Here is an 83,879-nt window from a genome sequence, read left to right on the forward strand (position 1 = left end):
ATCATGACCAAAGCCAAGCTCGAAGTGCTGACCCCGCAGAACAGCCAGCTGATCTTCATCGACCAGCAGCCGCAGATGGCCTTCGGGGTACAGTCGATGGACCGTCAGGCACTGAAGAACAACGCGGTCGGGCTGGCCAAGGCCGCCAGGATCTTCAACATCCCCACCACCATCACCACGGTGGAGAGCGAATCCTTCTCCGGCTTCACCTACCCCGAGCTGCTCGACGTCTTCCCCGGCCAGAAGACCCTGGAACGCACCTCCATGAACTCCTGGGACGACCAGAAGGTGCGCGATGCGCTGGCCGCCAACGGCCGCAAGAAGGTCATCGTCTCCGGCCTGTGGACCGAGGTCTGCAACACCACCTTCGCCCTGTCGGCCATGCACGACGCGGACTACGAGATCTACATGGTGGCCGACGCCTCCGGCGGCACCAGCAAGGAGGCCCACGACTATGCCATGCAGCGCATGGTCCAGGCCGGCGTCGTGCCCGTGACCTGGCAGCAGGTGCTGCTCGAATGGCAGCGCGACTGGGCCCATCGCGACACTTATGACGCCGTGATGAAACTGGTCAAGGAGCATTCCGGCGCCTACGGCATGGGCGTGGACTATGCCTACACCATGGTCCACAAGGCGCCCCAGCGCACCGCCACCCCGCACGAGTCCATCGCCCCGGTACCGGCGCGCTGAGCGGCGCTCGCCCTGCCTTATCACACCTACCGGGAAGACATAGCGTGAGCGCGCAACCTTTTCAGCCGAGCGTGCAGGATGCAGCCGAAAGCCCGTCGCGGCGCAGGCTGCTGGTGTCTGGCGCCGCCGCGGTGGCGGCAATAGGCAGCACCGCCGCCGTCGCAGCCACCGGCAAGCCGCAGGTCCATACTACCCCCCACCACCCAGTTGGAGCACATAATATGAGCTACGTCACTGCCAGGGACGGTACTCAGATCTTCTACAAGGACTGGGGCTCGGGCCGCCCCGTCGTGTTCTCGCATGGTTGGCCGCTCAACGCGGACGCCTGGGACGCGCAGATGCTGTTCCTGGCCCAGCATGGCTACCGCGCAATCGCCCATGACCGCCGCGGTCACGGCCGCTCGGGCCAGCCTGCCAAGGGCAATGACATGGACACCTATGCCGACGACCTGGCCGCGGTGATCGAGGCGCTGGACATGAAGGACGCGACGCTGGTCGGCCACTCGACCGGCGGCGGCGAGGTGGCCCACTACATCGGCCGCCACGGCACCAGGCGCGTGGCCAAGGCCGTTCTGATCGGCGCCGTGCCCCCCATCATGCTGAAGACCGCGGCCAATCCCGGCGGCCTGCCGATGGATGTGTTCGACGGCATCCGCAAGAACACGGCCGAGAACCGCTCGCAGTTCTTCAAGGACCTGGCGGTGCCTTTCTTCGGCTTCAACCGGCCCGGCGCCAAGGTCTCGCAGGGTACCATCGACGCCTTCTGGGCGCAGGGCATGACCGGCGGCATCCTCGGCCAGTACCTGTGCATCAAGGAGTTCTCGGAAGTCGACTACACCGAGGACCTGAAGAAGATTGGCGTTCCGACCTTGATCCTGCACGGCGACGACGACCAGATCGTGCCGATCGACAACGCCGGCAAGCTCAGCGCCAAGATCGTCAAGAATGCCACGCTGAAGATCTATCCGGGCGGTTCGCACGGCATGTGCGTGGTCGAGGCCGACAAGGTCAACGCCGACCTGCTGGCGTTCTTGAACGCTTGACGGGCATGCCGTCCCGCGACTCCAAGGCAGGCCGGGACGGCCTGCCTCCGCCCCCGGCGGGCCAGCCCTCGCTGCCGCTGACCCGCCGCCAGTTCATTGCCGGCGCCGCCGCCCTCGGCGCGGCAGCCGCCACCAGGACCTTCGCCATGAACGCATCGACCACGCCAGACCTGATCCTCGTCAACGGCAAGTTCGCCACCCTCGATCCCGCCAACCCGCAGGCTGACGCCGTGGCCATCCACGATGGCCGCTTCCTTGCCGTCGGCACCCGCGACGACATCATGCGCCTGGCCGGCACCGGCACCAAGGTCGTCGACCTTGGCGGCCGGCGCGCGATCCCCGGCCTGATCGACAGCCATATGCACATCATCCGCGGCGGGCTGAACTACAACATGGAGCTGCGCTGGGACGGCGTGCGCTCACTCGCCGACGCCATGCGCATGCTAAAAGCGCAGGTGGCGCGTACGCCCGCACCGCAATGGGTGCGGGTGGTGGGCGGCTTTACCGAGCACCAGTTCGCCGAGAAGCGGCTGCCCACCATCGACGAGCTGAACGCCGCCGCGCCCGACACGCCGGTGTTCATCCTGCACCTGTACGACCGTGCCATCCTCAATGCTGCGGCGCTGCGCGCGGTGGGCTACACCAAGGAAACGCCGAACCCGCCGGGCGGCGAGATCGTGCGCGACGGCAGCGGCAACCCGACCGGCCTGCTGCTGGCCAAACCCAACGCGACCATCCTCTACGCCACGCTGGCCAAGGGCCCGAAGCTGCCGCTGGAGTACCAGAAGAACTCCACGCGCCATTTCATGCGCGAAGTGAACCGGCTTGGCGTGACCGGCGTGATCGACGCAGGCGGCGGCTACCAGAACTACCCCGAGGACTACGCCATCATCGAGGAGCTGCACCAGGAAGGCCAGCTCACGGTGCGCCTGGCCTACAACCTGTTCACACAGAAGCCGAAGGAAGAGCTGAGCGACTTCCGCACCTGGACCGGCAAGGTCAAGCCGGGGCAGGGCGATGATCTGTACCGGCACAACGGCGCCGGCGAGATGCTGGTCTATTCGGCAGCCGACTTCGAGGACTTCCGCGTCGAGCGCCCCGAGATGCCGCCGTCGATGGAGGCCGACCTCGAACCGGTGGTGCGGCTGCTGGCCGAGCAGCGCTGGCCATGGCGCCTGCATGCCACCTACGACGAGACCATTTCGCGCGCGCTCGACGTCTACGAGAAGGTAGCCCGCGACATCCCCTTCGACGGGTTGCACTGGTTCTTCGACCACGCGGAGACCATCAGCGACCGCAATATCGACCGCATCGCGGCGCTGGGCGGCGGCATCGCCGTGCAGCACCGCATGGCCTACCAGGGCGAGTACTTCGTGGAGCGCTACGGCGCGCGCGCGGCCGAGGCCACGCCGCCGATCCGCAAGATGCTGGAGCGCGGGGTCAAGGTCGGCGCCGGCACCGACGCCACGCGCGTGGCTTCGTACAACCCGTGGGTCTCGCTGTACTGGCTCACCACGGGCAAGACGGTGGGCGGGCTGGCCATGTACCCGCAGGCCAACCTGCTCGACCGCGAGACGGCGCTGCGGCTGTGGACCGAGGCCAATACCTGGTTCTCGTCGGAAGAAGGCAAGAAGGGCCGCATCGCGGCAGGCCAGCTGGCCGACCTGGCCGTGCTGTCTGCCGACTACTTCTCGGTGCCCGGCGACGAGATCCAGGACATCACCTCGGTGATGACGCTGCTGGGCGGCAAGGTGGTTCATGGCGATGGCGATTTCCGGCCGCTGGCGCCGCAACTGCCGCCGCCGATGCCCGACTGGTCGCCGGCGCGCCATGAGGGCGGCTACCAGCCGCGTCCGCAGGCGTTGCGCGATAAGGCCGGACTGGCGCGAAGCGCCGCTGCCTGCGCCTGCGCCAGCGCCTGCGGCGTGCACGGCCACGCGCACACCTCGGCGCTGGCCGCCAATGTGCCGGCCGGCGACGCGCGCGGCTTCTGGGGCGCGCTGGGCTGCTCGTGCTGGGCGTTCTGACGGAGGCCCGCCATGCAAGACTCCACCTTGAGCGAAGGCACGGCGGGCCGCGCGCTGCCGCGCTGGCTGCATTGGCTGGCATTGCTGCTGCTGTGCGCGGCCTACCTGCAGGGCGGGCTGGTCAAGCTCACCGACTTCGCGGGCGCGGTGCAGGAGATGCAGCATTTCGGGCTGGCGCCGGCGGCGCCACTGGCGGCCGCCGTGATCGCGCTGGAACTGGGGGCCTCGCTGATGATCCTGGCCGGCTACCGGCGCTGGCTGGGCGCGCTGGGACTGGCCGCATTCACGCTGATGGCGACCTTCCTGGCCAACCGCTTCTGGGATGCGCCGCCGGACGCGCGCTTCATGCAGGCCAATGCCTTCTTCGAACACCTCGGGCTGGTCGGCGGCTTCCTGCTGGCCGCCTGGGAGGACCTGCGGCGCGCGCGCTGACCGCTCCCCGCCCCCAATCCTGGCAACCTGGAATCCTGGACAAGACATCATGAAGGTCTATCTCGTATCGCTCGCCGCGGGCATTCTCGTCGGCATCATCTATGCGCTGCTGCAGGTCAGGTCGCCGGCGCCGCCAGCCATCGCGCTGCTCGGACTGCTGGGCATGCTGATGGGCGAGCAGGTCGTGCCGCCGATCAAGCGCATGCTGGCCGGCGAGCCGGTCAGCGTGGCCTGGTTCCGCAGCGAGTGCGTGCCCAAGATCACCGGGGCGCCGCTGGCGCCAGCCAAGGGATCCCCGGCGTCCCAGGTGGCTCAGGCCGTACCGGTCCCGCCCGCAGCCGCGGGCAATGGCAAGAGAGGAGGCTGAATGCGGAATCCGCCGTCGCTGCCGTCCTGGCCCCTGCCGCGCCGCGGAATCGGCCACCGTCTCCATCCATGCCTGCGCTGCGCGGCGCTGCTGGCGCCACTGGCGGTCGCGGCACCGGCGCACGCGCAGTCCGAGGTCGTCATTTACGGGCGCCTGAACACCGCCTTCGAGTACGTCAGTGCCAGCACCGCCAGCGACGGCAGCAAGCTCGGCGACGCGGCGCGGCTGTCCAACTACCGCTCGGTCTTCGGCCTGCGTGGGGAGGAGGCGCTGGGCTACGGGCTCAAAGCGGTGTGGCAGATCGAAAGCACCCTGTCGATCGACACCGGCGCGGGCCAGATCGCCGCGCGCGATACGCGCCTCGGCCTGGACAGTCCATACGGCATGGTTTTCATGGGGAACTGGGATACGCCCTACACGGCGTCGACCAAGAGCTACGACCCCTACTACCCAACCACCGCCGGTTACATGGCCCTGCTCGGCAACGGCGCCGCGGCGACCACCGACAACGTGCAGAACACCAGTTCCTTCGACCGGCGCCAGAAGAACATCCTGCAATACCAGTCGCACCCCTGGGGCGGGTTGTCCGCCATGCTCGGCTACGGCCTGCCGGAGGAGAAGCTGACGGTGGCGCGCAATCCGGCGCTGTACTCGATGGCGGCCGCCTACAATCGCGGCGGGCTCAATGTGGCGCTGGCCTACGAAATCCACCAGCACTACCAGACCGCGGGCCGCAACGACGATGCGATCAAGTTCGGCGTGTCCTACCAGTTCTCCCGCACGCGCCTCAGCGCCATGTACGAGCACCTGCACTACCGCACCGCCACTGGCGACCTCGAACGCAACGGTGCCTACGCCTCGGTGGTGCAGCAGATTGGCACCGGCAGCATCCGCGCGGGGTTGGGCTGGGTGGGCAACGGCACCGGCAATGCGACCGAGACGGTCGGCTACTTCCGCAGCGGACCCGGCACCGGCGCGCTGCAGTTCACGGTCGGCTACGACTATCCACTGTCCAAGCGCACCGGGCTCTATGCCTACTACAGCCGTATCAACAACCACGGCAACGCGATCTACGATTTCGCCATCAACCCTGCCGGCGTGAAGGCGGGGGCCGATCCGCAGGTATTCGCGCTTGGCATGCGGCACAACTTCTAGCCGGCCGAATCATAAGAATCGGAGGGGAAGGACATGCCGTGGGAGAGTCAGCGCCAGACCCCGGCGCCAAGGTGGGGCCGGCGGCGGATGCGCTGGCGGGCGCGCATCGCCTCGACATCCTGCTTGGCAGCCGGTTTGCCTTCGTCGCGGGGCATATGGACGTGGTCGGCTTCATCGCGCTGTCGGTGCTGCTTGCCGCGCACGTCATCTTCAGCAGCGCGACTGGCTGCCGGCCTGCCAGCGGCTGGAAGACTCCAGGTATTCCGTGATCGCTAGCCGGCCCCGGTGTGTGCGGACGGCCGGCCGGCGATGGGCGCGCAGCTCGGTACCATGCTTGGCTTGAGCGCCACTGCAGCGCGCCGGGCACGCCATTGTCATTTGAAAAGCCAGCGCGCAACGAGCCGCGTGTAGCGCGGCATCACCACATAGACCATCAGGAACACGATTGCCGCCGTTACGGCCGCCTTGTCCATGAATGAGTCATGGGCGAAGCCGAGGTGCGCGAGCATCGGCACGACGACCCATGGTACGACGATGCTGAGGGGCAGGATGGCGCTCCACGTGACGAGCCACTGCTTCCACGCGGTCGGCACCTTGACCGGCGAGTTCTTCTGCGTGAACCAGAAATCGAGGCCAGTCCTGATCTCGTAGCGGTCGCCCTGCCGCAGCGACGGCCGCATTCTTTCGATATGTTGGCGGCGTACTTCGGATTCCATCCATGCGTTGAGGCTCCTGAAGTCGGCGAAGCGAACGATGGTCGCATATTCGCGGCTCATGCCGACCGGACGGATTACATCGGTGCTCAGGTAACCGGGAAATCCAGAGCATGCGAGGCGAATGTCCGCGAGCCACGCTTCGTACTGCTCGACGGACTCGGGCTCGACCTCGTGGACAATGATGCTCGTGACGATTTCCTGCGGATTGAGGGTGGTCGGGTTCATCGCGCTCCCGGTGGATGGCGGCGACCGTCAGGCGATGCGCACGAGAATCGCTATTGGCATGCACGGCGACGGCACGGTGGCTGGGACTCACCATCATACGCGGAATGCGGTTCAGAAGGCCGGCGCCAGAGCGAGGCGCTCGAGCGGCAACTGGGCGAGATGCATACGCGGTTCTCGACGGACCAGGAGCGCACCCGCGAGCAGGTCGCGGTGGCACAAGAGCGGGTCAGCGACACCGAGCGCCGCGCTGCGCGAGATCGACCAGGAGCGCACGCTGCGCCAGAAAGCCGAGCAGGCGCTCGCGGACCTGCGCGCTGAGCTGGCGGCGGTCCAGGCGAGGGTGCCCGACGCCGCCGTGGCCAGTGCCGAGGAACGGGCAAGGCAGCTGGCCGAGCGCGACACGCTCAGCCTGCAACAGGCGCAGGCGCAGCAGGCGCAGACGGAGGGGCAGGCGGTGCAGGGCAGGCTGCGGGCGGAACTGGAGATGGCAGCCCGGCGCGCCGAGCGAGCCGATGCGGAAGCCACCGCGACGCGCCGCCTGGTATCGCCCAGGCGCCGGGCGCCGGAGGCAGCATGCAGGAAGAGTTCGGGTACAAGGATGCGGCCGGTCGATGGGTCGCGGGGTTCGGCTCCCGTCGCGATGCCATCTCGGCAGCAGCGCAGATGGGCATGACGCAGGTGGTTACCGCGGGCTTTAGCCCTGAGCCTCCGTCCTACTTCGCGCGGTTCGAGGCGACGAGGATTCTCGAGCGGATGCTCGCTGGCATGGCCTTGGGCGAGCAGGAAGGCAAATTGATTGGCAGCGATCAAGCCCAGGATGTGCTCGCCCCCATTCTCGCGGCAACGATCGGTGATGGCTTTCCCGACCGCGAGTCCCCAGCGCCATGGAAGCTTCAACTGGATCTCATGAATCGGCTGCAAACCGCGGTCGCTGCGTGGATGGAAGAGAACCACCTTGAGTTCGCGCCGCCTAAAGCCGTGGTGTACGGATCGGAGCAACTCCACGTCGGCGGCACGAATCTGGACGTGCCGCTTCGGTAGGCCTTTGGGGGGAGCCTTGATTTCGGCGAGATTTACGACGGTTCGCAAGCCCAGCAGCGATGCGAGGTTGAAAACGACAGCACTCTAAAACATGAAGGGCTAGCATCCCTAGTAGTCGCCGCGGCGGCCGAAGAGGGCAATAATGACGATTCAGGCCATCCCTCAGCTTGATCATGAAAATCCTGTTTCTTGTGCGGCATGCCAAATCGAGTCGCGACGACCCGTCCTTGCCCGATCGGCAGCGTCCGTTGGACGATCGCGGCCGCCATGACGCGTCCAAGATGGGCAAGCGCCTGACTGATCGCGGGGTGGAACCCGATCTGCTCGTGTCGAGCCCGGCGCTGCGTGCGCTGACCACGGCACAGCTCATCGCCGACGAGATCGGCTACCAGCGCAATGACATCGTCGTCGATGAACGCCTCTACGCCAGCAGCCCGGACAACTTGCTCGCCGTCATCTGCGCACTCGACGACAGGCTAGACCGCGTGATGCTCTTCGGCCACAATCCCGAGTTCACCGACCTCGCGCACCGGCTATCGAGCACGATCATCGACATGCCCACATGCACCGTCGCGGCGTTCTGCTTCGACGCAAAGGCGTGGGCGGATGTCGCGGAGATCGGCCCGGCGGAGGTGAGGATGTACACACCGAAGAGATAGTGCAGAGTTCGCCGCGGAGCGCGCGCCCAAACATGGCCGCCAGGCCCGCTACGGCCGCACCAACAAGCCCGTCGATGCCGCCTTGCGGAAGAACACGCCAAAACTGGGGCATCAGACCACCGCCTTGCCGCTTGGTCAGCCCCCGGTTTGGCGCGGTATCCAATCCCAGGGGAAAAATGAGGGTTGACCAAGGTTCGCGATAGTGCACTGTGACGCATATCATGAATCCGAGCCATCCCACTCAAAGTCCGATAATCGCCCATAGCATGTTGCGCAGCAGCAAATCACCTTGTTGCTGCTCTTTTAAAAGAGTATTGTAAATGCATGTTTAAGGGATGCGGACCGGCCACCCACCTCCCTGAACGATCGCAATCGCAACGCTCAACACTTGGAGCCCATCATGCAAGCCCCCATCAACCCGTCGACAGACCTCGATGCTCATCACAATGTCGCCGGCCTTTCCGACCGCGTCGCCTTGGCCATCACGATGACGTTGCGCTTTTTCGCCGATACATTTTTTGCCAAGCGCTATGGGAACCGCGCCATCGTGCTCGAAACCGTGGCGGCGGTGCCTGGAATGGTTGGTGGCATGCTGGTCCACCTGCGTTGCCTGCGCTGGATGGTGGCCGATGAAGGGTGGATTCGCACTTTGCTCGAGGAAGCAGAGAACGAACGGATGCACCTGATGACGTTCATCCAGATCGCCCGGCCGAGCTGGTTTGAGCGAGTCGTGATCTTGCTCGTGCAGGCCGTCTTCTTCGTGACCTACTTCCTTCTGTATCTGGTGTCCGCCCGGACCGCGCACCGGCTGGTTGGATATTTCGAAGAACAAGCCGTGATCAGCTACACCCTCTACCTAGCCGAAATCGACGCTGGTCGCGTCGAGAACGTTTCCGCCCCAGCCTTCGCGATCGAATACTGGAATCTGCCGACCAATGCCCGCCTGCGTGAGGTGGTGGTGGCAGTGCGCGCCGACGAGGTCGGTCACCGTGATGTCAACCACGGCTTCGCCAACGCCCTGACAACCGGGGCAACCTTCAGTCGAGCTGCGTAAGCAGAGCCCCAAGACAACGAGATGCCCGCCGTCGACCGGCGGGCCTTTTTCGGCCCAACTGGGCTGAGCCTGGCCGACCTGCAGGCGGCGCTGGTGCCCGGCTGCAGCCAGAAGAGCGGCACTGCGGTGATCGCCCGTCCTGCCGTTGCAGGCGCAGGCACCTGGTCAAGCGGATCCCTGTTATATCGAGTCGCTGCCAACTTCTCTCACACCTGTCCGCGATTGCGCGAAGCCACGGCAACGGTGGTCGGCGACTCGGCGAGCGGTACGAATCGTCGTGTCGGGCCGTCGAGTGCATCAATGCTACCCTTCTCGATGTCGTAAACCCATCCGTGCAGATTCATGCGCCCCTGTTCGAGTGCAAGTGCCACGGACGGATGGGTGCGTAGATTGGCCAGCTGCGCGATCACGTTCTCTCTGACGAGACCGTCGAGCTTAGCGTGAGGGGTATCGAACTGATGCGCGGCGTTGATCGCTTTTGCAGCATCTGCATGATGCAACCAGTTCGCGACCGCCGGCAGGTGATCAAGACAAGCGCAACGCGAAATCGCGCCCATCGCGCCACAGTCGGAGTGCCCGCAGATCACGATGTCCTGCACGCCCAGGACCGCGACCGCATACTCGACGGTGGCCGAAACGCCACCGGGTTCCGGACCGTAGGACGGCACAATGTTTCCGGCATTGCGAATGACGAACAGTTCTCCCGGCTCACGCTGGGTGAGGAGCTCGGGCACGACCCGGCTGTCCGAGCAGGTGACGAACAGTGCCTTCGGATTTTGTGTCGTTGCGAGTTGCTTGAAAAGCTCGACTCGTTGAGGATAGACGTCGCGCTGAAAGCGCAGAAAGCCGTCGATGATGTCACGCATGGCGTCCTCCAGATTCAAATATGGGATACAGGCACGACCGTTCGATACTCCGTCATGCCGGTGCGCTGCGATTATCGCCGATGTCAAGCTTGAGGCAGCGCCTTCGCGCCGCCCCCGCCGGCGGCGGTTGAAGACGCCATGTCAGGAGGCGCACCGGTTAACGCCGCCGATCCCTTTGCCGTGGCCGTCGAGCAGTTCCGCCTCATTCAGGTCGAGATGCAGACCGGTCCGCTGGCTCGCCGGCATGCGTGTCCGGAAGGAGGGCGGCGGTGGCGATCTGCACCGCCGGATGGCATGGCGATCCTCGATCCGGAGAACGGCAAGGTCTACAGCGCGAAGATGTCCCTGTCGGACGACGGCAGGAAGCTGAACGTGCGCGGCTTTCTCGGCATCAGCCTGCTCGGGCGGACGCAGACGTGGATGCGCGAGTGAGTGGTGGGCGAGCGTTGATGCGATGAAACCGGGCCGTTGCCGGCCCCCAATCAGTCGGATCAACGGCGGCATCCATTGTTAACTGCATGCCGATCCAGATCGTTTTGGCGCCGGGTTCGCCATCACTCTTGCGCCCAAGGAATCTGCCCAAAGAGGCCACCAGACGAATCATCTGATCGAGCGTAACTGGTGGGTCTTTTTAAGCCTGATCGTATCAATCTGCAGCAAAAGGACGATTACCCCAAATCAAAGAGCGTTGGTTCCAGTGGCGCCTTGCTGCCCGTCCTCACTCGTGGCGGGACGTTCCGCACGAATGCCAAACCAGCACATCACGGCTCCCACCAGCAGCAGTGCGGCAGCGAAGCAGAGCGATAGATGCATGCCGCGCATGAAGGCTTGGGGGGCAGTGTCGTGCACCAGATAACCGAACCCCGCCACGCCGAGCATGCCGCCTACCTGCCGCGCCGAGTTGAGGACGCCGGAGGCGATGCCAGCGCGGGAGCCATCCACGGCTGAAAGCGTGACATTGGTCATGGTCGGCACCATCAGCGCGATGCCGCTGGCGGCCAGCAGCATCGGCGGGGCGAGCAGCCAGTAGGGGCCGTCGATGCGCACCGGCAACAGCATCAGGTAACCCAGGGCGGCCAGGAGCAATCCCAGCACCATCAAGTACCTCGCGCCCATCCGCGTGATCAGCCGGCCGGCGAGCACGTTGACTGCCATCAGCACCACCGTCATCGGGAGGAACGCCAGCCCGGTCTGCTGTGGCGATAGTCCTTGCTGAAGCTGGAAGAACAGGCTGAAGACAAAGATCTGGCCATAGTAGGCAAGATTCACGATCACACCGGCGAGCGACGCCACCCTGAACGCGGGGATGCGCAGTAGCGCCAGCGGCAGCATCGGCGCAGCACTGCGTGATTCGATGCGGATGAAGGCGGCCGCCGACGCCAAGGCCAGCCACAGCCCCGCCTGCACCCAGGCGTGTCCCCAGCCGAGACGGCCGGCTTCGGTGACCGATGCGGTGAGTGCGGCCAGTGCCAGTATGGCCGCGCCTTGCCCGGGCCAATCCAGGCCGCGGTGATGTCCGCCGCCATCGGCGGCGACATGGCGCAACGTCAGATACAGGCCAATCAGGCCCAGCGGCAGGTTGATCAGGAAGATGCTGCGCCAGCCGAAGTGGGTCACCAGCAGGCCGCCCAGCACCGGCCCGGCCGCCAGCGAGATACCGCCGATCGCACCCCACCAGCCGACTGCGCGGCTGCGTTGTTCGCGCTCGGGAAAGGCCCTCTGGAGCATCGACAGCGAGTTCGGCACCAGCAGCGCCGCGCCAATGCCCTGGCCCAGCCGGGCCGCCACCAGCATCGGCAGGCTGCCCGCCGCCCCGCACGCCACCGACGTCAGCGTGAACAGCGCGAGCCCCATCAGGAACACCCGCCTGGCACCCAAGCGATCTCCGATCGCTCCGCTGGTCAGCAGCAACGCCGCGAACACCAGCGTGTAGGCGTTGATCACCCATTGCAGCCCGGCTACATCGGTGGCGAATCCTTGCCGCAAGGTATCCAAGGCGACGTTGACGACGCTGACGTCCAGCAGGACGACGACGAAGCCGAGCGCAGCAGCCAGCAGGGTGGCCCGCTGCGCATTGGTGGTGGTAGGCATGGCATTGATTCCAACGATAGGATCTACGGATGCTAGGCTGCAGCCATGTCTGCGTAAATTCTATAAAATCTCCACCGAACCTGGAGAAAACGCACAGATGCTCGATTGGGAAAATCTTCGCCACTTCCTGGCAGTCGCCCGCACCGGCACGTTGTCCGGCGCAGCGCGCGATTTGCAGGTGGATCACGCCACGGTGAGCCGCCGGCTGGCCGCGCTGGAAGCCGGGCTGCAAGCGCTTCTGGTTGAACGCTTGCCGCGCTCGTGCCGCCTGACGCCGCTTGGGGTGTCGGTCTTCGAGCAAGCCAGGACGATGGAGGCTGCCGCATTCGCTATCGAGCGGCAGACGCGTGCCAGCCACGAGCCCGTGAGCGGCAAGGTGACGCTCAGTGCGCCACCGGTGCTGACCACGCATCTGCTGGCCGGCCGGCTGGCGGACTTCCGCGCGGCTTATCCCGGTATCCAGCTCTCCGTGTCGGCGCAGGCGCGCGCGGTGTCGCTGACGCGCCGTGAGGCAGACGTAGCGCTACGCCTGGTTCGGCCCAGCGAGTCGAGCAGTGTGGTGCGCAAGCTGGGGCAGATGCCATTCGCCTTGTACGCAAGCCTCGACTATCTGCCATTGCGCAATCCTCGCGACTGGACCTTTATTGCCTACGATGCGCAGTTCGCCGACATGCCGCAGCAGCGCTGGCTGCTGGAGCTGGCGGGTCCACGGCCCGTGGGCTGCGAACTCAGCGACATCAGCAGCCATCTGGCCGCTGCCCGTGCAGGAGCGGGCGTGGCAGGCCTGCCCTGTTTCCTGGGGGATGCCGATGCAGGCCTGGTACGGCTGGAGCATGAGGGCGCTGCATTCTCACGCGACATCTGGCTGGTGGTGCACAGGGACTTGCGGCGCTCGGCCGCTGTGCGCGCGGTGATGGATTTTGTTAGCGAGGTAGTGGCCGGGCACGGCGCGTTTGGATCCGCTCCGGAATAGGCACACAGGCTCTCAAACGGCTGCATAGGGTCGGTCGGTAAGAGCCGACCGGCTCACGACTGGTGGAGGTCGCTTGCCGGCCAACCGAGGGCACTCACTGGAAACGCGTGAACGACCGTAGTCGGGGGCTAGTCGGTCATGGGCGGCTGACGACCCTGCCGTCATCGAGTTCGATGCGCACGTACGCGACTCCAGCCGCGCCCGTTGCGACGCCGCGCGGTTTCGCAGGTACTACGCGTGCGGAGGTCATGAAGCGCTTGGTCGGTGATGCCGATCCAAATGCCGGACCAGTATGCCTACTTTGCGAACGTGCTTTGCTGGTACGACCAAAAGCGCCATCCCAGCACCATGGCGTGCGGAGGCGCCTCATGCGGCATTTTTGTGCTGACAAGTGATGTGACCGTCCATAGGATCGATGAATGCGGTCTGCCGGCTGTGCGAACCGTAAGGGAGCCAATAGGCAAACCGGCAACGGAACCGGCAACATTAGGCTGGTTCTTGCGAGAAAGATGAAAGCTAAGTCTATGTATAATATGGAATTTTATGAAATAAGTTACCGGAACCGGAACTGGCAACTTGACTATGCGATCCGATACGATCGAACTGTACGATAGCCCACGTCACTTCGAACCTCTCTTGCCGCAGAAACGTGTGGAGGAACTTGTGTCCGCCACACGTGTAGTGATTGAAAAGGCTCACAAGTTGCAGGGCACGCTAAGTCACTCGGCACGTACGCGGCTGCGCGAGTTGGTGCGCTCAATGAACTCCTACTACTCGAATCGAATCGAGGGTGAGAGCACGCATCCCGTGAACATCGACCGAGCGTTGCGAAAGGACTTCTCTGCCAAGCCAGAGACGGCGAAATTGCAACGTCTTGCAGTGGCTCATATCGAGGCGGAGCGCGAACTCGAAGGTCTGGTTGTAGATGAGGCCAACACCTTAAAGGCGGATTTCCTGTTACTTGCCCATAAATCGCTCTACGGTCGGCTGACACCCGAGGACCGGTCGACGCACGAGGGGGGGGTCATAGATCCGGGCCAATTGCGCGTTGTCGACGTGACTATTCAACAGCATCACGCTCCCACGTACTCATCGCTGCCGCGCTTCATGGAAAGGATGACTCAAGTCTACGGGCGGCTGAATGGACTGGATGCGCTGCTTTACTCGATCGCCGCTGCGCACCACCGTGCGGTATGGACTCACCCGTTTCGGGACGGCAATGGCCGTGTTGCACGTCTCCAGACGCATTGTGCCTTGTTCCCCCTGAGTGGCGGGCTTTGGTCGGTGAATCGCGGGCTCGCTCGCAAGCGCGACGACTATTACGCCCTATTGAAGAACGCAGACATGCCTCGTCATGGAGATCTCGACGGACGCGGAAACCTCAGCGAGCGTATGTTGTGGGAGTGGTGCCGATTCTTCATTGAACAATGCGATGACCAGGTTTCGTTTATGACGTCACTGCTTGATATCAACGGACTACGCGAGCGCATTCAGGCCCTTGTGGTCTTCCGCAGCCAGCTAGCCGCTTACCCGGAATATCGCCAGGAGGCCGTGCTGCCGCTTCACCATCTTGTGGTCGCAGGCCCCGTGCCGCGGGGGGACTTCGTTCAGATGACCGGCCTAGGAGAGCGGACAGGCAGAAAGCTGCTGTCTCAACTCCTAAAAGACGGTCTTCTGATCTCAGAAGACCGTTCGCATCGAGGCGCCGTGGGAATCGGGTTCCCTCTGGACTCGCTGAGCTTTCTTTTTCCCAACCTCTACCCCGAGGCCGCGACAAGCGTAGAGACGTTTTAAAAGAGGCTACAGATCGGCCGGGCGTTGTCAACTTGCCGATGGCGAGACAAGGCAAGACAAGGCAGTGGCATGTTGGACCACTGCTCAGGAAGCGTCCGCTGCAGAGCAATTCTATTCACTGGCAGCATAGGTCAGTTGTGCCCTCGGGAGTCTTCTCGTCTTCGCTCCCTGACAGCGACGGATCCCGCCAACGCCAAGCGCCACCCGCATGTCGCCCCCGTACCCACCAGCTACCGCCACAGTCGCGAAAGATCATGCGGGAAGCGCGCCTTCAGCGGCAACTGGTTCACCAGCCAGCCGGGCGGAACCTCGCCGTCGACCGCGGCGGAAACCAGCAGTGCGTTCTGCGCGCCGGCGAATGGCATACGCAGGTCTTCCGGCAGGCGGCGCACGCGGTCCGCGGCGTTGACCACCTTCGCGGGCAGCCAGTGGCCGTCGGGAAGTTGCAGCTTCAGGGGCTGGCCCGGTTTGGCGTAGGCGGCGTCCACCGGGTCGAGGAAGATCAGGACCATGGGGTCGGCGGTGCGCTGCAGCCGCATCAGGACCGTGCCGCTGCCGACGTTCTCGCCTTCGTTGACCACGACATCGGAGACCACCGCATTCTCCTGCGCCTGCAGGCGCAGGGCCTGGAGGCGGCCGTTCAGCCAGACTTCTTCGGCCTTCTGCATCGCATTGTCGCGGGTGGCGGGCGGCTGCAGGCGCAAGGATTCCTCCCGCTGGTCGAAGGCGAGTAGCTCGGATTCGCGCTGGTCGCGCTCGCTGGCCGCGGCGAGCGCTTCTCCCTGTGTCGCGGCACCGTCCTGCCGCAGGCGTTGCACCGTGGCCAGCTTTTCCCTGGCCCGGTCGAGCTGCCGCACCAGGACATTGCGCAGCCCGCTGCCGGCGGGCGCCACCGAGCGCTCTGCGCCGGCCGTCAGGGCTTGCAACTGGCCCAGGCGCTGGCGCCATTCCGGGTTGTCCATCTGCAGCAGCAACTGCCCGGCCTTGACGGTGTCGCCGTCTTTGACTGCCAGATGCTCGACCCGCGCGGCGTCGCGTGCGCGGATCTCGACCACGGGCAGGATGAGCTGCGCGGGCGCCTCGATCACCCATGCGCCGTAGATCAACTTGGCGAAAAACCAGACGAAGGGGCTCGCTACCAGGAACAGGATCAGGTACCAGCGCAGGCGGAAGGCGACACGCTTGCCCGGTGCGTACAGCACCTTCAGCCCTTGTTCCTGCGTGGGGCTGCGCTCCTTGCTGCTGTCGAAGCGTATCTTCATCATTGTTCGGCTCCGTTGGGCTGGCGAGGGTAGTCGCGCCAGTCTTGCCAGTCGATTCCCGTGATGCCGTAAGGGACCAGCCTGGCTTGCCAGTCCGTGACCTGTGCGTCCATCTGCTTGCGCGGGGTGCCGGCCCAGCTTTCCTCGGCCGGTAGCTGCCTTTCCACGCTCTGCGCCAGCCGGAAGCGCAGCTTGGGCCAACGCCGCGCGATCTCGCTCGCCAGCGCGGTGCTGCGCTGCGGGTTGCGCGTGTAGATCATCAGGCTGACATCGCGCACGCCGAGGCTGGGCAAGGCGCAGGGAATGCAGGTACGGGCCTGCGCCGGCGCCGCGAACCAGCGATGGTGGCTCGACAGGGCGACGGGCCAGGGGCTGGCGGCCGCCACTGCGGCCACGGTATCGAGCCAATCCTTCAGCCGGCTGTCCGGCACCGGCATGCCGAGTTGCTCGACTTCCAGGTCCAGGTGCAGGCCGGCGAAGCGCATGTCCTTCAGCTTCCCGACCAGGTCGAGCAGCTGGCCACGGCCGGCCGGCTTCAGCCAGTCGGGATCGCCGAGCAGCAGGTAGATGCGCATGCCCTGGCCTTGCGCGGCATCCAACAGTTCGCGCAGCGCGTCCTTGCTTGCGGCGAGGTTGTTCACCTGCGCCGCGTCCAGGCCGACGTAGACCTCCCGCATGCCGGCCGCGCGCAATGCCGCCAGTTCGGCGGGCCGGCGCGACCTGTCCAGCAGCGCCTCGCTCTTCCATACATAGATGCCCTGCGCCCAGCGGGCGCCTGCCTCAGGCGCCGCCGCGGGGGGCGATGCCCGCGACGGTGCCGGCGGGGATGCGGACACCGCCTGCGCGCGCAAGGGCCGCGCTGCGGCGTCGGGTTGCTGCTGCCAGCGCAGCAGGCGCTCGCCAAGCAGGGCCTCCGACTCGGGGCCGCCATCGCTGAACAACCGCAGTGCGGCGTCCTGGGTCCACCAGCCGTGCCACGCCTCGATGCGCGCGAAGGCGGCCTGGTAGCGCTCGCGCTCGGCCGCCTGCAGTTGCAGCAGGGCCTGGTCGCCGTCCAGGCCCTGGCGGGCGCGCCGCTCGCGCAGGCGCTCGGTAGCGGTGGCCAGGCGCGCATCGCTCTGCAGCGCGTCCAGCACGGCAGCGGCATGCAGGCGCAGCGCCTGCGTCAGTTCGACCAGCAGATTGCGGCGTTCCGCCTCGAAACGGGCCATGGCGGCGTTGTAGCGCGCTTCGCTGGCGCCGCGGCGGCTGCTTGACGCGCCGACGACGTCGAAGGGCATGGAGAAATTGATGCTGGCGACCAGGGAGTGTCCGAGATTAGGCACGCCGGCGCGATCCGACAGGTAGTAGCCGACGCTGGCGCTGGACTCGATGGTGTCGTACCAGCGCTCGCCGCGGCCGCCGCGGGCCTCTTCCAGGCGGTTGGCCGCGCCGGCCACGCGGGGATTCTGCTCGATCAGGTTCTGCCATGCCGGGAAGGGCGCCGGGCCGGCGGCCAGGGCCTCGTCGACGGCGGTGGCGTCGGCGGGAACCGGTGTTTGCGCGAGCAGTTCGAGCCCGGTGCGATACGCGTCGACGCTTGCCGTCGTCATGCAAGGCTTCAGGGTGGCCTGCCACTCGTTGCGGGCCTGGCTGGCATCGGCCGCCAGGATCCATCCGGCCCGCTCGCGACGCTCGAGCTGCGCGAGCGCCTGGTCGGCGGCCGTTCGCAGCGGCCCGCATAGCGACTGTTCCTGCTGCGCGCGCCACCAGTCCGCGTAGGCGCTGCGCAGGGCCAGCCGGCGCTCGGCACGGCGCAGCGCGAGCTGCAGTTGCTGGCGCTGGACGGCGAAGCCGCTGGCCTTCACGGCATCGACCTGGCGCTTCAGGCTGCCCAGCAGGGGATAGCGCATGCCCAGGGACAGGTTGCGCCCGTAGTAGTTGGCCACCACGTTGTCCACCACCAGCTCGTGATAGTCGCCGATCCCACCCCCGGCGAACACCTGCCATCCCTTTTCGCTCTCGCGGGCGCTGCGCTCGCTGCGCGCCGCGTCGAGGTCCGCGTATTCGGCCTTGAGCGCCGGATCGTTGTCCACGCCGTTCAGCATGTCGGCCAGCGGCAAGGGCGCCGCATGCGCCAGCGTCACGCAGAACGCCGCCATGGCAATCGATGCGGCTCGCAGCATGTCGCGTCGCAGTAGAGATGGAATCCGTTTCAAGCGATTTGCTCCCACATCCGGCAAGCTGGCACCCGGCATCAGAACCTCGTTGCCTTCTTCAACACCCACCAGGGTGCCATGCTGCTTTCTTCATGCCCGCGCCGGATCGCTTCATTGAGGATCGCCACCGCGCTCCAGCTACGCATCACCATCATGAAGAGCGGGAACAGCGGCAGCACGAGCCACAGCCGGCAATCTTGCCTGGGCCGCTCCGACACCATCAGCAGCATGCCGATGAACAGGATGGTGGTGAGCGAGAAATACAGGGCATAGATCAGGCAGAACAGCAGCAGCACGGCCTGCCACGGCAGCGTGACTGCGGCCAGGATCCAGTACCCGGTGATGATGAAGGGCAGCACCAGCTGGAAGAAGAAGCCGCTCAGCAGCGTCATCAGGAAATTGGGCCAGCCGAGCAGGCGCGGGGTGATGCTGTGCTTGTGCTTGCGGATGTAGAGGAAGAACATGTCGCCGTCCCAGCGCAGGCGCTGCTTGAGGAACTGGCGGAACGTCACCGGCGCGTCCGTATGCCCGATCGCTTCGGGCTCGAAGGGAATCCGCAGCGCGCGGCGGCCGAAATAGCTCTTGATCCGCAGCGTGATGTCCAGGTCCTCCGCCGTATGCGTGTCCCAGCCGCCGATCAGTTCGAGAAAGCTGCGGCGGAATGCCCCGAACGCGCCCGAGACATTGTTCACCACATTCCATTCGGCCAGGCCGATCTTGGCCATATGGATGGAGAGCAGGTATTCGAGCGCCTGCAATGCCGTGGTCGTCGACGCCCAGGCGTTGCGCACGCGCAGGCTGCCGGCCACCGCCGGCACGTCGGGGTCGGCGAAATGGCGCACCATGGCGCTGACCATATTGTTGTCGAAGGAGGTATCGCCATCGAGCGCCATGATGATCTCGCCGCTGGCCTTGGCGAGACCGGCGTTCAGCGACGACACCCGCCCGCCGCGCTGCCATTTCGCGATCGGCCTGACGGAGCGCCGCGGATGGAGCGTGCTGTCCAGGCGGAAATTTCGCACGGCGTCCAGCGTTTCCTGGTTCACGGCTGCACCGTCGATCACCGGGATCATTTCGATGTATCCCGGGTAGGTCTGCTCGGCAAGGCTGGATAGGGTCTTCTGGACATCCGGCCCTTCGCTGTAGCAGGTGATGATGCAGGAAACCCTGGGGTGATAGCGGCTGACTTCCGGCGTGCTGCTGCACTTGCGCGTGAACCACCGCAGCACGCCGGCCAGGACCAGCAGGTTCAGCGGCAGCTCGAGCAGCGCGAAGTACGGGAACAGCATCAGGAACAGCCCCGTCATGCCGCCTGAACGGAAGAGTTCGTTCAGGAAGTCATGCCACAGGGCGATGAACGCGGCCATGCTTCAGCTCAGGTCGCCGGCCAGGCGCGCCATCAGCAGTTCGGCGTCCTCGCGCTCCAGCAGGTCGTCGGGCGCGCTCGCCGATACCACGCGCAGTTCGATCTCGTTCGCGCCGGACTCGGCGAAGAGCTCGCGCAGCTTCAGGATGCGCTGCCTGACGCTTTCCAGCCCCTCCTTGTCGGTGCACGGCAGCAGCAGCCACAGGCACTCGTCATTGGTGCGGGTGCAGCGGTCGGTGGTGCGCAGCCCGGCGATCATGCGCTTGACCAGATTGTCGACCAGCAGGTTTGCGCGCTGCTCGCCCATCTTCGCCAGCGCCTGCGGAAAGTTGACGAAGCGCAGTCCGAGCAGTGAGAAGGCGGGCTCCTTATAGCGGGCCTGCATCTGCATCAGCCATTCCAGCAGATAGCGGAAGGTGCTGATGCTGACCAGCCCGAGCGCGTTGAAGCCCGCGCTGGCCAGCATGCCGGTATTGAAGCCCTGGCGGCAGCGCAGGTGGCCGGCCTCGGTCAGCCGGTAGTTGCGCACCTCGTAGACGCGGAGTTCGTCCGGCGCATGCGTGTGGCCGCAATCCAGGCAGCGCGCCTGCACCTTGGCATCGACGAAGAAGGCGCGGCAGCTACGGCAGCGGTAATTCTCCATCGGCCGGTCGTAGTCGCTGCCAATATGCCGCAGACGGGTCAGGCAGTTCGGGCAGACCAGCACGCCGTCCTTCAGGAACTGCTCTTGCGCGCCGACATGGCCGCACACGAAGCAGTGCAGCGACGGCTCCCGGGAAATGGCGATCGACTGGCAGTCCGGGCAGACGTCGATGTAGTTCAGGCGCCCCGAGCCGCAGCTCACGCACAGGCGCAGCCGGTCCACCAGGACCTGTTCGGCGATGTACCCCTCCTGCGTCATCAACTGGAGCAGCGGCAACGGACTGCCCGCATCCGCGCCGGCCAGCGCTGCCAGCAAGGGATACTCGTAGTGCTCGGGCACCTGCGGATTGCGCACCGCCCGCAGTTGCCGCGGCGGCCGCAGCCAGAGCCAGGCCAGCACGCGCGTCTCGAACCGTTCCTGGATCTGGGCCTCCCCGAGCGCTGCATAGCGGGTGCGCCAGGTCTGCCACTCCAGCAGACCGAGATCCGCCGGCACCGGGCCGTCGCCCAGCGCTTCGCACAATGGGTCTTCGTCCTGGCAGCAGTAGGCCAGCGTGAAGCCGTAGGCCGGATGCCGCCGCATCTCGCGCAGGGCCTCGCCTGCGGCGGAGCCCGGCAGGTCCAGCAGGACCACGTCATAGCGCCGCGCATCGGTCAGCAGGTCGCCGACGGAATCGAAGCGATCGGCACGCACGTGCGCGGCATGTGTCGGAGCGGGTCCGATCAGGGCAAGGTGAAGCGATTCCTGGGCCATATTACTGGGGACATCCAATTGGGTGAGTCCGCTTCTTTTTCATTTTTACATAGGTTCGCATTTAACGGTTGGTTGCGCGTGGCTTGAACCCACCCAGTAACGGTGAGCTGGCGGATCAGGAAAATGATGCCGGCGAAGGGGTAACCAATCGTAAGGAACTGAACCCAATGCAGAAAGATTGCAAGAAGCAGGCGCATGGCTTATGTGCCAGTAGTACAAGGCCGCGGCGATACAACGCGGACGGAATTCTACGGCATCCGGGCGGCAATTCCGAGCCTCCCTTCGGCAGCTAGGGAATTTTGACTATTGACTATAGAGATCGGCGGCCGCGCTACCCCTTGTCGCCCGGAGGGCCGCCGGAGAACAGGCACTGCAGGGCATCAGAAACTGATGCCCTGCAACTCGAGGTGGGCTGGCTGGAGGCCATGTACGTGCCGCCGGTGCTCGTCGACGACGGCTGCCGCGCGTGGCTGGCCGACACCCTGGCCACCTGGCGGGGGGCAGCGGGGGTGGCCACGCTGTCCGACCTGATCGACCGCATCAACAGCCTCGGTACCGGAGCCTGCCGGCCATTGGCGCCGAGGCCCACGCCGCGAGAGCCGACAACCCAGGCAAAATTCGCCGGATAAGTCACTAGGAACGGGAGGCAGGTAGCACTACGCAACGTATCGCCGACGCGACAGCAGAGATTGCACGCTTGTTGCGTTTGTGCACTCCCGTATCTTCGGTATCCTGCGCCAGGCAACCGATGATGGCAGCCAAGCGCCCCTGATGACCGGCTCGCTGGCTTACGCGGGCGGGTTATCGGTACAGCAGGCGCTCGGCCTTGGAAGTGGACAGCTGAAGGGTTGGACCACCCGCGGGACCACGCAAGGCGTCCGCTACCGGGCATTCTTGCCTGAGACCAGCATCGCTCCGAGCAGCGCGTCGGGCGCGTATGATCATCATCCGTGGCGAAACGTTTCATCGACAGCGACCACCATGCCGAAGCCAAAGATCCTGACTTACATCGATGCTGGAACGGTCGGCGGTTCACACCTGATGCGGGCGATCGCCCAGCAGCTGGTGCCCGCTGCCCACGAATTCCAGGCGGTAATGGCCGACGACCTCAGGCAGGACCCGACCCTCTTCGATGACGCGGTCCTGTTCGTCATGCCGGGCGGAGCCGATTTGCCCTACTGCGAAGCGCTGAACGGGGCGCCCAACCAGCGTATCCGGCGGTTCGTGGAGGAGGGCGGGGTCTACCTGGGCGTCTGTGCGGGCGCGTACTACGCCTGCCGGGAACTCGCATTCCATGCCGGGATGCGCGGCGCGATCTGCGGCACGCGCGAGCTGAGCTTTGTCGACGCGGTCGCCGTTGGCTCGTTGCCCGAGCTTACCGGTGGCATCCCCTACGACGCCACGCCGAGGACTGCCGCCGCGACTGGAATCCGGACTACAGATTGCCTGTCCGCGGTGCCATTGACGCCTCGCGTCCACTATCACGGCGGCTGCCGCTTCGATTTCGCCGACCCGGCAAGTCCCGCGGCACGGATCCTGGCCGTGTACACGGAGATCGAGGCCGAACCCCCGGTGATCGTGAGTGCGTCCGTGGGCCAGGGGAAGGCGATACTGAGCGGCGTCCACCTGGAAATCTCGGAGCGGGAGTGCAAGGAGGCCCTGCGCGAACACAGCGACATGGCGGCGCACGTGCACGTCTGCGACCGGCTTGCCGAGACGGGGAACGAACGGCTGGAGGTGTTCCGCCTATTGCTTGCTCATGCCGGACTCGAGCTGCGCCAGGGACGGTGGAAGACAACGCCGGGCTCCTGTTAGCGCCGCACCAGTTCCAGATTGATGCGCCGCATGTACCGGACTCGTCGTCGTTGCAGATTGTCCTGTCGCCATTTGGGGAAGCCCGGGTCTACTCCCAGTCTTCAGAATTCAGAAACTGCTCCGTCCCTCGAGGCCGGTATCGGGCGCCCTCGAACAGCGTGCGTGCCAGGGAGAGGAATTTGCCCGCCTTTGATGACCGGTTGACGGGCTAGGCGCTCCTGCCTTCCGCCTCTCTCTGGATGAATGTGCCGCTCTAGGCACTATCTGATGCAAATTGAGTGCTTCGCTGAGGGCAGGCGCTGCTTTGCTGAGCCGCCGCCGCCCCCATCCCCTGGGGCGTGCGCTACCGCAACGCGCAGGGGCAGGGCCGGGACGGCGCCGTGACTGGCTTCGGCGCGCGATCCACGCCAGGCAGACGGTGGAACATTTCCGGGTCGCGTCGATGGGGCCGGCTGCTATGAAATAATGTGCGGATGGCTACTCGATCTCCCCCACGCCGTGCAAAGTGGCTCGAAGACAAACAAGTACCTGCACCGGATGATGCGTAAGTACTTTCGGCACGGCGTGTCGCGTTGCGACAATCAGTTCATCGTCCGCTCGGACAAGCATCAGAGCCGCGTCAGAGACGGACACCTGGTCATCTCCATACACATCGCCAGGCAGTATGGACCTTCGATCGAACTCACGACGAACAGCAACGGCAAGAACGTGGACCTCACGGGTTGCAACCTGCGTGTGATCGTGAAGGGTGAGGCGGTCGAAATCCACTACGCTACTTCGAAGGCCGAAGGGCGCCCCTGCGGCACAGGGGAAATTGGTGTCGACAAAGGCTATACCGAGGCCTTCGCCGACTCCGATGGCGAGCGTCATGGTCAGACCTTCGGCGCCGTGCTGAGCGCTTACAGCGACCAGGTTTCGAAGACCGGCAAAGCACGGAACCGGCTGCATGCCCTCGAAAAAGCCCATCGCAAAGCTGGTCGCATCGCCAAGGCCGAGCGCATCAGGAAGTGCAACCTCGGACGCGTGAAACTGCAAGCGCGCAGGGCCCGCGCGAAGCAGCGGTTGCGCACGATTGCCTACCAGTCCGCCCATACCATCGTGGACAAGGCGGCAGCGGTCGGTTCGGAAGATCTGACGTCCCCCATCAAGGGGCGGAGTCAGTGGCGGAACTACAATCGCCGCATGAGCGCATGAGCGCATGAGCGCATGAGCGCATGAGCGCATGGGCCAAGGGTGTACTGGCTCAAGCGCTCGATGAAGTTTGCACGCAGCGTGGGGCGACGCACGTCGTCGTCAACGCCGCCTACACGTCGCAAATGGACTCGTTCACGGGCTTGCTGCAAGGCAAGCGCGAGGGCGACAAGTTTTACCGTGCCAACGGGGACGTTCTTCAGGCGGATACCAATGCAGCGCGGAACGTGCGGGACAGGATTCACGACCGGGAAATTACCCGGTATATGCCTCACCTCCAAGTGAAGCGGATTCTGCTCGCGCGCTCCTCCGGCGCAACTGAGCGTCAAGGGGCTTCAGTTGGGCGGCGCAAGCCGCGTCAACGAAGTGCGGATAAATCCAATGCTCAACTTTGAGTAGATTTTATGGAACGGAACCGCCTGTCCGAGTACTGGAGCATCCTGGATTTCGCCAACCGGGGTTATCTGGGAAGCCTGCGTCAGTTCGTGCGGGAGTATGCGACGCCTATTCAAATCCAGCGCGATCAGCATGTCGTGCAACGCTTCAAGCGAGTGACGGCTCCCTTCCTGTTGCGGCGCCTGAAATCCGACAAGGCCATCATCAGCGACTTGCCAGACAAGAGCGAGCAGGATCAGTTCTGCACGCTGACCAAGGTGCAGACGGCTCTGTATGAATCGGTGGTGCAGGAAGGGTTGCGAACCATCGCAGGGGAATCCGACACGTTCAGGCGCCAGGGCCTGGTGCTGCAAATGATGCTGGCATTGAAGCAGATCTGCAATCATCCCGCGCTATACCTGAAAGGGGGGCAAGTCGATGCAGCGGCGTCCGGCAAGGCCGAGCGATTCCTTGAACTCCTTGAAGATATCCATGCCAGCCATGAAACGGTGCTGGTATTCACCCAGTTCCGCGAGATGGGCGACTTGCTATGCCGTTGGGTACAACAGCGATATGGCCGAGATCCGCTATTTCTCCACGGCGGTGTCCCGCGAGCCAGGCGGGATGCGATGGTCGAGCGGTTCCAGAGCAACCGGACCGAACGGGTGTTCATCCTGTCGCTCAAGGCCGGCGGAACCGGGCTGAACCTGACCGCGGCCTCCAATGTCATCCACTACGACCTCTGGTGGAATCCTGCCGTCGAAGCGCAGGCCACGGACCGGGCCTATCGCATTGGCCAGCAGCGCAACGTTCAGGTCCACCGCTTCATCACGCGCGCGACGTTTGAAGAACGTATCAACGACATGCTTCGCGCCAAGCGGGAGCTGGCCGACCTGGTGGTTGGTACTGGCGAACAGTGGATCGGCAATCTCAGTGGGGAGGACCTCAAGACACTGTTCAGCTTGGCGGAGCGTTGAGCGAGCATCGATTGCGTGCTTTTCGGGGCCATCGTACTTTTTGTCCAGAACCTGGTGGCCGGTGGCTGGAAAGCCTGGCGCAGCAAGGGTTAGTCGTTGCTGACCAACCTGTGCAACTGTGATGGCGTTGTCACGTTGGCATAACGAGGCCGAGGCGCGTGGGGGGCGTGAACTACTGCATCATGCGGCGGACGGATTTTGGGCGGCTTCAGTGAATTCGCGCATCATCCGCTTCATGGATTCCTTGGATTTCGAGTCAAAACTGGCAATCATCAGCAACTGGCCCGGTGCCATTTGCGCTTTCTGCCGCCCCAGCCCGAGGCGGCCGATCTTGACACCGACCAATCCGCCGATCCACCAGCCGATCATCGCGCCAAGCGCGATGGCGCCAACATACGCAATGGCAGTGGCGCCCGTACCGGCGGAGACTCCGTATCTGAAAATTACCAGCGCGGCGACGATCGCTCCGACAAAAAGTCCGGTGATCGCCGCACCTTCGCGATACGTGGTCTGGCCGATGTCAATCCTCGGCAATCCGTCAACTGGTTGATTGTCGCGCTGGATAAACCACGGTCCCGCGACGAGTGCCGATGTCCCGGCCAGCTCGCCTAATCGCGCTTGCGCCAGTCCCGCCGTGGCGACGTCATTCAGCCTGAAATACAGCAGCGTACGCATGGTGTGTTACCTCACTCAATCTCAATCTCAATTTCGACTTCCGGCGAACCGGCGGATGTTTGCGTAACGATTCCGGCCCAAGCTCCAGTGCCCCTTGACCGCGGGGCAGGATGGCGACCGCAGGTTGGGCCAGCCTTCGTTGACAGCGCGATCCCAGTCAATCAGTTGTGTGGCTGCCTGACGCCATTGGGTTGCCGCCAGGCGTATGAATCCAGTTCTCTGGATGCCTCCCTTCGGCAACTGGCCGACCTGGCGGTCGCGCAGCAGGCGCATGGCGGGTATGGCCCGGTAGGTGGTCTTTGCAGGATTGTTCGGCACGATATTTCCTTCATTGTTTGGAAGGCTGGCCGTGTGGCGGCAGTTGTGACGGGGTACCACCGCTGTGGGCTCCGGTATTCCATTGCGAACGGGTGATCATTTCCATCCGTCCCGCATTGCCGAGGATCTTCACGGCATCATCGTCACGATGAGATCGCGGCTCGGCCAGCCTGAAACGCGGAAGGGCGGCAAAAAAAGCGGCAATCGACCTGGCGATCGGCATTTCGGCCGTAAAGGGTTCCAATCGCCGGACATCGATTGCATCGATCCTGGCGAACGACCGATTTCCTTGGTTACCGGGGTAGTGGACGACCGGAGGTCGCCGCGTGGCATCTTGCATGAAGTTTCCAGGAATCCCCGTGAGTGACTTCAGGAGTCACCAGTCCTAAGACGTTGTCGAGGGGGAAGGCCCGGAAACGAGTGGTGGGCAAACCAGAAGCACGCCGCTTCAGGGACGCCGCAACTATGAGTATAGGTGTCCGTTGCATCCCAGGCCAACGCCCTTACAAGATGCCCCGGCAGGCGTTGCGCCACGCACCCGCGGCGCCCGCAAACGCAAACCGGTCGTCCACCGCTGGCACTACACTGAAATGGCATGCCACAGCAATCTTCGCTGTCCGGATCTCTTTGCTTTTCTTCGGATCGTCATCAACGCAAGGCTTGAAATGAACCGTCTCCAATACTCGGTGAACCTCTCCTACGAGGTCATGGATCCCATGGCGGACTTCATGCTGAACATTGAAGCTGCCAGGACTTCGCGGCAGTTCGTCGTTGCCGAGCGACTGACGTTCCCCCCGTCAATTCAGACCACCAACTACACGGATCCGGTGCTGCACAACCGCCTGCTTAGAATGCGCGCACCCAAGGGCCGCTTTGCCATCCGCTATGAGGCAGTCGTCGATATCGATCATCGCCTGGACGACAGCGATCAGTTGTCAGAAGTGCCTGTCGCCGAACTACCGTTCGATGTCTGGAACTACCTGGCGCCTAGCCGATACTGTGAATCTGACCGCCTGATGGAATTTGCAATGCGTGAATTCGGGGGCATGCAGCGCGGCTATGGCCGCGTCTACGCAATTCGGGAGTGGGTACGCAACCACATGCGTTTTCTCTCGCGCTCCACCAACGAGCGCACGTCGGCGGTTGATACCATCGTGGAACGCACCGGTGTCTGCCGCGACTTCGCCCACCTGATGATTGGGATCTGCCGCGCCCTGAGCATTCCGGCGCGCATGTCCAGCAGCCTGGACTATGGGGCGGATCCGACAATGGGCGCGCCGGATTTTCATGCAGTAGTGGAAGTGTACTTGTCCCACCGGTGGTACCTGCTCGATCCCTCCGGCGTATCGATCCCGACGGGGTTGCTTCGTATCGGCACCGGCCGGGATGCCGCGGACATACCATTCGCGGCGATATTCGGCTCGGTGGAATCGGAGCGGCCCTTTGTCGAAATCCATGCCGTGACCGACACAGCGGCCGGGATTGAAATGCCGGTGTTCACTGCAAAGGCCATCTCCACCTGGTAGCCGGCGCTCGTTGGCCGCTGCTACCGGCTCCGTGGTCGGTAGCGCGTCAACATTTGCTTCCCTTCATGCTCTCGGTTTCCATGGCGGCCTTCCATTCCTCATAGGCCTCGATCGGCTCCATGGACTGATCGACGAACGCGGCGGCGCGCTCTGCGGCGGCCAGCGTATCCACGGCGGAGTCGCCCTGGTTTTCGTCCTCCGTGCTGGGTGGCAGCAGCATGTCTTCGAGCATCGCCGCCAGCTCCGATGTATCCCATGACTCACCCAACTGCGTCTTCTTCTTTATATAGTGCCGGACTTCCGAGTTTTGTCCGGCGGTCAATGGCAGTCCACGGAAGGTAGGCTCTTCGTTCTGATGGATCATGATGTACCTCCGATGATGGGCTACACCTTTGAGTGTACGCGCAATACCGCACCACCACCGGAAGCACGGAAAGGGGCTGGGTCTGCGCCGCCGCTGTATTCCGCCCATTTCTGCTGCTCGGCTCGCTCCCATAGCGAGCCTGTTCGGCGCACGTACCACTACCGACCGGATAGTTTTCAGCGAAATTCATGATGATGGTGCAAACCTAATGGCACACTCCAACCTTGTCGTACATAGGAAGACACTAGCTTGCCCCGAGGTTCCGCGTCCGGTGCGACAATTTGCAGAAGGTCCCATCCTCCCACCCCGATCAGGCGAAATCGTCGACCGCCAGACAGCGCTTCAATGCGCTTGACCTTGCCAGTTCCGACCACACTCAATTCGTCCGGCGCCGCAGCGTGCTGCCAGGATCCTTCCAAGCACCAGGAGATAGTCATGGAGCGCATTACCAAATATCGTGGGTTCGCGATTCACGTGGATCTGGTGAGTACATCCGAGGACATGTTCGATGCATGGTTTAGTATCAGTGGTCCGCTTCGACCCCCCGGTGTTGCAGCGATCGGGGAGCGCATCAAATTACACGGCGGGCCGTTTTCTCGTCGGTGGGCGCATCTGATCGCAGAATTGGCTGGCAGAGCCGCAATCGATGTCATTCTGGGTGTCGAATAACACGCCCTCGCAGCCGGAAACGTCTGAATAAGTCTCGGCACGATTCGCGCGCCGCCTGGGATTCAACGCTTGTGCTCCTGGGTCAAGGGAAGGCCTCAGAAGGTGCTTTCTGAATCAATGCCGTCCATTTCGCCGCTCCGGTATTTGTCTCCCTTAAGGGTAGCGCTACTGTGATGATGAGAGATCACTTGCTGCCAGAGGCCAACAAATAGGTCTACGATGAAGGCGTGGTCACTTTGTAACCCCACAGTCCGCAACCATGATGCTTGCAGGCACTGCGTACCCATCTGAGGCCACGAGAACGCGCCCGAGCGCGCCCCCTCTGGGCGATGGAGCGGTGCCGACCAACCTGAGGCTTGTCCCCGAAGCCACCACGTCCGCGTTGGGCGCACAAGGAGCCAACAATGAAACTGATTGAGCCCGACGAACAACGGGCATTTCTTGCTGTCCTGCAGCATAACGGTCTGGCAGAACATGATTTCGAGCTTGCCGAAACCGATACGACGGACCCAAAGGGCGATGAGAACTTTGGTCTGCAGGGCTATGTCGCCGTAACCAGACGATCAACTCGAGTTACGCGGGAATACCCTATCGGTTACGAGACAGATTGGGTGGAGCACTTCAGCAAAGATCTGGGAGCCGGCGCATTCGACAAGCTGGAATGAGCGATAGGTGCAGTTTCTCGCCGCCGAAGTTGAACTCGGTCACGTCCGATGGCGACAAGGGTATCTAGGATGACGGGGATCTAGCCTACCAGCCTGCGGCGCGACCACACCGGTAGTACGGCTCGACCGCCGCTATCAGACGCTGCCAGGGCACCACGCTTTCCATCTCCGCCAGGAAGCGCTGGCGACGATTCACGCGCTTCTTGCCATGGCTTTCCGCTTCCGCAAAACCGATCTGCCGCGTCATCTCCGACTCATCTCTTGGGCATACACATGACAACGCTTAAAAGCCACCCAACGATGACCTTCGTTCTGAACAAATCAGTCTTTCCTTCAGCCTTTTTCGTCGTCAGGCGTGTCCGATAGCGCAGATTGAAGTGCGCCGAGATTGCCCTCATGGAACTATTGACATGAACAAGTAGGCGGCGAAGATCACGAGGTGTACCACGCCTTGCAGGATGGTAGAACGGCCCATGCCGAGGGTCAGCGTCAGCACGATCAGCGTCAGAAATAGCAATACCATATCCTTGCCACCGAGCCCCAGCACAAGCGGCTGGCCGGTCCAGATGAAGACCGCGGCGACCGTCGGAATCGTCAGGCCGATACTGGCTAGCGCTGAGCCCAGTGCCAGGTTCAGGCTCGTCTGGATGCGATCGCCGCGCGCCGCGCGCAATGCCGCCAGGCATTCGGGCAGCAGCACGAGCGCGGCAATCACGATACCAACCACGGCCGCCGGAGCGCCTGCGGAAAGTATGGCGTTCTCCACCGACGGTGACAGCAACTTGGCGAGCCCCACAACCACCACCAGACAGACAATCAGCAGCACGCCACTTGCCAGCGCCACGCGCGCAGGCGGCGGGGGGAGGTGCTCGTTTTCATCCGAGCTTCCTTCCACCAGGAAGTAGTCGCGGTGGCGTACGGTCTGCACGAAGATGAAGCATCCGTACAGCACCAGCGACATCACGCCTGAAAAGCCCAGTTGTGCGGGCGTCAGCATCGGCCCTGGCATGGAACTCGTGTAGCTCGGCAACACCATTGTCAGCACCAGCAGCGCGGCCAGCACGGCCATCGCCGCGTTGGCGCCCGGCGCCTGGAAGGCCTGTTCGCGATGATGCAGGCCGCCTACGAACAGGCACAGCCCGACGATGCCGTTGCAGATGATCATCACCGCCGCAAACACGGTGTCGCGCGCAAGGCCCGCATTTTCCGGGCCGGAAGAGAGCATGACCGAGACGATCAGCGCCACTTCGATGACCGTGATGGCAAGGGCCAACACCAACGTACCGAACGGCTCGCCGACCTTGTGGGCAACGACTTCGGCGTGATGAACGCTCGCAAAGACCGAGCCGGCTAGTGCGATGCCCATCAGCGCGATCAGCCAGCCTTGGCCGGACAGCAATGCGCCGGCAGCCAGCGTGACTAAGGCGACACACGGCGCAACGATCGTCCATGCAGGCAATTTGCTGGATGTAAGCATCATCTCTGCATTCTCCTTCCGTTCGTGCTTTTTGAAGCGGATGTCCGCACGGGGCGAACGGAGACGATCGGCGGCTGCAGTGCACAACAAGCATACCTTGGCAATGCCCTTCCCGTTGCACAAAGGTGTTGGTAAGCGGGGCTTGACTGCCTAGAATTTCCTGTGTGCATTGGCTTGCAGGGAATTTTATTTGGCGAAGAATTTTTCGCAAGAAGACAATGTGGAACCACGAATGTTCGAGGAGATGGAAATGACCGCGCGTAAATTGTCCGCTGTTGGCTTGGTTGCGATAGCGCTCGCTTTTACCGGTGCGAGCGCGCAGCAGATGCAGGAATCGAAAGGCCAGCAAGGAGCAGAATCAACCCAGGTTCCGAAAGCGCCGTCGACCGTCGCCGAAGCTAAGGCCATGATTGCCGAGCGTTTCAAGGCGGCGGACGTCGACCATGACGGGAAACTGACCCGCGAAGAAGCCAAGGCGGGTATGCCGGAGGTGTACAAGCACTTTGACAAGATCGATGCCAGGAAGCGGGGTTACGTAACAGAACGTCAAATCGGTGCGTACTGGCAGGCGAAGACCAAGGAACAGATGCAGAAGGAGAATCCCATCTGGAACTGACCTGTTGCCCCGCTGGGATAACGGCCGAAGCCGCCCCGGATCCGGATTGGACCGTCCGACGCTCCGATCTGCGAACGGCGCCGGCGTAAATTCGCGGCTGGGCGTGTTGACCGCCCCGAAACGTGCGATGGGGCGGACGAGATGTGGGCGCGTCAGTGCTCTGCATGACTGCGCATCTGGCCAGAGCCCTCGCCCTTCATCCGTGGCAGTCCCCCGGAGGTGTTCATGACACACCTTAGGCGCGTCGTTGGGATGATCTTCCCGGGTGCCTTTTCGTTGCTCGTGGCCATTGCCCTGCCGGCGGGCGCCGGGAACGGGGACACCGTGGCTCAGTTGAGGTCTCGCGGCGTATTGCGCTGTGGCGTGAGCGAAGGGAATCCGGGCTTTTCAACGAAGAACGCCGCGGGGCGCTGGTCGGGTATCGACGTGGATTTCTGTCATGCCGTCGCCGCGGCAGCACTGGGTGACGCAGAAAAGGTCACGTTCGTCCCGCTTAAGGCATCGGCGCGATTTCCCGCCCTGCGCACGGGTGTGGTAGACATCCTCAGCCGGAATACGACCTGGACGCTGGCCCGCGAGAGCACGCTGGGCGTGCAGTTCGCCGGGGTGATCTTCTACGACGGCCAGGCATTCATGGTGCCCAGGCGGAGCGGCGTAAAGACCGTCGACGAGCTCGCCGGGGCCACCGTGTGTGTCGAAAAAGGTACTTCCAGCGAGACGCATCTTGTGGAGTACTTTGCCGCCAGGCGATTGCGCGTGACGCCGCTGGTCATCGACTCCGTGAGCGAAGTGGGCGATGCATTTTTCGCGGGACGCTGCCGCGCGTATACCGCCGATGCCGCGCGCCTTGCTGCCGCACGCCTGCGTGCGCCCCAGGGAACGCGGGACTACGTGATCCTGCCTGAACGGATCTCGCAGGAGCCCGTCGGACCTGTCGTGCGCGATGACGACCAGCGCTGGCTGACGCTGGTACGTTGGGTGCTCCTGTCGCTGATCGCCGCCGAGAGAAATGGGGTCACCCAGGCGAACGTGAGCATGCGCATGAGCGATCCCGTGGTGGCGAGCGCGCTGGACCCGGGGGACGATATCAGCAGGGCGATCGGTGTCGATCCCGGTTGGGTCGTGCGTGCCGTACGGAGCGTCGGCAACTACAGGGAAGCATTCGATCGCAATCTTGGGGCGCACAGCCCGCTCAATCTCGAGCCCGGCCTCAACCAGCTTTGGACCCAGGGCGGTTTGATGTACGCGCCGCCGATCCGATAGACGCCGTAGATGCGACAGGTGGACCCTCAGCATGAGCGACCTGCAGATCCATACCGTCCTCGCCGTCTTTGCGGCTGTGATCCTGGCGATCGCCTTCAACGTGATCGACATGGCGATCGCCGCGCTGATCGGAGTGTGCCTGCTTATCGCGCTCGGCATCCTCAACGAGGACGACCTGCTCAGCGCAACGCGAACTTCCGGTGGCCCGCTGAGTTTGCTGTTCGGGGGCATGGTGGTTGCCCGCGTGCTGGCCACCACCGGGCTCTTTGATCTGCTGGGAGACATGCTCCTGAGGGCCACCGGTGGCAGCGGCAAGCGTTTCCTGCTGTTGCTGGTCGCGATGATCGCGCCGCTGTGCGCGGTCCTGCCCAACGCGACGACTGTCATCTTGCTGGCGCCTGTCATCATCCGGGTTGCCGTCGCCCTGGAGGCGGACATCGTCGGGCCCATGGTGCTGACCGCGATTGTGAGCAACTCCGCTGGCCTGCTGACGCTGGTGGGGGATCCGGCGACCTTTCTTGTCGGAAGCTCGATCGGCATGACCTTCGGTGAGTACCTGCGCCGCGCGAGCCTGGGTGGAATCATGGCGCTGGCTGTCGTCGTGCCATTCTTTCCGATATTGATGCGGGATGTTTGGCGCCTTCGGCGGATGCTTCCGCCGCGCACGCCGTTGCCTCGGCTGGCCCGACCTGTCTACGCCATGTTCTGCGTGGCCGTGCTTGTAGTGATGGTGGCGCTCTTTGTTTTCGGCGAGGACTTGCCAACACGCGTTGTGCCACCGGCCGTCGCTGTCATCGCGGGAGCGCTGGCGCTGCTGGTCGGCTACGGCGCCAAAGTCGAACCGACCGAGAACGTGTTGCGGGACGTCGACTGGAAGACACTGATGTTCCTGGGCAGCATTTTCTGTCTGGTGCAGGCGGTGACCAAGACCGGGGTGCTTCAGCAACTGGCGATGCGGCTTTATGCGTCCTTCGGTACCGAGTTGACGCTTGTTGCCCTGGTGATGATCGCAGGAATCGGCCTGCTCTCGAGCCTGCTGGCCAATGTGCCGGTGGCAGCGGCGTCGATCCTGATCATCAAAGGCTACCTGGTGGCGGCAGAAGTGGTGCCGGAAGCGGCCCTTGGCACTCACTTCTCCCAGTGGCCGGCCTCAACGATTCCGGTCTTCATCGGCATGATGTTTGGTGCAACGCTGGGCGGAAATGCCACGCTTATCGGTGCCTCCGCCAACATCGTGTCCGCCGGCATTTGTTCGCGCCATGGCAAGCCAATCACCTTTGCCACCTTCCTGCGCTATGGCCTTCCCATCACAGTTGCCCAGTTGGCAGTGTCGGCCCTGTACGTCGTCATACTCGCGTGGTTGCTGCGCTGAAGCTGGAACGCGCCCAACCGAGCGAAGGCGCGCGCCTCGGTCCCTTCATCGGATGTGCCCGCAGGGTCTCGCCCAGAGCCCGCCGCCAGCGCCGGTTTTGCACATTTACATGCTGCCTGCCAGCGTCTACGATGCATTTACGCATTGTGCAGCAGGTAGCTGCCGGCTCGGCGCAAGCGCAATGTCCGGCCAGCATCAGGTTCCAATCACAGATCCGCTTCGGATCGTCGTTCAACCCGGAATCGCGCCTCGATGCGTTTGATGAGCCGGGGCGCTTTTACCGTCACCCGGATAGCGAAAGCCAACACTTGCGGAGTGCTATCCGAAGGATTTCCGCTTCGGTCAGAGCATCGATTGCAACAGCGGGGGGCACGTGCCGCGGGGAGGGCAGGTGATGGTTCGCTGCAACGTGATGCTTGCGCCCCGCAACCTGGGCTTCCCGACGCAGGCTATGGAGGAGCGGCGCCGATGAGTATCATCTGGCGTGCCACTGGTTTGCTCGCGGTGTCCATCACCCTCACCGCGCGCTACCTATTCCCGGGCCTGCTCAGAGACGCGCAGGCTGCGCTACGCAAACGCTTCGCCGTGTGGCGCGCTGCCACGCGGGGCACGGCAATGCGCCGCCGTGCGACACCATGCCAGACACCGATCGGCAACGAGACCCCCAGTGTCCATGGCGGCAAGGCCGTCCAGTGGTTCGAGCGGCTGCGCCGGCCGCCTCGCGCACCCTCTCTGGATGGCGACGGCAAGCGCCTGAGCCAGACCGAAGGCGAGTTCTGCAGCGCATTGGAATTCCTGCCGATAGCGATCCTTGTGCTGAATCATGATGGCAATGTCTCGCTGGCAAACGAGCAGGCGGGCAGGCTTTTTGGCTATCGTCGCGAAGCGTTGCCGGGAATGGCCGCCAGCATGCTGATTCCACGCTTTCCAATCAAGGACCATGATGCGTCGCATGGTGGCGCGAACGTGGTCGATGGCGGGTATGAAGCCGGGAGGGGCGCCAGGCAGGAACTCAAACTATGCGCGCGCCGCAAGGACGGGACGGAGTTTCTCGCCGAGATCCGGTTCAATCGTCTTGGCTTCAGGAACGCTCATGCGGTGCTCGCCGTCGTCGATTCGAGCCAGCGACAGGAGCAACATCGCAAGCAGCAGGAGCTGGTGCACCTGGCCCGCATATCCACCCTGGGGGAACTCACGGCATCGCTCGCGCACGAATTGAACCAGCCGCTCACGGCGATCCTGAGCAACGTGCAGGCCGCCCTGCGGTTCATGGCGGCGGATCCGATCGATCTTGATGAGGTGCGCGAGATACTGAAGGATATCGTTCAGGACGACAAGCGGGCGAGCGAAGTGATTCGCCGCATTCGTGCACTGGTCAAGAAGAGCGAGCTCGAGATCGTGCCGCTCGAACTTGGCAGCGTCGTGCGTGACGTGATGCAGCTACTGCATAGCGATGCCATCGTGCGCGGCATCGACGTGGCACTGCGCGTTGAAGCCGGCCTGCCGATGGTGCCCGGCGACCGGGTCCAGTTGCAACAGGTGTTGCTCAATCTGCTACTGAATGCGTTTGACGCGATGGAACACTGCCTGTTGCATGATCGCAAGGTCGCCATCTGCGTAGAGAGGGACAGCCCTGGCATGGTGCGCGTGAATGTGCGTGACAACGGATGCGGACTGAGTGACGACAAGTTCGGCGAGATATTCAAGGCCTTCATGACTTCGAAGAAGGACGGCCTTGGCCTCGGGCTCTCGATCAGCAGATCGATCGTCGAGATGCATGGCGGGCGGATCTGGGCCGAGAACAATGCCGGGCAGGGGGCGACGTTCTCCTTCATCTTGCCTACGTTGGTCAGGCCCGCGGCAAGCCATGCTGGCAAAGCGCCATGAGCGACCCCTGTCCTGTCATCTATCTGGTGGACGACGACGATTCGGTGCGGCGTGCGCTCACGCGCTTGATCCAGTCCGCGGGATACCAGGTACAGGCATACGATTCCGCACGCGCATTTCTTCAACGTGATGGCGCCGCGGACCAGCACGCCTGCCTGGTGCTGGACATGCGATTGCCCGATCTCAGCGGGCTCGAGCTGCAGCGCGAGCTGAATGCGGCGAGTCCGGTGCTTCCGATCATCTTCATCAGTGGGTATGGCGATATCCCGATGACCGTGAGCGCGCTGAGGGCCGGCGCATCCGACTTCCTGCCAAAGCCGGTGGAGGGCCGTGACCTGCTGCGCGCGATCGCACAGGCGCTTGACCGCGCGATCGAGGCAAGGGAGAGCCGGCGGGAATTCGAGTCCATCCGCAGTCGCCTGGAGCGGCTCACGCCCCGGGAGCGGGACGTCATGGCGCTGGTCGTGACAGGTTTGCTGAACAAGCAGATTGCCTGCGAACTTGGCACCGTCGAGAAGACCGTCAAGGTGCACCGGGCGCGAGTGATGGAAAAGATGGGGGCGCATTCGCTCGCCGAACTGGTCCGGATCGCCGACAAGGCCCGCCTGCCCGGTTCTGAGCTCAAAGCCCCGAAGCGCTGAGGCACGGCAGGCCGCCCGCTTGGACCAAGGTCCAATAGCCGCATTTCCCAGGCTCCCTTACTCTTCAGTTGGTAGGGCATTCCTTCGGGAGAATCGCTATCAGCGGGATCATGCACAATGAGCAAAGTCAAGCCATTCGTCGCCATCGTCGATGACGATGAATCGGTGGGCCGGGCCATCAAACGACTCTTGCGCTCCATCGGCATGCAGGCCGACGCGTTTGCCAGTGGTGAGGCGTTCCTCGAACTCGTTTCCTCACTGCCCTCGTATCGCCCGGACTGCGTGATTCTCGATATCCAGATGCCGGGCCTGAACGGGCTCGAAGTGCAGCAGCGCCTGGCGGGCAGCGGCATGCCGGTGATCTTCATCACCGCGTACGACGACATTGCCGTGCGCGAACAGGCGCTGGCGGCGGGCGCGGCGGCTTACCTGCGCAAGCCCTTCAACGACGAACTCTTCGTCAGGACCGTACGCAGCGCCCTTGGCCTGGGCCCGCCGCCCTGACCGGGGAGAGGCGATGGGACCGCTATGGGACCAAAGGCCAATTGCCTTAAGCGCAAGCCAAAGCCAATATGGAATTCACGGCAAGCGGATTCGAGGCAGGCTTGCAGTTCACTCATGCGTTGGTACTCGACAAAAGGAGCGCGCATCATGATCAAGTACGTCCGTAGCATGCTATTCATCCCCATCTTGCTCGTCGCGGCAGCGTGCTCGACCTCCGACAACACCATGTCCGGGTCCGCATCCAGCACGAGCGCCGCGTCGTCAAGCGAGAACAGCAAGCTGGACAAGGACGCGCGCGCGGCGCTACAGCAGCTGCTTTCGACCAACCCGAAGGCCACTGAAATCAACGACAAGGCTGTTGCCATCCTGGTCTTCCCGGACATCCTCAAGGCGGGCCTCATCGTGGGCGCGCAAGGCGGAAACGGCGTGCTGCTCAGCCGCGATGGGAAGACGCTCGGCTATTACAACGCCACCGCGCTTTCCTATGGTCTGCAGGCCGGTGCGCAGTCATTCGGGGAATCGCTGTTCTTCATGAGCGATTCGGCGCTGGCCTACCTGTACAAGAGTGATGGATGGTCGGTTGGTGTCGGCCCGAGCGTTGTCGTCATGGATGCGGGTACGGCGAAGTCGATGACCACGACGACGCTGAAATCCGATATCTATGCGTTTATCTTTGACCAGAAAGGCTTGATGGCCGGGCTGGGGTTGCAAGGCCAGAAGATTACGAGGCTGAATCGCTAAGACAGCAACGATGTTCGACAGGCTTGCGCATCGAGCGTGAGGGTAGTCTCTGTCCGGTCTTGCCGTGGGCGCGATCAGCCCGGGTGCCGGCCGGCGAGCCCCTCCGTCGCGGATTGGAGCGTGGCGGCGGTCGCCTGGCATGAACTGCCAGGGATGGACGTCCGGCCGCCGGCATGGCTCCCGTTCCGCCCGCCCGGCGTAAAAGCAGGGCAGGCCGACGCCTGCATGCCGATGTGGCTTCGAACAGCGGTCGCGCGGAGACTCCCATGGTGAATCCATCGTTCCAGAACAGGACGGGTTCCTCGCTCGGTGGGCATGGGCAGGCATGCCTTGCCGGTTCCCGGTGGGCGCTTGCTGCCGCGGTGGTTGTCACGCTCGCCGGATGCGGCAAGCCGGCCGGCCTGCCGCCGCGAGAGCCGCCGGAAGTCACCGTGATGACGGTGAGCGCGCACGATACGCCGATTTCGTTCGAGTTTGTCGCGCAGACCCAGAGCTCGCGCGAGGTCGAGATTCGGGCGCGGGTGGAGGGGTTTCTCGAGAAGCGGCTCTACACCGAAGGCCAGCTGGTGCGGGCTGGCCAGACCATGTTCCAGATGGATCGCAAGCCATTCGAAGCCGCCCTCCAGACGGCAAAGGGGCAGCTCGCGCAACAGCAGGCGCGGCTGACCGTGGCCAGGGCGAACCTGGCGCGGGTCAAGCCGCTGGCCGAGCAACACGCAGTCAGCCTGAAGGATCTCGACGATGCGATCGGTAGCGAGCGCGAGGCGCAGGCCGCGGTGATAGCGGCGCAAGGGCAGGTCCAGACCGCGCAACTCAACCTGAGTTACACCACCATCGCCACCCCCCTCAGCGGCGTGTCAAGCTATGCGCGCAAGCAGGACGGCAGCTACGTCACGCCAGGAGAGTCCGGGCTGTTGACCTACGTGTCCCAGCTTGACCCGATGTGGGTCAACTTCAGCATCTCCGAGAACGAGGTACTGCGCTATCGCGATCAGGTCGCCAAGGGACTGCTGCGGTTTCCCGCGAGCAATGATTTCGAGGTGGAGATCATTCTCGCCGACGGTTCGATATTGCCTATCCGGGGCCACATCAACTTTGCCGACCCGTCTTACAGCAAGGAAACCGGCACCTTTCTCGTGCGCTCGGTGCTGCCTAACGCGCAAGGAACGCTGCGTCCCGGGCAGTTCGTGCGGGCACGGGTGCTAGGGGCGAGCAAGCCCAATGCGATCCTGGTGCCGCAGCGCGCGGTGCTGCAGGGTGCCAAGAGCCATTTCGTCTGGGTGATCGACGCGGATGGCAAGCAGGCCAGGCAGCGAGTGGTGGATGTCGGCGAGTGGCACGGTGCCGACTGGTTCATCGAGCAAGGCTTGCGCGCCGGCGAGCGCATTGTGGTGGACGGCGCGATCCGTGTCGCCGCTGGCGCGCCACTCAAGATCGCCGGGGCACCTGCGGCCTCAACCGGCGGTAGCACGCAGCCAGCCCCGAAGGCGGCGGCCGCGGTGCCGGCCGAGAATCAGGTGGCTGGGTCTGCCAAGCCAGACGCGGCCCGGAAGCCGTAACCGGCCAAGTCCCATGAACATTTCCCACTTCTGCATCGAGCGTCCGATCTTTGCATCCGTCATCTCGATCGTCATCACCCTGGCGGGCGCCGTGGCGATGCTCGCCCTGCCGATCGCGCAGTACCCTGACGTTACGCCGCCACAGATTACCGTGGCGGCAAATTACCCGGGCGCGAATGCCGATGTCGTGGCCGACAATGTGGCAGCGCCGATCGAGCAGCAGGTCAATGGCTCCGACAACATGATCTACATGAACTCGTCGAGCTCCTCGACCGGGAGCTATTCGCTGAGCGTGTTCTACGAGATCGGGACCAATCCCGAGCTTGCGCAGGTGGACGTGCAGAACAGGGTGAATCTCGCGTTGCCACAATTGCCGCAGTCGGTGCAGGCCCAGGGCATCAGTGTGCAGAAGAAGTCGTCGGCATTCATGATGGTCATAGCGATCTACTCGCCCACCAATCGCTACGATCCCACCTACATCGCCAACTACGCCAATATCTATGTGCTCGACGCGCTGAAGCGCATCCCGGGCGCCAACCAGACCAGCGTGTTCGGCACTCCCGACTACGCGATGCGGATCTGGCTCAAGCCGGACCGCATGGCGCAGCTGAAGGTGACGGCCTCGGATGTACAGCGGGCGGTCGCCAACCAGAACCAGCAGTTCGCGGTGGGCCGTATCGGCCAGTCGCCGACTGGCAGGCCGGTCGAGCAATCGTTTGCCGTCACGACTTCGGGAAGGCTGACCGAGCCGCAAGAGTTCGAGAACATCATCATACGTGCCGCCAGTGGCGGTGCCGCGATCGTCCGGCTCAGGGACGTGGGCAGGGCCGAGCTGGGGCAAAAAGACTACTCGATCCGCAGCAGTTACCAGGGCAAGCCCGCTACGCTGCTGGCGGTATGGCAGCAGCCTGGCGCCAATGCGCTGGATGTCTCCAGGCAGGTGACCGAGACGCTGGCTCGGATGAAGAGCGCCTTTCCCGAAGGCATCGAATACAAGGTCGTCATGGACACGACCGAGTTTACCCGTGCATCGATCAAGGACGTGGTGAAAACCTTCGTCGAGGCGCTGGTGCTGGTCGTGGCGGTCGTGTACATCTTCCTGCAGAGCCTGCGGGCCACCTTGATTCCGGTGCTCGCGGTCCCGGTGTCGATCGTCGGCACGTTCAGCGGCATGAGCGTGCTGGGGTTCTCGATCAATATGCTGACGATGTTCGGCATGATACTGGCGATCGGCATCGTGGTCGATGACGCGATCGTGGTGATCGAGAACGTCGAGCGCAACATGATGGTGCATCACCTGAGCCCGAAAGAGGCTGCCAAGCGCGCGATGGACGAAGTGGCGGGGCCCGTGGTGGCAATCGTGCTGGTGATGAGCGCGGTCTTTGTTCCGGTGGCGTTCCTGGGCGGCATCACCGGGCAGCTCTACAAGCAGTTTGCCATCACCATCGCGATATCCGTGGCGATCTCCGGCGTGGTTGCGCTGACGCTCTCGCCGGCGCTGGCGGGCGTGGTGCTGAAAGGGGGGCATCATGAGAAGGGGCGCTTCTTCACATGGTTCGACGCCAAGTTTGCGCGGATGACGGCCGGCTACTCGCGCGCGGTCGCGCTGGTGATCAAGCGCTCCGGCATCGCCTTGCTGCTGTTTGCGGGCATGATCGCGATCGCTGTCATGTTGATGAAGTCGACCCCGACCGGGTTCCTGCCGCCGGAGGACCAGGGCTATCTGCTCGGCGTGGTGATGATGCCGGACGCGGCGAGTCTTGATCGCACCGGCGACGTATCCAGGCGCGCGGCCGAGTATTTCATGAAGCAGGAGGCCGTGAGCGGTATCGCCGTGGTCGATGGCTACAGCCTTCTCGACGGCCAGAACAAGAACAATGCGGCAGCCTTCTTCGTCGGCCTGAGGTCTTTCGACGAGCGCTACAAATCCGCGAATATTCGCAGCCAGAACGCGAGGGCAGTCATCGTTGGGGCATACCAGGCGCTGTCGAAGGTACCCGAGGGCGTGATCCTGCCGGTGAACCCGCCGTCGATTCCGGGGCTCGGCACCACGGGCGGGATGGAGATGTGGATACAGAGCAAGGGCGACGCGAACAACAGCCAGCTTGCGGCGGTGGTCGGGGATTTTATCGCCAAGGCGAATCAACGCCCCGAGATTGCCAGTGCCACCGCCACCTTCAACGCGTCGTCGCAGCAGTTGCTGGTCGACGTGGATCGCGACAAGGCGGAAACGCTGGGCGTTCCGGTCGAGGATGTCTATAGCGCGATGCAGACGAATTTCGGTTCGCTCTATGTGTCGCAGTTCAACAAGCTGAGCCGTCTGTGGCAGGTGATCCTGCAGGCGGAGCCGAGCTACCGCTTGACGCCGGAAGATCTGGCGCAGATTTTCGTGCGCAGCAGGACCGGCGACATGGTGCCGCTCAAGGCTGTCGTGACATCCAGGTACGTGACCGGGCCGGATCTGGTGACGCGCTTCAACAACTTCCCGGCAGTCAAGATCACCGCCAACCCGGCGCCCGGCCGCAGTTCCGGTGAGGCGATCGCGGCGCTCCAGGAGGTCGCCTCGCAAGTGATGTCGTCCGATTTCGGCGTGGCGTGGAGCGGTGAGGCGTTCGAGGAGCAGCAGTCCGGCAGCACTTCAGCCCTGGTATTCGGCTTCGGCCTGGTGATGGTGTTCCTGATCCTCGCTGCCCAATACGAGAAGTGGAGCCTGCCGTTCGGGGTACTGCTGGCGGTACCCTTCGCGCTGTTCGGCGCATTGGTGGCGATCTTGCTGCGTGGGCTGACCAACGACATCTATTTCCAGATCGGGTTGACCATGCTGGTGGCGCTGGCGGCGAAGAACGCGATCCTGATCTTCGAGTTCGCCGTGTTGAACAGGGAAGGGGGCATGTCCGTGTATGACGCGGCGATGACGGCGGCCAGCGAGCGCCTGCGCCCGATCATCATGACATCGCTTGCCTTCATCCTGGGCTGCGTGCCGCTGGCGATCGCACTGGGCGCCTCCCAGAACAGCCGGCACTCCCTCGGCACCGGTGTGATCGGCGGCATGCTCGGTGCCACGGTGATCGCGGTCTTCTTCATTCCGATGTTCTATCACGTCATCGAGTCGATGACGGACAGGCGCGGCGGCAAAAAGGCGGGCAGCGGCGGTTCGGCTGGCGCACCGGAGGTGAGCGGTGGGACAGTGGCAACCGGCCCGCTGGCTGGCGGCCATGAGGATCGCTGACATGCGTGCCCACTCCATCCTGGCGATCGCGACCCTGATGGTCTGCGCTTGCGCGCTGGGGCCGGACTATGAACGGCCTCCGATCGACACGCCGCAGGCATTCCGCTTTGAAAGCGGCGAGGCGAAGGACGTGGCGAACACGCTATGGTGGGAGGAGTTCCACGACCCGGTGCTGAATGAACTGGTGGCGGCCGCGCTCGCGGAGAACAAGGATGTGAGGATCGCCGCGGCACGGGTCGACCAGTTCATCGGCCAGTTCGCGACCACCCGCGCGCAGCTGTTTCCGCAGGTTGGCGCGTCGTTCGACGCCCAGCGCCAGCGCATCAGCCGGGCGGGAGCGACGCCCGTGCCGCCAGGTATCGGGCCCGAGTTCAGCACCTTGACCGCCGCGTTGTCGGCATCCTGGGAAATCGACGTGTTTGGCAAGCTGCGCCGCCAGACCGAGGCTGCCCGGGCCAACCTGCTTGCGAGCGAGGAAGGGCGGCGCGCAACCATCCTGACCCTGGTGGCGTCGGTTGCCACCGCATACGTCAATCTGCGGGACCTCGACAGGCAGCTCGAGATCGCCAAGGCCACGACCGCGAGCCGCGCCGATTCGCTCAAGGTCTTCACGCAACGCTATGAAGGCGGCACCGTGGCGCTGATGGAGGTGGCACAGAATCAGTCCGAGTATGAAGCCGCTCTGGCGACCATTCCGCAGATAGAAGCGCAGATCGCGCAGCAGGAGGACGCCTTGTCGGTGCTGCTTGGGCGTAACCCGGGGCCCATCCTCCGCGGCCGCGATCTGGGTCAACTGGAACTGCCGGCGGTGCCGGCGGGGCTGCCGTCCAGCCTGTTGCAGCGCCGTCCGGACCTGCTCCAGGCGGAGCAGAACCTGGTGGCCGCCAATGCGCTGATCGGCGCCGCGCGTGCGCTGTACTTTCCGTCGATCTCTCTGACCGGCCTGTTCGGCACTTCCAGCCGGGAGTTCTCGACGTTGTTTACCGGGCCGGCGCGGATCTGGACCTATGCCGGCTCCGTGGCGCAGCCGATCTTTACCGCGGGCAGCATCCGGGGCCAGGTGCAGCAGGCGCAGGCGCAGCAACAACAGGCCCTCGTTCAATACCAGAAGGCAATACAGGTTGCCTTCCAGGAAGTCGAGGATGCGCTCGTCACGGCGCAGAAGTCGCGCGAGCAGCTCGTTGTACAGGGGCGCCAGGTCGATGCCCTGCGTTCGTATTCGCACTTCGCGCGCCTGCGCTACGAGGCGGGCTACACCAGCTATATCGAGGTGCTGGATGCCGAGCGCAGCCTGTTCAACGCCGAGCTCGGCTATACGCAGACGCAGGGCCTGGTGTTTACCGCCATCGTCAACCTCTACAAGGCGATGGGCGGCGGCTGGGTGGTCGAGGCCGACCGGATGTCCGGCGTGGCCGCCCCGCCGAAGTCCACCATGGAGAGTTCGCCATGACACGGTTCGCGCTGACGGCCTGCCACGAGTGCGACTTGCTGTTGCGGGAGCCGCGCATGCCGCGCGGCGGTATTGTGCGGTGCCCGCGCTGCGGCGCAGAGTTGTATCGTTACCACCCGCAGAGCATCGACCGGGCGCTCGCCTGCACGCTGGCGGCGCTGGTCCTGTTCGTTCTCGCGAACGTGTTTCCGATCATTGGTCTGGCACTCAGCGGTCACGTCGTCTATACGACGCTGTATGGCGCGGTGCGCGTGCTGTATCTGGACGGGATGTGGCCCATGGCGGCACTGGTGCTCGTGACGACCATCCTGATGCCATTGCTGCAGTTGGCCGCGATGAGCTATCTGCTGTTGCCGATCCGGCTACGCCGGTCACCGTGGCGGCCCGACTTGCTGTTCCGGCTCCTGTATCTGACAAAGCCCTGGGGCATGACGGAGGTGCTGATCATCGGTGTGCTGGTGGCGGTGGTCAAGCTGGCGCATATCGCCGGGGTGGTGCCGGGCATCGCGATCTGGTCGTTCGGCGCGCTCATGCTGCTGCTGGCGGCCGCAAGCGCCGCTTTCGATTCGCGTGATGTGTGGGCAAGGCTGGGAGCGCCGCGATGAACGCCAACGGTCATGTGCCTCCTGTCTCCCATGTCTCGGCGGCGCATTATGGGCTGGCGCTGTGTCACAGTTGCGGATTGCTGGCGCGCCTGACACCCTCAGCGGAACATGCGCACTGCCCGCGCTGCGGCGCCAGCCTGCATTTGCGCAAGCCCGGCAGTCTTGCCCGCACCTGGGCGCTGCTGATTGCTGCCATCGTGATGTATATCCCGGCCAATGTCCTGCCGGTGATGGATACGAGTTCCCTGTTCGGCGCGCAGCGGGACACCATACTCAGCGGGGTGGTATACCTCTGGGTCTCGGGCTCGTGGCCGCTGGCGGTGGTGGTATTCATCGCCAGCGTCGCCGTGCCCATGCTGAAGATCCTCGCGCTGCTGTATCTCGTGATTTCGGTGCAGCGCCGCTCAAGGTGGCTGCCACGCCAGCGCGCGCGCATCTACCGGATCGTCGAGTTTGTCGGGAAGTGGTCGATGCTGGATATCTACGTGATCACGATCCTGGTGGCGCTGGTGCAGTTCGACGCGCTGGCGACAGTCAAGGCGGGGCCGGCGGCGCTCGCCTTCGGCGCGGTGGTCGTGCTTACCATGTTCGCCGCCATGACGTTCGACCCGCGCCTGATCTGGGACGAACCGCAGGACCATCATGGCTAGCCCTCCCGACCTGCCGGATCCCGACGCGCTTCCCGAGGCCGTGGTGGCACCGCAGGCGCGCTGGCGGCTGCAGCTGATCTGGCTGATCCCACTGATAGCGGTGTTGATCGGCGTGGGACTGGCCGTCCAGTCCGTGCTGGAGCGCGGGCCGACGATCACGATCAGCTTCAGGACCGGCGAAGGGCTGGAGGCGGGCAAGACCAAGCTCAAGTTCAAGGATGTCGACATCGGCCTGATCCGCAGCGTAACGCTATCCCCGGACCAGAAGAACGTGATCGCCAGCGCGGAAATCAGCAAGAGTGCGGAGAGACTGCTGGTGGCGGATTCGCGCTTCTGGGTGGTGCGGCCGCGTATCTCGGGCGGTACGGTCTCGGGCCTCGGCACGCTGCTGGGTGGCTCCTTTGTCGCCATGGACGTCGGCAGCGCGACGGCGAAGCGGCGCGACTATGTCGGACTCGAAACACCCCCCGTGTTCGGCAGCGACGTGCCCGGGCGTCAGTTTGTGCTGAAGAGCGAGGATGTCGGCTCGCTGGACGTTGGCTCGCCGGTCTTCTTCCGCCGCCTGCAGGTGGGGCAAATTGCCGCTTACGAACTGGATCCGGACGGCAACGGCGTGACGCTGAAGGTCTTTGTCAATGCACCGTATGACAAGTACGTGAATGAAGATACCCGCTTCTGGCAAGCCAGTGGCGTCGATGTATCGATCGATGCCGCCGGCATCAAGCTCGAGACGCAATCCGTGGTGGCGATCCTGGTCGGCGGCCTGGCCTTCCAGAGCCTGCCGGCTTCGGCCGGGCTCCCGCCTGCCCCGGCGAACGCGCAGTTCAAGTTGTTCCACACGCGCCTGGAGTCGATGGTGCGCCAGGAACGAATCGTTGAGACCTATGTATTCAACTTCACGAAATCCTCGGTGCGGGGCCTGAGCGTGGGTGCGCCGGTGGATTTCCACGGCATCGTGGTGGGCGAGGTGGCGGCCATCAATACGCGTTTCGATCCGGTCAAGAAGGAGTTCAGCATTCCGGTCGAGGTGCACTTCTATCCGGAACGGTTCACCGGACGCTATGCGTCCGGGCAGAAAGGCGGACCTATCGCGCGGAACAAGAAGGCCATGCTGGACACGATGGTCGAACGAGGCTTCCGTGCTCAGCTGCGATCCGGGAACCTGTTGACCGGGCAACTCTATATCGCGCTCGATTTCTTCCCGAACGCACCCAAGGCTGCGGTGGACTGGAGCAAGGCCCCGGCCGAAATACCTACCGTTCCGGGTGGCTTGCAGCCGCTGCAGGAATCGGTGGAGGCGCTGCTGGCCAAGCTCAACAAGCTGCCGATCGAGGGCATGGGCCACGATATGCAGCAGACCATCCGGGATGCCCATACGCTGCTCAACCGGCTGGACGCGGAGGTGATACCGCAGGCGCGCGGCACGCTCGCGGCGGCACGCGAGGCGCTCGACTCGGCCAACCTCGCCATGCAGCCCGATTCGGCGATCCAGGAGAATGCGGGCGACGTGATGCGCGAGCTTTCACGCACGGCAGCGGCGTTCCGCAACCTGGCCGATTACCTGGAACGCCATCCGGAAGCGCTGATCCGCGGTAAATCGGATGAAGGGAAATGATGATGCGAGCCATCCTGTTGCTTGCCGTATCGATTGCGATCGGGACGCTCGCCGGTTGCGCGGCATCTCCAACGGCGAAGTTCTACACGCTCAGTCCGGCGGCCGCGTCTGAGGGCGGCAGCGCGGGCACGGTGCCCGGCGAGGCGATCAGCGTCCTGGTCGCGCCGGTGACCGTACCCGAGACGGTCGACCGGCCGCAGCTCGTGGCGCGGGTCGGCGTCAACGAGGTGCGCCTGGCAGAGTTCGCACGCTGGGCAGAACCGCTCAAGAGCGAGATCCAGCGCGCGGTCGCTGGCGACCTGGCACAACTGCTGGCGGATGCACGTGTATCCACGACCGAGCAGGGTAAAGGATCGACCGGTGGTTATCGGGTGCGGATCGACGTGCTGCGTTTCGAATCGTCGTTGGGCGAAACGGCCACGGTCGAGGCATTGTGGTCGGTGCGCCCACCCAATGGTGCGGCGGTGCTGAGCGGCCGCACATTTGCGCAGGAACGGGTTGCCGGCAAGGATTATGGCGCCATGGTGGCAGCGCATAGCCGTAACGTGGCAACGCTGAGCCGGGATATTGCCACCGCGATCCGGCAAAGCGGCGCGCCATGAATCGCGCCCATGAGCGGCTGCGGCATGGCTTGGCCGGTGTCGCGAACCGGATCACTGCGGGCGTCGGCAGCGCGGATGGCCAGGCGGGTTCAAGGCATCGCGCAGCGGTGCGCCATCACGAAGGAGTCGTCATGAACGGAATGAACAGACGCAGGGTTTATGCCGTTGCCGTCGCGGCGCTGTCGCTCGGCCTCGCGCAGGCAAAGCCGATTATCTACCCCGCCAAGGGCCAGAGCGCCGAGCAGCAGCAGAAAGATGACGGCCAGTGCTATGTATGGGCAAAGAACAGCACAGGTGTCGATCCGGCCGCGGTAGCGGCGGCACCGCCATCCGGGCCGGCGGGTGGCGGCGAGCGCGTGCGAGGTGCCGCGCGGGGCGCGGCCGGCGGTGCGGCCATCGGCGCCATCGCGGGTGACGCGGGGAAGGGCGCCGCGGCGGGCGCCGTGGCCGGAACCATGGCCGGCGGGGCGCGGGCACGGAGGAACCAGCAGGCAGCGCAGCAACCTGCCCAAGGCAGCATGGATACCTACAACCGCGCATATGCCGCTTGCATGGAAGGCCGGGGCTATACGGTCAAATAGGGAACGATGGCCAGTGGGACTGGTACAACGGCATGCCGATCGAGTCGTCGATGCGTTGCTTGCGCATCTCGAAGTTTTCGTCCTGATTGGCCCCGCCGGAGCGGCGTGGCGAGGCTTTTGGGGGGCAAAGGAGAGCGACATGAAGAGCAAGATATCCCTGCTCATGGCGGCGCTGGCCCTGGCGGCGACCGCGGCGATGGCTCAGCCGGAAACCAGGGTGGACGTCATGAAAGCGCCGGGCCAGGCGACCGTGACAGGCATCACCAGGGTGACGGCTACCGTGGTGGGCATCGATGCCGCCACCCGGACCGTGTCATTGAAGGATCGGAAAGGCAGGGTGGAGCAGCTCGTAGCAGGCGAGGAGGTGCGCAATTTCGACCAGATCAAGCTTGGCGACGTGGTCTCCGCCGAGTATCGGGAGGCCATTTCGCTGAGCCTGAAAAAGGGCCACGGCCTGCGCTCGAGCGCTGAGCGCGAAGTGATCGAACGCTCGGCTCCCGGAGCAAAGCCCGGCGGCACGATCGGGAGGGAAGTGACGGTGATGGCGAACGTCGTCGCCGTGAACGCCGAGAAGAGGATGGTCACGCTGAAAGGGCCGATGGGGAACACGGTGGATCTGCTGGTAGAGGATCCTGCGCAGTTGCAAAACATCAGGCAGGGCGACCAGGTCGAGGCTGTCTACACGGAAGCCGTGGCGATCGCTGTGGAACCGGCTACCGGGAAGTAGGCGCCCGCCGGACGCTGGACGGATTCTAGGGCAGGCGGCAGCGGACCTGCGCGCTGAGTTGGCGGGGGGCCAGGTGAGGGTGCAGGACGTCGCCGGCGCCATCGCCTGGCACGGTGTGCTATCGCAACGCGCAAGGGCAGGGCAGGATGGTCGCGGCCCCGTGCCGGACTGGCTGCAGCGGGTGGTCAATGCCGGGCAGACGGTGGAGCATCTCCGGATGCCCATCGCGGGAAAAGCGGGGCGCGCCGTGAAGGGGCTTCCGATCTGAAATCAAACGGTTAGCCGGAGGTGCGGTAAGCTCTCAATACCCTGGGGCTGCCCCGGGGGATGAGAAGTTACAAGGCCAGTCAGGATCTTCCGGGCGCTATGCCATTTGCGCGTCGCCGTCCTACAACTGGAAAGTGGACCGGAAGGCACCGGGCCGCACTTGTCGAGGAGAAGCATCATGTGCCGCTGGCTGGCCTACTCGGGCAAATCCGTTGCGCTGGAAACGGTACTGTTCCAGCAGGAACACTCGCTGATCGACCAGAGCCTGAATTCGCGGCTGGGTCATACCACCACCAATGGCGACGGGTTCGGCGTCGGCTGGTACGGACGTCACTCGGAGGTGCCGTTCCGCTACCGCTGCCTGCACCCGGCCTGGAACGACACCAACCTGCGCGAAACGGCACGGGCGGTGCGGGCGCCGCTGTTCGTCGCCCACGTGCGCGCGGCCACCGGCACGCCGACGCAGGAGACCAACTGCCATCCGTTCCGCTTTGGCCGCTGGCTGTTCGTCCATAACGGCCTGATCCGCGAATATCCTCTCGTGCGGCGCGACCTGATGATGGCCGTGGCGCCGCACCTGTTCCGCTGGATCGAGGGATCGACCGATTCCGAGGTGATGTTCTTCCTGGCCCTGACTTTCGGCCTGGAGCGCGATCCGCGCGGCGCGCTGGAGCAGATGGCCGGGCTGATCGAGGAGGTCGGCCACCGCTACGACGTGGAGTTTCCGCTCAACATGACAGTCTGCGTGACCGATGGCCAGCAGATCGTGGCGGTGCGTTATTCGAGCGAGGCGGACTCGCGCTCGCTGTTCCACAGCACCTCGTTCAGACAGTTGCGCGCGCTCTACCCGAACGACCCGCGCATCATCGCCGCCGGCGACAATGCCTTTCTGGTGCTGTCCGAGCCGCTGATCGACGTGCAGGAGGTGTGGGAGGAGATTCCCGAGGCGACCATCCTGGTTGCCCGGGGCGGCGAAATCGAGCACAAGCGCTTCTTGCCGCGGCTCCCGGACCAGTCGATGTAGGGCGCAACGTTAGGGTCGCCGCAAGCGCAATGGTCCACCTCGATATGAGCACGTACGCGGTTCCTGGCCTGCGTGGGCGCTAGGGCGGCCCGACTCGGGTGTCGCCAAGGATCCGGGCACCATGCTGTGCAATGCGCTCGCGCCACAGCGCAGACCGTTTGCTCCAGTACACAGTTCCCGCGCCATGAGCGTACTGGAGTGGCCCGCGTGGGCCCCGCGCGCGCATCACATCTCGCTGCGCAGCCGTCTTGCGCTCGATCAGCGATAGCAGTTCCCGTCTTTCTTCGCCAGCTTCACTGGCGATGCATGGCGGCCTCAGCTCATCCCACCATGATATCGGAGGCAATTAATCATTCAATTATGTGGCGGGGCGCCGCGGCGGCATGCATGGGCGCATCGCACCGCTCGATCGCGCGAGCCGTTTCTGCGGGCCCGCGCTCACGGTCGAAGTCCGCCCGGGCGACAACCTCATGATCCACGCCGCCATGGCGCTGGCAAAGCCTGGCGATGTGATCGTGGTGGACGGCAAGGGCGATCAGTCGTGCGCACTGATGGGCAGCATCATGGCGAACCAGTGCAAGGTGCTTGGCGTGGCGGCGGTGGTGCTGGACGCAGCCTCGCGCGACGCGGACGAAATTCTCGAACTGGGCTTTCCGATGTATTCCGTGGGCACGAACCCGAACGGACCCACCAAGCTTGTGCCCGGCCGCGTGAACCATCCGATCCAATGCGGCGGCGTCACCGTGCGGCCCGGCGACCTCGTCATCGGCGACGCCGATGGCGTGGTGGTGGTCGAGCGGGAAAGGGTGGCCGGGTTGATCGGGCAGGCGGCCGGGGAGGCATGCCTGCAGCCCGTACCCCAAACGGCTTACTTCAGGTCGCCAAACTTCCTGCCCTGCGCAACTAGGTCCTCGAGCAGCCTGGCCGGCTTGAAGTCCGCGCCCAGCGTGGCCTCGAAGTTCTTCATGGCTGCCAGCACCTTGTCCAGCCCGATCGTGTCCGCGTAGAACATCGGGCCGCCACGGTACACCGGCCAGCCGTAGCCGTTCACCCACACCACGTCGATGTCGGAAGCGCGGATCGCCTTGCCTTCTTCCAGGATCTTCGCGCCTTCGTTGATCATCGTGTAGACGCAGCGCTCCAGGATCTCCTGCTCGGACACCACGCGGCTGGTCTTGCCCTGCCTGGCGGCAAAGTCGCGGATGATCTGCTCGACCACGGGCGACGGCTTGGCGTTGCGCTTCCCGTCGTAGTCGTAGTAGCCCGCGCCGGTCTTCTGGCCGCGGCGGTCCATCTCGCACAGGATCTCGCGCAGCGTGGCGCTGCTGGATTTCTCGCGGATCCAGCCCAGGTCCAGGCCGGCCAGGTCGCTCATGGCGAATGGGCCCATCGGGAAGCCGAAGTTGTACAGCACGCGGTCGATGTCCCACGGCAGCGCGCCCTCCAGCACGAGCTTCTGCGCCTCGCGCTGGCGCTGGGCCAGCATGCGGTTGCCGACGAAACCGGGGCAAACGCCCACCAGCGCGGCGATCTTGCCGATCTTGCGGGCGAGCTCCATCGACGTGCGGATGACTGGCTTGGCGGTCTTGTCGCCGCGCACCACCTCCAGCAGCTTCATGACGTTGGCCGGCGAGAAGAAGTGCAGGCCGATCACCGCTTCGGGGCGCGACGTGGCGCCAGCGATCTCGTTGACGTCGAGCGCCGAGGTGTTGGTGGCCAGGATGGCGCCCGGCTTCACGATCTTGTCGAGCTTGCCGAAGATGTCCTTCTTCACGTCCATGTTTTCATAGACGGCTTCGATCACCAGGTCGGCGTCGGCCAGCTGGCCGAGGTCCAGCGAGGGCGTGAGCAGCGCCATGCGCTTGTCGACATCGGCGGCGGTGATGCGGCCCTTGCTGGCGGTGTTGTCGTAGTTGGCGCGGATGGTGCGCACGCCGCGGTCCAGCGCCTCCTGCGCGGTTTCCACGATGACCACGGGAATGCCGGCGGTCAGCAGGTTCATGGCGATGCCGCCGCCCATGGTGCCCGCGCCGACGATGCCGACCTTCTTCACGTCGATGGTCGGCGTGTCGGCCGGTACGTCGGGCAGGTTCCAGACCTGGCGCGAGGCGAAGAAGTAGTAGCGCTGCGCCGCGGACTGCGTGCCGTTCATCAGCTCCAGGAAGAGCTTGCGCTCCACCTTCATGCCTTCGTCGAACGGCAGGTTGACCGCGGCTTCGATGCAGCGGATGTTGTACTCCGGCGCGTCGAAGCCACGGAACCTGCGGGCGTTGGCGCGGCGGAAATCGGCGAACAGCTCCGGCTTGCCGCGCGCGGCTTCCACCTTCTCGTTGAGGTCGCGCACCTTGCGCAGCGGGCGCTGCCCGGCATTGACCTGCCTGACGAAGGCAATGGCGTCGGCGCGCAGCGCGGCGTCATCGGTCACCACGTCGAAGAGCCCCATCTCGGCGGCGGCGGCCGCGCCGATGTGGGCGCCGGAGGTCACCATGTCGAGCGCCTTGGCGGGGCCGACGATGCGGGGCAGGCGTTGCGTGCCGCCCGCGCCGGGCAGCAGGCCCAGGTTGACTTCGGGCAGGCCGCATTTGGCCGACTTTGCGGCCACGCGGTAGTGGCAGACCAGCGCGACTTCCAGCCCGCCGCCCAGGGCGGTACCGTGGATGGCGGCCACCACGGGCTTTGGCGAACCCTCGATCGCGGCCTGCACGTCGGCCAGCGACGGGCCAAGCGGCGGCTTGCCGAACTCGGTGATGTCCGCACCGGCGATGAAGGTCTTGCCCGCGCAGATCAGGACGATGCCCTTGACCTTGCTGTCGGCGATGGCGAGCGCGATGCCATCGAGGATGCCCGAGCGCACGGCGGCGGACAAGGCGTTGACCGGCGGCGAGTTGAGGGTAAGGACGGCGATGTCGCCTTCGATGGCGAGATCGGCGACTGCGTTGATAGCGGTCATGCTTGTGGACTCCAGTGTGTCGATGATCCGGTATGTCGGTATGTCGGTATGCCGATGCAGGCGCTCAGAAGATCTCGAACAACCCGGCCGCGCCCATGCCGCCGCCGATGCACATCGTTACCACGCCGAACTTCGCGCCGCGGCGCCTGCCTTCCAGCAGCAGGTGGCCGCTCATGCGCGCGCCGGACATGCCGTAAGGATGGCCGATGGAGATCGCGCCGCCGGAAACGTTCAAGTGCTCGTTGGGGATGCCGAGCGTGTCGCGGATATGCAGGACCTGGCTGGCGAACGCCTCGTTCAGTTCCCAGATGCCGATGTCGCTCATGGACAAGCCATGCTGCTTGAGCAGCTTCGGGATGGCGAACACCGGGCCGATGCCCATCTCGTCGGGATCGCAGCCGGCAACGGCCATGCCGCGGTAGGCGCCGAGAGCCTGCAGCCCGCGGCGCTGCGCTTCCCTGGCTTCCATCAGCACCATGGCGGACGCGCCGTCGGAGAGCTGCGAGGCATTTCCCGCGGTGATGAAGCCGCCCTCGGCCACGCGCTGGCCGTTCTTGAAAACCGGCTTGAGCGCCTGCAGGTCGGCCAGCGTGGTGCCGGGGCGGTTGCCCTCATCCTTGGCAAGGGTGACCTCCTTCTCGCTCACGGCGCCGCTGGCCTTGTCGGTGACCAGCATCGTGGTGGTGATCGGCACGATCTCCGCGTCGAAGCGGCCGGCTTCCTGCGCGGCGGCAGTACGTTGCTGCGATTGCAGCGAGTAGGCATCCTGGGCCTCGCGGCTTACGCCATAGCGCTGGGCCACGATCTCGGCCGTCTCCAGCATGGTCATGTAGATCTGCGGCAGCGTCTGCACCAGCCGCGGGTCCTGCGCGCGATAGCGGTTGATCTTGTCGTTCTGGACCAGCGAGATCGACTCCAGCCCGCCGCCCACCGCCACCTGCATGCCGTCGACGATGATCTGCTTGGCGGCCGTGGCGATCGCCATCAGGCCGGAGGCGCACTGGCGGTCCATCGACATTCCCGGCACCGTGACCGGCAGCCCGGCGCGCAACAGCGCCTGGCGCGCGACGTTGCCGCCGGTGGAGCCTTGCTGCACCGCGCAGCCCAGGATCACGTCGGCGATCTCAAGCGGGTCGATGCCGGCTCGCTGCACGGCGTGCGCGATGGCGTGGGCGCCGAGCTCCTGCGCTTGCGTATTGTTGAAGGCGCCGCGATGGGCCTTGCCGATCGGCGTACGCGCCGTGGACACGATGACTGCTTCACGCATTGGGATTCTCCTGCAGTGTCTGGATGGGTTGCCTAACCATGGCGATGCGAAACGTCCTTGGCGATGGCCAGGAACCTGTCCAGGTCATCGCGGATCTGCTTTTTGTTGTACTTGCCTACGCTGGTCTTGGGGATGTCCCGGGTGATGGCGACGAGCTTGGGCAGCATCCACCGCGTGATCTTGCCGGTCTCGACGCCGTGCACCTTCAGGAAGTCGATCACGCTCTCCTCGGTGGCCTCGAAGCCGGTGCGCACACTGACCAGCGCCATGGGCTTCTCGCCCCACACCGGGTCGGGCACGCCGACCACGGTCGCCTCGTGCACGAAATCCGCCATGGCGATCAGGTTCTCCAGCAGCACCGTGGGCACCATCTCCGCGCCGCTGCGGATCACGTCCTTCATGCGGTCGGCGATGGTGATGTAGCCCTCGGCATCCACCTTGGCGATGTCGCCGGTGTGCAGCCAGCCGTCCTGCCAGAGCTCGGCGCTCTTCTCGGGATTGCCGAAGTACTGCTCGGTCGCCCAGGGCGCGCGCACGACGATCTCGCCAACCGTGTGGTCGTCCTGCGGCACCGGCTTGCCTTCCGCGTCGACGACTTCCACTTCCACGCCAAGAATCGGCAGCCCGGATTTGACCAGCACCGCATCGGTCTCCTCCCGGTCCAAATGGACCATGGTCTTCTTGATGAACGAGCCCACGATGGTGGGCGCGGTCTCGGTCATGCCATAGCCCGAACTCATGCGGAAGGTGGGAATCAGCGCTTCGAGCTTGCGCTTGAGCCCGAGCGGCAGCGCGCCGCCGCCCACGCTCACGCGTACCAGGCTGCTCAGGTCGTATTTCTTCAGGTCCGGGTACTCGAGCAGCATGGCCGCGATGGTCGCCACGATGCCGACCGACGTCACCTTCTCGCGCTCCACCAGCTCGCAGAAGCCTTGCACGGTGAAAGTGCCGTGCAGCACGATCTTCTGCGCGCTGTAGACCGCGACGAAGGGCTGGCCCCAGCCGTGGATGTGGAACATCGGCGTGTTCAGCAACGGCACCGCGCCTTCGCCCAGCCGCACGCCGAGGCCGTCGACAATATCGTGGTCCGGCGTGTTGCCGATGGCCAGCTGCGCCATCATGTGGATGGTCAGCAGGTAGAGCTGCCGATGCGTGAATGTGGCGCCCTTGGGCTGGCCCGTGGTGCCGGTGGTATAGCACAGCGTGGCGTTGACGTCCTCATGCAGCGCGGGCCATTCGATGGCCTCGGCCTGGCGGGCGATCAGCGTCTCGTACTCGATGATGTTGGGGATGCGGGTCTGCGGCAGGCCCGGCTTGTCCGACATATAGACCACCAGCTCGACCACATCCTTGACCTGGTCGTAGATGCCCTCCAGCAGCGGCATCAACGTGTCGTCGACAAAGAGGATCCTGTCCCGCGCGTGCCGGATGGTGTAGACGATATGCTGCGGGGAAAGACGGACATTGATCGGATGGAGCGTGGCGCCGATGCCGGTCACGCCGTAATACAGCTCAAGATGGCGGTGGGTATTGAACGCCATCGTGGCGATGCGATCGCCAGGCGCCCCGGGCTTGCCGGCCTGCACCTCGAGCTCGCCGCGCAGGCCGTTGGCCAGTTGCGCCACGCGCCGGTACCACTGCATCCAGGTAAAGCGGAAGTACGCACCGGAGGCGGGGTTGCGGTAGACCACGCCGATCTGGTCGGGGTACATCCGCACCGGGCGCTTCATGATCGTGGTGAGCAACAGCGGATAGTGCGTGCTGAATTCCGGGTAGGTCCTGAATGTCATGCTGTCTCCTGGTGAGCCTGGGGTTGGCGCTACGCGTTGGCCTCGCGCTGCGGACGCGGGCGGCGACGCGGTTCTTCCACCCGCTGCGCGAGCACGAAGGCAATGCCCATCACCACGATGGCCACGACGAACACCAGCGAGAAACGCACCCCCTGCGCCAGCATGCCGCCAAGGATCGGGCCGCACGCCATCATCGCGTAGGTTGCCGTATCGGAGACAGCCAGCAGCATGGGGCGGTCGCGGCGATTGCCGAACTCGAGCGCAAAGTTGTCCGCCGAGAGGAAGTAGCCGCCAAAGCTGGCGCCCAGCCCGCAGAACACCAGCAGGAAGGCGCCCAGGCCATCGCACAGCAGCAGCGCGGCGGTGGACAGGATCCACAGCCCGATGCTGCACAGGAACACCAGCCGGTAGCCGCAACGGTCCGCAAGGCGGCCCCACAGCAGGTTGCTGGTGGTCTGCGCCAGCAGGTAGGCAATGCTCAGGTAGCCCAGCGTGGCACCCGAGAGCGGCAGGTGGCTGCCGACGTAGATCGCGTAGAACGGCACCGCCATCATGCTGAACGCCACCAGCGCGCGGGCCACGAAGAAGCGCACGTAGTGCTTGTCCGCGCGCAGCAGCGCCGGCACCTCGCGCAGGCGCTGGCGAAAGCCCGATTGCATGCGCACATCGTGCAGTACCGGCTCGCGCATGCGGGTCAGCGCGGAGATGCCCAGGCTGGTGAGGACGAAGGCGGCGAGGAAGGTGGTGGCGTAGCCGTTGCCGAACACATTGCCGCCCACCAGAAAGCGGCCGCCGAGATAGGCCACGGCGGCAGCGATCAGCCCGCCGAGGAAATTGCGGAACGCGCTCAACGCGCCCCGCCGCTCCAGCGGGATGATCTTGGACGTGAGGTAGTTGAAGGTGACGTTCTGCACGCCATTGAACAGGCCGAACAGCAGCAGGAACACGGCGGCGGCGGCCAGCGCGCCGTCGCCCGAGAGCAGGAAGGCGGACAAGCCCAGGCCGAGGATCTGCAGCCGCACCAGCCAGCCCACCAGGTAGATCAGCGGCATCACGCGCTGGCGATGCTCGATCTGCGTGGCGCCCCAGATCGAGGACATCGCCATGCCCGCGTACTGCGCGGATAGCACGCATCCCACCACCAGCTTGGAGCCGGACAGCAGGTAGATGTAGGCGGGTACGAAGGTTGGGGCGGTCACCAGCCGGAAGCCGGTCATGCCAAGCATGCCGTGGATCAGGTAGGCCTGCGCATTGCGCGGCAGGTGCTGCTGTACGTGGGCGTGAAAGTCGTCCTCCGCCAGCGCGTGCGCGTCGCCATGTCCCGCGTGGCCTGCACTGGCGCCCAGGGCGACGTCTGCGGCGAGTTCCGCTTTCATGTCCGCGAGCCTCGGCGCGCCGTGGCTTGCGCCGCGTAGTGCTGCAGCGCTTGCTCCAGTTCCACCTTCTCCAGCGAGAGCAGTTCCGTCACCGCCTTGAGCCAGTCCGGGCGTTCGCGGGTGCAGACGGAGATCGGCCGCGGCGTGTCCGAGTGCTGCGTGGCCAGCATCGCGTAGTTGGCCGCGTAGCTCGGCGGGCGCACATCGGTTGCCAGGTCGGCGATGGCGTAGGGGTCGGGCGGCCCGCTGCGCGTGGTGTCGACCACCGGGATATACGGATTGCGCGCGGCAGTGCCGCCGCCGGCCAGGCCGGGACCGTCGCGCAGGATGGCGCCGCGTACCTGCTCCGGCCGCGCGCCGGCCAGCAGCAAGGCGATGTAGCCGCCAAGCCCGCGCCCCGCGACGGTTGCCTGGCCCAGGTGCGCCAGCGCGATATCCGCGTCGGCCATCAGGAACTCGCAGCTGTAGCCGCCGCCTCGGGGAATGTCCGAGCGCCCGTGCCCGGTGAAATCCAGCGCGTGCACCGTGCCGGGCCAGCCGGCGTACTCCGCCGGCAAGGTGTCCGGCGAGCGCTCGCCCAGCCCGTGCAGCAAGAGCAGCGCGGGCCCGCCGCCCGTCTTGAGCGGATGCAGCGCCAGGCGCAGGCGATTGTGGCGCAGGTAGGCGGTCATGAACGGAGGAAGGGCAGGATGAACGCCGCGGTCTCGCGCGGCCGCTCGATATGGATGAAGTGCCCGGTGTCGGCCATCACCTGCACCTGGGTGGAGGGCGGGAAGTACGGCGCGAGGTCGGCCGCGGTGGCATCCCAGCCCATGGGCTCGCGCTCGGTGCCGAAGATGGCCAGCATCGGAATGGGAAAGCCCGGCAGGCGGTCGGTCATCCAGCGCGCGCGCATGGGGCCAAAGCCGGAGGAGCCGATCACGGGGTCGAGCTTCCAGCGCCAGCCGTCCGCATCCTGGCGCGCGCCGAGCGCGGCAAGGTAGCACAGCCATGCATGGCTCAGGCGCGGGTTCATCCGCGCGCGCCGCTGGGCGAGTTCTTCAAGAGTGCCGGGCTTGCGCGTGAGGCCCGGGCTCTGCCGGCGCGTGTCCAGCCAGCGCGTGATGATGGGCGCGGTCATCGACTTCCTGTCGCGCACCGCGCTGTCAGCATGGGGATTGCGAAAGGGCAGGCCGTCGATGGCGACGAAGCGGGTGAACCGGTGCGGCAGCGCCTGGATGGCATGGACCAGCAGCGAGCCGCCCTTGCTATGGCCGATCGCGATGAGCGGCTCGCGCGTGATCGAGTCGGCCACGGCCAGCAGGTCCCGCTCGTCCGCCACCCAGCTGTACAGGTCGGCATGTTCCGAGTCGCCGTGGCCGCGCTGGTCGTAGGACACCACGCGGTAGCCGGCATCGGCCAGCAGCGGCGCAAAGACATCGAAGGTGCGTGCGAAATCCATGGCGCCGTGCACCAGCAGGACTGGCGTGGCGTCGGCCCGGCCCCATTCGTGGACGGCAATGCGGATGCCGTCGGCGCTGACGGTCCGCGAGCGGTCCGGCGCCCGGGCGCCGGGGAAGGCAGGGATGGCACGGCGCGCCGCGCCGGTGGCTTCAGCCTCCACATTGTCTCCTGATGCCCGCCGGCTTGGTGTTCTTGCCGGTTTAGTGGTTGCGGTATGTTTTCAGGAATCCTAACACATAGGCGGGAACGCTGTTGGTGCGCGCAACGGCGGCTTGTCATGGCATTCAATCTTGATTTTAGGAAATTGAGTATTGACGTTGCAGGGGCGGGCTTATATAACGAAACCAAATCAAGGCAAGACAGAACAAAGACAGGAGACAAGCGTGGATGACCTGGAAACCTTCCGGCAGGAGGTGCGTGCCTGGCTGGAAGCGAATTGCCCGCCCGAAATGCGGCAGCCCGTACGCAATGAGGACGACATCTGCTGGGGCGGGCGCAAGTTCCGCTTCCAGTCCGAGGCACAGCGCCTCTGGCTCGCGCGCATGGGGGAGAAAGGCTGGACGGTGCCCGAGTGGCCGCGCGAGTATGGCGGCGGCGGCCTCGCCCGCGAGCAGGCCAAGGTACTGCGCCAGGAAATGCAGGCGCTGGGCTGCCGCGTGCCGCTGCAGAGCTTCGGCATCTGGATGCTTGGCCCGGCCCTGCTCAAGTTTGGCTCGGAGGCACAGAAGCGCGAACACCTGCCCAGGATCGCGCGTGGTGAGATCCGCTGGTGCCAGGGGTATTCGGAGCCCAACGCCGGGTCCGACCTGGCATCGCTGCAGACGCGCGCCGACGAGCGCGACGATCACTTTGTCGTCAACGGCCAGAAGGTGTGGACGTCCTACGCCGACAAGGCGGACTGGATCTTCTGCCTGGTGCGTACCGACTTTTCGGCGCAGAAGCACACCGGCATCAGCTTCCTGCTGTTCGACATGGAAACGCCTGGCGTGACGGCGCGGCCCATCGTGCTGATCTCCGGCAAGTCGCCGTTCTGCGAAACCTTCTTCGACGACGTGATGGTGCCGCGCGCCAACCTGGTGGGCGAGCTGAACGGCGGCTGGGCCATCGCCAAGTACCTGCTGACCCATGAGCGCGAGATGATCAGCGGCATCGGCGGCCGCGGCCAGCGCCCGCCAATGGGCCAGCTGGCGCGCGACACGCTCGGCCAGAACGAGCGCGGCGAGGTCGACGCGCCCATGCTGCGCGCGCAGATCGCTGCCTTCGAGATCGACGAGGCGGCATTCGCGCTGGCGGGCGAGCGCGCCATGGACCTGGCCCGGCAGGGCGAGGGCATCGCCGCGTTCTCATCGGTGCTGAAGTACTACGGATCGGAGCTGAACAAGCGGCGCTACGAGTTGCTGATGTCGATCGGCGGCAGCGAGGCGCTGGAGTGGGAGAGCGAGCGCAGCAACGACGGCGCCACCGCGCGCGGCTGGCTGCGCAGCAAGGCCAACTCGATCGAGGGCGGCACGAGCGAGGTGCAGCTCAATATTGTGGCCAAGCGTCTGCTCGGCCTGCCCGGCGCCTGATCTTCCGTCCCGACACCACGCACCCACGCACCCACGCACCCACGCGTCCACGCGTCCACGCCTTGAGACCGACCATGGCTATCGTATTGAACCAGACCCAGGAAATGCTGCGGGACAACGCCCTGGCATTCCTGCGCGAAAGCGCGCCTGTCTCCATGCTGCGCGGGCTGCGCGACACGCGGGACGACACGGGCTTTTCTTCCAACCTCTGGAAGGAATTTGCCGAACTGGGCTTCGCTGGCGTACTGATCCCCGAGCAGTACGGCGGCAGCGGGCTCGGCGTGGTGGAGGCGGGCGTCCTCATGGAAGCGCTGGGCCGCACGCTGGCGCCCACGCCGTTCTTCTCCACCGCCTTGCTAGGCGCTTCGCTGATTTCCCGGGGCGGCAGCGCGGCGCAGAAGGCGCAGTTCCTGCCCGCCATCGCCGCCGGCAAGCACCTGACCGCACTGGCGATCGACGAAGGCGGGGCGCACCGTCCGCAGCGCCAGGCGCTCGCCGCCGCGCCGCAGGACGGCCGCTTTGTGCTCAACGGCGCCAAGGTCTTCGTCATCGACGGGCATGTCGCCGATACGCTGATCGTGGTGGGCCGCACCAGCGGCAATGCCGGCGACCGGGACGGCGTCACGCTCTTCCTGGTGCCGCGCGGCACCGAGGGCGTGACGGTGGAGCGCACCGTGATGGCGGACGCCCGCAATGCCGCGCGCGTGCAGTTCCACAATGTGCGCGTGGCGCCCGACGCGGTGCTGGGCGAGACCGGTGGCGGCGCGGCCATGCTCGAGCACGCACTCGACATCGGCCGCGCGGCGCTCGCGTCGGAGCTGGTCGGCATCGCCGACGAAGCATTCGAACGCACACTGCAATACCTGAAGGAGCGCAAGCAGTTCGGCAAGATCATCGGCGAGTTCCAGGCGCTGCAGCATCGCGCCGCCCACCTGTTCAGCGAGATCGAGATCACGCGCGCAGCGGTGCTGCGCAGCCAGCAATTGCTCGACGATGGCCCGGCGCAGCCGGTCGCGCTGGTGTCCGCCGCCAAGGCGCGCGCCGGCTCCACCGCCATGCTGGCAGTGCAGGAGGGCGTGCAGATGCACGGCGGCATCGGCATGACCGACGAATTCGACATCGGCTTCTACATGAAACGGGCCTGCGCCGCGCAGATCCTGCTCGGCGATACCCACTTCCACGCGCAACGCTGGGCGACCTTGCGCGGCTACTGAACGCCGCGCCGCAACGCACCATCCTCATCCGCCGTGGCAGGCCGTCCATGCGCAGGCGTGGGGCCTGCGCTCGACCTCGCGCTTGCCGCCGCTCGTTTGCGCTGCACAAGCGGGCCGGCGCGGCAGCGCCGACCTAGGTAAATCCACTAGACATTCGATGGTCCGTTTGGTTGTCATGAATTAGAACTCTGGGTATGCTGAACTGGCTATCTGCACAAACAGCAGCTCGGTGGATGGTTCCTAGGGCCTATTCCTAGTTCGCACCAGATGTCGCCAGATTCAAGCGTCAAGCGATGCCTGTCCGGTGCGGTTGGCGGCCACACGAAGCACCGAACAGGAGACGGCATGGTCGGGGCGGCACTCTTTATCGTATATACGGTATCTTTTCCCAAGGCCTGCGGCATGACCTTGCCAGGCGTCTCCGATGCGGGCGCGCCATGAGTGCCTATATCCTGCGCCGCCTGCTGGCACTGCTGCCCACGCTCCTGTTCGCCAGCCTGATCGTCTTTGTGATCGTGCGCATGGTGCCGGGCGACGTGGTGGACCTGATGCTGAGCCAGAACGACATCAGCGCCGACACCAAGAGCCGCGAGGACCTGATCCGTGCGCTGGGCCTGGACCAGCCGATGTGGTTCCAGTACGTGCACTGGATCGGCAACATCGTGCTGCACGGGGATCTCGGCCAATCCCTGTGGCAGGGCGAGCCGGTGCTCAAGATGGTGCTGGCGCGCATGCCCGCCACCTTTTCGCTGGGCGCGCTCGCCTTGTTCGTGGCGCTATCGGTGGCGCTGCCCGTTGGCGTGCTCTCTGCGATCCGGCAGGACACCGCGGCTGATTACGTGGCGCGTTCGTTTTCCCTCCTGATGCTGGCGGTGCCCAGCTTCTGGATGGGCACGATGATCATGGTGTTTCCGTCCGTGTGGTGGGGCTGGTCGCCGGAGGTGCGCTACGTCCCCTTCCTGGAGGACCCGCTCCAGCACCTCGGCAACATGCTGGTGCCCGCCATCATCCTGGGCATGGCGCTGTCCGCCATCACCATGCGCATGACGCGCACGATGATGCTGGAGGTACTGCGCCAGGACTACATCCGCACGGCCTGGGCCAAGGGCTTGAACGAGCGCCTGGTGATCCTGCGCCATGCGCTGCGCAACGCGCTGATCCCGGTGGTGACGCTGATCGGCCTGCAGGCGCCGCTGCTGATCGGCGGGGCCGTGGTGATCGAGCAGATCTTCGCGCTGCCGGGCATGGGGCTGCTGCTGCTGGACGCGGTGAACCAGCGGGACTATCCCGTGATCACCGGCGTGTTCCTGGTGGTCGGCCTGGCCGTCATGCTCATCAACCTGCTCGTGGACCTGAGCTACGGGCTGTTCGACCCGAAAGTGAGGCACCGCTGATGGCACGTCCAATTGCGAGCGCACCGGCGCGCGAGGCGGCGCAAGCCGCGCAGTCCACCTCCGGCCGAGGCTGGCACAGCGCCGCCTTCGCACTGTCGAGGCGCCTGTTCCGCGAGAAGCCGCTCGGCGCCGCCGGCGCGGTGATCTGCCTGGTGTTCCTGTTCTGCGGCATCTTTGCCGACTGGCTGGCGCCGTATGGCGTCAACGAGATCAACATGATGCAGCGGCTGCAGCCGCCGTCGTGGGCGCACCCGTTCGGCACCGACAACCTCGGGCGCGACATGCTCTCGCGCTGCCTGTATGGCGCGCAGCTCTCGGTCATCATCGGCCTGTCGGCCGCCATGCTGGCCACCGCCGTCTCGGTGCTGATCGGTATCCTGACAGGCTACCTCGGCGGCAAGTTCGACCTGATCGTGCAGCGCATGGTGGATGCGTGGATGAGCTTTCCCGACCTGGTCATCCTGATCGTGGTGGTGTCCGTGCTCGGGCCGGGCAACTGGCAGATCATCGGCACGCTGGGGCTGCTGCTGGGCGTGGGCGGGTCGCGGATCATCCGCAGCGCGGTGGTCTCCGTGCGCGAGCACATGTACGTGCATGCCGCGCAATCCATGGGGGCATCGACTGGCCGCATCCTCTGGCGCCATATCCTGCCCAACGTGCTGCCGCCCATCATCGTGCTGTTCACCACGCGCGTGGGCACCGCCATCCTGGCCGAGTCCGGCCTGTCCTTTCTCGGCCTGGGCGTGCCGCCGCCCGCGGCGACCTGGGGCGGCATGCTCTCCGGCAACGGCCGCACCTTCATGTTCCAGGGGCCATGGCTGGCCTTGGCCCCCGGCATTTGCCTCACTGTCGTCGTCTATGCCATCAACGTCTACGGCGACGCGCTACGTGACCTGCTCGACCCGCGCATGCGTGGATCGCGATAAGCCAACAAGGAGACAACGATGGAGGGACGCGGCTTGAACAGAACAATTTCCTCGGTGGTGGCAGGCATGGCGCTGGCCCTTGCCGCAGGCGCGGCCTGCGCGCAGGCGGAAGCGCCGAAGTACGGCGGCAGCCTCGAGATCGGCTCGATGTATCCCACCATCTCCGCGCTGTCCTGGGACCTTGCGGACTGGAACTGGAAGCAGAACTACGACACCGGCCAGGTCTACGAGCAGCTCTTCGCCGCCGATCTCTCCAAGGCCAGGCGCAACGGCGGCAAGTACGCGTTCCAGGCCGACGCGTGGCTGCCCGAGGATGCGATCCGCGGCGAGCTGGCCGAGAGCTGGAAATGGGTCGACCCGCTGACGCTCGAGGTCAAGCTGCGCAAGGGCGTGAAGTTTCCCGCCAAGCCCGGCGTGATGGAGGAGCGCGAGCTGGTGGCCGACGACGTGGTCTTCAGCTACACCCGCCAGAACACCAGCGCCAAGAAGATCCCCACCTATTACGACCATCTCACCAAGGTGGAAGCAACGGACAAGTACACCGTGGTCTTCCGCTTCAAGGAGTTCAACGCCGAATGGGACTACCGTTTCGGCTGGGGCTATTACTCCGGCATCATGCCCAAGGAAGTGGCGACCGCCGGCGCCGGCAACTGGAAGAATGTGAACGGCAGCGGCCCCTTCCTGCTGAGCAATTTCGTGCAGGGCACATCCAGCACCTATACCAGGAACGGGCTGTACTGGGACAGCGACAGGATCGGCGGCAAGGACTACAAGCTGCCCTTCGCCGACAAGGTGGTGCTGCGCACGGTCAAGGACGAGTCAACGCGCAACACCATGCTGCGCACCGGCAAGCTGGACGTGCTCGAGTATGTCCGCTGGACCGCGGTCGACGAGCTCAAGAAGAGCGCGCCGGCGCTCAAGTGGTCGCGCTGGTTGTCGACCAACGGCCAGTACGTGGCGCTGCGCGTCGACACCAAGCCGTTCAACGACCTGCGCGTGCGTCGCGCGCTGAACATGGCGGTCAACAAGCAGGAGATCGTCAAGCAGTTCTACGGCGGCAATGCCGAGCTGTTCGCCTATCCGCAGCATCCGGATTACACGGGCTACTTCGAGCCGTTGAGCGCCATGCCGGAGCCGGTGAAGGAACTGTTCACCTACAACCCGGACAAGGCACGCAAGCTGCTGGCCGAGGCCGGCCATGCCAAGGGCTTCACCTTCAAGGTACAGGTATGCGCCTGCCAGCCCGAGCACCTGGAGCTGCTGGCGCTGATCGGCGCCTACCTGGAGCAGGTGGGCGTGCGCATCGAGATCCAGCCGATGGAGTATGGCGCGTTCCTGTCGGCCATGACCACCAAGACCAATGCGCCCGGCTACCTGATGAGCAACGGCCATACCAACCCGACTACCACGATCCGCAAGAGCTTTGTGAAGGGCCAGGTGTGGAACGCCGCGCAGTGGGGTGACCCCAAGTACGAGGCGCGCGTCAACGAAGCCTTCCAGATGCGCGATCTCGGCCGCCGGCAGGAAGCCCTGCGCTCGCTCACGCGCGACGTGCTCGCGGATGCGCCGTATATCTGGCTGCCCACCCCCTACCAGTACACGGCATGGTGGCCGTGGGTGAAGAACTACAACGCCGAGCTGCGCGCGGGCGCGGTCCGTCCCGGCCCGATCTACGCGCGGATGTGGGTCGACCAGGACATGAAGAAGAAGATGGGATTCTGATCCTCTTGCTTCCCTTGCTCCCCTTGCTCCCCCGTTCCCCTGTCCCCTCAAGGAAGCCCGCATGACGCAGCCAATCCTGCAGGTGAAGCAACTGACCACGCGTTTTCGCACCGACCGCGGCGTGGTCACGGCGGTGGACCAGGTCTCGTTCGACGTCGCCCCCGGCGAGACGCTGGCCATTGTCGGCGAGTCCGGCTCGGGGAAGAGCGTGACCGCGCTGTCCATCCTCGGCCTGATCCCCAGCCCGGCGGGGCGCATCGAATCCGGCGAGATCCTGTTCGATGGCCAGGACCTGCTCAAGCTGAGCCCGGCGCGCATGCGGGCGATTCGCGGCAACCGGATCGCGATGATCTTCCAGGAACCGATGTCGTCGATGAACCCGGCGCTCACGGTGGGAAAGCAGATTGCCGAGCCCATCAACCTGCACCAGGGCATGCCATGGAAAACCGCGCTCGGCATTGCCGGCGAATTGCTCGGCAAGGTGCAGATCCCCGAGCCGCAAAGCCGGCTCGGCGCCTATCCGCACCAGTTCTCCGGCGGCATGCGCCAGCGCGCCATGATTGCCATGGCGCTGGCCTGCAAGCCGCAGCTGATCATTGCCGACGAACCCACCACCGCGCTCGACGTCACGGTGCAAGCCCAGATCCTGGACTTGCTCAAGGACCTGGCCAGCCAGTCCGATACGGCGCTCGTCCTCATCACGCACGACCTCGGCGTGGTGGCGCGCTATGCGGATCGCGTGGCGGTGATGTACGGCGGCCGCATGGTCGAGACCGCCACGGCGCGCGAGCTCTACGGTTATCCCGCGCATCCCTACACGCGCGGCCTGATGGCGTCGGTGCCACGCATCGACGGCGACACCCGCCAGCCGCTGGTGCCGATCGACGGCCAGCCGCCCGACCTCACGGCGCTGCCGCCCGGATGCGCATTCATGCCGCGCTGCAAGCTGGCCACCGACCAGTGCAGCCTGTCGCGCCCCGCGCTGCGCGCCGTGCGCGCGAACCACTTCAAGGCTTGCTTCCTCCATGACCATGACCACAACTGAGGCGCGGGCGGTGCCCGCCACGCCCGCCGCGCGCCGGCACGGCAAGATCGGCGACGAGATCCTGCGCGTCGAGAACCTCAAGGTCCATTTCCCCGTGACCCAGGGCGTTTTCATCAAGCGGCAGGTGGGCTCGGTCAAGGCCGTGGACGGCGTGTCGTTCACGCTCAGGCGCGGCGAGACGCTGGGCCTGGTGGGCGAGAGCGGTTGCGGAAAATCCACCACCGGCCTGGCCATCATCAAGATGCTGGCCGCCAGCGGCGGACGGATCGCCTTCGACGGCGACGACTTCGCCACCTTCAACAAGGCGCAGGAAAAGCATTTCCGCCGCAGCGTGCAGATGGTCTACCAGGACCCGTTCGGCTCGCTGAACCCGCGCATGAAGGTCCGCGACATCATTGGCGAGCCACTCGAAGTGCACGGCATGGCCAACGACCGCGAGCGCTATCGTGCCCGCATTGCGGAGCTGCTGCAGATGGTGGGGCTGCTGCCCTATATGGCGGACCGCTATCCGCACGAGTTCTCGGGCGGCCAGCGGCAGCGCATCGGCATTGCGCGCGCATTGGCGGTCGAGCCGAGCCTGATCGTTTGCGATGAACCGGTTTCGGCGCTGGACGTATCTATCCAGGCGCAGGTGGTCAACGTGTTCATGGAACTGCAGCGGCGCCTCGGCTTGACTTATATCTTCATCGCGCACGACCTGGCCGTGGTGCGGCATATCAGCGACCGCATCGCCGTCATGTACCTCGGCCGCATCGTCGAGATCGCGAGCCGTGATGCGCTATATGCCAATCCCAGGCATCCCTATACGCAGGCGCTGTTGTCGGCTGTGCCCGTGGCCAGCGTCGAGGCCGAGCAGAAGCGGCAGCGCATCGTGCTGAAGGGCGAGGTGCCCAGTCCCTTGAATCCGCCATCGGGGTGCCGTTTTCATCCGCGCTGCGCGCGGGCTGTCGAGCGTTGCCGGGTGGAGGATCCGGTGTTGAGGGGAAGGGCGGATGGGGGGATGGTGGCATGTCATTTGGAGGAATAGGGTTTGGGATGTGTTTTTTTGCGCTTCTAGCCCCGCTGACGCGGGGGTGTCCGCTTGTGGGTGGGGTTTTCGCTCTTCTAGCTGCTGGCGCGGCTGGGCGGTGTTGCTGTTTTAGAACGTGTGAGATGTCACTTTTCTTTACTCGTAAAGAAAAGTAACCAAAAGAAAGCGATCCTTGCAGGAGGCTGGCTTGTCGGGGTTGCGCAGCCCAGTAGTTTCGTCGTCAGGCCCTGGGTTTTAATGGCCTCGTGCCGTTACCGGTTTGAATGGCCACGATGCTGCGAATGACGCTGGTTTCGTGGTGAGGCTGCTCGGTAGCGGCATTCCTGCTCATTCATCCATCTGCCGGTACCGGTGCGAAACGCCACGATCTATCACGCCGTGATGGTTTCGTGGTGGGGTGGGCGCGGTGGTGAATTCCTCGACATTATTTTTTCGGTGCCACCGCGCCCACGACGGAAACGGGACGCCTGCAACTTCGTGGCCAGTCACTCCGCGAGCGACAGACGGCTTGAAATTCGTGGTGGCTGCTACCGGTGGGGGCCACCACGAAACCCTGGGCATTGGCAGCGTCGTGGTGCTCCGAACCGGTAACGGCACGAGTCCATTAGCACCCGGGGCCGTACGACGAAACCATTGGGGTCCCCAATGACGACACGCCAGCCTCCTGCAAGGATCGCTTTCTTTTGGTTACTTTTCTTTACGAGTAAAGAAAAGTGACATCTCACACGTTCCAAAACGGCCAACACCGCCCAGCCGCGCCAGCAGCTAGAAGCATCAAAACCCCACCCACAAACGAGCCCCCCGCGTCAGCGGGCTAGTGGCGCGAAAACCCCGCCCACAACAGACCTCCCGCGTCAGCGGGGCTAAAAGCCCACCAAATCCTACAAAAAATCACCCCCCAATCTCCCCCAATATCCCCATAAACAAAGGCCGAATAAACAAATCAGCGGCATTCTCCCCGGATGCATCCGGCACCCATCTCTTCAGCTCCACCGCCGCATTGATCATCCCATTCACCTGCAACGCAGCAACCGTCTGGTCCAGCGCCCGGATCGACCCATCCTGCATGCCCTGCACCAGAAACCGCACAAACCGCGCAGACAGCCGGTTCATCGTCAGCATCTTCTCCTTGCGCATCTCCTCGGGCAGCGCGCCGTAGATGGTCAGCCGCAGCAGCGGCCCCTGGCTGGAGAACTGATAGCCGACCAGCGCGCGCGAGATCGCGCAGAGTTTGTCCCAGCCGCTGCCCGGGCCTTCTTCCACCTTGGTCTGCGCGTCCCGGATCACCGCGAACATGCGGTCGAAGCAGGCGGAGATCAGGTCGTCCTTGTTCTCGTTGTGGTGATAGAAGGATCCCTTGGTGAGGTTGAGCCGCGCGGAGATGCGGTCGGCGGAAGCGCCGCGATAGCCCAGCTCGTTGAGCAGTTCCGTGGCGGCGCGCAGGAAGGCTTCCTGGGTCGTTTCCGCCACGGGCAGCGGCGGCGTCCCGGGCGTGCCGCTATCCCATCGCGATGACGGCGACGCCAGGCCGTTTAGCAGGATATCCACGACCGTATCCGCCACCTTCGGATAGTCCTGCGGCTCATAGCGCTCGACCCACGTCATCGCGCCGCTGGTCAGCGACAGCAGCAAGTGCGCCGCCGCGCTCAGGGCGCTGCGCTGCGCGGGGTCCTTGGGCGTGTCGCTACGCAACAGCCGGCGGATGCGCCGGAACATGTCGGTGTAGGCTGCGAAGGCGACATCCGCGTGGGTGTCGGGCAGCGAGCGGATCTCGCGAAAGCTCATCAGCTCGGGGCGCTCGCCGGTTGCCGTCCTGGCCAGCCGCTCGAAAAAGAGCGCGATGAAACGGCGCACCCTGGCCTGAGGCTGTGGCTCGTTGGCCGTGGCGTCGGCGATGCCCGTCATCTCGTCGATGGTGCGCATCAGGCATGCCACTACCAGGTCTTCCTTCTTGCGGTAGTAGTAGGTGATGCTGTTGGTGCTCAGGCCGACTTCCTGCGCCACGTCCGAGAGGGTGGCGCCGCGCAAGCCCTTGCGGTTGAACAGCCGGGCTGCGGCGTCGAGGATCGCCTCGCGCTTCTCCACGTACCGGCGTGTCGGGCGGGCTTGCGCTGTTTCCTTGAGCATGAGACGAGATATTTGCGATGGTTGGCCGGGTGCGCGGATTATAGAGGCGGTGCGCACGGGTTGGGGCTGTGGCGAGTCTACCATCGCGCCGGCTCGCTTTTTCAGCAGCTTACCCGTTGCCCGGCTCCGCCCCGTTGGGAGGCACCTCCAGGCTATTGAGTGCTGGCTCGATATGGTGCCAGTGGGTGAGCTGCTGAAACGCTACACAGGCGCCGGCCGGCAGGCCAGGGCGCGCGCGTAGTCGTCGGCGCCGGCCGCCAGCGCCGTCTCCAGCCTCAGCCGCGTAGCAGAAGCGATGCGCTCTGCGCGGTCATGCAGACGCTTGCCGTCGAGCGCGATCGCTTCGCGCCAGGTCAGCACCGTGGCCGTCGCATCGCAAGCTTCGATACCCGGCACTGGCTGTTCATGCAAGCGGGCGCCCAGCGACTCGAACGATAGCAAGGCGCGGGCAATCACCGTGGCGCCGTCGTCATGCGCGACCTCCAGGATCGAGCGCCGGGCAAGGCCGACGCGCGGGCCTGCCAATGGGCTGCGGACGTCGCTGGCGTGTTCAAACGTGGAGACCCGCGCGGCCATTGGAATGCGGAGCCACGAGAAAAGGTGTCGGCAGACCTACATCCATCTCCACGACCTGTTTTACCCCCTCTGCGCGCAACTGCCGGCGTTTCTTGACGACGAGCAGCGGCATCAGTTATTTGTGTTTACTACATTGATTTCTTGGAAATCTCATGCTCGAACTATTGCGTCTCAATCCTGCTCAACTGCTTAATCGCACTGACACACGAATCGTCTTTGCCGGTGGCGGCAACCGATGTTGGTGGCAGGGAGGCATGGTTGAGGCGCTCCGTGCGCATGCTTGCTGGGCTCCCGAGCGCTTCATCGGAACCAGCGCTGGCGCGAGCATCGCGACGGCCATCGTGACAGGCAACCTGCAGGCATCACTGCGCAAAGCTGTGGCGTACTTCGACAGCATCCCGCGCACACCGAACTTTGAGACCAAGCGTATGGGCGAGCAGCCCGGCGCTCGGGATGCCTTTGTCGATGACGTGGGGCGGCACCGGCGTCTGCACCAGCATCTCACACTGATTGCCCCCCATTTGCCGTGGATCTGGCGCTCGACCGTGAGCCATCCCAAAGGTGGACATTACTAATGGTCTTCAACATTCACATACAACAAATGGCAACGCCAGAGCCAACTGTCGGTGCGGACATTCTGATTGGGCCTCTACAATCAAAAAGACGCCGAATAATCATTATGTTAAATATGATAACCACCTAAACCCCAATCCACCCCCACACCCCAGCCCCAAAACCCCCCCCCTAAATACTTGCTTCCCCGTTTCGTCCAACAAGGTGACGGGCGCCATATCGGTGGCGCCGGATGATCCAGTACCGAACGGGAGCTTTCCATGAGTTTCGATTGCGACGACGCCACATTCCTGGTTCTCGTCAATCACGAAGAGCAGTATTCGATCTGGCCTGACTACAAGGCCATTCCGGGCGGATGGCGCGCGGCGGGCTTCAGCGGTGGCAAGCAGGCCTGCCTGGACTATATCGAGCGCACGTGGACCGATATGCGTCCGCTGAGCCTGCGCCGCTTCATGGAGGATCCAACGCGGACGAACGCCTGACCATGGCCGCGTTGCAGCTGTTCTGCCTGCCGCACGCGGGGGCCAGTGCCACGACGTATCTGCGCTGGCGCCGCCTGTTGCCGGCCGATATCGCGCTGGTTCCGCTGGAGCCGCCCGGCCGTGGCGCGCGTCTCGACGAGCCGCTGCTGCGGGATTTCGAGGCCCTCGCCAGCGCGATGACCGATGCCCTGTGCCGGCATCGTGCGCATGCCGGCATGCCGTATGCGCTCTTCGGCCACAGCATGGGCGGCTTGCTTGCCTGGCGCGTCTGCCATCTGCTGCGCGAGCGTGGCTATGGCTTGCCGCGTGGCCTGGTCGTTTCCGGCTGCGCCGCACCCACCCGACGGGATTCCCGGCGCCTGGCCCCCCTGCGCGGCGACGCGGCGCTGACCGAAGACCTTCGCAAGCACGGCGGCACGCCCGAGGCCGTCTTTGCCGATCCCGAGCTGCTGCGCATGACGCTGGACGTGCTCGATGCCGACTATCGCGTCTGCGAGAGCTTCCAGCGTGCCGACGTCCCACCGCTGCCGATGTCGCTGCATGTCTTCGCGGGCCACGACGATCCGATCTTGCCCGCCGACCTCCATGCCTGGGCCATCGAATCTCAGGTCGGCCACACGCTGGACTGGTTTGCCGGCGGGCATTTCTTCCTGCACGACGATCCGGCCGCAGTGGTTCGCCGCCTCGTGACCCATCTGGAGGCGCCTCAGGCATCCACCATGCCCGCGTTTGCGTGACGCCCGCCGCGTCGCCCAAGCATCCACGCCAACCGTCTTCCTGAAAAGTCGATCCCAAGTATGCAGTCCGCTCCAAACGTCCCGGCCACGCTGGTGGCCCACCTCGGCCAACTGGCCGTGCACCGCGCCGGCGATACCGCACTGATCACCATCGACGCCGCCGGCGATACCCGCTACGACTACGCCTCGCTCGATGCCCGCGTGCGCGCCCTCGCCTCCCATCTGGCGTCGCGCGCCGCGCCCGGCGACCGCGCGATGCTGCTGCTCGATAGCGGGATCGATTATATGACCGCGTTTTTCGCCTGCCTCTATGCGGGATTGATCGCCGTGCCCGCCTTCGAGCCCGGCGCGGTCCGCTCGGCGCAGGTCGCGCGATTGCGCGCCATGGCCAGCGATGCGGACCCCGCGCTGCTGCTGACCAGCACGGCGCAGGCCACCGCGCACCACGATGCGCTGGCTGCCATCGCACCGCGTGCCGCCGTGATCCTGGCCGATGATCCGCAGCCGCCCGCGCGGGACGACTGGCATCCCTACCCTGCCGGCCCGGACACGCTGGCCTTCCTGCAATACACGTCGGGGTCCACGGCTTCGCCGAAGGGCGTCATGGTCAGCCATGGCAATGTCATTGCGAACGAGGGGGCGATCGCGACCGGCATGGGCGTGCGGCCCGGCGACACGATGGTCAGCTGGCTGCCGCTGTATCACGACATGGGCCTGATCGGCGGCCTGCTGCAGCCCATCCACAGCGGCGTGCCCGTGGCGATGATGTCGCCGCAGTTCTTCCTGGAGCGGCCGGCACGCTGGCTGCAGGCCATCAGCCGGCATCGCGGCACGCTGTCGGGCGGCCCCGATTTCGCCTATCGGCTTTGCGTCGAACGCGTGCGCGACAGCCATTTCGAAGGGCTCGACCTGTCGAGCTGGGACGTCGCGTTCTCGGGCGCGGAGCCCGTGCGCGCCGACACGCTGCGTGCCTTCGTCGACCGCTTCGCACCGGCCGGCTTCCGCAAGCAGGCGCTGTATCCGTGCTATGGCCTCGCCGAGGCTACGCTGTTCGCCACTGGCGGCAAGCGTGGCACGGGCATGCTGAGCAAGCGTTTCGACCCTGCCGCCCTGGCACAGGGCCTGGGGAAGACGGCGAATGCCACCGACAGCGGCATGGAACTGGTCGCCTGCGGATTCCCCCGCGCCGACCATACCGTGCGCATTGCCGATCGGGATGGCCGGGCAGTCGCGGATGGGCACGTTGGCGAGATCGAAATCGCGGGCCCGAGCGTGGCCCACGGCTACTGGCGCAATGCCAGCGCCACGGCGGCCACGTTCACTGGCGACGCCGGTGCCGAACGCTGGCTGCGCACCGGCGATCTCGGCCTGATGCGCGACGGCCAGCTCTACATCGCGGGCCGGCGCAAGGACCTGATCATCGTACGCGGCCAGAACCTCTATCCGCAGGATATCGAGCAGGCTGTGGAAGCGAAGGTCACCGCCGCGCGCCGTGGCCGCGTGGCGGCGTTTCCCGTGCAGGGCCCCAATGGCGAGGCGATTGGCATTGCCGTCGAGATCTCGCGGCCGGACCAGAAGCGCATCGGACATGTGGCGCTGGTCCAGGCGCTCGCGGAAGCGGTCGGCAATGCCTGTGGCGAAACGCTGGCCGTGGCGCTGCTGCTGAACCCCGGTGGCCTGCCCAAGACCACCAGCGGCAAGCTCCAGCGCAGCGCGTGTCGGCAGGGTTGGCTCGACGACGGCCTGGACGCCTGCGCCGTGTGGTCGCATGGCGCCTTCTCGCGCGGCGGAATCTCCGCCAACGGCCAGGCCCCGGCCGCCGGTGAGCCCCCTCGCGGCGAAGCCGAGATCGCCCTTGCCGCGTTGTGGCAAGAGCTGCTGGGCGCGGCGCCCGCCGACCGGCAGGCTCATTTCTTTGCGGCCGGCGGCAGTTCGCTGACGGCCGCGCGCCTTGTGGCACGCCTGCGTGAGCGATTCGGCGCGGCGGTGCCCATGCGTCTGCCGTTCGAGCACCCTACGCTCGCCGCCTGCGCGGCCGCGCTGGAGTCGCTCCAAGTCGGCGGCAACGATGGCGCCGACGCGCCGATTGCGTGCGCACCGCGTACCGGCGAGATGCCGCTGGCGCCCGCGCAGCAGCGCATGTGGCTGACGGACCGCATTGCCGCGCCCGCTGACCGCTGGATCTACAACATGGCCGGCGGCCTGCGCCTTGCCGGCCCGCTCGACGCGCAGGCCATGCGCGCCAGCCTGAACGCGCTCGTCGAACGCCACGAAATCCTGCGTACGTCCTATCCGGCCGACGCGAACGGTGCGCCCACCGCGCGCATCGCGTCCGCGCTGACGATCGATCTGCCGTACCACGACCTGTCGTCGCTGGACGCATCCCAGCGCGCGGCGGCCTTGCACGAACTGGCCGAAGCCCAGGCGCGCGAACCATTCGATCTGTCCAGCGCCCCGCTGCTGCGCGCGCGGCTCGTGCGGCTGGCCGACGACGATCACGCGCTGCTGCTCACGCTGCACCATATCGTCGGCGATGGCTGGTCCATCGACATCCTGCTCGATACGCTCGCGGCCGGCTACAACGCCGCCATCGCGGGCACCGCGCTCGATCTGCCGCCGCTGCCGATCCAGTACGCGGATTACGCCGTCCATCAGCATGGCGCGGACGACGCGCGGTCCCAGCCATCCGATGCCTCGTTCTGGCGCGATGCGCTGCAAGGCGCGCCGCGCCTTACGACGATCCCGTCGCCAAACCGTCGCCCGCCCGTGGCCTCGACCACCGGCGCCGCATGCTACAGCGAGCTTCCCGATGCGCTGCTGGCGCGCGTCGATGCGCTGGCCCGTGCCCACGGCGCCACGCGCTACATGGTGCTGCTGGCAGCCTTCCACGCGCTGCTGCACAGGCTGGGCGGTGCCGAAGACCAGTTGGTCGGCATCGACGTGGCCTGCCGCACGCGGCGCGAGCTGGAGGAACTGATCGGCTTCTTCGTCAACGTGCTGCCGCTGCGCGCGCGGCCCCATGCCACGCTGACGTTCGCCGCCCTGCTGGCCCAGTTGCGCGATGCCACGCTGGCCGCTTTCGATCATCAGGCTCTTCCCTTCGAGCGCATTGTCGAAGTGGCCGGCGTGCCGCGCGAGCGCGCGTGGCACCCGCTGGTCCAGATGCTGTTCGTGCTGCAGAACACGCCTGCCGACGCGCGCCAGTTCGCGGGCCTGCGTGCCGAACGCCTGCCGACGCCTGTCCACGCCGCCAAGTTCGACCTCGCCGTGTTCCTCGACCCCCACGCCGATGGCCTGCGCGCCGAATGGGTCTACGCGACGGCCCTGTTCCCGCGCGCCACCGCGCACCGCATTGCCGATGCCTACGGCGCCGTGCTGGCCCAGGCCGTGTCGAACCCCGCCCTTCCGTTGTCCGGCCTCGTTGTGCCGGCCGGCCTTTGCGAACCCGCTACCGATATGCCCGCCATGACTTCCAGCCAGATTTCCAGTCCCGGCAAGCTCGACAAGCTCGCCAAGCTCAACAAACTCGGCAAGGTCGCCGGGCTCCCGAAAACGGCGGCAGAAGCGGCTCCGGCCGCGCCGCTCGTGCGGACGTCGTTCCTGTCGCCGGGCCAGACCTTCCCCATCGTGATCGAACCGACCACGCCGGACCTGGACCCCGTGGCATGGGCGCTGGCCCATCGGCAGGACATCGAGGCCAGGCTGTGCCGCCACGGCGGCATCCTGCTGCGCGGCTTCGGCCTGCGCACGCCGCAGGAGTTCGAACGGTTCGCGGAATCGATCGAGCCGGGGCTCTATGGGTCGTATGGCGATCTGCCGAAGAAGGAAGGCGGCCGCAACACGTATCGCTCCACGCCGTATCCGGAGCGCGAGATGATCCTGTACCACAATGAAAGCGCGCACCTGTCGCGCTGGCCGCGCAAGCAGTGGTTCTTCTGTGAGCTGCCCTCGCCCGTCGGCGGTGCCACGCCGATTGTCGACTGCCGCGAGATGTATCGCCGGCTGCCGCGCGAACTGGCCGCCCGCTTCGAGAGCAAGGGGCTGCGCTACGTGCGCACGTTCAACGACAAGCTCGATGTGAGCTGGCGCGACTTCTTCAAGACGGACTCGCGCGACGAGGTGGAGGCCCGGCTGCGCGCCTCGGGCACCGATTTCGCATGGCTGGACGCCGATATGCTGCAGACCCGCGAGCAATGTCCCGCCGTGATTGCCCACCCGGTCACCGGCGAGCGCAGCTTCTTCAATCAGGTGCAACTGCACCACACGGCCTGCCTGGACCCCGAGGTGCGACGCGACCTGCTGGAGATCGTCGGCCCGCAGCGGATGCCACGGCAGGTGCTGTTTGGCGACGGCAGCCCGATTGGCGACGACGTGATGGCGCTGATCGGCGAACTGTATGAAGCCTGCGCCGTGCGCTTCCAGTGGCGCCAGGGCGACGTGGTCATGCTCGACAACATGCTGGCAGCCCACGCGCGCGATCCGTTCGAGGGGCCGCGCAAGATCGTCGTGGCGATGGGCGACATGTTCGAGCGCCGCGACCTGCCGGCATTGGCGGGCCGTCCCGCTACGGCGGACAGCGCTGAAGTGGCCCCCGCCACGCTGGAGGGCTGAACGATGAATGCCATCGTCCATCCGTTCGGCACCGGAAGCGATTTCCCGGGCCACGCCCAGGCCCTTGGCCGCGAACAGCGGACATTCGAAGCACACGCGGACGTTCCGCTCACGCTGACGGCCACCCTCGACGGCACGCTCGATGCCGAGCGCCTGCAGCGGGCACTGGCGCACGTCGCCGCGCGCCATCCGGCTGCGCGCCTGGCATTCGGACGCGTCGACGGCCTGCGCGGACTGCGCCAGCATTTCGAAGGCCCGGCGCCCGTCATGACGCTGTCGGCGCCTGCAGCCCGTGGTGATGTGCCGGCCTTGCAGGCAAGCGTCCAGCGCCTTCGCGAACCGGGCGGCGCCGAACGTACGCACGTATCGCTGGCCGCCAATCCGCTCGCCATCGATGGCCCGAGCCTGGTCACGCTGATGCGCGAACTCGCGCAGGCGTACGCCGACGATGCCGTGCCGGCCGGGGAAGCCCCGCTGTCCTATGCCGATTACCTCGAGTGGACCGCCGGTCTCGCGCAGGACAACGTCGAGGCCGGGCAAGCCTACTGGCAGGCCGTGCGCGACCGTCTTGCCGGGCTCGACGCCCCGCGCCTGCCGTGGCGGCAGGCGGGCGCGGCGCCCATTGGCGCGCTGCGCACGCTATCGGCACCACTGCCGGAGGCAGATGCCGCTGCGCTCGCCGGCCTGGCCAGCCAGCTCGACCTGCCGCTCGTGCATGTGCTGCAGGCGGCATGGTGGCTGCTACTCGCCCGACTCAATCCCACGGGCCGATTCTGCGCGGGCTGGTGGCAAGATAGCCGCGACGATTTCGAGGCGCTGGCCGGCGCCGTCGGCCGCTACGAGTCGGTGCTCCCCGTCACGGTAGAGCCCGACGCGGAACGCAGCGTCGCCGATTGGCTCGGCCAGTTCAGTGCCCAGCTTCAGCAGCACGCGGGCTGGCGCGAGCACGCCACGGCCGATGCCGCGTCCGGCACGCCGACGCGTATCGGCTTCGCCACCACCGGCCCTGCCCTGCTCCGCGCGCATCACGGCGATATCGCATGGCGCATCGCTGCGCCGCAGGCACCGACGCCGGGCGTCGAGCTGGCGCTGCACGTCCATGCCGGCGATGCTGGTTTGCCAGGCGAACTGGCGCTGCACTATTCGGCTGAGCACTATCGCGCCGACGCGATGGCCTGCCTGCTCGACCAGTACCTGACCCTGCTGCGGACCCTGCCGACGCAGTCGGGGACCACCGTCTCGGCGCTGCCGCTGGCCACGGCCGCGGATCAGGCTCGTATCGCGGCGATGCACGGTCCGGCGCTGCACGTCGGCACCCAGATGCTGCCGCAGCGGCTGGCACACTGGGCCGCCGAACGGCCACTGGCCGCCGCGCTATCCGCCGGTGGCCGCCAGTGGGGCTATGCGGAACTGTCCGCCGCCGTCGATGCGCTGGCGAGCCATCTGCCGTCACTGGGTTGGCGCCCGGGCCAGCCGGTGGGCCTGCTGCTGCCACGTTCCGGCGAACTCGTGATCGCGCTGCTGGCGGTGATGCGTGCCGGTGGCGCCTATCTGCCGCTGGACCCCGCATGGCCGCCGCAGCGGCGCGCGCGGATCCTGGCGGACGCCGGCGCCACGCTGGTGCTGACCGACGCCGCGCACCTCGCGGACGCAGCCGGTCCGACACCGCACGCGGATGTCGCCGCGTGGCCGGCGTCTTCGTCCGGCGTCACGTCCGGGGCGTCGCTGCCCGATATCGAAGCGGACCAGACGGCCTACGTGCTCTACACGTCGGGCTCCACGGGCACGCCGAAGGGGGTGCCGATCTCGCACGCCCAGTTGCTCAACTATGCGGCGGCCTCCGGCCAGGCGCTGCGGCTCGATCGCTGCGAGCGCTTTGCGCTGACGTCCACCGTGGCGGCCGATCTCGGCAACACCACGCTGTTCGGCGCGTTGTGGCATGGCGGCTGCCTCTGCGTGGCGGACGATGCCGATATGCAGGATGCCGCCAGCTTTGCCCGCTTCCTCGCCCGCGAACAGGTGGACTGCCTGAAGATCGTCCCGTCCCATCTCGATGCACTGCTCGACGGCGATGCGGCGCCGCTGGCGCTGCCGCCGCACGCCACGGTGGTGGTGGGCGGCGAAGCGGCCTCGCCGGCATTGCTGGCGCGCCTGCGCAAGCGTGCACCCGATGTCCGCCTCTGCAATCACTACGGCCCCACGGAGACCACCGTGGGGATCCTGGTCCACGAAGCGGGCCGTGCCGCCGACCTGCCGGAAGCGCCCCTGCCGCTGACGCGTGTCCTGGCGAACTGCGAGGCTCATGTCCGCACTGTGGCGGGGCAGCCGGCGACGGTCGGTGAAACGGGCGAACTCTATCTGGGCGGCGCCCAGCTTGGCGCCGGCTATCTCGGTGGCGTGGCCAGTGACGCCTTCGTCCCGCATCCCGAGCACGCTGGCCGGCGGCTTTACCGCAGCGGCGACCTTGCACGCTATCTGCCCGAAGGCGGTATCGAGCTGATTGGCCGCGCCGACAGCCAGATCAAGATTCGCGGATTCCGCATCGAGTGCGGCGAGATCGAACAGGCGTTGGACGCACTGCCCGGCGTCCGTCAGGCGGTCGTGCTGCCGGTGACGGCCGACGACGGTACGACACGTCTGGCCACGTGGCTCGTGCCCGAGGCGGAAGCGGATGGCGCGCTGACAGCCGCGCGACGCAATGCACTACGCCAGGCGCTGGCGGAGCGCCTGCCCGATCCGATGATTCCCGCGCAGTGGTTTGCCGTCGCGGCGCTGCCGCGCCTGCGCAACGGCAAGATCGATCGCCGGGCACTCGCTGCTTCGGCCCTTGCCGAGCCGGCCGGGGCGTCCGTCCCGTCCCGCGAGCCGGACAGCGCGCTGGAAGCGCTGCTGCTCGACCAACTGCGCGATCTGCTTGGCGCGCCCACGCTGGCGGTCCATGACGATCTGTTCGAGGCCGGCGGCCATTCGCTGCTGGTCATCAAGCTGGTGGCGCGGATTCGCAAGCTGCTCAAGCTGGAGATCGCGCCTGCGGTGGTGTTCGACGCCCCGAGTGCCGCCGCGTTGGCCGGCGCCCTGCGCGCCACGGCTACGGACCCCGATGGCCTGGAGACGCTCGCCGGCCTGCAACGCCAGTTGGCGGCGATGTCTCCGGAGGCCCTTGCCGCCCTGCGCGCATCGGCCGGCGCCACGGCATGACGACAGCCCCGGCGCGATGGACGCGCCGGGGCGTCGACCGATCGGGATACCGGGAAAACAGGCTACTTCTTCAGGACCGCATTCATGACGCAATCTTCCAACGCTGCTCAGCAGGCAGCGCTGCTGGCGCTTCTGCTGGAGCAGGACGCCGAATCCGCAACGCACGCGGCCGCCCAGTTGCCTGCTGGCGTGGATGCCGACGCCATGGCGTCCACTGGGCCAGCCGATGGCGGCGACGCCCCGCTGTCGTTCTCGCAGCAGCGGCTGTGGTTCCTGCTGCAATACGAGCCGGGCAGCACTGCCTACAACCAGACGCGCGCCTATGTGCTGCGCGGGGCGCTGGACCGCGCCGCGCTGGATGCCGCGCTGCGCGCCGTGATGGCGCGGCATCCGGCGCTGCGCACGCGCTTCGTCGCCGATGCGGCCACGCCGGGCGCGCTGCCGCGACAGGTGGTGGAGCCCTCGCCGGCGTTTGCGCTGGCAGAGGCCCCGCTGGCGATGGGCGCTGACGCGCTGCACGCCCGCATCGACGCCGAAGCCGCGCGGCCGTTCGACCTGGGCCAGGCGCCGCTGCTGAGGGCGACGCTGCTGATGCGCGCCCCCAACGACCACGTGCTGCTGCTGTCGCTGCACCACATCGTCTCGGACTTCGTCTCGAATGCCGTGATTGCGCGCGATCTCGCGCAAGCCTACGGTCAAGCCTTGGCGGGCGACGCCGTGCGCCTTGCGACACCGGGTGCGACCTTTGCCGCTCATGCCAGCCGCCAGCGCGATGCCCTGGCCAGCAGCGCGCTCGATACGCAGCGCGACTGGTGGCAACGCCTGCTGGGTAGCCATGTGCCCGCGCTGCAGCTCCCCACGGACCGCCCGCATGGCGCCGACGCGACGCGTATCGCCCGCCGCGTCAACGCTGCCTTGCCCGCGCGGCTCGCACGCACATTGCGCGCGTTCTGCGTCGCGCAGCGCTGCACCCCGTTCGTGGCGCTGCTGGCGGCGTGGCAGGCGCTGCTGAGCCGCCATGCGGGGCAGGATGACTTTGCCGTGGGCGTGCCGCACACCGGCCGCGACGGCGATGGGCTCGACGATGTGGTCGGCTTCTTCGCCGATACCCACGTCTACCGCTCGCGCGTCTTGCCCGGCGTGACCGGCCGCGCGCTCTGCGAAAGCCTGCGCGCCGATGCGCTGGGCGCGCTGGGCCACGCGGCATTGCCGTTCGAAGTGCTGCTCGACCGCATGCACGTGCCGCGCGATGCGGGCCGGCCGCCGCTGTTCCAGGTGATGTTCAACCTGCGCACCGCCACGGCAGGTGCCGGGCTGTCGCTGCCGGGCCTGACCGTGGAGGCGGTGGAAGCCCGCGAGACGGGCGCCAAGTTCGACCTGATTCTCGATGTGGAAACCGGCGCCGAGGATGTCACGCTCCATCTGGAGTACGACTGCGCGCTGTTCGACGCCGCCAGCGCCGAGCGCCTGCTGCGCTACTACGTGACGCAGTTGTCGGGCCTGATGCATCAACCGGACCTGCCGCTGACGGCGACGCCGCTGCTCGACGCGTACGACGGCGCGGTGCTTGCGCACCAGCTTGCCGCCGGCCGCCCGCTGCGGCGCGCCGCTGCCATCGAGCCCGCGCATCGCCAGATCCAGCGCCACGCGGCGCGTTCCGCCGATGCCATCGCCCTGCGCCATGGCGACACCACGGTCAGCTATGGAGACCTCGAACGGCGCGCCAACCGGCTCGCGCACCGGCTGATCGCACTCGGCGTGGGGCCCGAGGTGCGCGTCGGCATCGCCATGGAACGCTCGCCCGAGATGATCGTCGGGCTGCTGGCGATCCTGAAGGCCGGCGGCGCCTATGTGCCGTTCGATCCGGCCTATCCGGCCGAGCGGCTGGCCTATCTGTTCGAGGACAGCGGCATTGCGGCGCTGCTGACGCAACCGGCGCTGCGCGACCTGCTGCCGCCGCGCGATGGCCTGCCGGTGCTGATGCCGGATGCCGACGCCGACGATCTCGTGTGGCCCGACACGGCGCCCGATGTCGACGTGCGGCCGGAACATCTGGCCTACGTGATCTATACGTCGGGCTCCACGGGGCGGCCGAAAGGGGCGCAACTGCAACACGGCAACCTGTCGCGGCTGCTGGCGTCCACGCAGCATTGGTTCGGCTTCAACGAGGACGACGTCTGGACGCTGTTCCACTCGTATGCGTTCGATTTCTCGGTGTGGGAGATCTTCGGCGCGCTGTGCCACGGCGGCCAGCTTGTGATCGTTCCCTTCCACGTGAGCCGCGCCCCGCAGGAATTCATCGCGCTGCTGCGGCGCGAGCGCGTCACGGTGCTGAACCAGACGCCATCGGCCTTCCGCGCCTTGCTGGCGCAACCCGAGCTTTACGAGGCGCCGCTGGCGCTGCGCTACGTCATTTTCGGCGGCGAAGCGCTCGATCCGCAGGCGCTGCGGCCGTGGATCGACCATGCCGGTGATGCCGCGCCGCAGCTGATCAATATGTACGGCATCACCGAGACCACGGTCCACGTGACGTACCGGCCGATTAGGTGTGCCGACCTGGACCCCGCCACGCGCGCACGCAGCCCCATCGGGGAGCGCATCCCCGACCTCGGCATCCGCGTGCTCGATCCGGGTTTGCATCCGGTGGCGCCGGGTGTGGCCGGGGAACTGTTCATCGCGGGAGATGGCCTGGCCCGTGGCTACCTGAACCGCGCGGCACTCACCGCCGAGCGCTTTATTCCCGATCCGTTTGCCGACGACGGTGCGCGGCTCTACCGCACGGGTGACCTGGCGCGCTGGCTGCCTGACGGGCAACTGGAGTACCTGGGCCGGATCGACCAGCAACTGAAGATTCGCGGCTTCCGCATCGAACCGGGTGAGATCGAGGCGCGGATTCTCGCGCAGGAAGGTGTGGGCAACGCGGCCGTGCTGGCTATCGAGGGCCCTTCCGGCGCAAGGCTGGTGGCTTATGTCGTGCCGGCTGGTGGCGCGCAGGTGGATATCGCCGCCGTCCGCACCGCATTGGCAGCCGACTTGCCCGACTACATGGTGCCGGCGGCGTTCGTCGTGATCGACGCCCTGCCCCTGACCCCGAACGGCAAGCTGGACCG

Annotated in this window: 67 protein-coding genes and 6 pseudogenes; 51 read left to right on the forward strand and 22 right to left on the reverse strand. The window is 65.5% G+C overall.

Annotated features, from left to right (window positions below):
* Positions 1 to 3: 3 nt before the first annotated feature.
* The 7 genes from AC3FOF_RS35400 to AC3FOF_RS35430 all read left to right on the forward strand — a co-directional run bounded on the left by AC3FOF_RS35400 (position 4) and on the right by AC3FOF_RS35430 (position 5,983).
* A complete protein-coding gene (locus tag AC3FOF_RS35400; RefSeq protein ID WP_276265669.1) occupies positions 4 to 690 on the forward strand; it encodes a hydrolase in 687 nt (228 codons plus the stop codon).
* A gap of 221 nt (positions 691 to 911) precedes the next feature.
* Positions 912 to 1,733 carry an alpha/beta fold hydrolase gene (locus AC3FOF_RS35405; RefSeq protein ID WP_488729253.1) on the forward strand — a complete coding sequence of 274 codons (822 nt, stop codon included), beginning with the start codon at positions 912 to 914 and terminating at the stop codon, positions 1,731 to 1,733.
* A gap of 146 nt (positions 1,734 to 1,879) precedes the next feature.
* A complete protein-coding gene (locus AC3FOF_RS35410) occupies positions 1,880 to 3,760 on the forward strand; it encodes an amidohydrolase (protein WP_276267073.1) in 1,881 nt (626 codons plus the stop codon).
* Between the two features lie 12 nt (positions 3,761 to 3,772).
* Entirely contained in the window at positions 3,773 to 4,192 is a 420-nt protein-coding gene (locus AC3FOF_RS35415; RefSeq protein ID WP_276267072.1) for a DoxX family protein, read from the forward strand.
* Positions 4,193 to 4,241: 49 nt separating this feature from the next.
* Entirely contained in the window at positions 4,242 to 4,559 is a 318-nt protein-coding gene (locus AC3FOF_RS35420) for a XapX domain-containing protein (protein WP_017227865.1), read from the forward strand.
* Positions 4,560 to 5,714: a porin gene (locus tag AC3FOF_RS35425; protein WP_488729254.1), complete on the forward strand. Its 1,155-nt coding sequence runs from the start codon at positions 4,560 to 4,562 to the stop codon at positions 5,712 to 5,714.
* A 38-nt stretch (positions 5,715 to 5,752) separates the two neighbouring features.
* Positions 5,753 to 5,983, forward strand: a complete 231-nt coding sequence (locus AC3FOF_RS35430) for a hypothetical protein (protein ID WP_488729255.1) — start codon at positions 5,753 to 5,755, stop codon at positions 5,981 to 5,983.
* Positions 5,984 to 6,088: 105 nt separating this feature from the next.
* Here the strand turns inward: AC3FOF_RS35430 and AC3FOF_RS35435 are convergent, their stop codons facing one another.
* A complete protein-coding gene (locus tag AC3FOF_RS35435) occupies positions 6,089 to 6,655 on the reverse strand; it encodes an antibiotic biosynthesis monooxygenase (protein WP_017227868.1) in 567 nt (188 codons plus the stop codon).
* Between the two features lie 573 nt (positions 6,656 to 7,228).
* On the opposite strand from AC3FOF_RS35435, the gene AC3FOF_RS35440 reads away from it, so the two are divergent.
* The 3 genes from AC3FOF_RS35440 (at position 7,229) to AC3FOF_RS35450 (ending at position 9,409) form a co-directional block, all read left to right on the forward strand.
* Positions 7,229 to 7,696: a hypothetical protein gene (locus AC3FOF_RS35440; protein ID WP_488729256.1), complete on the forward strand. Its 468-nt coding sequence runs from the start codon at positions 7,229 to 7,231 to the stop codon at positions 7,694 to 7,696.
* A 173-nt stretch (positions 7,697 to 7,869) separates the two neighbouring features.
* Positions 7,870 to 8,355: a SixA phosphatase family protein gene (locus AC3FOF_RS35445; RefSeq protein ID WP_488729257.1), complete on the forward strand. Its 486-nt coding sequence runs from the start codon at positions 7,870 to 7,872 to the stop codon at positions 8,353 to 8,355.
* A 400-nt stretch (positions 8,356 to 8,755) separates the two neighbouring features.
* Positions 8,756 to 9,409: an alternative oxidase gene (locus AC3FOF_RS35450; RefSeq protein WP_488729258.1), complete on the forward strand. Its 654-nt coding sequence runs from the start codon at positions 8,756 to 8,758 to the stop codon at positions 9,407 to 9,409.
* Between the two features lie 206 nt (positions 9,410 to 9,615).
* Here the strand turns inward: AC3FOF_RS35450 and AC3FOF_RS35455 are convergent, their stop codons facing one another.
* Positions 9,616 to 10,275: a carbonic anhydrase gene (locus AC3FOF_RS35455; protein ID WP_035806910.1), complete on the reverse strand. Its 660-nt coding sequence runs from the start codon at positions 10,273 to 10,275 to the stop codon at positions 9,616 to 9,618.
* Between the two features lie 291 nt (positions 10,276 to 10,566).
* On the opposite strand from AC3FOF_RS35455, the pseudogene AC3FOF_RS35460 reads away from it, so the two are divergent.
* Positions 10,567 to 10,707, forward strand: a pseudogene (locus AC3FOF_RS35460) (DUF2147 domain-containing protein); the annotation flags it as partial.
* On the opposite strand, the pseudogene AC3FOF_RS35465 reads toward AC3FOF_RS35460, so the two are convergent.
* Positions 10,667 to 10,888 (reverse strand): annotated as a pseudogene (locus AC3FOF_RS35465) (IS4 family transposase); the annotation flags it as partial. The pseudogenes AC3FOF_RS35460 and AC3FOF_RS35465 overlap by 41 nt on opposite strands.
* A 65-nt stretch (positions 10,889 to 10,953) precedes the next feature.
* Positions 10,954 to 12,366: an MFS transporter gene (locus AC3FOF_RS35470; protein ID WP_488729259.1), complete on the reverse strand. Its 1,413-nt coding sequence runs from the start codon at positions 12,364 to 12,366 to the stop codon at positions 10,954 to 10,956.
* 97 nt (positions 12,367 to 12,463) lie between these two features.
* On the opposite strand from AC3FOF_RS35470, the gene AC3FOF_RS35475 reads away from it, so the two are divergent.
* The gene (locus AC3FOF_RS35475) at positions 12,464 to 13,339 is read left to right on the forward strand and encodes a LysR family transcriptional regulator (protein WP_488729260.1); all 876 of its coding nucleotides are present in this window, start codon (positions 12,464 to 12,466) and stop codon (positions 13,337 to 13,339) included.
* A 582-nt stretch (positions 13,340 to 13,921) separates the two neighbouring features.
* Complete coding sequence (locus AC3FOF_RS35480) at positions 13,922 to 15,133, forward strand: Fic family protein (RefSeq protein WP_488729261.1); 1,212 nt, start codon at positions 13,922 to 13,924, stop codon at positions 15,131 to 15,133.
* A gap of 230 nt (positions 15,134 to 15,363) precedes the next feature.
* Here AC3FOF_RS35480 and AC3FOF_RS35485 read toward each other — a convergent pair whose 3' ends face one another.
* The 4 genes from AC3FOF_RS35485 to AC3FOF_RS35500 form a co-directional block, all read right to left on the reverse strand.
* Entirely contained in the window at positions 15,364 to 16,398 is a 1,035-nt protein-coding gene (locus AC3FOF_RS35485) for an HlyD family secretion protein (RefSeq protein WP_276269300.1), read from the reverse strand.
* Positions 16,395 to 18,560, reverse strand: a complete 2,166-nt coding sequence (locus AC3FOF_RS35490) for a hypothetical protein (protein ID WP_488729262.1) — start codon at positions 18,558 to 18,560, stop codon at positions 16,395 to 16,397. The genes AC3FOF_RS35485 and AC3FOF_RS35490 overlap by 4 nt, the downstream gene beginning before the upstream one ends.
* Positions 18,561 to 18,631: 71 nt before the next feature.
* Complete coding sequence (locus tag AC3FOF_RS35495; RefSeq protein WP_276263976.1) at positions 18,632 to 19,960, reverse strand: glycosyltransferase family 2 protein; 1,329 nt, start codon at positions 19,958 to 19,960, stop codon at positions 18,632 to 18,634.
* Positions 19,961 to 19,963: 3 nt separating this feature from the next.
* On the reverse strand, positions 19,964 to 21,355 hold the full coding sequence (locus tag AC3FOF_RS35500) for a TackOD1 domain-containing metal-binding protein (RefSeq protein WP_017225681.1): 1,392 nt from the start codon (positions 21,353 to 21,355) through the stop codon (positions 19,964 to 19,966).
* Positions 21,356 to 21,762: 407 nt separating this feature from the next.
* Here AC3FOF_RS35500 and AC3FOF_RS35505 point away from each other — a divergent pair, with 407 nt between their 5' ends.
* From AC3FOF_RS35505 to AC3FOF_RS35525, 5 genes are all read left to right on the forward strand, one after another.
* Positions 21,763 to 21,984: a hypothetical protein gene (locus AC3FOF_RS35505; protein WP_017225680.1), complete on the forward strand. Its 222-nt coding sequence runs from the start codon at positions 21,763 to 21,765 to the stop codon at positions 21,982 to 21,984.
* Positions 21,985 to 22,126: 142 nt separating this feature from the next.
* On the forward strand, positions 22,127 to 23,170 hold the full coding sequence (locus AC3FOF_RS35510) for a BPL-N domain-containing protein (protein ID WP_488729263.1): 1,044 nt from the start codon (positions 22,127 to 22,129) through the stop codon (positions 23,168 to 23,170).
* Positions 23,171 to 23,707: 537 nt separating this feature from the next.
* Entirely contained in the window at positions 23,708 to 24,364 is a 657-nt protein-coding gene (locus AC3FOF_RS35515; RefSeq protein ID WP_488729264.1) for a hypothetical protein, read from the forward strand.
* Positions 24,365 to 24,384: 20 nt separating this feature from the next.
* Entirely contained in the window at positions 24,385 to 24,756 is a 372-nt protein-coding gene (locus AC3FOF_RS35520; protein WP_488729265.1) for a zinc ribbon domain-containing protein, read from the forward strand.
* A 9-nt stretch (positions 24,757 to 24,765) separates the two neighbouring features.
* Positions 24,766 to 25,713, forward strand: a complete 948-nt coding sequence (locus AC3FOF_RS35525; protein WP_488729266.1) for a DEAD/DEAH box helicase — start codon at positions 24,766 to 24,768, stop codon at positions 25,711 to 25,713.
* 180 nt (positions 25,714 to 25,893) lie between these two features.
* Here AC3FOF_RS35525 and AC3FOF_RS35530 read toward each other — a convergent pair whose 3' ends face one another.
* Genes AC3FOF_RS35530 through AC3FOF_RS35540 form a run of 3 tightly spaced genes read right to left on the reverse strand, consistent with a single transcriptional unit; the run spans position 25,894 to position 27,046 of the window.
* Positions 25,894 to 26,388 (reverse strand): hypothetical protein, encoded by a 495-nt coding sequence (locus AC3FOF_RS35530; protein ID WP_017225676.1) that lies wholly within the window; start codon positions 26,386 to 26,388, stop codon positions 25,894 to 25,896.
* A gap of 27 nt (positions 26,389 to 26,415) precedes the next feature.
* Positions 26,416 to 26,706, reverse strand: a complete 291-nt coding sequence (locus tag AC3FOF_RS35535; protein WP_488729267.1) for a hypothetical protein — start codon at positions 26,704 to 26,706, stop codon at positions 26,416 to 26,418.
* Positions 26,707 to 26,716: 10 nt separating this feature from the next.
* Complete coding sequence (locus AC3FOF_RS35540; RefSeq protein WP_488729268.1) at positions 26,717 to 27,046, reverse strand: hypothetical protein; 330 nt, start codon at positions 27,044 to 27,046, stop codon at positions 26,717 to 26,719.
* Positions 27,047 to 27,371: 325 nt separating this feature from the next.
* On the opposite strand from AC3FOF_RS35540, the gene AC3FOF_RS35545 reads away from it, so the two are divergent.
* Positions 27,372 to 28,232, forward strand: coding sequence for a transglutaminase-like domain-containing protein (locus AC3FOF_RS35545; protein ID WP_488729269.1), 861 nt, complete (start codon positions 27,372 to 27,374; stop codon positions 28,230 to 28,232).
* A gap of 46 nt (positions 28,233 to 28,278) precedes the next feature.
* Here AC3FOF_RS35545 and AC3FOF_RS35550 read toward each other — a convergent pair whose 3' ends face one another.
* A complete protein-coding gene (locus AC3FOF_RS35550; protein WP_488729270.1) occupies positions 28,279 to 28,596 on the reverse strand; it encodes a hypothetical protein in 318 nt (105 codons plus the stop codon).
* 435 nt (positions 28,597 to 29,031) lie between these two features.
* Between AC3FOF_RS35550 and AC3FOF_RS35555 the strand changes: the two genes are divergently transcribed.
* Positions 29,032 to 29,265, forward strand: coding sequence for a hypothetical protein (locus AC3FOF_RS35555; RefSeq protein ID WP_017225672.1), 234 nt, complete (start codon positions 29,032 to 29,034; stop codon positions 29,263 to 29,265).
* A 404-nt stretch (positions 29,266 to 29,669) separates the two neighbouring features.
* On the forward strand, positions 29,670 to 29,930 hold the full coding sequence (locus AC3FOF_RS35560; RefSeq protein ID WP_017225671.1) for a hypothetical protein: 261 nt from the start codon (positions 29,670 to 29,672) through the stop codon (positions 29,928 to 29,930).
* A gap of 103 nt (positions 29,931 to 30,033) precedes the next feature.
* On the opposite strand, the pseudogene AC3FOF_RS35565 reads toward AC3FOF_RS35560, so the two are convergent.
* Positions 30,034 to 30,177: pseudogene (locus AC3FOF_RS35565) on the reverse strand (IS5/IS1182 family transposase); the annotation flags it as partial.
* Positions 30,178 to 30,324: 147 nt separating this feature from the next.
* Positions 30,325 to 31,410, reverse strand: a complete 1,086-nt coding sequence (locus tag AC3FOF_RS35570) for a calcium:cation antiporter (RefSeq protein ID WP_488729271.1) — start codon at positions 31,408 to 31,410, stop codon at positions 30,325 to 30,327.
* Between the two features lie 247 nt (positions 31,411 to 31,657).
* On the opposite strand from AC3FOF_RS35570, the gene AC3FOF_RS35575 reads away from it, so the two are divergent.
* The 17 genes and pseudogenes from AC3FOF_RS35575 to AC3FOF_RS35655 all read left to right on the forward strand — a co-directional run.
* The gene (locus tag AC3FOF_RS35575) at positions 31,658 to 32,023 is read left to right on the forward strand and encodes an EF-hand domain-containing protein (protein ID WP_488729295.1); all 366 of its coding nucleotides are present in this window, start codon (positions 31,658 to 31,660) and stop codon (positions 32,021 to 32,023) included.
* A gap of 225 nt (positions 32,024 to 32,248) precedes the next feature.
* Entirely contained in the window at positions 32,249 to 33,286 is a 1,038-nt protein-coding gene (locus tag AC3FOF_RS35580; RefSeq protein ID WP_035808917.1) for an amino acid ABC transporter substrate-binding protein, read from the forward strand.
* A gap of 31 nt (positions 33,287 to 33,317) precedes the next feature.
* Entirely contained in the window at positions 33,318 to 34,658 is a 1,341-nt protein-coding gene (locus tag AC3FOF_RS35585; protein ID WP_488729272.1) for an ArsB/NhaD family transporter, read from the forward strand.
* A 468-nt stretch (positions 34,659 to 35,126) separates the two neighbouring features.
* Entirely contained in the window at positions 35,127 to 36,545 is a 1,419-nt protein-coding gene (locus AC3FOF_RS35590) for a PAS domain-containing sensor histidine kinase (protein ID WP_488729273.1), read from the forward strand.
* On the forward strand, positions 36,542 to 37,186 hold the full coding sequence (locus AC3FOF_RS35595) for a response regulator transcription factor (protein ID WP_488729274.1): 645 nt from the start codon (positions 36,542 to 36,544) through the stop codon (positions 37,184 to 37,186). The genes AC3FOF_RS35590 and AC3FOF_RS35595 overlap by 4 nt, the downstream gene beginning before the upstream one ends.
* Before the next feature lie 117 nt (positions 37,187 to 37,303).
* Positions 37,304 to 37,690 (forward strand): response regulator transcription factor, encoded by a 387-nt coding sequence (locus AC3FOF_RS35600; protein WP_017225663.1) that lies wholly within the window; start codon positions 37,304 to 37,306, stop codon positions 37,688 to 37,690.
* A gap of 147 nt (positions 37,691 to 37,837) precedes the next feature.
* Positions 37,838 to 38,431, forward strand: coding sequence for a lipid-binding SYLF domain-containing protein (locus AC3FOF_RS35605; protein WP_017225662.1), 594 nt, complete (start codon positions 37,838 to 37,840; stop codon positions 38,429 to 38,431).
* Between the two features lie 266 nt (positions 38,432 to 38,697).
* Positions 38,698 to 39,990: an efflux RND transporter periplasmic adaptor subunit gene (locus AC3FOF_RS35610; RefSeq protein WP_488729275.1), complete on the forward strand. Its 1,293-nt coding sequence runs from the start codon at positions 38,698 to 38,700 to the stop codon at positions 39,988 to 39,990.
* A gap of 13 nt (positions 39,991 to 40,003) precedes the next feature.
* Positions 40,004 to 43,219 carry an efflux RND transporter permease subunit gene (locus AC3FOF_RS35615; protein WP_488729276.1) on the forward strand — a complete coding sequence of 1,072 codons (3,216 nt, stop codon included), beginning with the start codon at positions 40,004 to 40,006 and terminating at the stop codon, positions 43,217 to 43,219.
* A 1-nt stretch (position 43,220) separates the two neighbouring features.
* The gene (locus AC3FOF_RS35620) at positions 43,221 to 44,669 is read left to right on the forward strand and encodes an efflux transporter outer membrane subunit (RefSeq protein WP_488729277.1); all 1,449 of its coding nucleotides are present in this window, start codon (positions 43,221 to 43,223) and stop codon (positions 44,667 to 44,669) included.
* Positions 44,666 to 45,924 (forward strand): annotated as a pseudogene (locus tag AC3FOF_RS35625) (paraquat-inducible protein A). The gene AC3FOF_RS35620 and the pseudogene AC3FOF_RS35625 overlap by 4 nt, the downstream one beginning before the upstream one ends.
* A complete protein-coding gene (locus AC3FOF_RS35630) occupies positions 45,917 to 47,539 on the forward strand; it encodes an MlaD family protein (RefSeq protein ID WP_017225658.1) in 1,623 nt (540 codons plus the stop codon). Before AC3FOF_RS35625 ends, AC3FOF_RS35630 begins: the two are co-directional and overlap by 8 nt.
* A gap of 2 nt (positions 47,540 to 47,541) precedes the next feature.
* Entirely contained in the window at positions 47,542 to 48,141 is a 600-nt protein-coding gene (locus tag AC3FOF_RS35635; RefSeq protein ID WP_346430240.1) for a PqiC family protein, read from the forward strand.
* 131 nt (positions 48,142 to 48,272) lie between these two features.
* The gene (locus AC3FOF_RS35640; RefSeq protein WP_488729278.1) at positions 48,273 to 48,722 is read left to right on the forward strand and encodes a hypothetical protein; all 450 of its coding nucleotides are present in this window, start codon (positions 48,273 to 48,275) and stop codon (positions 48,720 to 48,722) included.
* A 139-nt stretch (positions 48,723 to 48,861) separates the two neighbouring features.
* Positions 48,862 to 49,449: a hypothetical protein gene (locus AC3FOF_RS35645; RefSeq protein ID WP_488729279.1), complete on the forward strand. Its 588-nt coding sequence runs from the start codon at positions 48,862 to 48,864 to the stop codon at positions 49,447 to 49,449.
* A 445-nt stretch (positions 49,450 to 49,894) separates the two neighbouring features.
* Complete coding sequence (locus tag AC3FOF_RS35650; protein ID WP_276263958.1) at positions 49,895 to 50,740, forward strand: class II glutamine amidotransferase; 846 nt, start codon at positions 49,895 to 49,897, stop codon at positions 50,738 to 50,740.
* A 362-nt stretch (positions 50,741 to 51,102) separates the two neighbouring features.
* Positions 51,103 to 51,573, forward strand: a pseudogene (locus tag AC3FOF_RS35655) (RraA family protein); the annotation flags it as partial.
* A 35-nt stretch (positions 51,574 to 51,608) separates the two neighbouring features.
* Here AC3FOF_RS35655 and AC3FOF_RS35660 read toward each other — a convergent pair.
* The 6 genes from AC3FOF_RS35660 to AC3FOF_RS35685 form a co-directional block, all read right to left on the reverse strand.
* Positions 51,609 to 53,690: a 3-hydroxyacyl-CoA dehydrogenase NAD-binding domain-containing protein gene (locus AC3FOF_RS35660; RefSeq protein WP_488729280.1), complete on the reverse strand. Its 2,082-nt coding sequence runs from the start codon at positions 53,688 to 53,690 to the stop codon at positions 51,609 to 51,611.
* Positions 53,691 to 53,754: 64 nt separating this feature from the next.
* Complete coding sequence (locus AC3FOF_RS35665; RefSeq protein ID WP_488729281.1) at positions 53,755 to 54,957, reverse strand: acetyl-CoA C-acyltransferase; 1,203 nt, start codon at positions 54,955 to 54,957, stop codon at positions 53,755 to 53,757.
* A 32-nt stretch (positions 54,958 to 54,989) separates the two neighbouring features.
* Positions 54,990 to 56,747, reverse strand: a complete 1,758-nt coding sequence (locus tag AC3FOF_RS35670; RefSeq protein WP_488729282.1) for a long-chain-fatty-acid--CoA ligase — start codon at positions 56,745 to 56,747, stop codon at positions 54,990 to 54,992.
* Positions 56,748 to 56,776: 29 nt separating this feature from the next.
* Complete coding sequence (locus AC3FOF_RS35675) at positions 56,777 to 58,123, reverse strand: MFS transporter (protein ID WP_488729283.1); 1,347 nt, start codon at positions 58,121 to 58,123, stop codon at positions 56,777 to 56,779.
* Positions 58,120 to 58,794 carry an alpha/beta fold hydrolase gene (locus AC3FOF_RS35680; protein ID WP_488729284.1) on the reverse strand — a complete coding sequence of 225 codons (675 nt, stop codon included), beginning with the start codon at positions 58,792 to 58,794 and terminating at the stop codon, positions 58,120 to 58,122. The genes AC3FOF_RS35675 and AC3FOF_RS35680 overlap by 4 nt, the downstream gene beginning before the upstream one ends.
* Positions 58,791 to 59,726 carry an alpha/beta fold hydrolase gene (locus tag AC3FOF_RS35685; RefSeq protein WP_488729285.1) on the reverse strand — a complete coding sequence of 312 codons (936 nt, stop codon included), beginning with the start codon at positions 59,724 to 59,726 and terminating at the stop codon, positions 58,791 to 58,793. Before AC3FOF_RS35685 ends, AC3FOF_RS35680 begins: the two co-directional genes overlap by 4 nt.
* A 223-nt stretch (positions 59,727 to 59,949) precedes the next feature.
* Between AC3FOF_RS35685 and AC3FOF_RS35690 the strand changes: the two genes are divergently transcribed.
* From AC3FOF_RS35690 to AC3FOF_RS35720, 7 genes are all read left to right on the forward strand, one after another.
* Entirely contained in the window at positions 59,950 to 61,134 is a 1,185-nt protein-coding gene (locus AC3FOF_RS35690) for an acyl-CoA dehydrogenase family protein (RefSeq protein WP_488729286.1), read from the forward strand.
* Positions 61,135 to 61,208: 74 nt separating this feature from the next.
* Positions 61,209 to 62,348, forward strand: coding sequence for an acyl-CoA dehydrogenase family protein (locus AC3FOF_RS35695; RefSeq protein ID WP_488729287.1), 1,140 nt, complete (start codon positions 61,209 to 61,211; stop codon positions 62,346 to 62,348).
* Between the two features lie 437 nt (positions 62,349 to 62,785).
* Complete coding sequence (locus AC3FOF_RS35700) at positions 62,786 to 63,742, forward strand: ABC transporter permease (protein WP_017229027.1); 957 nt, start codon at positions 62,786 to 62,788, stop codon at positions 63,740 to 63,742.
* A complete protein-coding gene (locus tag AC3FOF_RS35705) occupies positions 63,742 to 64,668 on the forward strand; it encodes an ABC transporter permease (protein WP_488729288.1) in 927 nt (308 codons plus the stop codon). The genes AC3FOF_RS35700 and AC3FOF_RS35705 overlap by 1 nt, the downstream gene beginning before the upstream one ends.
* Positions 64,669 to 64,734: 66 nt before the next feature.
* Positions 64,735 to 66,390, forward strand: coding sequence for an ABC transporter substrate-binding protein (locus tag AC3FOF_RS35710; RefSeq protein ID WP_346430231.1), 1,656 nt, complete (start codon positions 64,735 to 64,737; stop codon positions 66,388 to 66,390).
* Positions 66,391 to 66,451: 61 nt separating this feature from the next.
* Positions 66,452 to 67,435: an ABC transporter ATP-binding protein gene (locus AC3FOF_RS35715; protein WP_276263729.1), complete on the forward strand. Its 984-nt coding sequence runs from the start codon at positions 66,452 to 66,454 to the stop codon at positions 67,433 to 67,435.
* The gene (locus tag AC3FOF_RS35720) at positions 67,422 to 68,462 is read left to right on the forward strand and encodes an ABC transporter ATP-binding protein (protein WP_488729296.1); all 1,041 of its coding nucleotides are present in this window, start codon (positions 67,422 to 67,424) and stop codon (positions 68,460 to 68,462) included. Before AC3FOF_RS35715 ends, AC3FOF_RS35720 begins: the two co-directional genes overlap by 14 nt.
* A gap of 894 nt (positions 68,463 to 69,356) precedes the next feature.
* Here the strand turns inward: AC3FOF_RS35720 and AC3FOF_RS35725 are convergent.
* Together AC3FOF_RS35725 and AC3FOF_RS35730 are read right to left on the reverse strand one after the other, a co-directional pair.
* Positions 69,357 to 70,676, reverse strand: a complete 1,320-nt coding sequence (locus tag AC3FOF_RS35725; RefSeq protein ID WP_488729289.1) for a TetR/AcrR family transcriptional regulator — start codon at positions 70,674 to 70,676, stop codon at positions 69,357 to 69,359.
* A gap of 117 nt (positions 70,677 to 70,793) precedes the next feature.
* Positions 70,794 to 71,117, reverse strand: a complete 324-nt coding sequence (locus tag AC3FOF_RS35730) for a hypothetical protein (protein ID WP_488729290.1) — start codon at positions 71,115 to 71,117, stop codon at positions 70,794 to 70,796.
* A 305-nt stretch (positions 71,118 to 71,422) separates the two neighbouring features.
* Between AC3FOF_RS35730 and AC3FOF_RS35735 the strand changes: the two are divergent.
* From AC3FOF_RS35735 to AC3FOF_RS35760, 6 genes and pseudogenes are all read left to right on the forward strand, one after another.
* Positions 71,423 to 71,524 (forward strand): annotated as a pseudogene (locus tag AC3FOF_RS35735) (hypothetical protein); the annotation flags it as partial.
* A 477-nt stretch (positions 71,525 to 72,001) separates the two neighbouring features.
* Entirely contained in the window at positions 72,002 to 72,223 is a 222-nt protein-coding gene (locus AC3FOF_RS35740) for an MbtH family protein (protein ID WP_017230058.1), read from the forward strand.
* A gap of 2 nt (positions 72,224 to 72,225) precedes the next feature.
* Positions 72,226 to 72,960 carry a thioesterase II family protein gene (locus tag AC3FOF_RS35745; protein WP_488729291.1) on the forward strand — a complete coding sequence of 245 codons (735 nt, stop codon included), beginning with the start codon at positions 72,226 to 72,228 and terminating at the stop codon, positions 72,958 to 72,960.
* Between the two features lie 60 nt (positions 72,961 to 73,020).
* Entirely contained in the window at positions 73,021 to 77,571 is a 4,551-nt protein-coding gene (locus AC3FOF_RS35750; RefSeq protein ID WP_488729292.1) for a condensation domain-containing protein, read from the forward strand.
* Between the two features lie 3 nt (positions 77,572 to 77,574).
* Positions 77,575 to 80,769, forward strand: a complete 3,195-nt coding sequence (locus tag AC3FOF_RS35755; RefSeq protein WP_488729293.1) for a non-ribosomal peptide synthetase — start codon at positions 77,575 to 77,577, stop codon at positions 80,767 to 80,769.
* Between the two features lie 84 nt (positions 80,770 to 80,853).
* The coding region (locus AC3FOF_RS35760; RefSeq protein ID WP_488729294.1) for an amino acid adenylation domain-containing protein at positions 80,854 to 83,879 on the forward strand (3,026 nt) is incomplete at its 3' end.

Source organism: Cupriavidus sp. 96C5-1, assembly GCF_057798855.1.

Coding starts and splice junctions, on each gene's coding strand:
- AC3FOF_RS35695 (WP_488729287.1), top strand. CDS start 61,209: ATGGCTATCGTATTGAACCAGACCCAGGAAATGCTGCGGGACAACGCC.
- AC3FOF_RS35470 (WP_488729259.1), bottom strand. CDS start 12,366: ATGCCTACCACCACCAATGCGCAGCGGGCCACCCTGCTGGCTGCTGCG.
- AC3FOF_RS35530 (WP_017225676.1), bottom strand. CDS start 26,388: ATGCGTACGCTGCTGTATTTCAGGCTGAATGACGTCGCCACGGCGGGA.
- AC3FOF_RS35585 (WP_488729272.1), top strand. CDS start 33,318: ATGAGCGACCTGCAGATCCATACCGTCCTCGCCGTCTTTGCGGCTGTG.
- AC3FOF_RS35520 (WP_488729265.1), top strand. CDS start 24,385: ATGAGCGCATGGGCCAAGGGTGTACTGGCTCAAGCGCTCGATGAAGTT.
- AC3FOF_RS35425 (WP_488729254.1), top strand. CDS start 4,560: ATGCGGAATCCGCCGTCGCTGCCGTCCTGGCCCCTGCCGCGCCGCGGA.
- AC3FOF_RS35525 (WP_488729266.1), top strand. CDS start 24,766: ATGGAACGGAACCGCCTGTCCGAGTACTGGAGCATCCTGGATTTCGCC.
- AC3FOF_RS35600 (WP_017225663.1), top strand. CDS start 37,304: ATGAGCAAAGTCAAGCCATTCGTCGCCATCGTCGATGACGATGAATCG.
- AC3FOF_RS35580 (WP_035808917.1), top strand. CDS start 32,249: ATGACACACCTTAGGCGCGTCGTTGGGATGATCTTCCCGGGTGCCTTT.
- AC3FOF_RS35550 (WP_488729270.1), bottom strand. CDS start 28,596: ATGATCCATCAGAACGAAGAGCCTACCTTCCGTGGACTGCCATTGACC.
- AC3FOF_RS35495 (WP_276263976.1), bottom strand. CDS start 19,960: ATGGCCGCGTTCATCGCCCTGTGGCATGACTTCCTGAACGAACTCTTC.
- AC3FOF_RS35675 (WP_488729283.1), bottom strand. CDS start 58,123: ATGAAAGCGGAACTCGCCGCAGACGTCGCCCTGGGCGCCAGTGCAGGC.
- AC3FOF_RS35400 (WP_276265669.1), top strand. CDS start 4: ATGACCAAAGCCAAGCTCGAAGTGCTGACCCCGCAGAACAGCCAGCTG.
- AC3FOF_RS35740 (WP_017230058.1), top strand. CDS start 72,002: ATGAGTTTCGATTGCGACGACGCCACATTCCTGGTTCTCGTCAATCAC.
- AC3FOF_RS35725 (WP_488729289.1), bottom strand. CDS start 70,676: ATGGTAGACTCGCCACAGCCCCAACCCGTGCGCACCGCCTCTATAATC.
- AC3FOF_RS35575 (WP_488729295.1), top strand. CDS start 31,658: ATGACCGCGCGTAAATTGTCCGCTGTTGGCTTGGTTGCGATAGCGCTC.
- AC3FOF_RS35635 (WP_346430240.1), top strand. CDS start 47,542: ATGCGAGCCATCCTGTTGCTTGCCGTATCGATTGCGATCGGGACGCTC.
- AC3FOF_RS35700 (WP_017229027.1), top strand. CDS start 62,786: ATGAGTGCCTATATCCTGCGCCGCCTGCTGGCACTGCTGCCCACGCTC.
- AC3FOF_RS35640 (WP_488729278.1), top strand. CDS start 48,273: ATGAACGGAATGAACAGACGCAGGGTTTATGCCGTTGCCGTCGCGGCG.
- AC3FOF_RS35540 (WP_488729268.1), bottom strand. CDS start 27,046: ATGCAAGATGCCACGCGGCGACCTCCGGTCGTCCACTACCCCGGTAAC.
- AC3FOF_RS35440 (WP_488729256.1), top strand. CDS start 7,229: ATGCAGGAAGAGTTCGGGTACAAGGATGCGGCCGGTCGATGGGTCGCG.
- AC3FOF_RS35595 (WP_488729274.1), top strand. CDS start 36,542: ATGAGCGACCCCTGTCCTGTCATCTATCTGGTGGACGACGACGATTCG.
- AC3FOF_RS35450 (WP_488729258.1), top strand. CDS start 8,756: ATGCAAGCCCCCATCAACCCGTCGACAGACCTCGATGCTCATCACAAT.
- AC3FOF_RS35650 (WP_276263958.1), top strand. CDS start 49,895: ATGTGCCGCTGGCTGGCCTACTCGGGCAAATCCGTTGCGCTGGAAACG.
- AC3FOF_RS35745 (WP_488729291.1), top strand. CDS start 72,226: ATGGCCGCGTTGCAGCTGTTCTGCCTGCCGCACGCGGGGGCCAGTGCC.
- AC3FOF_RS35670 (WP_488729282.1), bottom strand. CDS start 56,747: ATGACATTCAGGACCTACCCGGAATTCAGCACGCACTATCCGCTGTTG.
- AC3FOF_RS35620 (WP_488729277.1), top strand. CDS start 43,221: ATGCGTGCCCACTCCATCCTGGCGATCGCGACCCTGATGGTCTGCGCT.
- AC3FOF_RS35605 (WP_017225662.1), top strand. CDS start 37,838: ATGATCAAGTACGTCCGTAGCATGCTATTCATCCCCATCTTGCTCGTC.
- AC3FOF_RS35660 (WP_488729280.1), bottom strand. CDS start 53,690: ATGACCGCTATCAACGCAGTCGCCGATCTCGCCATCGAAGGCGACATC.
- AC3FOF_RS35445 (WP_488729257.1), top strand. CDS start 7,870: ATGAAAATCCTGTTTCTTGTGCGGCATGCCAAATCGAGTCGCGACGAC.
- AC3FOF_RS35705 (WP_488729288.1), top strand. CDS start 63,742: ATGGCACGTCCAATTGCGAGCGCACCGGCGCGCGAGGCGGCGCAAGCC.
- AC3FOF_RS35415 (WP_276267072.1), top strand. CDS start 3,773: ATGCAAGACTCCACCTTGAGCGAAGGCACGGCGGGCCGCGCGCTGCCG.
- AC3FOF_RS35485 (WP_276269300.1), bottom strand. CDS start 16,398: ATGATGAAGATACGCTTCGACAGCAGCAAGGAGCGCAGCCCCACGCAG.
- AC3FOF_RS35510 (WP_488729263.1), top strand. CDS start 22,127: ATGACCGGCTCGCTGGCTTACGCGGGCGGGTTATCGGTACAGCAGGCG.
- AC3FOF_RS35590 (WP_488729273.1), top strand. CDS start 35,127: ATGAGTATCATCTGGCGTGCCACTGGTTTGCTCGCGGTGTCCATCACC.
- AC3FOF_RS35410 (WP_276267073.1), top strand. CDS start 1,880: ATGAACGCATCGACCACGCCAGACCTGATCCTCGTCAACGGCAAGTTC.
- AC3FOF_RS35630 (WP_017225658.1), top strand. CDS start 45,917: ATGGCTAGCCCTCCCGACCTGCCGGATCCCGACGCGCTTCCCGAGGCC.
- AC3FOF_RS35720 (WP_488729296.1), top strand. CDS start 67,422: ATGACCACAACTGAGGCGCGGGCGGTGCCCGCCACGCCCGCCGCGCGC.
- AC3FOF_RS35560 (WP_017225671.1), top strand. CDS start 29,670: ATGAAACTGATTGAGCCCGACGAACAACGGGCATTTCTTGCTGTCCTG.
- AC3FOF_RS35680 (WP_488729284.1), bottom strand. CDS start 58,794: ATGACCGCCTACCTGCGCCACAATCGCCTGCGCCTGGCGCTGCATCCG.
- AC3FOF_RS35615 (WP_488729276.1), top strand. CDS start 40,004: ATGAACATTTCCCACTTCTGCATCGAGCGTCCGATCTTTGCATCCGTC.
- AC3FOF_RS35610 (WP_488729275.1), top strand. CDS start 38,698: ATGGTGAATCCATCGTTCCAGAACAGGACGGGTTCCTCGCTCGGTGGG.
- AC3FOF_RS35455 (WP_035806910.1), bottom strand. CDS start 10,275: ATGCGTGACATCATCGACGGCTTTCTGCGCTTTCAGCGCGACGTCTAT.
- AC3FOF_RS35475 (WP_488729260.1), top strand. CDS start 12,464: ATGCTCGATTGGGAAAATCTTCGCCACTTCCTGGCAGTCGCCCGCACC.
- AC3FOF_RS35715 (WP_276263729.1), top strand. CDS start 66,452: ATGACGCAGCCAATCCTGCAGGTGAAGCAACTGACCACGCGTTTTCGC.
- AC3FOF_RS35665 (WP_488729281.1), bottom strand. CDS start 54,957: ATGCGTGAAGCAGTCATCGTGTCCACGGCGCGTACGCCGATCGGCAAG.
- AC3FOF_RS35555 (WP_017225672.1), top strand. CDS start 29,032: ATGGAGCGCATTACCAAATATCGTGGGTTCGCGATTCACGTGGATCTG.
- AC3FOF_RS35645 (WP_488729279.1), top strand. CDS start 48,862: ATGAAGAGCAAGATATCCCTGCTCATGGCGGCGCTGGCCCTGGCGGCG.
- AC3FOF_RS35435 (WP_017227868.1), bottom strand. CDS start 6,655: ATGAACCCGACCACCCTCAATCCGCAGGAAATCGTCACGAGCATCATT.
- AC3FOF_RS35710 (WP_346430231.1), top strand. CDS start 64,735: ATGGCGCTGGCCCTTGCCGCAGGCGCGGCCTGCGCGCAGGCGGAAGCG.
- AC3FOF_RS35500 (WP_017225681.1), bottom strand. CDS start 21,355: ATGGCCCAGGAATCGCTTCACCTTGCCCTGATCGGACCCGCTCCGACA.
- AC3FOF_RS35515 (WP_488729264.1), top strand. CDS start 23,708: ATGATGCGTAAGTACTTTCGGCACGGCGTGTCGCGTTGCGACAATCAG.
- AC3FOF_RS35755 (WP_488729293.1), top strand. CDS start 77,575: ATGAATGCCATCGTCCATCCGTTCGGCACCGGAAGCGATTTCCCGGGC.
- AC3FOF_RS35570 (WP_488729271.1), bottom strand. CDS start 31,410: ATGATGCTTACATCCAGCAAATTGCCTGCATGGACGATCGTTGCGCCG.
- AC3FOF_RS35420 (WP_017227865.1), top strand. CDS start 4,242: ATGAAGGTCTATCTCGTATCGCTCGCCGCGGGCATTCTCGTCGGCATC.
- AC3FOF_RS35750 (WP_488729292.1), top strand. CDS start 73,021: ATGCAGTCCGCTCCAAACGTCCCGGCCACGCTGGTGGCCCACCTCGGC.
- AC3FOF_RS35480 (WP_488729261.1), top strand. CDS start 13,922: ATGCGATCCGATACGATCGAACTGTACGATAGCCCACGTCACTTCGAA.
- AC3FOF_RS35405 (WP_488729253.1), top strand. CDS start 912: ATGAGCTACGTCACTGCCAGGGACGGTACTCAGATCTTCTACAAGGAC.
- AC3FOF_RS35490 (WP_488729262.1), bottom strand. CDS start 18,560: ATGCTGCGAGCCGCATCGATTGCCATGGCGGCGTTCTGCGTGACGCTG.
- AC3FOF_RS35545 (WP_488729269.1), top strand. CDS start 27,372: ATGAACCGTCTCCAATACTCGGTGAACCTCTCCTACGAGGTCATGGAT.